Source organism: Burkholderia sp. MR1-5-21, from assembly GCF_053427715.1.
The window spans coordinates 1-115,343 of record NZ_JBSAXD010000026.1 but is presented as its reverse complement, the minus strand read 5'-3'; the positions used below and the strand labels follow the sequence as shown (position 1 = coordinate 115,343).

97 protein-coding genes and 3 pseudogenes are annotated in these 115,343 nt (G+C 63.5%); 57 read left to right on the top strand and 43 right to left on the bottom strand.

Going from position 1 to position 115,343, the window contains the following annotated elements; translation table 11 throughout:
- Positions 1 to 57: 57 nt before the first annotated feature.
- The 12 genes from ACV229_RS29650 to ACV229_RS29595 all read right to left on the bottom strand — a co-directional run bounded on the left by ACV229_RS29650 (position 58) and on the right by ACV229_RS29595 (position 16,003).
- Positions 58 to 1,050, bottom strand: coding sequence for a LysR substrate-binding domain-containing protein (locus ACV229_RS29650; RefSeq protein ID WP_448086634.1), 993 nt, complete (start codon positions 1,048 to 1,050; stop codon positions 58 to 60).
- A 389-nt stretch (positions 1,051 to 1,439) separates the two neighbouring features.
- Positions 1,440 to 4,955 carry an indolepyruvate ferredoxin oxidoreductase family protein gene (locus tag ACV229_RS29645; protein ID WP_448086633.1) on the bottom strand — a complete coding sequence of 1,172 codons (3,516 nt, stop codon included), beginning with the start codon at positions 4,953 to 4,955 and terminating at the stop codon, positions 1,440 to 1,442.
- Positions 4,956 to 5,363: 408 nt separating this feature from the next.
- The gene (locus tag ACV229_RS29640) at positions 5,364 to 6,899 is read right to left on the bottom strand and encodes a 3-hydroxyacyl-CoA dehydrogenase (protein ID WP_448086632.1); all 1,536 of its coding nucleotides are present in this window, start codon (positions 6,897 to 6,899) and stop codon (positions 5,364 to 5,366) included.
- A 30-nt stretch (positions 6,900 to 6,929) separates the two neighbouring features.
- A complete protein-coding gene (locus tag ACV229_RS29635) occupies positions 6,930 to 8,042 on the bottom strand; it encodes a CaiB/BaiF CoA transferase family protein (protein WP_448086631.1) in 1,113 nt (370 codons plus the stop codon).
- Positions 8,039 to 8,695 carry a 3-hydroxyacyl-CoA dehydrogenase family protein gene (locus tag ACV229_RS29630; protein WP_448086630.1) on the bottom strand — a complete coding sequence of 219 codons (657 nt, stop codon included), beginning with the start codon at positions 8,693 to 8,695 and terminating at the stop codon, positions 8,039 to 8,041. The genes ACV229_RS29635 and ACV229_RS29630 overlap by 4 nt, the downstream gene beginning before the upstream one ends.
- Before the next feature lies 1 nt (position 8,696).
- Positions 8,697 to 9,572: a 3-hydroxyacyl-CoA dehydrogenase family protein gene (locus ACV229_RS29625; protein ID WP_448086629.1), complete on the bottom strand. Its 876-nt coding sequence runs from the start codon at positions 9,570 to 9,572 to the stop codon at positions 8,697 to 8,699.
- A gap of 9 nt (positions 9,573 to 9,581) precedes the next feature.
- A complete protein-coding gene (locus tag ACV229_RS29620) occupies positions 9,582 to 10,748 on the bottom strand; it encodes an acyl-CoA dehydrogenase family protein (RefSeq protein ID WP_448086628.1) in 1,167 nt (388 codons plus the stop codon).
- 14 nt (positions 10,749 to 10,762) lie between these two features.
- On the bottom strand, positions 10,763 to 11,518 hold the full coding sequence (locus ACV229_RS29615; RefSeq protein WP_448086627.1) for an SDR family NAD(P)-dependent oxidoreductase: 756 nt from the start codon (positions 11,516 to 11,518) through the stop codon (positions 10,763 to 10,765).
- A complete protein-coding gene (locus ACV229_RS29610; protein WP_448086626.1) occupies positions 11,511 to 12,281 on the bottom strand; it encodes an enoyl-CoA hydratase/isomerase family protein in 771 nt (256 codons plus the stop codon). Before ACV229_RS29610 ends, ACV229_RS29615 begins: the two co-directional genes overlap by 8 nt.
- A gap of 2 nt (positions 12,282 to 12,283) precedes the next feature.
- Entirely contained in the window at positions 12,284 to 13,966 is a 1,683-nt protein-coding gene (locus ACV229_RS29605; RefSeq protein ID WP_448086625.1) for a class I adenylate-forming enzyme family protein, read from the bottom strand.
- Between the two features lie 15 nt (positions 13,967 to 13,981).
- Entirely contained in the window at positions 13,982 to 14,761 is a 780-nt protein-coding gene (locus tag ACV229_RS29600) for an enoyl-CoA hydratase-related protein (protein ID WP_448086624.1), read from the bottom strand.
- A 12-nt stretch (positions 14,762 to 14,773) separates the two neighbouring features.
- Positions 14,774 to 16,003 carry a CaiB/BaiF CoA transferase family protein gene (locus tag ACV229_RS29595; protein ID WP_448086623.1) on the bottom strand — a complete coding sequence of 410 codons (1,230 nt, stop codon included), beginning with the start codon at positions 16,001 to 16,003 and terminating at the stop codon, positions 14,774 to 14,776.
- Between the two features lie 269 nt (positions 16,004 to 16,272).
- On the opposite strand from ACV229_RS29595, the gene ACV229_RS29590 reads away from it, so the two are divergent.
- A complete protein-coding gene (locus ACV229_RS29590; protein WP_448086622.1) occupies positions 16,273 to 17,952 on the top strand; it encodes a sigma-54 interaction domain-containing protein in 1,680 nt (559 codons plus the stop codon).
- Positions 17,953 to 18,053: 101 nt separating this feature from the next.
- Here ACV229_RS29590 and ACV229_RS29585 read toward each other — a convergent pair whose 3' ends face one another.
- Positions 18,054 to 18,524: an Lrp/AsnC family transcriptional regulator gene (locus ACV229_RS29585; protein WP_448086621.1), complete on the bottom strand. Its 471-nt coding sequence runs from the start codon at positions 18,522 to 18,524 to the stop codon at positions 18,054 to 18,056.
- A 140-nt stretch (positions 18,525 to 18,664) separates the two neighbouring features.
- On the opposite strand from ACV229_RS29585, the gene panB reads away from it, so the two are divergent.
- Entirely contained in the window at positions 18,665 to 19,486 is an 822-nt protein-coding gene (panB, locus tag ACV229_RS29580) for a 3-methyl-2-oxobutanoate hydroxymethyltransferase (protein WP_448086620.1), read from the top strand.
- A 130-nt stretch (positions 19,487 to 19,616) separates the two neighbouring features.
- Complete coding sequence (gene nudC, locus ACV229_RS29575) at positions 19,617 to 20,561, top strand: NAD(+) diphosphatase (RefSeq protein WP_448086619.1); 945 nt, start codon at positions 19,617 to 19,619, stop codon at positions 20,559 to 20,561.
- A 145-nt stretch (positions 20,562 to 20,706) separates the two neighbouring features.
- On the opposite strand, the gene ACV229_RS29570 is transcribed toward nudC, so the two are convergent.
- Positions 20,707 to 21,498 (bottom strand): enoyl-CoA hydratase-related protein, encoded by a 792-nt coding sequence (locus ACV229_RS29570; protein ID WP_448086618.1) that lies wholly within the window; start codon positions 21,496 to 21,498, stop codon positions 20,707 to 20,709.
- 490 nt (positions 21,499 to 21,988) lie between these two features.
- On the opposite strand from ACV229_RS29570, the gene ACV229_RS29565 reads away from it, so the two are divergent.
- From ACV229_RS29565 to ACV229_RS29555, 3 genes are all read left to right on the top strand, one after another.
- Positions 21,989 to 22,945 carry a LysR family transcriptional regulator gene (locus ACV229_RS29565; protein ID WP_448086617.1) on the top strand — a complete coding sequence of 319 codons (957 nt, stop codon included), beginning with the start codon at positions 21,989 to 21,991 and terminating at the stop codon, positions 22,943 to 22,945.
- A gap of 212 nt (positions 22,946 to 23,157) precedes the next feature.
- On the top strand, positions 23,158 to 24,471 hold the full coding sequence (locus ACV229_RS29560) for an MFS transporter (protein WP_448086616.1): 1,314 nt from the start codon (positions 23,158 to 23,160) through the stop codon (positions 24,469 to 24,471).
- 23 nt (positions 24,472 to 24,494) lie between these two features.
- Complete coding sequence (locus ACV229_RS29555; protein WP_448086615.1) at positions 24,495 to 25,943, top strand: FAD-binding oxidoreductase; 1,449 nt, start codon at positions 24,495 to 24,497, stop codon at positions 25,941 to 25,943.
- Between the two features lie 108 nt (positions 25,944 to 26,051).
- Here ACV229_RS29555 and ACV229_RS29550 read toward each other — a convergent pair whose 3' ends face one another.
- Entirely contained in the window at positions 26,052 to 26,573 is a 522-nt protein-coding gene (locus ACV229_RS29550; RefSeq protein WP_448086614.1) for a MarR family winged helix-turn-helix transcriptional regulator, read from the bottom strand.
- Between the two features lie 382 nt (positions 26,574 to 26,955).
- Here ACV229_RS29550 and ACV229_RS29545 point away from each other — a divergent pair, with 382 nt between their 5' ends.
- From ACV229_RS29545 to ACV229_RS29520, 6 genes are all read left to right on the top strand, one after another.
- Positions 26,956 to 28,977 carry an oxidoreductase gene (locus tag ACV229_RS29545; protein ID WP_448086613.1) on the top strand — a complete coding sequence of 674 codons (2,022 nt, stop codon included), beginning with the start codon at positions 26,956 to 26,958 and terminating at the stop codon, positions 28,975 to 28,977.
- Between the two features lie 26 nt (positions 28,978 to 29,003).
- Positions 29,004 to 30,038 carry a zinc-binding dehydrogenase gene (locus ACV229_RS29540; protein ID WP_448086649.1) on the top strand — a complete coding sequence of 345 codons (1,035 nt, stop codon included), beginning with the start codon at positions 29,004 to 29,006 and terminating at the stop codon, positions 30,036 to 30,038.
- 244 nt (positions 30,039 to 30,282) lie between these two features.
- Positions 30,283 to 31,437, top strand: a complete 1,155-nt coding sequence (locus ACV229_RS29535) for an acyl-CoA dehydrogenase family protein (RefSeq protein WP_448086648.1) — start codon at positions 30,283 to 30,285, stop codon at positions 31,435 to 31,437.
- A 143-nt stretch (positions 31,438 to 31,580) separates the two neighbouring features.
- Complete coding sequence (locus ACV229_RS29530) at positions 31,581 to 32,330, top strand: electron transfer flavoprotein subunit beta/FixA family protein (RefSeq protein ID WP_448086612.1); 750 nt, start codon at positions 31,581 to 31,583, stop codon at positions 32,328 to 32,330.
- 16 nt (positions 32,331 to 32,346) lie between these two features.
- The gene (locus ACV229_RS29525) at positions 32,347 to 33,300 is read left to right on the top strand and encodes an electron transfer flavoprotein subunit alpha/FixB family protein (protein WP_448086611.1); all 954 of its coding nucleotides are present in this window, start codon (positions 32,347 to 32,349) and stop codon (positions 33,298 to 33,300) included.
- A 35-nt stretch (positions 33,301 to 33,335) separates the two neighbouring features.
- Complete coding sequence (locus ACV229_RS29520; protein WP_448086610.1) at positions 33,336 to 33,611, top strand: hypothetical protein; 276 nt, start codon at positions 33,336 to 33,338, stop codon at positions 33,609 to 33,611.
- A 462-nt stretch (positions 33,612 to 34,073) separates the two neighbouring features.
- On the opposite strand, the pseudogene ACV229_RS29515 reads toward ACV229_RS29520, so the two are convergent.
- Positions 34,074 to 35,651, bottom strand: a pseudogene (locus ACV229_RS29515) (phospholipase C); the annotation flags it as partial.
- Between the two features lie 764 nt (positions 35,652 to 36,415).
- Between ACV229_RS29515 and ACV229_RS29510 the strand changes: the two are divergent.
- From ACV229_RS29510 to ACV229_RS29490, 5 genes are all read left to right on the top strand, one after another.
- Positions 36,416 to 39,229 carry a TonB-dependent receptor gene (locus ACV229_RS29510; RefSeq protein WP_448086609.1) on the top strand — a complete coding sequence of 938 codons (2,814 nt, stop codon included), beginning with the start codon at positions 36,416 to 36,418 and terminating at the stop codon, positions 39,227 to 39,229.
- A 21-nt stretch (positions 39,230 to 39,250) separates the two neighbouring features.
- Positions 39,251 to 40,327, top strand: a complete 1,077-nt coding sequence (locus tag ACV229_RS29505; RefSeq protein WP_448086608.1) for a YncE family protein — start codon at positions 39,251 to 39,253, stop codon at positions 40,325 to 40,327.
- Positions 40,328 to 40,412: 85 nt separating this feature from the next.
- Entirely contained in the window at positions 40,413 to 41,024 is a 612-nt protein-coding gene (locus tag ACV229_RS29500; protein WP_448086607.1) for a MotA/TolQ/ExbB proton channel family protein, read from the top strand.
- Between the two features lie 31 nt (positions 41,025 to 41,055).
- A complete protein-coding gene (locus ACV229_RS29495; RefSeq protein ID WP_448086606.1) occupies positions 41,056 to 41,466 on the top strand; it encodes an ExbD/TolR family protein in 411 nt (136 codons plus the stop codon).
- 18 nt (positions 41,467 to 41,484) lie between these two features.
- Positions 41,485 to 42,201, top strand: a complete 717-nt coding sequence (locus tag ACV229_RS29490; RefSeq protein ID WP_448086605.1) for a hypothetical protein — start codon at positions 41,485 to 41,487, stop codon at positions 42,199 to 42,201.
- Between the two features lie 326 nt (positions 42,202 to 42,527).
- Here the strand turns inward: ACV229_RS29490 and ACV229_RS29485 are convergent, their stop codons facing one another.
- The 4 genes from ACV229_RS29485 to ACV229_RS29470 all read right to left on the bottom strand — a co-directional run bounded on the left by ACV229_RS29485 (position 42,528) and on the right by ACV229_RS29470 (position 46,837).
- Entirely contained in the window at positions 42,528 to 43,724 is a 1,197-nt protein-coding gene (locus ACV229_RS29485) for an MFS transporter (RefSeq protein ID WP_448086604.1), read from the bottom strand.
- Between the two features lie 136 nt (positions 43,725 to 43,860).
- Positions 43,861 to 44,748, bottom strand: a complete 888-nt coding sequence (locus tag ACV229_RS29480) for a LysR family transcriptional regulator (protein WP_448086603.1) — start codon at positions 44,746 to 44,748, stop codon at positions 43,861 to 43,863.
- A 107-nt stretch (positions 44,749 to 44,855) separates the two neighbouring features.
- The gene (locus tag ACV229_RS29475) at positions 44,856 to 45,428 is read right to left on the bottom strand and encodes a hypothetical protein (protein WP_448086602.1); all 573 of its coding nucleotides are present in this window, start codon (positions 45,426 to 45,428) and stop codon (positions 44,856 to 44,858) included.
- Positions 45,429 to 45,721: 293 nt separating this feature from the next.
- Entirely contained in the window at positions 45,722 to 46,837 is a 1,116-nt protein-coding gene (locus tag ACV229_RS29470; protein ID WP_448086601.1) for an alkene reductase, read from the bottom strand.
- Between the two features lie 1,010 nt (positions 46,838 to 47,847).
- Between ACV229_RS29470 and ACV229_RS29465 the strand changes: the two genes are divergently transcribed.
- The 11 genes and pseudogenes from ACV229_RS29465 to ACV229_RS29415 all read left to right on the top strand — a co-directional run bounded on the left by ACV229_RS29465 (position 47,848) and on the right by ACV229_RS29415 (position 59,800).
- Complete coding sequence (locus ACV229_RS29465; protein ID WP_448086600.1) at positions 47,848 to 49,188, top strand: MFS transporter; 1,341 nt, start codon at positions 47,848 to 47,850, stop codon at positions 49,186 to 49,188.
- The gene (locus ACV229_RS29460; RefSeq protein ID WP_448086599.1) at positions 49,175 to 49,324 is read left to right on the top strand and encodes a hypothetical protein; all 150 of its coding nucleotides are present in this window, start codon (positions 49,175 to 49,177) and stop codon (positions 49,322 to 49,324) included. The genes ACV229_RS29465 and ACV229_RS29460 overlap by 14 nt, the downstream gene beginning before the upstream one ends.
- A 353-nt stretch (positions 49,325 to 49,677) precedes the next feature.
- Positions 49,678 to 50,787 carry a branched-chain amino acid aminotransferase gene (locus ACV229_RS29455; protein ID WP_448086598.1) on the top strand — a complete coding sequence of 370 codons (1,110 nt, stop codon included), beginning with the start codon at positions 49,678 to 49,680 and terminating at the stop codon, positions 50,785 to 50,787.
- A gap of 637 nt (positions 50,788 to 51,424) precedes the next feature.
- Positions 51,425 to 52,573: a branched-chain amino acid ABC transporter substrate-binding protein gene (locus ACV229_RS29450; RefSeq protein ID WP_448086647.1), complete on the top strand. Its 1,149-nt coding sequence runs from the start codon at positions 51,425 to 51,427 to the stop codon at positions 52,571 to 52,573.
- A gap of 208 nt (positions 52,574 to 52,781) precedes the next feature.
- Positions 52,782 to 53,969: an aminotransferase-like domain-containing protein gene (locus tag ACV229_RS29445; protein ID WP_448086597.1), complete on the top strand. Its 1,188-nt coding sequence runs from the start codon at positions 52,782 to 52,784 to the stop codon at positions 53,967 to 53,969.
- Positions 53,970 to 54,302: 333 nt separating this feature from the next.
- On the top strand, positions 54,303 to 54,887 hold the full coding sequence (locus ACV229_RS29440; RefSeq protein WP_448086596.1) for an SRPBCC family protein: 585 nt from the start codon (positions 54,303 to 54,305) through the stop codon (positions 54,885 to 54,887).
- Positions 54,888 to 54,902: 15 nt separating this feature from the next.
- Positions 54,903 to 55,175, top strand: a pseudogene (locus ACV229_RS29435) (thiamine pyrophosphate-binding protein); the annotation flags it as partial.
- 15 nt (positions 55,176 to 55,190) lie between these two features.
- Positions 55,191 to 56,576, top strand: coding sequence for a thiamine pyrophosphate-binding protein (locus ACV229_RS29430; RefSeq protein ID WP_448086646.1), 1,386 nt, complete (start codon positions 55,191 to 55,193; stop codon positions 56,574 to 56,576).
- Positions 56,577 to 56,626: 50 nt separating this feature from the next.
- Positions 56,627 to 57,601, top strand: coding sequence for a quinone oxidoreductase family protein (locus ACV229_RS29425; protein ID WP_448086595.1), 975 nt, complete (start codon positions 56,627 to 56,629; stop codon positions 57,599 to 57,601).
- A gap of 448 nt (positions 57,602 to 58,049) precedes the next feature.
- Complete coding sequence (locus ACV229_RS29420; RefSeq protein ID WP_448086594.1) at positions 58,050 to 58,523, top strand: Lrp/AsnC family transcriptional regulator; 474 nt, start codon at positions 58,050 to 58,052, stop codon at positions 58,521 to 58,523.
- A gap of 134 nt (positions 58,524 to 58,657) precedes the next feature.
- Positions 58,658 to 59,800, top strand: a complete 1,143-nt coding sequence (locus tag ACV229_RS29415) for an NADH:flavin oxidoreductase/NADH oxidase (protein ID WP_448086593.1) — start codon at positions 58,658 to 58,660, stop codon at positions 59,798 to 59,800.
- 86 nt (positions 59,801 to 59,886) lie between these two features.
- Here ACV229_RS29415 and ACV229_RS29410 read toward each other — a convergent pair whose 3' ends face one another.
- From ACV229_RS29410 to yghU, 4 genes are all read right to left on the bottom strand, one after another.
- The gene (locus ACV229_RS29410; protein ID WP_448086592.1) at positions 59,887 to 60,750 is read right to left on the bottom strand and encodes a helix-turn-helix domain-containing protein; all 864 of its coding nucleotides are present in this window, start codon (positions 60,748 to 60,750) and stop codon (positions 59,887 to 59,889) included.
- 357 nt (positions 60,751 to 61,107) lie between these two features.
- Positions 61,108 to 61,758 carry a TetR/AcrR family transcriptional regulator gene (locus ACV229_RS29405; protein ID WP_448086591.1) on the bottom strand — a complete coding sequence of 217 codons (651 nt, stop codon included), beginning with the start codon at positions 61,756 to 61,758 and terminating at the stop codon, positions 61,108 to 61,110.
- A gap of 160 nt (positions 61,759 to 61,918) precedes the next feature.
- On the bottom strand, positions 61,919 to 62,248 hold the full coding sequence (locus tag ACV229_RS29400) for a DUF1330 domain-containing protein (protein ID WP_448086590.1): 330 nt from the start codon (positions 62,246 to 62,248) through the stop codon (positions 61,919 to 61,921).
- A 51-nt stretch (positions 62,249 to 62,299) separates the two neighbouring features.
- Positions 62,300 to 63,160 (bottom strand): glutathione-dependent disulfide-bond oxidoreductase, encoded by an 861-nt coding sequence (gene yghU, locus ACV229_RS29395; protein ID WP_448086645.1) that lies wholly within the window; start codon positions 63,158 to 63,160, stop codon positions 62,300 to 62,302.
- Between the two features lie 655 nt (positions 63,161 to 63,815).
- Between yghU and ACV229_RS29390 the strand changes: the two genes are divergently transcribed.
- The gene (locus tag ACV229_RS29390; RefSeq protein ID WP_448086589.1) at positions 63,816 to 64,757 is read left to right on the top strand and encodes a transcriptional regulator GcvA; all 942 of its coding nucleotides are present in this window, start codon (positions 63,816 to 63,818) and stop codon (positions 64,755 to 64,757) included.
- A gap of 107 nt (positions 64,758 to 64,864) precedes the next feature.
- Here the strand turns inward: ACV229_RS29390 and ACV229_RS29385 are convergent, their stop codons facing one another.
- On the bottom strand, positions 64,865 to 66,094 hold the full coding sequence (locus ACV229_RS29385) for an MFS transporter (RefSeq protein WP_448086588.1): 1,230 nt from the start codon (positions 66,092 to 66,094) through the stop codon (positions 64,865 to 64,867).
- A gap of 162 nt (positions 66,095 to 66,256) precedes the next feature.
- Positions 66,257 to 67,162, bottom strand: a complete 906-nt coding sequence (locus ACV229_RS29380; RefSeq protein WP_448086587.1) for a LysR family transcriptional regulator — start codon at positions 67,160 to 67,162, stop codon at positions 66,257 to 66,259.
- 32 nt (positions 67,163 to 67,194) lie between these two features.
- On the opposite strand from ACV229_RS29380, the gene ACV229_RS29375 reads away from it, so the two are divergent.
- The 3 genes from ACV229_RS29375 to ACV229_RS29365 are packed head-to-tail and all read left to right on the top strand — an operon-like array spanning position 67,195 to position 69,776.
- The gene (locus ACV229_RS29375; protein WP_448086586.1) at positions 67,195 to 67,917 is read left to right on the top strand and encodes a DsbA family oxidoreductase; all 723 of its coding nucleotides are present in this window, start codon (positions 67,195 to 67,197) and stop codon (positions 67,915 to 67,917) included.
- Between the two features lie 10 nt (positions 67,918 to 67,927).
- Positions 67,928 to 69,073, top strand: coding sequence for an FAD binding domain-containing protein (locus ACV229_RS29370; protein ID WP_448086585.1), 1,146 nt, complete (start codon positions 67,928 to 67,930; stop codon positions 69,071 to 69,073).
- Positions 69,074 to 69,113: 40 nt separating this feature from the next.
- Positions 69,114 to 69,776, top strand: a complete 663-nt coding sequence (locus tag ACV229_RS29365; RefSeq protein ID WP_448086584.1) for a DsbA family protein — start codon at positions 69,114 to 69,116, stop codon at positions 69,774 to 69,776.
- 65 nt (positions 69,777 to 69,841) lie between these two features.
- On the opposite strand, the gene ACV229_RS29360 is transcribed toward ACV229_RS29365, so the two are convergent.
- From ACV229_RS29360 to ACV229_RS29340, 5 genes are all read right to left on the bottom strand, one after another.
- Positions 69,842 to 70,942, bottom strand: coding sequence for a Gfo/Idh/MocA family protein (locus ACV229_RS29360; RefSeq protein ID WP_448086583.1), 1,101 nt, complete (start codon positions 70,940 to 70,942; stop codon positions 69,842 to 69,844).
- Between the two features lie 530 nt (positions 70,943 to 71,472).
- The gene (locus ACV229_RS29355; protein WP_448086582.1) at positions 71,473 to 72,345 is read right to left on the bottom strand and encodes an amidohydrolase family protein; all 873 of its coding nucleotides are present in this window, start codon (positions 72,343 to 72,345) and stop codon (positions 71,473 to 71,475) included.
- Positions 72,346 to 72,348: 3 nt separating this feature from the next.
- The gene (locus tag ACV229_RS29350) at positions 72,349 to 73,608 is read right to left on the bottom strand and encodes an MFS transporter (protein ID WP_448086581.1); all 1,260 of its coding nucleotides are present in this window, start codon (positions 73,606 to 73,608) and stop codon (positions 72,349 to 72,351) included.
- 142 nt (positions 73,609 to 73,750) lie between these two features.
- Positions 73,751 to 74,911, bottom strand: coding sequence for an L-talarate/galactarate dehydratase (locus tag ACV229_RS29345; RefSeq protein ID WP_448086580.1), 1,161 nt, complete (start codon positions 74,909 to 74,911; stop codon positions 73,751 to 73,753).
- 38 nt (positions 74,912 to 74,949) lie between these two features.
- Complete coding sequence (locus tag ACV229_RS29340; RefSeq protein WP_448086644.1) at positions 74,950 to 76,254, bottom strand: MFS transporter; 1,305 nt, start codon at positions 76,252 to 76,254, stop codon at positions 74,950 to 74,952.
- A 332-nt stretch (positions 76,255 to 76,586) separates the two neighbouring features.
- Here ACV229_RS29340 and ACV229_RS29335 point away from each other — a divergent pair, with 332 nt between their 5' ends.
- Positions 76,587 to 77,633 (top strand): LacI family DNA-binding transcriptional regulator, encoded by a 1,047-nt coding sequence (locus ACV229_RS29335; RefSeq protein ID WP_448086579.1) that lies wholly within the window; start codon positions 76,587 to 76,589, stop codon positions 77,631 to 77,633.
- A gap of 115 nt (positions 77,634 to 77,748) precedes the next feature.
- Here the strand turns inward: ACV229_RS29335 and ACV229_RS29330 are convergent, their stop codons facing one another.
- Positions 77,749 to 78,921 carry a porin gene (locus tag ACV229_RS29330; RefSeq protein WP_448086578.1) on the bottom strand — a complete coding sequence of 391 codons (1,173 nt, stop codon included), beginning with the start codon at positions 78,919 to 78,921 and terminating at the stop codon, positions 77,749 to 77,751.
- Positions 78,922 to 79,202: 281 nt separating this feature from the next.
- Between ACV229_RS29330 and ACV229_RS29325 the strand changes: the two genes are divergently transcribed.
- Both ACV229_RS29325 and ACV229_RS29320 read left to right on the top strand, forming a co-directional pair.
- The gene (locus tag ACV229_RS29325) at positions 79,203 to 79,850 is read left to right on the top strand and encodes a M14 family zinc carboxypeptidase (RefSeq protein WP_448086577.1); all 648 of its coding nucleotides are present in this window, start codon (positions 79,203 to 79,205) and stop codon (positions 79,848 to 79,850) included.
- Between the two features lie 65 nt (positions 79,851 to 79,915).
- Entirely contained in the window at positions 79,916 to 80,563 is a 648-nt protein-coding gene (locus ACV229_RS29320; RefSeq protein ID WP_448086576.1) for a hypothetical protein, read from the top strand.
- Positions 80,564 to 80,615: 52 nt separating this feature from the next.
- On the opposite strand, the gene ACV229_RS29315 is transcribed toward ACV229_RS29320, so the two are convergent.
- Positions 80,616 to 82,460: an ABC transporter ATP-binding protein gene (locus ACV229_RS29315; protein ID WP_448086575.1), complete on the bottom strand. Its 1,845-nt coding sequence runs from the start codon at positions 82,458 to 82,460 to the stop codon at positions 80,616 to 80,618.
- A 503-nt stretch (positions 82,461 to 82,963) separates the two neighbouring features.
- Between ACV229_RS29315 and ACV229_RS29310 the strand changes: the two genes are divergently transcribed.
- On the top strand, positions 82,964 to 83,623 hold the full coding sequence (locus ACV229_RS29310; protein WP_448086574.1) for an HAD family hydrolase: 660 nt from the start codon (positions 82,964 to 82,966) through the stop codon (positions 83,621 to 83,623).
- 121 nt (positions 83,624 to 83,744) lie between these two features.
- Here ACV229_RS29310 and ACV229_RS29305 read toward each other — a convergent pair whose 3' ends face one another.
- A complete protein-coding gene (locus tag ACV229_RS29305) occupies positions 83,745 to 84,299 on the bottom strand; it encodes a TetR/AcrR family transcriptional regulator (RefSeq protein WP_448086573.1) in 555 nt (184 codons plus the stop codon).
- Positions 84,300 to 84,415: 116 nt separating this feature from the next.
- Between ACV229_RS29305 and ACV229_RS29300 the strand changes: the two genes are divergently transcribed.
- From ACV229_RS29300 to ACV229_RS29235, 14 genes are all read left to right on the top strand, one after another.
- Positions 84,416 to 85,033, top strand: a complete 618-nt coding sequence (locus ACV229_RS29300) for a DJ-1/PfpI family protein (RefSeq protein ID WP_448086572.1) — start codon at positions 84,416 to 84,418, stop codon at positions 85,031 to 85,033.
- A 463-nt stretch (positions 85,034 to 85,496) separates the two neighbouring features.
- Positions 85,497 to 87,653, top strand: coding sequence for a hypothetical protein (locus tag ACV229_RS29295; protein WP_448086571.1), 2,157 nt, complete (start codon positions 85,497 to 85,499; stop codon positions 87,651 to 87,653).
- A gap of 400 nt (positions 87,654 to 88,053) precedes the next feature.
- Positions 88,054 to 89,013 (top strand): LysR family transcriptional regulator, encoded by a 960-nt coding sequence (locus ACV229_RS29290; RefSeq protein ID WP_448086570.1) that lies wholly within the window; start codon positions 88,054 to 88,056, stop codon positions 89,011 to 89,013.
- 266 nt (positions 89,014 to 89,279) lie between these two features.
- Positions 89,280 to 89,768, top strand: coding sequence for a hydroxyquinol 1,2-dioxygenase (locus ACV229_RS29285; RefSeq protein WP_448086569.1), 489 nt, complete (start codon positions 89,280 to 89,282; stop codon positions 89,766 to 89,768).
- Positions 89,769 to 89,825: 57 nt separating this feature from the next.
- Positions 89,826 to 90,821, top strand: a complete 996-nt coding sequence (locus tag ACV229_RS29280) for a hydroxyquinol 1,2-dioxygenase (RefSeq protein ID WP_448086568.1) — start codon at positions 89,826 to 89,828, stop codon at positions 90,819 to 90,821.
- A 138-nt stretch (positions 90,822 to 90,959) separates the two neighbouring features.
- A complete protein-coding gene (locus ACV229_RS29275; protein WP_448086567.1) occupies positions 90,960 to 92,423 on the top strand; it encodes an aldehyde dehydrogenase family protein in 1,464 nt (487 codons plus the stop codon).
- Between the two features lie 23 nt (positions 92,424 to 92,446).
- Positions 92,447 to 93,505, top strand: a complete 1,059-nt coding sequence (locus ACV229_RS29270) for a maleylacetate reductase (RefSeq protein ID WP_448086566.1) — start codon at positions 92,447 to 92,449, stop codon at positions 93,503 to 93,505.
- 258 nt (positions 93,506 to 93,763) lie between these two features.
- On the top strand, positions 93,764 to 95,053 hold the full coding sequence (locus tag ACV229_RS29265) for an ABC transporter substrate-binding protein (protein ID WP_448086565.1): 1,290 nt from the start codon (positions 93,764 to 93,766) through the stop codon (positions 95,051 to 95,053).
- Positions 95,054 to 95,066: 13 nt separating this feature from the next.
- Positions 95,067 to 95,789, top strand: coding sequence for an ABC transporter ATP-binding protein (locus tag ACV229_RS29260; protein WP_448086564.1), 723 nt, complete (start codon positions 95,067 to 95,069; stop codon positions 95,787 to 95,789).
- A 1-nt stretch (position 95,790) separates the two neighbouring features.
- Entirely contained in the window at positions 95,791 to 96,519 is a 729-nt protein-coding gene (locus ACV229_RS29255; RefSeq protein ID WP_448086563.1) for an ABC transporter ATP-binding protein, read from the top strand.
- Positions 96,516 to 97,388, top strand: a complete 873-nt coding sequence (locus tag ACV229_RS29250; protein WP_448086562.1) for a branched-chain amino acid ABC transporter permease — start codon at positions 96,516 to 96,518, stop codon at positions 97,386 to 97,388. Before ACV229_RS29255 ends, ACV229_RS29250 begins: the two co-directional genes overlap by 4 nt.
- Before the next feature lie 11 nt (positions 97,389 to 97,399).
- On the top strand, positions 97,400 to 98,548 hold the full coding sequence (locus ACV229_RS29245; protein WP_448086561.1) for a branched-chain amino acid ABC transporter permease: 1,149 nt from the start codon (positions 97,400 to 97,402) through the stop codon (positions 98,546 to 98,548).
- A gap of 53 nt (positions 98,549 to 98,601) precedes the next feature.
- On the top strand, positions 98,602 to 99,021 hold the full coding sequence (locus tag ACV229_RS29240; RefSeq protein WP_448086560.1) for a Rieske (2Fe-2S) protein: 420 nt from the start codon (positions 98,602 to 98,604) through the stop codon (positions 99,019 to 99,021).
- Positions 99,022 to 100,131, top strand: a complete 1,110-nt coding sequence (locus ACV229_RS29235; RefSeq protein ID WP_448086559.1) for a porin — start codon at positions 99,022 to 99,024, stop codon at positions 100,129 to 100,131.
- Positions 100,132 to 100,279: 148 nt separating this feature from the next.
- Here the strand turns inward: ACV229_RS29235 and ACV229_RS29230 are convergent, their stop codons facing one another.
- The 4 genes from ACV229_RS29230 to ACV229_RS29215 form a co-directional block, all read right to left on the bottom strand.
- Positions 100,280 to 100,630, bottom strand: a complete 351-nt coding sequence (locus ACV229_RS29230) for a cupin domain-containing protein (protein ID WP_448086558.1) — start codon at positions 100,628 to 100,630, stop codon at positions 100,280 to 100,282.
- 13 nt (positions 100,631 to 100,643) lie between these two features.
- A complete protein-coding gene (locus tag ACV229_RS29225) occupies positions 100,644 to 102,026 on the bottom strand; it encodes an NAD(P)/FAD-dependent oxidoreductase (RefSeq protein ID WP_448086557.1) in 1,383 nt (460 codons plus the stop codon).
- A 34-nt stretch (positions 102,027 to 102,060) separates the two neighbouring features.
- Positions 102,061 to 103,479, bottom strand: a complete 1,419-nt coding sequence (locus ACV229_RS29220) for an amino acid permease (protein ID WP_448086556.1) — start codon at positions 103,477 to 103,479, stop codon at positions 102,061 to 102,063.
- Between the two features lie 176 nt (positions 103,480 to 103,655).
- Positions 103,656 to 105,113 (bottom strand): PucR family transcriptional regulator, encoded by a 1,458-nt coding sequence (locus tag ACV229_RS29215; RefSeq protein WP_448086555.1) that lies wholly within the window; start codon positions 105,111 to 105,113, stop codon positions 103,656 to 103,658.
- A 377-nt stretch (positions 105,114 to 105,490) separates the two neighbouring features.
- Here ACV229_RS29215 and ACV229_RS29210 point away from each other — a divergent pair, with 377 nt between their 5' ends.
- The gene (locus ACV229_RS29210) at positions 105,491 to 105,913 is read left to right on the top strand and encodes an NUDIX hydrolase (RefSeq protein WP_448086643.1); all 423 of its coding nucleotides are present in this window, start codon (positions 105,491 to 105,493) and stop codon (positions 105,911 to 105,913) included.
- Positions 105,914 to 106,083: 170 nt separating this feature from the next.
- On the opposite strand, the gene ACV229_RS29205 is transcribed toward ACV229_RS29210, so the two are convergent.
- The 3 genes from ACV229_RS29205 to ACV229_RS29195 form a co-directional block, all read right to left on the bottom strand.
- Positions 106,084 to 106,281, bottom strand: a complete 198-nt coding sequence (locus ACV229_RS29205; protein ID WP_448086642.1) for a hypothetical protein — start codon at positions 106,279 to 106,281, stop codon at positions 106,084 to 106,086.
- A gap of 188 nt (positions 106,282 to 106,469) precedes the next feature.
- Positions 106,470 to 106,820, bottom strand: a complete 351-nt coding sequence (gene phaP / locus ACV229_RS29200; protein ID WP_448086554.1) for a TIGR01841 family phasin — start codon at positions 106,818 to 106,820, stop codon at positions 106,470 to 106,472.
- Positions 106,821 to 107,091: 271 nt separating this feature from the next.
- Positions 107,092 to 107,559, bottom strand: coding sequence for a MarR family winged helix-turn-helix transcriptional regulator (locus tag ACV229_RS29195; protein WP_448086553.1), 468 nt, complete (start codon positions 107,557 to 107,559; stop codon positions 107,092 to 107,094).
- A gap of 180 nt (positions 107,560 to 107,739) precedes the next feature.
- Between ACV229_RS29195 and ACV229_RS29190 the strand changes: the two genes are divergently transcribed.
- Entirely contained in the window at positions 107,740 to 108,927 is a 1,188-nt protein-coding gene (locus ACV229_RS29190; protein WP_448086552.1) for a porin, read from the top strand.
- Between the two features lie 55 nt (positions 108,928 to 108,982).
- On the opposite strand, the pseudogene ACV229_RS29185 reads toward ACV229_RS29190, so the two are convergent.
- Positions 108,983 to 109,102, bottom strand: a pseudogene (locus tag ACV229_RS29185) (ABC transporter substrate-binding protein); the annotation flags it as partial.
- Between the two features lie 299 nt (positions 109,103 to 109,401).
- Here ACV229_RS29185 and ACV229_RS29180 point away from each other — a divergent pair.
- On the top strand, positions 109,402 to 109,896 hold the full coding sequence (locus ACV229_RS29180) for a bacteriohemerythrin (RefSeq protein WP_448086551.1): 495 nt from the start codon (positions 109,402 to 109,404) through the stop codon (positions 109,894 to 109,896).
- Between the two features lie 78 nt (positions 109,897 to 109,974).
- Here the strand turns inward: ACV229_RS29180 and ACV229_RS29175 are convergent, their stop codons facing one another.
- Positions 109,975 to 110,940 carry a PDR/VanB family oxidoreductase gene (locus tag ACV229_RS29175; protein ID WP_448086550.1) on the bottom strand — a complete coding sequence of 322 codons (966 nt, stop codon included), beginning with the start codon at positions 110,938 to 110,940 and terminating at the stop codon, positions 109,975 to 109,977.
- Positions 110,941 to 111,178: 238 nt separating this feature from the next.
- On the opposite strand from ACV229_RS29175, the gene ACV229_RS29170 reads away from it, so the two are divergent.
- The 4 genes from ACV229_RS29170 to nadC all read left to right on the top strand — a co-directional run bounded on the left by ACV229_RS29170 (position 111,179) and on the right by nadC (position 115,326).
- A complete protein-coding gene (locus ACV229_RS29170; protein WP_448086549.1) occupies positions 111,179 to 112,513 on the top strand; it encodes an MFS transporter in 1,335 nt (444 codons plus the stop codon).
- Between the two features lie 53 nt (positions 112,514 to 112,566).
- Entirely contained in the window at positions 112,567 to 113,559 is a 993-nt protein-coding gene (locus tag ACV229_RS29165) for an ABC transporter substrate-binding protein (RefSeq protein WP_448086548.1), read from the top strand.
- Between the two features lie 167 nt (positions 113,560 to 113,726).
- Positions 113,727 to 114,317: a MarR family winged helix-turn-helix transcriptional regulator gene (locus ACV229_RS29160; protein ID WP_448086547.1), complete on the top strand. Its 591-nt coding sequence runs from the start codon at positions 113,727 to 113,729 to the stop codon at positions 114,315 to 114,317.
- Positions 114,318 to 114,450: 133 nt separating this feature from the next.
- Complete coding sequence (nadC, locus tag ACV229_RS29155; protein ID WP_448086546.1) at positions 114,451 to 115,326, top strand: carboxylating nicotinate-nucleotide diphosphorylase; 876 nt, start codon at positions 114,451 to 114,453, stop codon at positions 115,324 to 115,326.
- Positions 115,327 to 115,343: the final 17 nt, after the last annotated feature.

The following is a 115,343-nucleotide window of genomic DNA, read 5'->3' as shown; positions in this document are numbered from 1 at the left end:
AACGGCAATCCGGAGGCGCGCGAAGGCATCTCGACGCGTGCGTCCGCATGTCGCGAATCACGCTGCCTCGGCATCAGTGCCGGTACCGTAGGCCGGCGCATCGGCGGTTTGCTCGAGCGCGAGAGTCACGCCTTGCCAATGACCGTCGGTGACGAGCTTCCGTATCACCGTCTTGACCTCCTGCCTGACCAGTGCGGCGCAAGGTGAAAGCTTGTCCGGCGCAAGCGAATAGAGGAAGTTGCGGCGGGTCATGACGGCATCCGAGATCTTCAGCGCGCGCCAGTTCTCGCGATGGTCGTGCACAGAATACAGCGCGGACATCGGCTTGATCGTCACGCCGGTTCCTTCTTCCACGCAAGCCATGACGAGCGGGAGGGAATCGATTTCCGCGACGGGCTGCATCGAGAGCCCGCGCCGCTCGATTTCCTGAACGATGCGTCGCCTCAGGCTATGGTCTTCGGAGGGCAGTATCAGCGGCAGCCGCGCGACGTCTTCGAGGCGCAGGGACGTCGTATCCGCCGGGATCAGCGGACAATGCGCGATTGCGATGACGAAGAGTTCCTCGTCGAGCAACGGCTCGACGGCCAGTTCGGAAGCCGCGGTCTGGCTGAACAGCACGGCCATATCCAGTTGTCCCATGCGCGTCATGTGCTCGATATGACCGCTCAGGCCCTCGACCACGTTGAGCACGATGCCCGGATAGGTGTCGCGCAAGTGACGCAGGAGCGGCAACCCGAGAACTCGCACCGTCGTCGGTGCGAGGCCGATCGACACGCGCCCGCTGACCTGTGCAGCGTCCTGTCGGGCGATCGCGATGGTCTGGTCGAACTGGCGAAGCAGAAACTTCGCATGGTGATAGAGCGCGGACCCGTTTTCCGTCGGCTCGACGCCTCGGGCCGACCGTGTCAGGAGCGGCCTGCCGACGACTTCCTCGAGCTTGGCCACCTGCTGACTCAATGCCGGCTGCGCAATGAACAGCTGGCGCGAGGCCTTCGCGAGACTGCCGCTTTCCACGATCTGCACGAAGTAGCGCAATTGACGGACGTCCATCGTGACAGTCTCCCATGCCTCCAACTATAAGCAGCCAGTATAGCGGTTAGCGGAAAACAATAGTATTCCTTAGTGAGTGAGGTCTCTGGACTTTCCTCGCCATCGTGCGTCGGGATGCGGGGCAACGGCCGGTCGCCCGGACGACGGCCCGTACCGGAACGCGTCCTCGGGCGCTGTCGCGAGGTCCCGTTCGCAGGCGGATCGCATCGCCTGAACCGGAAAGGTGTTCGCGGACGGAAGCCCGCCCGCGAACGAAATGATCCCGGGCCGCTCCGTTGCCTTCAGGATTGTGCGAGTCACCGGGCCCGTCAGGGCCCGTGCTCTTCGCGAGAACGGGATATCGTCTCGCATCACGTCTCCATGTTGTCGTTTTTGTCCGGCTGCGTTTTTTATGCGGCCTTGATGGTGCTGCGCGAACGGGTGCCGGTGCCGCTTCCAGGCGGCGCGGAGAGTGCGGCCAGCGCGTCGGCGCGCCGGTCGACATGATCGCGCATGGCCTTTTCCTTGACGGGGCCGAAACCGCGGATCTCCAACGGGAGCGACGCGAACGTCACCGCCTGCTCGAGCTTGCGTTCGGTCAGCGACGCGCACACGCTGCGGATGTCGTCGAAGTATTCGGCAACGAGACGTCGCTCCGCACGCCGCTCGGCGGTGTAGCCGAAGACGTCGAGCGACGTGCCGCGCAGGCCACGCAAGCCGGCGACGGCTTTCAGGACCGGGAAGATCCACGGGCCGAATTTTCGCTTCTTCGGACGACCGGTGCGCGGGTCGACACTGGAGAAGAGCGGAGGGGCAAGCCAGAGCGATACCTTGTCGGCGTTCGAGAATTGCGCCGTCAACGATTCGCGGAATGCCGGCGCGGAGTACAAGCGCGCGACCTCATACTCGTCCTTGTACGCCATCAGTTTGTAGGCGCTTCGGGCAACAGCGGCCCCGAACACGTCACCCTTTCCGCCAGCCTTCGCTTCGGCATGGCATGCAAGCGCAACGAGATCGGCATACTTCCGTGCGTAAGCGTCCCCCTGGTACTCGACAAGCCGCTGCCGGTGGAGCGCCACGAGTTCGTCCAGCGTGGCGGCTTCCGCCTTCGACGACGCAGCCGGACCCTGGATCGTGCTCAACGCGTCCGGTCGGGCAGCGATGATGCGCCCCCAGTTGAACGCCGACTTGTTCATGTCGACTGCCGCACCGTTGCGCTCGATGATCTGGTCGATGGACTCGCGGCTCAGCGGCACCAGACCCTTCTGCCACGCATAGCCCAACATGAGCGTGTGCGTCGGCAGCGTGTCGCCGAAGATGCTCTGCGCGATCGCACCCGCATCGAACGCATGGAACGACTCGGCGTTGCATCGATTGCGAACCCGGTCGTGCATCAGCTTCGTCGGCAACGCGGCATCCCGGTTGCTGACGATGTCGGGCGTCGGCGTCGGCGCGAGATTGAGCACGGCCGAGGTTCGCTTCTGCGACAGCCGGAGCAGCGAATCGGGCGCGGCCGAAACGACGAGGTCCGCACCGAGCAGCAGATCTGCCTTGCCTTCGCCGATGCGCGACGCGGCGATCTGGTCATCCGTCGCGGCGATGCGCACCTGGCTCACCACGGCGCCGTTCTTTTGCGCCATGCCCGTGAAATCGAGCACCGTGGACGCGAGGCCGTCGACGCTGGCAGCGGCGCCGAGAATCGCGCCCATCGTCAGCACGCCGGAACCGCCGATGCCGGTGATGTAGACATTGAACGGCTCGTCGAGCGCCGGGAGCGCCGGAGCAGGGAGGCTCGCCAGCAAGTCGGCTTCCATTCCTGCGAGCCGCTTGCTGTCAGGCTTGCGGACCTTGACGCCTTCCACTTCGACGAAGCTCGGGCAGAACCCCTTCACGCACGAGAAATCCTTGTTGCAGGCACTCTGGTTGATCGCGCGCTTGCGGCCGAGCGGCGTATCGACAGGCTCGATGGAGATGCAGTTGGACTGGACGGAGCAATCGCCGCAGCCCTCGCAGACTTCCTGATTGATGAAGACCCGGCGATCCGGATCGGGCATTTCCTTGCGCTTGCGGCGACGCCGCTTCTCCGCGGCACAGGTCTGCTCGTAGACGATCGCCGTGACGCCCGGCACTTCGCGAAGCTGCCGTTGCACCGCATCGAGCTGGTCGCGATGGTACACGCCGACATCCGGCGCAAGTTCGCTATTGCCTTCCCAGCGTGCCGGGTTGTCGGTCACGAACGCGATCTTCTCGACGCCTTCCGCGTGCAGCTGGCGCGTGATGCGGGCAGGATCGTTCGTGCCTTCGGTCGGCTGGCCGCCCGTCATCGCGACCGCGTCGTTGTACAGGATCTTGTACGTGATGTTGGTTTTCGCCGCGACGGCTGCGCGAATCGCGAGCAGGCCGGAATGCTGGTAGGTGCCGTCGCCGAGGTTCTGGAACACGTGCGCCGTCTTCGAAAACGGCGCTGCGCCGATCCACTGGGCGCCTTCCCCGCCCATGTGGCTGGCCACCTTGGTCTTCAGTTCCGGCTGGGACAGCGCGATGACGTGACAGCCGATCCCGCCGCCGCTGATCGAGCCGTCCGGCGTGCGCGTCGACGTATTGTGCGGGCAGCCGGAACAGAAAAACGGCCGGCGCACCGGGATGACGGCGGTGGAGGGCTTTTTCGCGGCGGCGTCGAGCTCGGCCAGCCGCTCGCGCACCTCGGGCAAATCGATGCCGTTGGCCAGCATCCGGCGCACCAGCACGCCTGCAACGAGGTAGGCGCTGAATTCCCATACTTCCGGAAGGAGCGCATTGCCGGCCGGGTCGGCCTTCCCCGAGATGACGGGGCGTTGCGCGTCCGGCCGATGGAACAGCGCTTCCTTGAGCTGGGCTTCGACGTTCGCGCGCTTTTCCTCGATGACGAGCACTTCGCGATGTCCCGAGGCAAACTCGCATGCCCCATCGGTTTCGAGCGGCCAGCTCATCGCAACCTTGTACACCGATACGCCCATCGCACGCAGCGCAGCGTCGCTCAGGCCGAGATCGCGGCAGGCTTGCATGAAGTCCTGATGCGCCTTGCCGACCGTGATGATGCCCAGTCGCTTCGTCGGCGCATCGACTACGACGCGGTCGAGCCGATTCGCCCGTGCCCACGCGCGCGCGGCAGGGAGCCGTTCGTCGATCAACCGGCGTTCGTACTCGCCGCGCTGGGCCGGCCACGACAGCGTCGGGTCCCAGTTCAGGCCGTGCGCGGGCATCGGGAAATCGGTCGGCGCGTGGAATGCCGGCCAGGTTGCCATATCGATCGACGCCGCGGTTTCGACGACCTCCGCGATCGTCTTGAGCGACACCCACAGGCCGGTGTAACGGGACATCTCGATGCCGGCCAGGCCGAATTCGATCACTTCGCGGACATTGCTCGGCTGCAGCACCGGAATCGACGCGGAATGAAAAATGCCGTCGGTCTGGTGAGGCCACATGGACGACTGCGCAGCATGGTCGTCGCCGGAAATCGCAAGCACGCCGCCCAGCTTCGACGTGCCCATCATGTTGGCGTTGCGGAATACGTCGCCGGTCCGGTCGACGCCGGGGCCCTTGCCATACCAGATGCCGAAGACGCCGTCGACTTTCGTATCGCCGAAGACGGTATGCATCTGCGCGCCCCAAAGCGCGGTCGCAGCAAGGTCCTCGTTCAGTCCAGGCTGGAAGACGATGTCGTGCGCGGCAAGCTGTTTCGATGCCTTCCACAACTGCTGGTCGTATACGCCGAGCGGCGACCCGCGATACCCGGATATCAGGCCACCGGTGTTGAGGCCGAGCGCCCGGTCGCGCTCGCGTTGAATCATCGGCAGGCGAACCAGCGCCTGGATGCCGGTGATGAAGGTGCGTTGTCGGCTTTGGGCCGAGCCCGAGGCGCCATGCGACTTCAGCTCAGTACTCACGAATGTCTCCAGAATTCAACTTCTCGAACGATGAGTAAGTTTATGGCTTCGTGTCGAATGTTTTGCGCCAATATGAATTACCAATGTCGGTTTGGTTGGATGCTTTGAACTAGTTATGAAAACTGAATTAGTATCAATGAACCAATATTTTTGTCCGTGTGGGGCCGGTCGCGCTGGAGGGGGCTGAAAAGAAGGCCGAACAGGCGACGGAGGTCCCTGCCGCCTGGAAGCGATGCTGCGCTATCCGGCCGTTCGTCGCCGGCGCGCATATCGAGTCGGCGAGTACGAGGATGGTTTTGAGCCGGCGTGCTGCGCACGATCCGGCGTGAGCACGCCGATCTGCTCGCCCTCTGGACACGATTGTCCGCGGTGAGGACATGTCCTTGAAGACCGGCGATCGTCGACACATCATGCGTCATTCGTCAGCAGCGACAGCCCGAGTCCGGCACGGCGCCACAGCCACGGGCTCGGACGGTAGCGCATGTCGCCTGTCAGGCTCGCGAGGTTGCGCAATGTGTCGAGTACCAGCCGCGGACCGATGGCATCGCCGAGCGCCAACGGCCCCTTCGGGTAGCCGAGGCCGAGATGGACCGCGAGATCGATGTCCGAGGGCAACGCAATGCGCTGCTGTGCGATGTCGCTGGCGATGTTGATGATGGAGCAGACGATGCGCTGCGCCACGAACCCGGCCGAATCGCGGATCACCGTTACCGGTACGCCATCGCTTGCGAACAGCGCATGTGCCATGTCACGCATCGCGCGGGTGGTGGCGGGCGTCGTCATGACGGTCCGGCGGCGGGTTGCCTGGAGCGGCAGGAGCGTGTCGATTGCGACGACGCGGCTCGCGTCCAGGCCTTCGTCGAGCGCGCAGGTGGTGGCATCGCGACCCAGTGGCGTGACCACGATCAGGGCACCGGTCGATGGCGCGTCGCCCTCCTCGGTCGACACACCCAGCGTGTCCAGCAGCGCGACCACCCTCTCGTGACCGCGTCGGTCTGCACGACTGACCCAGATGCTGGCAGGCCGTTCGGACGGTGCGGTTGCGGGTGCTGCCCCCTGTTTCCGACCATCATCGTATCGATAGAATCCGGCACCGGCCTTGCGGCCGACCAGGCCGCCGACCGCGCGAATCGCCGTGATCGGGGACGGGCGGTAACGGGGCTCCTGATAGAACTGGTTGTAGATCGACTCCATCACCGGATGCGACACGTCGAGCCCGGTCAGATCCATCAGCTCGAACGGGCCCATTCGAAAGCCGGCCTGCTCGCGCATGATGTCGTCGATGTCAGAGAACGCCGCAACGCCTTCCTGCGCGACTTTGAGGCCTTCGATGTTCATGGCCCGGCCTGCGTGATTGACGATGAAGCCGGGCATGTCGTTGCAGCGCACGGGTGTATGACCGATGCGTCGAGCAAGCGCCATCAGCGCATCGCCTACGGCCGGGTCGCCGGAAATACCGTCGATGACTTCGACCACCTTCATCAACGGTACCGGATTGAAGAAGTGGTAGCCGGCGATGCGCGCCGGATATCTGGCGCCGGCGGCGATCGCCGTGATCGACAGCGACGACGTGTTGGACGCAATGATTGCGTCGCGACGCAGGATCGCTTCCAGTTCGGCGATCAACTGGCGCTTGATGTCGAGCTTCTCGACGATCGCTTCGATTACGAGATCGCAGCCGTCGAACTCTTGGAGTGCCGTACAGGGGCGTACGCGCGCGAGCGCGGCCGCGCCGTCTTCCACGCTCAGCTTCCCCTTGTCTGCCAGTCTGGCGAACGTGTCCTGCAAGTACGCGCGAGCGGCAGTCAGCGCTTGCGGACTGGTATCGAAGAGATTGACGGCGAGGCCGGCCAATGCAGCAATTTGCGCGATGCCACGGCCCATGGCGCCTGCGCCTACGATGCCGATGGTTTCGAGCGGGATGGGTGACGTAGAGGTATGCATGTGAGATTCCGGAGAGTGCGACATAAGTCCTCACGGTTTCAGGAGATGACTGTCGGCTCCCAGCGCGGGCGAGGGCTGCTCCAGGTCCGGCGCACGGAACGCGGTTGCGACGGGAACCGGAAGTGCCGGCAGCGCGGTGCCGGACGCTGTCCGTACCGTGCGGTCAAAAATGCCGCGTACGACGAAATGCGGATCGCGGCTCGCCTCCTCGAGGCTCACCACGCGGCTCGTACAGACATCGTGTCCGGAGAATCGGTCCAGCCAGTAGGCAACAGGGTGTATTGCGATCGCCTCGGCGACGGCGTCGATCGCATGAGCCGGCGACATCCGGGCCAGTGCTTCGACCTCGAGCCCGACGAGCGCGACGAAGTTGCTCCAGAACTTGTCTTCGATCGGGGCCGCCGCCAGAAAGGCGCCATCGGCGGTGCGGTAGATCTGGTAGCGAGGCGAGCCGCCCGTCACGAGATCGGCGGCGGGGCGCGGCCACTGCCCCTGTGCACCGCCGCCGAGCCCCCAGTACTGGAACGTGAAGAGATTCTCGGCCATCGAAACATCGAGATGCGCGCCCTGGCCGGTACGGTCCCGCTGCCGCAACGCAAGCAGGATATTGATCATGGCGGGATAGGCACCCGCTGCAATGTCCGCAATCAGCGCAGGCGGCAGACCGGGTCTGCCGTCCGTGCCGGCCGTCAACGACAGCATGCCAGCCGCAGCGACATAGTTGAGATCGTGGGCGGCTTCCAGCGCACGCGGCCCATCCTGACCGAAGCCGGTGATCGAGCAATACACGAGGCGCGGGTTGCGTTTCGCGACAGCCGCGTAGCCGAGCCCGAGCCGCTCCATCACGCCCGGCCGGAACTGCTCGACGAGCACATCGGCCTCTTCGATCATCGGTGCGAGCCGCTCGAGGGCGTCCGGTGACTTCAGGTCGATCGCGACGGACTTCTTGCCTCGATTCAGCAACACGAAATTGGTGCTGTCGTCGTCGACCTTAGGTTCGTACGAACGCATGTCGTCGCCACGGTCGGGCCGTTCGAACTTGATCACCTCGGCGCCGGCTTCCGCCAGCAGCAGTGAACACAGCGGCCCGGGAAGCAGCGTGCTGAAGTCGAGCACCTTGATGCCGGCAAGCGGTTGCGTCATCGCGCCCCTCCGTTCGCCCGCTCGGCCGCGACGCGCGCGCGGCGTGCCGGCGCGTAGGGCTCCTGGCCGAGCGCCTGGTGGAGCGCCTCGGTGACGGCATAGTGGTGCGCCAGGCCGGTCCGTTCGAGCAGCGAAATCGGCCCCTCCGGGTAGCCGAGCCCGAGGCAGAGCGTCTTGTCCAGATCGTCCGCGCTCGCCAGCTTCTCGTCGAGGCGCCGCAACGCCGCATTGAAGTACGGACGAATCAGCCGGTCGACGATGCGGCCCGGGAAATCGTTGCAGACCGCGACCACCAGGCCCGCGGCCTGAAACGCGGCCTTGGCGGCGTCGACGGCCGCGGGCAACGTGCCGGGCTGCTTGACCAGTTCGACGAGCGGGCTCGGGTCCGAATCGCCAAGGCGGAACCGCGCGAAGCCGACGACGTTGGAACCCTCGAGCCCGCGGCTCTCGCCCGTGTGAACACCCAGGCACTCGGTGCCCAGTTCGATGGCGACGAACGTCCGGGACTCGAGTCCCGTGGACGCCGCATAGGCGCTGCCCGCACCGGCGCCGACGAACACCAGCCCGTCGCCGCCGGTCGATGCCTGCTCCAGGAACGGATGCGGGGAAGGAAAGGAGCGGCTTTCGCCGGCCTTGACGATCTCATGGCGCATATCAGGCTCCGAACATCTTGTTGTCGCTGTAGACATGAAAGCCCCTGCCGGTTTTCTTGCCGAGGCGGTTTGCGGCGATCATCCGCCGAACGAGCGGCGGACATGCGGCGCGAGGCTCGTGAGTCAGCCCGTGCATGGCTTCGCACAGCAGCTTCTGCGTGTCCATGCCGACGAGATCGAGGAGTTCGAGCGGCCCCATCGGGTAACCGAGCGCGGTCTTGATCGCGGCGTCGATGTCGGCGGGTTCGGCGACGCCTTGCTCGACGAGCCGGATCGCATCGTTATTGAACGGAATCAGGAAGTAATTGAGGATGAAGCCGGGCGTGTCCTGCGTGGCGACCGGCTTCTGCCCCATCGCCTCGGCGAATGCCCACGCGCGCTGGAACGTTTCGTCGGACGTGGCGAGGCCGGGCGACATTTCGATCAGCTTCATCAGTTGCGCCGGCAGGCAGAAATGCATGCCGACGAAGCGGTCCGGCCTGCCCGAGCCGCCGGCGATCTCGGTGATCGAGATCGTCGACGTATTCGACGCGAACAGCGTGGTTGCCGGGCAAACCTTGTCGAGCGCCTGAAAGAGCTGGTGCTTGACGGCGAGATCCTCGAACACGGCCTCGATCACGATATCGCATTGGGCGAGCGTCGACAGATCGGTGCTGCCCTGCCAGCGCTCCAGGGTGGCGGCGGCGCCGCCTGGCGGGAGCTTGCCTTTGTCTTCCGATTTGCGGAGGAAGGCTTCGGTTTGCGTCCGGGCCTTGTCGAGCGCGTCCTGTCGCGCATCGAACACGATGGTGCGAAAACCGGCGCGCGCCGCGACGATCGCGATACCGGCGCCCATCGTTCCGGCGCCGGCCACGCCGACGGTCTGGATGGTTGTCATGCACGTCTCCTATTTTTTCAGAAAGCTGCGTCCGATCAGCTGGCGATGGACCTGGTTGGTGCCTTCCCAGATCTGGGTGATCTTCGCGTCGCGCATCAGCCGCTCGACGCGATAGTCGTTGCAGTACCCGTATCCGCCGAACAACTGCACGGCATCGGTCGCGATGCGCATCGCGGCGTCGGACGCGCGCTGCTTGAGCACCGAAGCCTCGACGCCGAAATCCTGCTCGCCTGCATCGACCATCCCGCCGAGCCGCCACAGCCACGACTCGCACAAGGCCAGCTCGGAGGCCATGTCGGCCAGCATGAACTGGATGCCCTGGAACTCCAGGATCCGCTTGCCGGACTGGCGGCGTTCGTTGATGTAGTCGACCGCATCCTCGAACGCGGCGCGCGCAATGCCGAGCGCATGTGCGGCGATACTGGGGCGAGAGCGGTTCAGCGACCCGAACAGGATGCGCAGGCCGTCGCCGGGGTTGCCGATGAGATTGGCGCGCGGCACCCGGCAGCCGTCGAACGACAGGCTCGCGGTGCTCGATGCGCGCGTGCCCATCTTGTGCTCGGTGCCGAGCACGCGAAGGCCGTCGGTTCCCTTCTCGAGGATGAGCACGGAGATCGCGGATTTCGGATCGTCGATTGCCGACCACTTGCCGAACAGCAGGTACAGGTCGGCAACGTCGCCGTTGGTGATGAAGATTTTTCCGCCGTTGATGACGATGTCGTCGCCGTCGGGTGTGAAGGTAGTGCGCATGCCGGTCGCATCCGAGCCTGCCGAGGCTTCCGTGATCGCGAGCGATGCGAGCCCCCCTTCGGCAATGCGCGGCAGCAGCCGGCTCTTCTGCTCGTCGTTGCCGTACTCGACGAGCGGCTTGATCGCGTGGAAATTGGTCGCCCAGATGATGCCGGTCGATGCACACGCCTTCGAGATCTCGCGAACGCATGCCAGGTAGCAGAGGTAGGAGAGCTGCGCACCGCCGTAGGCATCGGGAACGAACATCGCATTGAGCCCGAGCTCGTTGATCGCCCGCACGTTTTCCCACGGGAACGTGCCGTTGCGATCGTATTCGGCGGCGCGTGGCGCGATCTGCGATTCGCACAGATCCCTGACACTGTCGAGGATCATCCGTTCTTCGTCGGAGAGCGGCAGGCGTGCGTCCAGACGTTCGAGAATGTTCATGTGTGGTCCTCGCATCATAGGGCGATGCCCTGACCGCCATCGACATAGAATGTCTCGCCGGTCAGGAACCCCCCGGGAAGTTGAAACAGCGCCGCGACAAAGCGGCCGATGTCATCGGCCTTGCCGGGGGCGCCCAGCGGAATGCGTTTTTTCAGGAATGCCTGCAGCGCGCCTTCGTTCAACTCGTCGCGGTTCAGGTCGGTTTCGATGTAGCCCGGGGCGACATTGGCCACGCGGATTCCCTGGCGTGCCCATTCGACGGCGAGGCAGCGCGTCATGGCGCCCACCGCGGCCTTCGACGCGCAATAGGCGGCATTGCCTTTTACGCCGAGCTTGTCGTAGAACGATCCGATATTGACGATGAGCGACGAGCCCGCGTCGCACAGCAGCGGGTAGGCGGCCTGGCTCGCGAGCAGGATCGATGTTGCATTGGTGGACATCACACGCTCGAAGTCGGCGAGCGCAAACGTCGCGGACGGGCCTTGCAGGTGAATGCCCGCGTTGTTGACGAGGCCGACGACTGCAGACCCGAACGCATCGGGAATGGACGCAAAGGCCGCATGCGTGGCCGCCGCATCCGTAATGTCGCAGCGTATCGCGACCATTCTGCGTCGTGCTTCCCCATCGAGGTCCGCCACACTCGGCAACTCGCCGGATCGGGACAGGCACGCGACATTGAAGCCGGCGATGGCAAGTTCGGCCGAGATGGCGGCGCCGATCCCGCGGCTTGCCCCCGTCACGATGACAGTTCCATTGAGCCGATCACGCATCTTTGAACTCCGGAGCACGCTTTTCGATGAATGCGCGCATGCCTTCGGCCGCGTCAGCGGTCTGGTATGCGAGCGTTGAGAGGTCTGCTTCGATGTCGAGGCCTTCGCCGAGCGTTGTCGCCATGCCGCGCACGACTGCCTCGCGGGCGAATTGCGACGCACAACGGCTGTAGCCGACGAACTCGGACATGAATGCCTTGCCGAGTTCCACCGGCTCGCCGTCGGGGACGATCCGGTTGACGAGCCCCCATCGTTCGGCCTCGGTTGCGTCGACCGTCCTGCCCGACATCACCATTTCGGTGGCCCGCGCTTCGCCGACCAGGCGGGACAGGCGTTGCGTACCGCCGTATCCGGGAATCAGGCCGAGCTTGATCTCCGGGAGCCCCATGCGCGCCTGCGATGTGGCGATCCGGAACGTACAGGCCATGGCCAGTTCCAGGCCGCCGCCGAACGCGTATCCGTGCAGCACCGCCACGGACGGGATCGACAGCGCGGCGACTTTCGCGAAGGTGCGCTGGCCGAGTTGCGCGCCACGGCGCTGATCCATCAGACCGCGATCCAGCAGTTCCTTGATGTCGGCGCCCGCGCAGAACGCCTTGGGTCCCGCACCGGTCACGATCAATGCGCGGGCGCTGGAAGCAGCCACGTCGTCGAGTGCGCGCGACAACGCGTCGATCATCGCGAACTGCAGTGCGTTGCGGGCGTCCGGGCGGTTCAGCGTGAGTAGCGCGTAGGGGCCGGAAAATTCCAGTTCTATCGACATGTTCAAGCTCCTGCGGCAACGGGGGCCTTGTAGCGGACCGGGACGGGCTTCAACTGACCTCGCAGCGTCATGTCGACCAGATCGCGCTTGAGGATCTTCCCGCTCGCGGTGAGCGGAAACGCGTCGAGCGCGAGGTAGAACTCCGGCATGTCGTATTTCGACAGGCCGCAGCCAGCCAGATGCACGAGCATGTCGCCAGGCTCGAGGTGCTGCCCGGCTCGCAGGATCACGGACAGGCACACCTTCTCGCCGAGCCGCTCGTCCTGCACCGGATAGGCCGCAGCGCGCTCGACCAGCGGATGGCGCATCGCCAGTTCCTCGATGCGGGCGGGATGGATGTTGTGTCCGCCGCGAATGATCAGGTCCTTCTTGCGTCCGACGATCACGAGGCAGCCGTTCTCGTCGAACATGCCGAGGTCGCCGCTCATGAACCAGCCGTGAATGTTGAATGACGTTTCGGTGGCCACCTGGTTGCTGAAGTAACCCAGCATCAGCAGTCCGCCGCGGCCGCCGATTTCCCCGATTTCGCCCGGATCCGCTTCGACGTCGGCGTTGTCCTGCTTCCACAGACGGACTTCATAGCCTCGGCATGCGCGGCCGCATGTGGAGACGATGGTGTCCTGGGTATCGGTCGGGATCGTGTAGTTGTGCGACCCGTTTTCGGTCATGCCGTAGATGTTCTGCGGGGTCACGCCCAGGCTGAGGAACTTCTGGGCGACTTCCCTGGGAATCGTGGCCCCTGCCATGTAGAACGTCCGCACATCGCCCAGCGTCCTCATGTTGCGATCGCGCACGGCTTGCAGGATGTCCATCGCATGGGTTGGCACGCCCATCACGTACGTCGCGCCAGTCTCGAGAATCCAGTCCAGCGCGTGCTTGCTGCCTCGCAGGTTCGTCATGACCAGCTCGAGACCGGCGACGAGCATCTGCTCGATCGCGACGGTCGCGATATGGTGGCTCATCGGGCTGAGCGTGAGCAGTGTCGTATCCGACGTGTGCCCCCAATCCTCGACCAGTGCGCGGCCGTTTGCCAGCAGCGTGTTGTCGCTGTGCATGACGCCTTTGGGCTGGCCCGTGGTGCCGGACGTAAAGGCCAGATAGACGATCTTGTCCGGGTTCAGGTCGGGCGTCGCAAGCGCGGCCGGAGGCTGGCGGTCGGGAAACGGCAACGCGCCGGCGAAGTCGGCAGGATCGTCCTTTGCCGGATTGGGGAGCGCAAACACGGACGTGAGGGTCGGCATCTCGCCCGTGCGCGCAAAGATCGAGTAGCGATCGGCATCCGCACCGTATCCCGGCATCGCAAACAGCGCGCGGCACTGGATGCGGTTCAGCAGCGTGCAGATTTCCTCGACCGTGTAGTTCTGGTGAAGGGATGGACAGCACACGTAGCCGTTACGCGAACAGGCCAGAAAGATGATCGCCGTATGCACGACGTTGGGCAGCCAGATCCCGACGCGATCGCCGGGTTTGAGGCCTTGCCGGTGGAGGGCTTCCGCGACGCTGTCGACCCAGTCGACCACTTCTCGCCAGGTCAGGCGCACGTCGGCGTCGCGCAACGCGCACGACGTCGGGCGTTCCCGGGCATGCCGGCGCGCCAGCGTGTAGAGCGTCTCCTGCTGCCAGATGCCGGACAGGTAGTAGTCCCTTGCATTCTGAGGATTGTGGAGAGTCAGGATATTCTGCATGGCGTCACCCGTGCTTCAATGCCCGAACTTGCTCGGGTCCGGCTTGCGGCGCTCTGCGAATGCGGCCGCCAGTTCGTCGTGTTCGTCGGTATCGAGGTAGCCGCGCAGCAGCAGGTCGTGCGCCATGCGCGACAGGCCGCTCACGCCGCCGTGGCGGGCGTTGAACGCACCCTTCAACGACGCAAGCGCGAATGCGCCGCGCTCGGCGACTTCCAGCGCGTATTCGCGCGTTGCGGCCTTCAGTTGCTCGTCCGGCACCACGCGGTTGATCAGGCCGATTTCGAGCGCCTCGCGCGCACTCATCTTCGGATTGCGGAACCAGATGTCCTTCGCACGCTTCTTGCCGACCAGATCCTCGAGGTACCAGGTGCCGTAACCGCCATCGAAGCTGCCGACCATCGGGCCGACCTGACGGAACACGGCCGACTCCTTTGCAATGGTCAGGTCGCAGACCACCTGAAGCACATTGCCGCCGCCGACCGCGAAACCGTTGACCGACGCGATGACCGGCTTCTGCAGACGGTCGATGCTCTCGTACATTTCCAGCGTAGGAAGCACGCCGGCATAGAGCGTGGTGTCCGGCATGCCTTCCTTCCGTCCGCCGGTGCAGAAGAACTTGTCGCCGGCGCCCGTGATGACGATCACGCGCGTACGCGTCTCGCGCCGGATCGCGTTGATGCAATCCCGGATTTCGTGGCACATCGTTTCCGTGAACATGTTGCCGTCATCCGGACGATTCAGCGTGATCGTGCCGATCGGGCCATCTTCTTCGTAGAGGATTTCCGAGTAGCTCATTGTGTCTCCTGTTCAAACGATTTCCGAGTCGATAAGGCCCGCGATGCAAATCGCGGACATGGATAGGTGTTCCCTGAGAATGCGTTCCGTGTCCTGCCCGAGAGCAGGGGGCGCGGTACGATAGACGGCACTGTCGCCATCGAAGCGAATGCCGAGCCCCACCTGCGGAACCCGGCCCGCGGCGCCCTGAGCGGCAAAGAACATGCCGTCCTCGCGCAGCGGCGCGTCGTCGGCCAGTTGATCGATGCTGTTGATCGGTCCGGCGGGAATGCGATGCGTGGCAAACATCGGCAGCCAGTGCCCGCGCGACTGCGTGGCAAGGACGTCGGCAATCGTGGCGACGATCCGCTCGCGGGCATGACGCCGTTTCGCGTTCGTGTCGAAGCCGGGCTGCCGGCCATATTCAGGATGCCCGACTGCCGCCCAGAACCGATGCCAGATCGCATCGTTGCCGAGGCCGAGCGTGATCGGGTAGTCCGCGGTATCGAACACCTGGTAGATCGCGATCACCGAATCGGTGCCGCCCGAACGCATCGGCGACTGGCCGGAACCCAGATAAGGAACGATTCGGGGCGCCATGAAGCGTGCGGACGTGGCGACCATCGACACGTCGATCTGCTTGCCTGCGCCAGTACGCTGACGTTCGAGCAGCGCAGCGAGCGTGGCCATCGCGATGTCCTGGCCGGCAAGCAGGTCGGCGGCGGGCGTGCCCACTTTCTGGGGCGGCCGATCCGCCTGTCCGGTGAGATGCATGACACCCGAATAGCCTTCGGCGATCAGGTCGTAGCACGGCATGTCCGCCCGCTCTCCGTGCAGGCCGAATCCGGTGACGGAGACATGGATGAGCGCCGGGTTCAGCGCTTTCAGCGTTGCGTAGTCGAGCCCCAGCTTTTCCTGCACGCGTTGTGCCGTGTTCACGACGACGACGTCTGACTGGCGCACCAGATCGTGGGCAATCCGGCGGCCCTCTGCGCGCGTCAGGTCGATCGTCATGCTCAGCTTGTTCCGGTTCATGCTCAGGAACCACAGCGATTCGCCATCGAGAAACGGCGGCCCCCAGCTCCGGGTATCGTCGCCGCCGTGGCGCTTTTCGACCTTGATGACCTCGGCGCCGAGGTCAGCCAGCAGCAGCGTGCCGTACGGGCCCGCCACCGACGTCGTGAAATCGAGTACGCGTACGCCGTGCAGGCAACGCAGTCCGGAGCCGGAATCGACGAGCGGAAGTGTATTCAGTGCGTCCATTGCGATCGAATTTTGATGGGTACCGCTACTGATGCAAGCGCTGTGCCAGTTTTTCGGCACGTAATTTGCTTGATCTGTATGCGATCCGCTGCGAACTCAACGCGGACGGGACCTCCGGGCGCGGGGCGGCGTCGGCACAGCGCGATAGCGCGGCCGGCGGCTTGGAATCAGACTGTATTCATGCTGTACTTGGCGCACAGTTCGACAACAGGTGTGTCGTCGACAAATACACTTCAGGGTCCCGATGGGCCCTCGTCATGGTGGGAGACATGAAACGCGAATCTGAAGGCATTCTCGTCATGGACGACGAGGGAAACGTGACGTTTGCCAGCGGTCTCGGCCGCGACGCATTGGTCTCGGCCTCGCTTGGCCGGCTGTGGCGGAACCGCGACCGGGCACCGGTCAAGCGCCTGTCGGCAATGACGGAGTTCGAGCGCCCATTGACGGTGGCTGCGATTCCCACGCGCGACGCAGTGTGCTTCCTGATCTTTGCGCTCGAGGAAGCCGACGCGCTCAGCGAATTCCTTGCCGGCGTCGACCTGGCGGAAGACATTCTCCGGCACTTCATCACCGACCCGTACAAGGCGATGATCGTCGTCGATACGGCGGGCAAGATTGCCTACATGAGCCCGGTCCATGAAAAGTTCTTCGGGTTGAAGCATGGTGAAGCCATCGGCCGCCATGTCACTGCGGTGATCGAGAACACGAAGCTGCACGAGGTGGTGGCCACAGGAAAGGGGCAAGTCGCGCAATTGCAGGAAATGAACGGCATCACCCGTGTCGTTTCGCGTCTGCCGATCTTCGATCGCAACAAGCGCGTGGTGGCCGCGGTCGGGCAAGTCATGTTCAAGGGGCCCGAGGTGATGCGCGAGTTGACGGCGGAACTCGCGCGCGTCAAGCAGGAGCTTGATTTCTACAAGCGCGAATTGTCCGGCATCCGCAACCGGAGTTACGGACTGGATCAGATCGTCGGCAGCAGCGAGGCGGTTCGGCGGCTCAAGGAGGACATTCTGCGTGTCGCACCGCTCGATGTGCCGGTGCTGCTGGTGGGGGAGAGCGGTACGGGCAAGGAGATGGTCGCCCACGCGATTCACATGCTCAGTCCGCGCAGCGACAAACCGCTCGTGCTGGTCAATTCGGCGGCCATGCCCCCCAATCTGGTCGAAAGCGAGCTGTTCGGATACGAGCCCGGCGCGTTCACCGGTGCGGATCGCAAGGGGAGAAAAGGCAAGTTCGAAGCCGCCGACACGGGAACGTTGTTTCTCGACGAAATCGGCGACATGCCGGTCGACATGCAGGTCAAGCTGTTGCGAGTCCTCCAGGATGGGCAATTCGAGCGAATCGGCGGCGATCGGGCGCGCCATTCCGACTTCCGCCTGATTTCCGCCAGCAACCGGGATTTCAAGGCAATGATCGCCGGCTCGAGTTTCCGCCTGGATCTCTTCTACCGCATCAGCGCGGTGACGTTGCGCTTGCCTGCATTGCGCGAGCGGCTCGAAGACATCCCGGAACTCGCCGATACGTTTCTCGAAGCGTTCGCGCTGCGCCACGGCGCGCCAAAGAAGTCGATCTCCGAATCCGCGATTCACTTCCTGCAATCGCGTGAATGGCCAGGCAACATCCGGCAATTGCAGCATGCGATCGAGCGCGCCGCGATCTTCTGCGACGGGCCGACGTTGTCGATCGCCGATTTCGGCAGCCTGGAAGGCGCCGCGCAGCCGTGGCTCGCCGAGCAGCCCAAGGAGGTGCTGCATGCGGCGGCCAAGGGCGCTGTCGACATGCGGGAAGCCAAGGAGCGCGTGGAATCCGAACTCATCCGCGAGGCGATGCGGCGGACCGGCGGCAACAAGAAGCGCGTGGCCGAGGAGCTCGGCATTTCGCGTTCCTACCTCTACAAGCGCTTGAGCATGATGGAAGACGCCCAGACGGACGAGCCGCTCCCGCGCTAGGCCGGCGACGCCCGGCCCGACGGCGCGCCGCCGTTCCCTCTGCCGGGCTCCGGCGAACTCCGGCAGGCTGTCGCGGTTCGGCGGCCCGTGCCGGCCGGACGTTACAGCATGGGCGAAGTCCGGTTCAGCACGGTCTTCAACGCGAAGCTCGAGCGGATGTGCTCGACGCCCGGTATCCGGGTCAGCGTCTTGGTGAGGAAGTTCTGGTAAGAGTCGAGATCGTGCACGACCACGCGCAGGATGAAGTCGGCATCGCCAGTCATCGTGAAGCAGCTCATGACTTCCGGCGCCACCACGATCTCTTTTTCGAAACGCTTGATCACGGCCTCGGATTGATTTTCGAGCGTGACGGCGACGAATACGTTGAGCCCGCCGATCAGTTTGCGCTCGTCCAGTTGCGCGACGTAGCCGCGAATGAATCCCTGTTCCTCGAGCTTGTGAACGCGGCGCAGCGTCGGCGTCAGCGAAAGACCGATCCGTTCCGCCAGTTCGCGCCAGCTCAACCTGCCGTCAACCGCCAGTTCCCGGAGAATTTTGAGGTCCGTTTTATCGAGGTCGTGTTCGCGCATCATGACAACTACATGTTCCTGATTTGATAGAAAAATCGTACTACACGGCAGCGGAATTCAAGCGTGATTTGGTAAAAAATCCGACCGGGAAGCGCATAGACTGGGGCCTTTCGAAACAACCGCCGGTCGTCCGTCCAGCCATCATGAGCTACCTGCAAGAACCTGCCCGCAAGACCATCACGATTCCCAAGCTGCAAGACATGCGCGAAGCCGGCGAAAGAATCGCGATGCTCGCGTGCTACGACGCGAGCTTTGCCGCGTTGCTGGACCGGTGCGGCACCGATGTGCTGCTGATCGGCGATTCCCTCGGCAACGTGCTGCAAGGCCAGTCGACGACACTGCCGGTCACCCTCGATCACATGGTCTATCACACCGAATCGGTCGCACGCGGCAACCGGACTGCACTGATCGTATCGGACATGCCATTCGCGACGTATGCGACCCCCACCCAGGCATTCGATCATGCTGCGCGGCTGATGCGCGCCGGCGCGCAGATGGTCAAGCTCGAAGGGGGCGCATGGCTCGCGGAGACGATCCGATTCCTCGTGGAGCGCGGCATTCCCGTATGCGGGCACGTGGGCCTGACGCCGCAATCGGTGCACGCACTCGGCGGCTTTCGAGTGCAGGGCAAGACCGAATCGGCCGCCGCCCGCCTGATCGAGGACGCGATGGCGATGCAGGATGCAGGGGCCCAACTGATCGTCATGGAAGCCATCCCCGCCGCATTGGCGGCACAGGTCACGGCGCAGCTGACGATCCCCACCATCGGCATCGGCGCCGGCGTGCATTGCTCGGGACAGGTGCTCGTGCTGCATGACGTGCTCGGCGTGTACCTTGGACGGAAGGCGAAATTCGTCAAGAACTTCATGGACGGGCAAACGTCGATCGAGGCCGCCATTCGTGCGTATGTGTCGGAAGTGAAGGCCGGCGCCTTTCCCGCACCCGAGCATTCGTTCTTCGCTTGAGCGTGATAGGCCATGTGGCAGCTTCGCTGCGACGCGATGCGTTGCGTGGATTTGCGGCACGGCCCGAGACGGCGGACAGGACGTCGTGCCATACTCGACAATTGTCACCATCGGCATTTCCGTGTCAGCGATGCTCACCACTTCCGCACCCATCGGCTTTAACTGCAACCCGCTCGATCGTCGCTCCGAGATGAGGGATAACCTCGGTTTCATCGAGGGCCTGCACAACACTCCCGGCACGCGCTTCCTCGTTTTCGATGCAGACGTTCCGTTGCTCAAGCGGGGAAACGGGCAGGACCCATGGTTCCTGGCAAGCGAAGTGGCTGCGTTTGGGGAGCCTGTTCAATGTGTATTCCTCGGGCAGCACAGTGACGGCAGCGGACGATTTGCGCTCGGTTTCTCGCTCGGATCCGACCAGGAGGGGCAATCGAAAGGCCCGGCGCACGATCGCATCGACCTCCGCTCGATCGCGCTGCAAGGCCTCGTCTCGCCCGAACTCCTCGGGATGCTGGGCGAGGCGAAATCGATGCTCGACTGGCATCGGCGCCATGGCTTCTGCGCCAACTGCGGATCCGCAAGTCGCGCCACGATGGCTGGCTGGCACCGCGTCTGCGATGCCTGTGGTGCGCGCCATTTTCCACGGGTGGACCCTGTCGTGATCATGTTGGCGATCGATGGCGATCATTGCCTGCTCGGGCGCCAGCGCCATTTCTCTCCGGGAATGTATTCGGCACTCGCGGGTTTCGTCGAGCCGGGCGAAACCGTCGAAGATGCGGTGTGCCGAGAGGTGCTCGAGGAAGCGCGCGTGAAATGCGGGCAGGTGGTCTATTACGCATCGCAGCCGTGGCCATTTCCGTCGTCGTTGATGATCGGATGTTTTGCGCAGGCGCGTTCGACGGAGATCGTCGTCGATACAACGGAACTCGAGGACGCTCGCTGGTTCTCGCGATCGGAAGTATCGGCAATGCTGGCGGGAACGCACGCGAACGGACTGACGGCCCCCAAGCCGTTTGCGATAGCCCACCATCTGCTCCAGGCGTATGTGGCGCAAGGCGCTTCAGTCCTGCATTGTTGAACGCATCGGTACCAGCACGCATCAACGCTTGCCAGGTGCGCAAGCAGGAGAGAGCGGGGGGGGCGAGTCTACTTCCGACAGCGTCGCCGCGAAGTGCGGTCCGTTGGCCGCGAATCGCGTGGTCAACGGACCGTGACGCATCACGTCATTCGCCGGTGAAGCGGGGTTCCCGCTTTTCGCTGAATGCCAGCACGCCTTCCGCGTAGTCCTTGCTCCATCCCATTTCACGAATGGTGGTGGCTTCCATCGACAGTTGCTGCTCCAGCGAATGGCCATTTGCGGCCTGGACGAGCTGGCGCGTGCGGACGAGCGCCTTGGTGGGCATCGCCGCCAAGCGCTGTGCGAGCGATTCGACTCCCGATGCGAATTCCGCGTCTTCCAGGACCTCCCAGATGAGCCCCCATTCCGCGGCCTTGGCCGCCGGCAACTTGTCGGCAAGCATGGTCAGGCCCATTGCGCGCGCGGTGCCGACCCGTTGGGACAGAAACCACGTGCTGCCCGTGTCGGGCGTCAAGCCGATCTTCGAGAACGCCTGGAGAAAGTAGGCCGATCGCGCTGCCACGACCAGATCGCATGCCAGCGCCAATGCGGAGCCGCCACCAGCGGCGAGCCCATTGACAGCGGCGATGGTCGGCACGTGCAGGTTCTGCAGTTTCATGACAAGCGGCTTGACGAGACGCTCGACCAGATTGCCGATGTCAGGCTGCCTGCCGTCGACGGTCTGCATGGCTGGATCGGCGAGATCCTGCCCGGCGCAGAACGCGCGGCCGGCACCGGTGATGACGAGCACACGAGCCTCTCTGTCCGCTTCGATTTGATCGATCGCGCGATGGAGCTCGAGCACCATCGCCTCATCGAAGCTGTTGAGCTTGTCCGGGCGGTTGAGCACGATCCGGGCGATCGCTCCGGTGGTGACGCTGATCAGATTGAAAGTCATGGTGAAAATCCGATTGAGCAAATTGGTAAGAGGGCCGCAGGAGCCGAAACGAAACCCAGGACCGCGAGCGGTCAACGATCGCTTGCCTGTCGAGCGAGATCAGAAGCACGCATCTGACGGTTCGCGTCACAGGTGCGGGATTAGCCGCGCATCGGGCGATTGCCTGGATGACGAGCTACGACTCGCGAGCATTGCCGTTGCTGGTTGTTTGCGCGGCTGCGGGTCACCCGCGCATGCGCTTGTCTGCAATGCGTTGCGGCTGTCCTCCAGCCGATCGGCAATGCCGAAGACGACGCACATCACGGCGCCCTCCTGATCCGCATCCTGCTGACGATCTCACGATACGCCGCAGAGCGATATGCGTCAATATCTTGATATATATTTTTGTGGGTTTTGCGAAACTCTTGCTGAATGAAGGGAACACGTCCGCCCTTCGTTGCTTGCTATCGTCGCCGCGCACGCGTCGTGCCGCGCCCGTCCAGAGGCGAACATGGAACTCCGACAGCTCAAGTACTTCGTGGGAATTGTTGATGCCGGCAGCGTGTCGCGCGCCGCACAATGCCTGTTCATTGCCCAATCGGCGTTGAGCAAGCAGATCAGTGACCTGGAACAGGAACTCGGTGTGCAGTTGCTGGTTCGCGGGCGCGCCGGCGTGCAGGTGACGGAATCGGGCAAGGTCTTCTATGACTACGCGCAGGGTATCCTCAAGCAGCTCGACGACGCACGCATCGCGGTGCGTGCGCCTGAATCAATCGTTGGGTCGGTGATCATTGGGGTGCCGCAGAGCGCCTCCGCTGCGCTGGCATTACCCCTGCTGCAGGCCGCGCGCGAGCAGCTGCCGCAAGTCTCGTTGCATCTGAACGAGGAGCTGACCGGCAATCTGCTCGACCAGACCAGGCAGGGCCGCGTCGACCTGACCATCTTCACCTCCAATGTCCCGCTGGCCGATTTCGATTTCGAGCCCATCGTCGACGAAGACTTCTACTGGATCCGCGGCGCGCAGTACCCGGGCCCACCGCCGCAGGCCGGCGTGTCGCTGGATTCGATTGCCGCACAGCCGCTGATCCTGTCGGCGGCCCAGCACAACCACTGTGTCCGCGCGATCATCGAGCAGGTATTTGGCGAGCGAGGCTTGCCGCTACCGCAGCTCGCCGCCGAAATCAACTCAGTCCACATCCTCAAGCGCGCGGTGCAGGCGGGCATTGCCCCGACCATCCTGCCGCTGGCGCTGGTGTCGCAGGAACTGGATGCCGGCGAGCTGATCGCCCATCCAATCCGATGCGACGCCATGCGACGTACGCTGGGCACCTGCCTGTCCCGCGAGATGCCGCTGACTCATGCCAAGCGCGCGGTGCGCGCGCTGGTGGGCAATGTCGTGCGTCAGTTGTGCGAACTCGGCGGCTGGCCTGGCGCGCGCGCCACGCCGCCTGGCGACGCGCATCGCTGATCCGCGTGTCTCCTTCCTGAGTCCAGCGCCCGCCATGTCCTGGCGCTTGTCGCCTTCGCGGCGCAGCCATCTCGTTGACAGATGGCCGGTTCTCCAATCCGTATTTTTCTTTTGGCCGGTTTGGCGAGACGATGGTCTCGAGTCAGCAGTGGGGCAAGCCCGTGCGCACCCATCGCGACTTACCACAAGAAAGAACAGATACGGAGACAAGCATGACCATCCAAACCGCCGCGCCGGACCTGGCCGGCCAGTTCGAAGCAGAAAGTGACCAGGTCTATCGGAAAGTTGCCTGGCGGCTCCTGCCCCTGCTGTTCCTCTGCTACATCGTCGCCTACCTGGACCGCGTCAATGTCGGCTTCGCCAAGCTGCAGATGCAGTCCGGCCTGCACCTGAGCGAAACCGTGTACGGGCTTGGTGCCGGCATCTTCTTCGTCGGCTATTTCCTGTGCGAGGTGCCGAGCAATCTGATCCTGCATCGCTTCGGCGCACGCCGCTGGATCGCGCGCATCATGATCACCTGGGGCCTGCTGTCGGCGGCGATGATGCTGGTGAAGTCTCCTGCCTCCTTCTACCTACTGCGCTTCCTGCTGGGCGCCGCCGAAGCGGGCTTCTTTCCCGGCATCATCCTGTACCTGACCTACTGGTTCCCTGCGCAACGTCGCAGCCGCGTGACCTCGATGTTCATCGCGGCGATCCCGGTATCGGGCATCATCGGCGGCCCGCTGTCGGGCTGGATCCTGAAATACATGGGCGGCACCGGCGGCATGGCCGGGTGGCAGTGGATGTTCCTGCTGCAGGGGTTGCCCACCGTGCTGATGGGGCTGCTGGTTCTGAAGTACCTGGACGACCGACCCGCCACCGCAACTTGGCTGGCCTCTCGCGAGCGCGACCTGATCGCCCACAACATGTTCGCGGAGCAGGGGGACAAGGCCGAAACCGGCGTTGGCTCCGCGCTGGTCAACGGCCACGTCTGGGCGCTAGCGCTGGTTTACTTCGCGTTTGTTTCTGGCGTGTATGGCGTGAGCTTCTGGCTGCCCAGCATCATCCGCGGGATGGGTGTGGCAGACCCGCTGCAGATAGGCCTGCTCAGTGCAGTGCCGTGGGCGTTCGGCGTGCTGGCGATGTACCTGGTCGCGGCAAGCGCGGACCGCCATCTGGAGCAACGCTGGCACGCGGCGCTGGCCGCGCTGACCGGCGCTGCCGGACTCGTGTTCAGCGTAGCGATGCACGGCAATCCGTGGCTCGCGATGGCGGGCCTGACGCTGGCGACCATGGGCATCATGGCCACGCTGCCGGTCTTCTGGGCCCTGCCGACCATGCTGCTCGGGGGCACTGGCGCCGCAGCAGGCATCGCGTTGATCAATTCATTCGGCAACCTTTCCGGCTTCAGTGCCCCCTTCCTGGTTGGCCTGATCCACGATGCCACCCACAGTACCAATGCCGGCCTGTACATGCTGGCCACATGTCTGATGGCAGGTGCCGCGCTGGTGCTGCTGGTGCGCCCCGTGCGCGCACCGCTTCAATGAACTCCTTCCCCATACAAGACATCATGGCATCCACTCTCGAAGCTCCCCCGTCCGCCGCCGTCGCCGCTCCTGACGTAGCGCCGTGCCGCCGGCCACCATCGCCCGCGCTGCTTGCTACCCTGGAGCAGAAATTCGGCGATCGCTTTTCACGCAGCGCCGCAGTGCTGATACAGCATGGCAGCGATGAATCCGCCTACCCCCCGGCACCGCCCGACGCCGTGGTCTTCGTCACCAATACCGACGAGGTCGCGTTCGTTGTGCGGGCGTGTGCGTGCGAGCGGGTGCCGGTGATCGCGTTCGGCGCGGGCTCTTCCGTAGAAGGCCATCTGCTGGCGGTCCAGGGCGGCGTCTGCATCGACTTCACGCGAATGAATACGGTACTGGCGATCCGGCCCGAAGACATGACCGCGACCGTGCATGCCGGCGTTACCCGCAGCCAGCTCAATGCCGCACTGGCCGACAGCGGCTTCTTCTTCTCCGTTGATCCGGGCGCGGATGCCACCATCGGCGGCATGGCAGCGACTGCCGCCTCCGGCACCAACACTGTACGCTACGGCACCATGCGGGATAACGTGCGCCGTCTGACTGTCGTCACGGCGGGGGGCGAAATCATTCGCACGGCGTCTGAGGCACGCAAGTCATCGGCCGGCTACAACCTGACCCAGCTCTACTGCGGCTCGGAGGGCACACTGGGGCTGATTACTGAGGTCACGGTCCGCCTGCATCCGCGCCCGGAAGTTACCGCCGCGGCCGTGGTCAATTTCCCGACGGTGCGCGCTGCCGTCGACTGCGTGATCCAGGCAGTGCAGGCTGGCGTTGCGCTGGCGCGCGCGGAACTGCTCGATGTCCAGACTATCCGCGCCATCAATGCACACAGCCGATTGTCGATGGCCGAACAGCCGACGCTGTGCCTGGAGTTCGGCGGTAGCCCGATGCACGTCGACGAGCAGGCGGAGTGGGTTCGGCAGATCGCGGCAGAATGCGGCGGCGGCGAGTTCCAGTGGGCCACGCGCCAGGAGGACCGTTCGCGCCTGTGGACACCTCGTCACCACGCGTATTTCGCCGTGCTGCAGCTACGGCCGGGCGCCCGCTGCCTGTCTACCGATGCCTGCGTGCCGATCTCTGAACTGGCCGACTGTATCGAAGAGACTGTGGCCGACATCGCTGAGCACTGCCTGCTGGCGCCGGTGTTTGGTCATGTGGGCGATGGCAATTTCCATTGTCTCGTGTTGTTCGATCCGAACGATCGTGGCGAGGTGGAAGCCGCAGAGGCATTCAGTCAACGGATGGTTCGGCGCTCGTTGCGCCGTGGCGGCACCTCCACCGGCGAGCACGGCGTGGGCCTGCACAAGATCGGTTACCTTGTCGAGGAGCACGGCGAGGCTGCCGTGGCTGTGATGCGGTCCGTCAAGCGCGCGCTTGATCCGCTCGACATCCTCAATCCCGGCAAGGTGGTTGCGGCCCGCGACTGATCGGCCGGCGTGCCCCAGCCCGTGCAACCGGCGCAGCATCGGGCAAATGGCGCGGCTGACGCGCCGCCAGGCGTGGGCGGATCCGGTGCCCGGCCCGCAACGCTTGGCTCATTCGTGTGCCGGCACTGCGGAATCGCTTGCTTCGCCGATCGGCTCGGATTCGCCCAGGTTCACGTCATCCATTCCCTTGTTCAGTTGATTCAGGAAGTGAACCAGCGACACCTTGTCATCGAAGCGAAAACTCGCCAGCGCCTGTCGATAGAACTCGTAAATCTTCGGCTGCAGGCTGTCCCAGAACGCTCGCCCGTTGGTCGTCAGCACCACTTTCTTCGCGCGCCTGTCGATGGTGTCGGCAACGCGGATGACATGCTCCTCGCGCTCCAGCCGCTTCAAGACCCCGTCGAGACTCTGGCGGCTGACCACGAGATAGTCGGCGAGCTCGGAGAACGACATTCCCTCGGCCACGTGGGGGCGCGACAGTGCGCCCAGAACCGACCATTGCACGGTCGTGATGCCGAGCGCCTTGATCGTCTGCCTGTCCAGCGTATTGCCCGCCTGGAACAGCCGGAAGAACAGGCGGTTGTGGATGGACGAGACGGATTGATCGTACGACGGGTCGATATTTGTCATGGGCTGATCTGAAATTCGCGCTGATGCGGCGCAACGCGTTGATGCCGCCATTCTAAGGCGTCGGCTGCCTGTCAGGCATGTCCAGCCGCTGGCGCCCCTGCCGAACGATGCCGCCGAAGGCGGCGCGATACGGGGCACGCGTCGACAGCAAAGGCAGGAACGCCATGCTGGCCGCCCGCGTCGTGCACACTTGCACACTTCCTCGCCCGAACGGCGCACATATGACAGCTTCGTGATGCGATCTCGCTGCATATGAATGAAAAGTGTACTAGATGAAAACACTTCCATCACTACGCGCCAAAATATATATCATGATATTGACGTAATTTGAAACCTGTCCTAGAGTGTGCATCAACCGCACTACAACATGACGAGACACTCCATGGCGACCTTCGACAAGCTTCTGACCCCGCTTACAGTCGGATCGGTTGTGCTGCCCAACCGGATGGTGATGGGCGCGATGCACACTCGGCTGGAAACGCTGGATCGGCCTCATGAGCGGCTTGCCGCGTTCTACGGCGCACGCGCGGCCGGCGAGATCGGGCTGATACTGAGCGGAGGCTTTTCGCCGAACCCCGAGGGTGTCATGGAGGAGGGCGGGCCGTTGTTCGATCGCCCCGAACAGATCGACGAGCATCGCGTGGTGACGCGCGCCGTTCACGCGGCCGGCGGAAAAATCGTTCTGCAGATCCTCCATGCCGGCCGGTATGCGAAGGTGCTGAACTGCGTCGCGCCATCGCCGGGCAAGGCAAGGATCAACGCGTTTCCCCCGCATGCGTTGAGCACCGAAGAGGTCTGGAAGACGATCTCGGATTTCGTCCGTACTGCGGAATTGGCGGTCGAAGCCGGCTACGACGGTGTCGAGATCATGGGTTCGGAAGGCTATCTGATTAACGAGTTCACGGCTGCCGTGACGAATCAGCGTAGCGACGAATTCGGCGGCGATTTCGACGGCCGAATCCGCTTCCCGCTCGAAGTGGTGCGTGCGGTTCGCCAGCGGCTCGGCAATGCGCCGATGCTGATCTATCGGATTTCCGCGATCGATCTGGTCGACGGCGGGATGACGGGTTCCGAAATCGCGGCATTCGCGACGCAAATCGAAGCGGCCGGCGCCGACCTGATCAATACGGGCGTGGGCTGGCATGAGTCCTCGGTGCCGACGATCGCGGCCTCGGTGCCGCGTGCGGCGTGGCGCGACGCAATTCGGAACGTCAAACAGGCGATTTCGATTCCGGTGATGGCATCCAACCGGATCAACATGCCGGAAGTTGCCGAGGAACTAATCGCGACGGGCGTGGCGGACCTGGTGTCGATGGCGCGCCCGCTGCTGGCCGATCCCGACTTTGCGAAGAAAACGCGTGTCGGCATCGTCGACGAGATCAATACCTGCATCGGCTGCAACCAGGCTTGCCTGGATCGCATCTTTACGGAGCGCACGGCAACCTGTCTGGTCAACCCACGTGCCGGGCGTGAAGTGGAATTCCCTGCAGGACCGGCGCAGACGTCCAGGCGGATTGCCGTCGTTGGCGGCGGCCCGGCCGGCATGGCCTTTTCCATCAACGCAGCCGAACGCGGGCATCGCGTCACGTTGTTCGAGGCCGAGTCGCGGCTGGGCGGCCAGCTCAATATGGCCAAGGTCGTCCCCGGCAAGGCGGAGTTTCACGAGATGTTGCGCTATTTTCGCGTCCGCCTCGACCGACTCGGCGTGACGCTGCGGCTGGGCGAGGCGGCAACGGCGGACGAACTCGCCAACGGCGAATTTGACGAGATCGTCCTGGCGACGGGCGTGACGCCACGCGTACCGGACATTGCCGGCGTCGATCATCCGAAGGCAGTGTCGTACTTCGACGTGCTCACCGGGGCGGTCCGGGTTGGCCAGCGCGTCGCCATCATCGGTGCGGGCGGTATCGGGTTCGACGTCGCGGAATTCCTGCTCGGCGATCCGGAGGAATCGCTCGACAGGGCGGCATTCTTCCGTGCGTGGGGCGTCGATCCCGCCAACGCCGCCGCTGGGGGGCTCGTTCCGGCTGCCGCCCATGCCCCGGCCCACCGCAGCATCCACATGTTCCAGCGCAAGGCCGAGCCACTCGGCAAGCGGCTGGGGAAATCGACGGGGTGGATATTGAAGGCCAGGCTGCGCAAGGCCAATGTCGCGATGATCTCGGGCGCCACGTACGACGCGATCGACGACGAGGGACTGCACTATACCGTTGATGGCAAGCCGCACGTGCTTCCCGTGGATCACGTGGTCTTGTGTGCAGGCCAGAATTCCAATCGCAGCCTCTACGACGAACTCCGGGCTCGAGGGTTGTCGCCGAAGCTGATCGGCGGCGCGGATGTCGCAAGCGAACTCGACGCATTGCGCGCGATCGACCAGGCAACCCGGCTCGCCGTGGCCCTTTGATTCAACGGACTGGACGAGGGGACATCGTGAAGGCTGCATTCATAACGGGACATGGCGGCAACGAAGTGGTCGAGGTCGGCGACCGGCCGATGCCGGTTCGCGCGCCGGGCGAGGTGCTCGTGCGCCTTCGGGCCGCGACGCTCAATCGCGTCGATCTCTACATGCGCGACAGCGGCGCCGGCATCACGCATCAATTGCCGCAGATCCTGGGGCTGGACGGCGCTGGCACCGTCGAGGAAACGGACAGCTCGGATCCGGTGTTGTCGCGCGGGCAACGCGTCGTCGTGCATCCCGGTATCGCGTGCGGGCGCTGCGAGTTCTGCCGGCGCGGCGACTCGGCGCTGTGCACGTCGATCCGGTACGTCGGCGAGCATCGGGACGGGACCTTGGCCGAATACATTTCCCTGCCGTCGGCCAACGTATTTCCGATGCCCGAGTCACTCGATTTCGCGGAAGCGGCAGCGCTCGGCGTCAATCATTTGACAGCGTGGCGCATGCTCTTCACAAAGGCACGGATCGAGCCTTGGGAAACGGTCTTGATCTTCGGCATCGGCGGCGGCGTATCCCTTGCTGCATTGCAGTGGGTCAAGCTGGCGGGCGGGCGCGCCGTCGTCGCATCCCGCGACGACGGCAAACTCGAGCGGGCAGTCGAGCTGGGGGCGGATCATGCGATCAACATCGGTACCCAGGATGTCGTCAAGGAAGTGATGGCGATCACCGGCGGTCGCGGTGTCGATGTCGTGATCGAGAATGTCGGGCAGGCAGTCTGGTCAAGTGCGCTGAAGTCGCTGACGCGCGGCGGGCGCATCGTGACGTGCGGCGCAACGTCCGGCGATCAGCCGCCTGCCGATTTGCGCCGCATCTTCGCGAAGCAATTGCAGATATTCGGTTCGTCGCTCGGAAGTTTCGACGAGTACCGGATCCTGCTGGAATGGGCGGCGCGCAAGGCACTGCGCCCGGTCATCGACTCGCGGTATGCGCTGGACGACGTTCATGCAGCGCTCGATCGATTGGCTTCGGGCGAGCAGTTCGGCAAGATCGCCATCACGATCGCCGAGTAACGCATCCGCGGAAGGTCGACGCCGGGCGCTGAACCCGGACGACGCCTTCCCGTTCGCCTCACGCAGGGGCTGCGATTGCGTGCGGCGCATCGAAATGCGCGACGCGTCGCATCGCACGGGGATACGACACGGGCCTTCGATTCGAAGCGCGTGTCGGAAAGGTATGCGTCGCTACCGGGCGACGATGACGAACCGGTGCAGTGAGCGGGGAAAGCTCGCCGCACCATGGCTGAGCAGGTATACGATGATTCGCGACCAGGAAACACTCTCCCTTCTTCTCGATTCGATTTCGCGCTTTGTGCGCGAGCGACTGGTGCCGGCCGAAGACGAAGTTGCCGAAACCGACGAGATTCCCGCCGAGATCGTCGGCGAAATGCGCGAGCTCGGATTGTTCGGCCTGACGATCCCGGAAGAATACGGCGGACTCGGTCTGACGATGGAAGAAGAGGTGCTCGTCGCATTCGAAATTGCGCGAACCTCGCCCGCGTTCCGGTCGATCATCGGAACCAACAACGGCATCGGTTCGCAAGGCCTGATCGTCGACGGCACCGACGAGCAGAAGCGATTCTATTTGCCCAGACTGGCATCGGGTGAACTGATTGCGTCATTCGCTCTCACCGAGCCCGAAGCGGGCTCGGACGCGGGCTCGTTGCGGACGACGGCGGTCCGTGATGGTGACGACTACGTCATCAACGGCACCAAGCGCTTCATTACGAACGCGCCCGAGGCCGGCATCTATACGGTGATGGCCCGCACAAATCCGAAGGTCACGGGCACGGGCGGAATTTCCGCGTTCATCGTCGAAAAAAACACGCCCGGATTGTCGCTGGGAAAGATCGACAAGAAGATGGGGCAGCGAGGCGCACACACCTGCGACGTGATATTCGAAAACTGCCGGGTACCTGCAGCCAACCTGATCGGTGGCAAGGAGGGCGAAGGATTCAAGACGGCGATGAAGGTGCTCGACAAGGGGCGTCTGCATATTGCCGCGATCTGCGTCGGCGCAGCCGAGCGGATGTTGAGCGATGCGCTGCGCTATGCGATGGAGCGCCGGCAGTTCGGCAAGCCCATTGCCGAATTCCAGTTGATCCAGGCAATGCTCGCCGACAGTCGCGCGGAAATCTATGCGGCACGCTCGATGGTGCTCGACGCGGCCCGCCGCCGCGACAACAAGGAAGACGTATCGACGGAGGCGTCCTGCTGCAAGATGTTTGCGTCGGAAATGTGCGGACGTGTCGCGGATCGTGCCGTTCAGATCCATGGCGGCGCGGGCTATGTGTCCGAATACGCGGTCGAGCGATTCTATCGTGACGTTCGACTGTTCCGGATATACGAAGGCACCACGCAGATTCAGCAGATCGTCATTGCGCGCAACATGATGCGCGATGCCATGCGATAGGGCATGGCGGTCGGCGTTGCAAATGCCAAATACATCGCGTGCCGCCGGTTGCCGGGGGATGAAGGGCTGGTTCGTCGAAGGCAGGTCTGACGATCGCCGGGCGATACGCGTGCAGTGGGATATTCATACGATTGGGGAGTTTCATGAAGATATTGGTACCGGTAAAGCGTGTGGTCGATTACAACGTGAAGGTCCGCGTGAAGTCGGACAACACGGGCGTCGACATTGCGAACGTGAAGATGTCGATGAACCCGTTCGATGAAATCGCCGTTGAAGAAGCGGTGCGCCTGAAGGAAGCGGGCGTGGCGACCGAAGTGGTCGCAGTGTCGGTCGGTGTTGCGCAGGCGCAGGAAACGCTGCGTACGGCGCTGGCGATCGGTGCGGACCGCGCGATCCTCGTCGAGTCGAACGACAGTGTCGAGCCGCTGGCCGTCGCGAAGGTGCTGAAGGCGCTGGTCGACAAGGAGCAACCGCAACTGGTGATCCTCGGCAAGCAGGCGATCGACGACGATTCGAACCAGACCGGCCAGATGCTGGCTGCGCTGGCTAATCTGCCGCAGGCGACGTTCGCGTCGAAGGTCGTTGTAGCCGACGGCAAGGCGACGGTCGCGCGTGAAGTCGACGGCGGTGCGGAAACGCTGTCGCTGACGCTGCCGGCAGTCGTGACGACCGACCTGCGCCTGAACGAGCCGCGCTACGTGACGCTGCCGAACATCATGAAGGCGAAGAAGAAGCCGCTCGAGAGCGTGAAGCCGGAAGAGCTTGGCGTGGACGTGACGCCGCGTCTGAAGACGCTGAAGGTGGCGGAGCCGCCGAAGCGCGCAGCCGGCGTGAAGGTGCCGGACGTGAAGACGCTGGTCGAGAAGCTGAAGACCGAAGCCAAGGTGCTGTAAGAGGGAGCGGAAAGAAATGACGATTCTGGTTATTGCCGAACACGACAACGCGTCGATCAAGGCAGCGACGTTGAACACGGTGGGTGCTGCGCACGAGGTTGCCCAATCCGTTGGCGGCGACATTCACGTGCTGGTCGCGGGTCACAATGCGCAGGCGGCTGCGGATGCGGCGGCGAAGATTGCAGGCGTCAGCAAGGTCCTGCTGGCCGACGCACCGCAACTGGCCGCAGGCCTCGCGGAAAACGTCGAGGCAACCACGCTGAACATCGCGAAGGACTATTCGCACATCCTGGCGCCGGCAACTGCCTATGGCAAGAACATCGCGCCGCGTATCGCCGCGAAGCTGGACGTTGCGCAGATCTCCGACATCACGGCGGTCGATTCGGCCGACACGTTCGAGCGCCCGATCTATGCGGGCAACGCAATCGCGACGGTGCAATCTTCAGATCCGATCAAGGTGATCACGGTGCGTTCGACGGGCTTTGACCCGGTTGCAGCGGAAGGCGGCAGCGCAGCGGTCGAGAAGATCGAAGCGGCAGCCGACGCCGGAGTCTCGCAATTCGTGAGCCGTGAAGTGACGAAGCTGGACCGTCCGGAACTGACGTCGGCGAGCATCATCGTGTCGGGCGGCCGTGGCCTCGGCAGCGGCGAGAACTACACGAAGGTGCTGGAGCCGCTGGCAGACAAGCTTCAGGCTGCACTCGGCGCATCGCGCGCGGCAGTCGACGCGGGCTACGTGCCGAACGACTATCAAGTGGGCCAGACCGGCAAGATCGTCGCGCCGCAGCTGTACATCGCGGTCGGCATCTCGGGCGCGATCCAGCATCTGGCCGGCATGAAGGATTCGAAGGTGATCGTCGCGATCAACAAGGACGAAGAGGCCCCGATCTTCAGCGTGGCCGATTACGGTCTCGTCGGCGATCTGTTCACGCTCGTGCCGGAACTGGATGCAGCCTTGCCACGTGGCTGAGTTCCTCGCCACGATGTCGACTGCGGGGGAGAACCATGAATCTTCTCGATGACTTGCAGAAAGCAAGGGTGGAGGCGGCACATGCCGCCAACGTCGAAGATGCAGCCATCTGGAGATGGTTTTCGCCGCTGCTCGAGGAGCATCGCATTCGCTGGTGTCTTGCCGGACAGAATTGGCTCGTCAGCGTCGACAACCGGCACGTCGCGACCCATCGAAGCTTCGACTGCGCCATTCGCATGGCGAAGGAGAACGTAGAGCGACGCGTGACGTGCCAGGGAAAGCAGGCATCGGAAAAGAGGCGAGCCGCTTGACGGTCATGGTGCAAGCCAGGCCATGACGAGGCAACATCACAATCCGCTCGAAGCCCGCCGCAGGAAGACGATCAATGCCCGGCGCCTGCCGATAGTTTGTTCACGTGCAACGGAGCCGAAGGCGTCGATTGCCGCGAGTACGGGCGCCATGACATCGCCGCGCCCAGATAGGTGCTGACCGGAACACCGATCGCGATGGCGAGACGTCGGACGACGTGAACTCGGCTGCGCGGCGGGGGGCATGTTACGTGAGGACGGGAAGGAAAACGACGCGTGCCCTGTCATCGTGCAGGGACCACGAAATCGTGTACAGCGACGCACGATGCATGAAAGCGGGAAAGCATGAAAGCGGGAAAGCATGAAAGCGGGAAAGCGGGAAAGCGGGAAAGCGGGAAAGCGGGAAAGCGGGAAAGCGGGAAAGCCGGCGCATCGTGCGCCGGCCGGCCAGCAGATTGCCGGCGATCAGTTCGCCGGCGCCGAGCTGAGCGCGGTGCCGAGCGTCGGGTCGAGGTACAGCGGTGTCGTGTTCGGCTTCGACGCGAAGTCGAACAGCCCGCTCAGGTCGCCGGCCGTTGCATCGAACGAGCCGCCGCCGATGCGCTGGCCGCCGAGCCAGTTGTCCTCGATAAAGCGGACCACCGAGGCCTGGTCGACCAGCGTGTGGTCGACGTAGTTCTGCTTCGCGTACGGCGAGATCACGACAAGCGGAATGCGCACACCGGGGCCGCAGCGGCCGTTGACAGGCTGGCCTTTCATGCCTGCGGCGGCCTTGCCGGTGCCGCACTTGCCGTTGCCGTTCAACTGGTCGGCGGCGTCGAACGACGCGTGCGTCGGTTTCGCATAGACGTGATCGTACCAACCGTCCGAGTCGTCATAGGTGACGATCACGGCGGTGTTCTGCCAATCGGGCTGCTGCTGCAGGAAGTTGACGACCTTCGTCACGAACGCCTGCTCGTCGAGCGGATCGGAGTAGCCTGCGTGCCCATCCTGCGCCGCTGGTGCCTTCAGGAAGCTGACCGCCGGGAAGTTGCCGGCCCTCACGGCAGTGAAGAAATCGTCGGAGTCGTACTGGTGGTTCGCCGGTTCGGCCGTCTTGCCGTCGGTTTCGAGGCTCGAGCCGATCGCGGCGACCGAGCTCGGCCGCGTGTGCTGCGGGTTCGCGGTCGATGCGTAGTACTGGAACCAGTTGTGGTGCGGCTTGTAGTCTTTGGTCGCTTCGCTTACGGCGCTCGCGACCGTGCTTCGGCGGCAGCCCGTCGTGCCGTTGCCGTTCACGGTCGACAGGTTGAAGCCGCCCATGAACCCGCCCCACGTGATGTTCGCGCCATTCAGCAGGTCGCCGATGTTCTTGCCGGCCATCATCGCCTGGTCGGTCGTGCTCGAGCACACGTCATAGCCCGGGTCGACGTCGTTGATCATCGTGAAGCCGCCCTGGCCGTCATTGATGTAGTACGACGACGCGGCGAGCGTCGACGGCTGCTTCGACGTCTTGACGATCTGCATCCCGTTGGTCTGACCGGAGATCACGTTCAGCGCGCCCGGCGTCGACGGACCGTACGACGTCGTGTACATGTTGTCGCTCATCGCGAAGCGCTGCGCGTAGTTCCACAACGCGGTCACGGTGTTGCCGTCGAAGTAGCCCATCACCTGGCCCTTCGTGCCGAATGCGCCGGCGCCGCCGGACGAGCCCTTGCCCGTGTATTTCGGGAACAGGTCGGCGAGACCGTTGTCCTCGGCCTGCTGCTCGGCCGTGTACGCGTGGTTCTGGTCGGCGGTCGCGGCCTGCGTGCGGTCGAGGCGGAACGGGCTCGCGGCGTCGGTGCCGTTCGCGGTGTTCGTGGCGTTCGGGTTCGCGGTCAACAGCGTGCCGGTCAGGCCGTTGACGCTCGGCGTGCCGACCGCCGCGGTGAACGCAGGTTCGCCCGACGGATTGGTCGCGTTCGGATAGGTGCCGAAGTAGTGGTCGAACGACACGTTCTCGCCGTAGATGACGACGAGGTGCTTGATCGGCGTCGCCGTCCGGATGGCATCGGTCGATGTCCGGGCGAAAGCACGATTGGTTGATATCGGCATAGTCGCTGCAATTGCGAGTGCAGCTACAGAGAGCGTTATCAGTGTTTTCTGATGCATATGGATAAATTTCATTTCTTTTACGTTTCTAATTGCAATATCGAAAATCTTTCTTGCATTGAATTACGTGGGAATAATTAACGCATTATTCGGCGGGCGAATTGCAACACTCAAATGTGACAGGGCCGGGACTTCACGCCTTCATTTTGCCTGCGCACACCTGACTCAATCACTGCATGCGCTCTGACATCACCGGGATACGTACGTCATGCAGTTTTTGCAATCGTGCTTGCAAAAATTGCATTGGACATTCTTCCGCCATTCGCCCCGTAAATTCAAAAGCGCTGGAAAACATTCGCCAGATCTGCATAAATATTCAATAGAAAAACAGATGATTAAGGGAAGCTTAAGGGATATCGGCGTGTTGTCGGCTTGCAACATTCTCGGGCACTGATAAAAAGCATTGAGACGGAAAATGAAACGACACAGAGATGTCATTTCAGGTTCGTAAAGTCTGCGCTTCTTCGAATACGCATAAATGGCGCGGACGAAGGCTACGTCGATTCCACCAGCCTCGATTCGCGTTCAGTCCTCGAAGGAGTCCAAAGGAGACAAATAGCATTCCTGACCATAAGGGTATGGGCAGCGCTCGCGATCGCCTGTCCTGAACGCTTGCTCGTTCGCGGGCGCCCTGTTTCGGTCGGGAAATGTGCAACGACTATTGGAGAATCAACATGCCGCGCAGGCATATGTCAGGGGTGTTGCTGGGGGTAGCAAGCAGTGCGGTCATCACGATTGCGCATGCGGCCGATACCGGGGCGGTGCAAGGTCATGTGCTGTCGGGTGCGAACAAACAGCCGGTCGCCGGCGCTCGCGTACAGATCCGCGAGACCGGGTCGGTCGTCACGACCACGGCCGACGGGGAATTCCATTTCCCGAAGCTGGTTGCCGGACGCTATACGCTGGTCATCACAGCCGGGCATGCGAAGACCGTCGAACGGACTGTCGTGGTTCGAGCGGATGACACCACGCGAGACGATATCAGCGTCGGTCCGGCGGTTGCCTCGCTCGACCACGTCACCGTCACCGCGCAGCGCAGCGCGAATGTCGTCGCGCGCGCGACCCAGCAGAACGCAGCCAACATGATCACCGTGTTGACGGCCGACGATATCCGCAAGATGCCCGACGTCAATGCGGCCGAGGCCGTCGCACGCGCACCTGGCGTCTCGCTGGAATCCGATACCGGCGAGGGCCGCTATGTGAACATTCGCGGTCTCGACACGAATTTGAACAGCACGACGTTCGACGGCGTCCATTTGCCGCCGACCAACCCCGCATCGGCACAGGGCGGCGGTCGCGCCGTGGCGCTCGACACGATTCCATCCGGCATGATCGGCCAGATCGTCGTGACCGATACGAACAAGCCCGAGCAGGATGCGGATGCGCTCGGCGGCACGATCGACATCTTGCCGCGCACGCTCCCGCCCTCCGGCAAACCGTTCCTGAACGCAAAAATCGGCTCCGGCGTCGAGACGCTGCGCGGCACGTCGATCGAGAATGCCGAGCTGTCCGCCGGCGCGCGCTTCGGTGCTGCGGGCATCGTGGGCCTCGGGTCCGGCATCACGTCGTACTCGGATGCACCGTTCACGTTCATCGGCACCTTCGCGTACAACCAGGACCACCGCGGCATCGACGACGTCGAACCGAGCTACGCCGAACTGCCCGGCGCGCTGCACAACGCGTATGCGAACGTCGACGAGCGCTATTACAACTATCACCGCAAACGGATCGGGTTTGGCGGAGAGCTCGGCTTCCAGCCGAATGCCGACAACCGGTGGTACTTCCGGTACTACAACTTCGGCTATACCGAAACCGTGAACCGTCAGGATCTCGCGACCAACTACGCCGCGACCAATCCTGTGCTGAATCCCGACGGCACGATCACCGACAGCCTTGCCAACCCGGGCTACACGCGGGGGCTGCGCGACGAGAAGGAGACGCTGCGTACTCAGCTCTTCATGCTGGGCGGCGTCAACAAGCTGGGCGCCAACACGCTCGACTATCACGCTGCCTTCACCCGCGGTACCTACGACAAGCCGTACGACTATCAGTCGACGTTTGCGAACGGCAGTCCCGGCACCGTGAGGTACTTTCCCGGCAACGACTTCCCGACGCAGACAATACTGTCCGGCCCGAATCCGGCGGACCCGTCGGGCTACACGCTGAGCAGCATCAACAACCAGACGCAGTACGTGAAGACCGACGAATGGTCGGGTAACGTCAACTTCACGATGCCGACCCACTTCACGAACATCGACGACGAGCAGATCAAGGTCGGGGCGGGGTTGCGCCGCATGGCGTTCTCGAGCGAAACGCACAGTTATTCGTATGCGCCGGCAACGGGCATACCGCTGTCGCAGGCGGTGTTCGGCGACCCGATCGTGTTCTACAACGGCCAATACAACATCGGCCCGGCGATCAGCGATGGCACGATGCGCAACGTGTTCAACTCGGCGTCGGCCGCGGGTCTCGTGTCGTCCAATCCGCTTGGTGACGCTGCCGCGGCGTCGTCGATCAACGAAAACATCTACAGCCTGTACGGCCAGTATCAGTTCGGCTGGGGACGTTTCAGTGTGCTCGCGGGCCTGCGCGGTGAGTTCACGCAGGATACCTTCCGCGGCAACGTCGTCAACGGTAGCGATGTCACGCCCAACGAGACATCGCACAACTACTTCAACCTGTTCCCGTCGGTGCAGCTGCGTTACGACTTCACGCCGTCGCTGGTGGGCCGTGCGATCTATTCGAGCACGCTGGCGCGGCCGGGGTTCACGCAAACCAGCGCGTCTGTTACGGCCGATCCTGGAACGGGCACTGTAACGACCGGCAACCCGAACCTGAAGCCGACCAAGTCGCAAAACTTCGACCTCCAACTCGAGCAATATCTGCCGCACGGCGGGATCTTCTCGATCGGTGCATTCGACAAGTCGATGCGTGACTACGTCGTGAGCCGGACGCAGTTCGTCGACAGTTCGCCATACCTGACCTACCCGGGCCAGATCACGCTGCAGACCTTCGACAACGTGTCCTCGGCGCGCGCGCGTGGGGTCACGGTCAACTATGAACAGCATTTCAGCCAGCTGCCCGGCGTGTTCGGCGGTCTCGGCGCCGGCCTGAACTGGACCTGGGTCAACTCTCATCTCGACATCCGGCCCGGCGAGGACCACATGCTGCCATCGGCGCCGCGTAACACGTTCAACGCAAGCGTGTTCTACGAACGCGGTCCGCTGAACATGCGCCTCGCGGCATCGTATGTGGGCGCGAGCCTCTGGTCCGTCGGCGGCTCCGCCGCGACCGACGTCTATACCGACGCGCGTTTCTCGCTCGATTTCGGTGGCAGCTACCAGATCGCGAAGAACGTCGGCCTGTACGTCAACGTGAAGAACATCCTGAACACGCCGCTGAAGTTCTACGAAGGCTCGCCGAACCGGCCGATCCAGCGCGAATTCTACGGCCCGACCGTCATGGTCGGCCTCACCATCAACGAATGACCCGCACGGAGTGCGATCCCCATGAAACACAAAACCCTTGCATCTTTCCTGCTCGCCATGGGCACCGTGGCGTGTGCCGCGTCGCTGTCGGTTGCGGGCACCGCCGACGCAGCGCCGGCTCCGGACGACGCGCACTTTGCGATCGCGAAGCGCTTTCCGCTCGCTGGCGCCGAGCGGTGGGACTACGTCGGCTACGACGCCGCTCGCCATCACCTGTTCGTCAGCCGCGATACGCATGTTCAGGTACTCGATACCGAATCGGGCAAGCAGGTCGGTGATATCGCGAACACGCCTGGTGTCCACGGTTTCGCGTTCGTCGAGTCGAGCAAGCTCGGCTTCATCACGAACGGCCGGGCCGACACCATCACCGTGGTCGATCTCGACTCGCTGCAGACCGTCGATACGATCAAGGCCGGCGGTCCGGACCCGGACGGCATTCTGTATGTGCGCGATCTCGGCCGTCTCTTCGTCAGCAACGGTCATGACAAGAGTGTCAGCGCGATCGATGTGGGTACGCGCAAGGTCATCGCAACGATGTCGGTGGGCGGCAAGCCGGAGTCGCTGGCGGCCGACCGCTCCGGGCACGTGTTTGTCGCGGCTGAAGACACGAACGAGATCGTCGAGATGGACGGCAGGGCGAACAAGGTACTCAACCATTGGGCGCTCGCCGATTGCGACGGCCCGTCGGGTCTGGCGATCGACGCCGACACGGACCGGCTGTTCACGACGTGCGCGAACGGGAAGATGGCCGTCGTCGACGCAAGCACCGGCCGCAAGGTCGCCGCGTTGCCGATCGGCGGTCATCCGGATTTTGCCGCGTTCGATCCCGAGCTGAAGACGGCTTTCAGCTCGAACGGTGGCGACGGCACGCTGACGGTCGTGCACGAGCGTGATCGCGACCACTTCGAAGTGGTACAGAACGTCCGGACCCAGACCGGCGCGAAGACGATGGCGCTCGACGATCGCACCCATCGCGTCTACCTCGTGTCGGCGCAGTTTTCGGCGCCCGCCACTTCGGCCAACCCGCATCCGGACATCGTGCCGGATACCTTCAACGTGCTGGTCGCGGAACGCGGCGCAGCAAAAGCCGGCCACTGACGGACCGGAACATCCCGGCCGCCGGGCGGTGTTCGTGCCGGCCGGCGGCATCCCGGTAGCATTCGCAACGAACCAAGGTAATCACATGTTTCGCAATCTCGTCGATCTTTCCGTCCAGTCGTGTGGCCTGCTGCCGCTGATGGCGCTGATTTTCCTGGCGTCGCTGACCATCATCATCGAACGCCTGATGTTCTTTTCCACGTCGGTACGCAATGGCCGCCACCTCGAGTATGACCTCAAGCGCGTCGATCGCGCGAAGCCCGACGAAGTGAAGAAACTGATCGTGCAGTACGACGGGGCCGTGCAGAGCGAGCTGATGAAATCGGCGCTTGCGCTGCAGGGTCAGCCGATCGAGCACTTCGAGCGCGAGGTCGAGGAAAGCATCATGTTCCAGATGCGCAAGCTCGACCGCAACCTGTGGGTGCTCGATACCGCGGTAACGCTCGGACCGCTGCTCGGCCTGCTCGGCACGATTGTCGGGATGATCGGCGCATTCGACATCCTGGGCTCGTCCGGAACCAGCGATCCGATGGCCGTGTCGGGCGGGATCGCACACGCACTGATTGCGACCGCATGCGGGTTGGCTATTGCGCTGGTGGGCGTTGTCGCGCTGAACTACCTGAACAAGCGGGTGCGCATGGTGATCCTCCAGATGGACCTGATCAAGTCGATGCTGGTGTCGCGGCTCGCGGCATGAACGGACACCAACCGAACGACAGGAGAACGCCGTGAGAAACCATCGCTCGCACTACTTCGGGTCAGAAGAAAAGCCGCGCATCGAGATCATCCCGATGATCGACATCATGATGTTCCTGCTGGTCTTCTTCATGCTCGTCATGCTCAAGATGATCCAGGGCACCGGTCTCAAGCTCGAGCTGCCGCATTCGTCGACGGCGGCACGCATCGAGACGGTCAGCGTGACAGTCGGCGTCGAGAAGGATGGCGAACTTCATCTCGACCGCGACGGCGTTTCCGCCGACCAATTGGTGGCGCGCCTCAAGGGGATGCAGGCCGCCAAGCAGGTCGACGTGACCATTGAGGGTGACAAGGGCGTCGATTACGAAAGAATCGTCAAGACGATGGACCTGGTTCGCACCGCGGGAATCAGTTCGGTCGCACTGGCGACCGATACGAACTAGCCAAGCGAGTTGACTGTCATGAACATGAGCATTCCCGACAAGCTGCGGGGCGCTGAGTGGCCGCGCGTAGCAGAAGGGTCGGGCAGACGCAGCGCGATGCTCGTCGCACTGTGTGCCGCGGCGCTGATTGAGGCCGCGCTGATCGCCGCTGCGCTCTCGTCGCATGCACCAGCGCCTGTCACCACGCATGCAAAGCGTGTGATGCAGATGCGGTTCGTGGAGGTCGTGCCGCCATCGCCGCCACCTCCGCCGCCTGTCGTCAGGAAGATCGTGAAGCGGGAGTCGGAGGTGCCGGTGCGCAAGCCGGTGCCGCGGCCGGCTGCCCCGGCCGTACCCGTTCAGCCGCTGCCGTCACCCGCGCCGCAGGCGCCTGCCGTTCCATTGGCCACCCAGGCTGCGCCTTCGCATACCCAGGCGCCTTCAGCCCCGGCCGCAGGCGCGACTTCGGCAAAGGCCGCGGCCACGGCGCCAGCGCAGTCGACCGACATAGCGATCGTCTGCCCGGTCCAGGTCAAGCCCGACATGCCGGCCCGCGCATTGGCCGAGGGCATCAGCGGCTCGGTGACGGCTCGCGCGACGATCGCGGGGGGCAAGGTCATTCACGTCGACATCGTCGATTCGACGCCGCCGGGCGTTTTCGACGGATCTGTCCGCCGGGCGATGGCGCGCTACCAGTGCACGGCCAACGGTACCGTCGTCGTCGAACAATCGTTTGATTTTGCCGAAGCCGACTGACGACCTGGGTGCGGCAACCCCGCGACGCCGCGCACGTGAACACGCTAACGCGCCGAACGTGTGCGGCATCGGTCGCGCGGCTGACAACCCTGCCGGGAGCCGAGGTATTCGGCGACATGTTGTCAGCGGTGATCGACCGCGTTCTGCGGTGGTACTGCAAGCGTCGACTCCGCCGTTCGCATGGCGAAGGAAAGCGTGGAGCGAAGCGCGACGGCCCGGGGAAAGCAGGCTTCGGAAAAGAGACGAGCCGCTTGACGGTCATGGTGCAGGCCAGGCCATGACTCGACAACACGACAATTCGCGCGAAGCCCGCCACAGGATGGCGATCAATGCCCGGCGCCCGGTGCCTGCCGATAGTTTGCTCCGGTTCCCTGAGCAATTTGCATGAGCAACAGCGCGAGGCCGATGACTGATACGACTGCGCCGGTCGCGCCGGTCGATGCGATGCCGACATGATCGATCGTCAGGCCGCCGAGCAACGAGCCGAGCGCGATGCCCGAATTGAACCCCGCGATGTTCAGGCCAGCCGCGACGCCATGGGCATTCGGGGCATGCGTTTCGGCAACGCCGATCAGGCGGGCTTGCAACGCCGGCACCGACGCGAACGTGAACAGACCGAGCAATGCGACGAGGACAGCCATGCTGACCGGCGACGACGCCAGCGCCCACATGCCGAGCGCGGCGATGGCGATGCCGGCGATCAGCAGCGTGCTGGCGCGATTCGCGCCGAGACGATCGGTCATCTTGCCGCCCATGATGTTGCCGACTGCAGCGAGCACGCCGTAAATCATCATGAAGATGCTGACGGTATGCGTGCTGAGCCCGGTGACCTGAGTCAGCATCGGTGCAATGTACGTGTAGGCGGTGAACGATCCCGCATAGCCGAACACGGTGACGAGCGCACCCATCAGGAGCTTGCCGTGGAACAGCGTCTTCAGCGCCGTCAGCGCCGACGGTCCCGTGTCCTGTTCACTGCGCATGGGATCGCGCATGCCGAGCAGCAGGCCAACGAAGCCGATTGCGCCGAACGCGCCGATTGCCGCGAGTACGGGGCGCCACGACATCGCCGCGCCCAGATAGGTGCTGACCGGAACGCCGATCGCCATGGCGAGCGTAAAGCCGCCGAAAACGACGGCAACGGCGCTGCCCGCTTTCTTCGAACCGGCAAGTCGCGCAGCCGTGCTCGACGCGACGGCAAGGAAGAGCCCATGTCCGATGCCGGCGACGAAGCGGGCGGCGAGCAGCATGGACAGGTTCGTTGCGGCGGCAGCGAGGAAGCTTCCCGCGGCAAAGACGAGGGTCGTCGCGAGCATCGTGCGCTTGCGGGACCATGTCGCGGTCAGCGCGCTGAGAATGGGCGCCGAGAAAGTGGCGCCAAGCGCGTATGCCGTGATGGCCGTACCGGTTTGCGCGATATCGACGCCGAGCGTTCTGGCCATCACGTCCGTCAGCCCGATCGGGACGAATTCGGCCAGTCCGAGCGCAAACGCGCTCAGTGCAAAGATGTAAATGACGAATGGCATGGCTGGATCTGCGAATAGGGTAAATGGGAAGCCGACTGATACTCGGGATTACCCTAGTGTAGAGATGCGCCAGCCATCAATGAAATCACGCTTTTTGGTCTCTGGGATAACGTGATTTATGGCTCGATAGCGGTCGTCACTGCGGTGCGTTGAACGCGTTCAGCAAGTAGTCCCGCGCATGGACGATACGGGGCGTCCGCATGGCCCTCTTGTTCCAGACAAGATAGAGATTGTTGGTGGGGGCGTTCTCGGGCGCGGTCAGCGAAACCAGCCGCCCCGACTCCAGTGACCCGGCGCACAGATAGTCCGGCAGTGCTGTCCAGCCGTATCCGCCGGCCACGAGGCGTTCGATGATCCGCAAGTCGGGAATCGTCAACGATGCCTGTATCGTCGGCGCCATCTGGAACATCGAGGTCCAGACGAGGCGTATCAGCGCCAGATCCTCATCGTAGGCAATGATTGGCAGCGTGGAGAGCGTGGCGGCGGTCGGATTTCGTCCGACCTGTCTTGCGAGCTCGGGCGCAAGGACGAGCAGAAAGCGTTCGGTCAGAAGCCGCGCAAAACCGTGCGAGGTGGAATCCGGCATCGACGCGGTAATCGCGAGATCCGCCGTGCCATCGTTGAGCAACTGGTAGATGCGGTCGCGGTTGCCGATATGAAACCGGATCAGAAACCCTTGTTCCATGAGCGGAGCAAGCGCGGCGGCCACATGCGAGCAGATGAAATCGGACGGACCGACGACATGGATCGTCCCGCCAGGCATCGCGCCGGATCGATACGACGCAAGCTTCATTTCGAGTCCGTCGAGATACGGTGCGACGGATCTCGCAAGCTCGTCGGCGGCTTCTGTCGGGAGTACGCCGCGGGCACGCCGGATGAAGAGCGGCTTTCCAACGAGTGCCTCGAGCGCCTGAATATGCATCGAAGCCGCCGGCTGGGTAATGCCCAGCTGCTCCGCGGCCTTGGAGAAGGATTTCAGGCGATAGGCGTCGAGAAACGTCCGCAGATGTGTAAGGTGACTCATGTGCGTTTCGGATGATGTGCAACGAAATTGCGCAGCGCATGCGGCGACGGATCACCCGGCCGGCCGAGCCCATGTTCGGCGGATCCATGCGTCACGCCGGTGTCGATTCAGTGCCCTTTGATCCCGAGTGTCACGAGTACCTGCGAGAAGCTGGCCGCCGATGGTTCGTCGGCACTCAGCGCACATTCGATTACCGCATCGCCTTCGAGCGTGCTCAAGAGCAGACGCGCTGCGTGCTCGGGGGGAAGGGGCGTCGTTTGTCCGCGCGACTCGCCGTGCTCCCGGATGACTTCCTGAATCCAGTTCAGCTGCATGCGGAACAATTTTACGATCTCTTTGCGCAACGCATTGGGCACCGAAGAGCGAGCCGCAGCCAACACGCTCGACAGCGGCGCGAGCCCTTTCTCGAATCCTTCCGAAAACAGACACGCGTACGCGATCAGTCGGCTCTCCGCATCGCGATACTCGAGCTTGATGTCATATAACTCGGTCTTGATGTGCGCGATGTGCTGCCTGATCAGCGTGGTGCAAAGCGCCTCCTTGGTCCGGAATTCCGCAAGCGATGCGCTCGACCCGAGATCGGACAGATGAAACGCCTGGTATCCACGTGTGCGAATCAGCCGCTCCGCGTCGGCGAGTAGGGATTGCATTGGGACGGAACGCATCGGATTGGAGGGCATGCAACGATTGAAATGTCGGAAGTGAGCAGTTGGCAGCGACCGACTGCTCCAGATCGATTGCGCAGTATAGGGGGGCAGTAATAAGCATTTGCGCCAAAATCGCTTACTGCTTTGGGCCACAGTGGTATGTTCAAACCATCATCTCGAGATCAACCAGTCGGAACAGACTGCAATCGATCCGCCTGACCCGGGATTCGACTGCAGCATCAGGCGTGGGCGGCATCGGCAGCGTCGAAACATCCTGTACACATGGCGCGAACGCCACGCGTACAGGACCGTCCGGATATCACTGGTTAGTCCGCTGGGTGAGCAGGGTAGTCGGTATAACCTTCTGCACCACCGCCGAAGTAACTGGCGGGGACGCCGTCGCTCAGAGCATGCCCATGCTTCAGGCGAGCAGGCAGGTCAGGATTCGAGATGAACGGCCGGCCGAACGCGATGATGTCTGCGCGGCCGCTGGACAGTGCCCGTTCCGCGGTCTCGCGATCGTAACCACCGGCGAGCATCAGTACCCCGTCGAATTCACCGCGCAGTTGCTTGATGATTGCGTCCCACCGTGGGTCATGCTGTTCATCCTTGACCGTACCGACCATGGCGGGCTCCACGAGGTGCAGGTACGCAAGGCCGAAGCGGTTCAGATTGCGCACGATGTAGCCGAACGTTGCCTCGGGCGTTTCGTCGTTCATGCCCATGAAGCGCCCCATCGGCGTCAGTCGCACAGCCACGTTTTCTGCGCCGACTTCGTCGGCGATCGCCGCGACAACCTCGAGAAGCAGCCGCGCGCGATTCTCGATGCTGCCGCCATACGCATCCGTGCGCTGGTTGCTGCTGCTGTTGATGAACTGATCGAGCAGGTATCCATTGCCCGCATGGATCTCCACGCCGTCCATGCCCGCCGCCATCGCATTTTTTGCGGCCTGCCGGTAGTCGGCGACGATCTCGCGAATGCCGTCGATGCTGAGTGCCTGCGGCACGGGGATTTCGCCCCAAACACCGTTGCCGGCATCGTCGACGATAAATGTCTTGCCCGGGACGGGAAGCGCACTGGGCGCCACGGGCAGGGCGCCGCCCGGCTGAAACACCGGGTGCGAAACGCGGCCCACGTGCCAGAGCTGAAGGAAGATGTGACCGCCTTCCTTGTGCACGGCTTCGCTCACGGCGCGCCAGCCTTGAATCTGCTCTTCGCTGTGAATTCCCGGCGTCCATGCATAGCCTTGACCCTGCTGGGAAATCTGCGTCGCCTCCGTGACGATGAGGGCGGCGCTTGCGCGCTGGCGATAGTATTCGACGTTCATCGCCGACGGGACGTTGCCCGGCTGTGCGGCGCGCGAGCGCGTCAGCGGCGCCATGGCGACGCGGTGTTCGAGATCAAGGTGACCAATTTTGATGGGCTGAAAAAGGCTTGTCATTTCCGTGCTCCTGGGGCGAATCGTATGGGATCGATCGACTGCACGCGGTGGCTCTGTTCTCCAAACGCCACGCATGTGCGACAGGAGTGACAGTAGCCGACGCGGCGGCGCGGCAGAATACGAACCCTGTGCCATCCTCCTTTGCAGTTTGTGCAATGCCAGTCCTGCCACTCGGCCCACGCGTGTTGCCAACGGACGACGCGCAAAACGTAGCGATGCGGCACCTTTAATTTATCCATTGATAATCACAATGGCGCCGCCGGTCGCGGTGGTGCGTACGTTCGCAAGCAGACGAGCCCGCAATCTCGTCATGCGTAACACGCTGCCTCCTATTCGGGGACATTCGATCGCCGGAGCTCGACGGTATGGAGGAAACCATGGGTCGACTTGTCCGTCGGCACGAGTGTTCCGTGTTCGCGCCGACGACACTGTGTCTCCGGCCCGGGCAATTCGTCGCGGCAAGTCATCCGAATGCGCGGATTGTCCAGTCGATTGCCGCAAGATCGATCTGCCGCCTCATCAGTGAAATCACAGCCTTCATCGGCTGCGCCCCATGCGCCAGATGGACGTGTCGCCCCGAAAAACAGGTGATTCGCCGCCTGTCCTCGTTACGGTCATGACAGCGTGCTTCCGATGCTGGAGGCTGCTGCGGCCATTCCCTATCGAACCGGCCAAACCGGTTTTCGACGGACGCTGCAAGCCGATCGGCGACTTTGGCACGGATATCGCTTTATTGCTTGCTGATGGCGCGCGAGGTGCCCGTGACTCACATGCACGACGCCGTCTGTCAAAAACCATCGAACCTCGTCGATACACGTCGCGGATTGCGTGGCGCTCGCCACGGCTTGGCATGCGCTGATCAAGGGTGTTGACCATCGAGCATCGTGGATTCGATTGAGCCACTGCCTGACGAATCGACGCGCGGACCCTCGGCGTATCGATGTGTCGTGCAGGAATCCGGTGGTTTGGAACTGCGAAGGAGTTCGAGACAAGTGAAATTGGAGACGAGAATGGAAACTGTGCGCGCAAGCCGCTTCGGACAAGTGGCAACGGATGAGTCGATTGACGAGAAGAGAAAGCGTGCGATCAAGGGCGCGGTCTTTTCCGAATTCATCGACATGTTCGACATCTATCTGCCGGTGATCATCCTCGCGCCGATACAGTCGTATTTCCTGCCGAAGAATGTGTCTGGCGGCCATCAGGCAGTACTGGAATCGCTGGTCTTCATTACGACGCTGCTCGGCCGTCCGCTCGGCGCATTGCTGTTCGGCCGAATAGCGGATCGCGTCGGTCGCCGCACGGCGTCGATCTTGTCAGTGACGGGATTCGGCGTGGCCACCTTGCTGATCGCGCTGATTCCCGGCTACGCATCGATCGGAATCGCGTCGTACTGGCTTCTGGTCCTGTTGCGATTTGTCGACGGGATATTTCTCGGCGGCGGGTATACCGGTGCGTTGCCACTTGCCATCGAGTACTCCAGGAAGGCGCAACGCGGCCTCGTCGGGGGCCTGATTCTCGCCGGCTTCCCGGCCGCATACGTCGCGATCAACGTCATGGCCATGGTCATGTTCGCGCTGTTCCCGCTGGGCGGGCCCGACTCGCCGTACGCGATGTGGGGTTGGCGTATTCCCTTCATCGTCGGCGCGGCAATGGCTGCGTTGCTGGCCGTGTATTACGTCCGCAAGGTTGCCGAATCCGAGGTATGGGCCGGGAAGTCCGCGCGAAAGCCGCAGGCAACCTCCGCCACCCGACTGGTCAGCGGTCAGCAGTTTCGCAATCTCCTTCAGGTGCTCCTGATGATGACCGGATTCTGGCTGACGCAAAACGTGGTCGGGCTGTTTCTTCCCACCGGGATCTTGCTGAAGACGCTGCACCTCACGGCGTTCGAGATGACGACCACACTGATGATCTCGTATTCCGTGCTCTGTTTCGGCTATGTCGGTGCCGGCATTTTGGGGCAATGGATCGGCCGACGGACGATGCTGTCCATGATCGGTGCGCTTTCGGCTAGCGTCGGTGCCGTTCTGCTCTATGCGCTGATCGAGTCGAAGGGAGCCAGTCTGATCCACATCGCGTTGCTCGTATGCGGCCTCGCGATCGTCGTGAGTTCTGCGTGGGCGGTCATCGTCACCTATATCAATGAACGCTTTGCAACGGGTGTCCGCGCAACGGGTTTCGGCGTCGGCTATAGCCTGTCGGTCATTGTTCCGTCCTTCTATGCGTTCTACATGAACTGGCTCGGATCCGTGATGCCGTTGCGATATGCGCCGGTCGCGCTGCTGGTGATAGGCGGAATTGTCGCGTGTCTCGGTGCGCTCATGGGCCCGGAGACCAGGAATGCCGAGCTTTGAATATCCGGCCGTTGATCGACATCCGGATAACCGTATCGGCGATATCGATGAGGTGGGCATAAATCTTCACAACGACATCGCGCAGATGAGGGCCGTCGCCGGAGTCGCAGTCGCGAGCCGATCGATTCTGGCGTGAGCTCGACGTCGCAGAACGAATCGTTTCGTCATTTTCCGGAAATCGACGGATTCGATGCGCTACCGATGCGATCGCGGGTCTACTTCGGCAAATCATACCGAAGCCATTCGCCTATCCTAGCAACGAGCACTACTCCCAGCACCCGCTCGAAAAAAGACTCATCGACTACGGGGTGGCTGACACAAGGAGTCGGTGTCGCAGTGAAACGCGAGCATCGGGACTCGGCCGTTCGTTCGACCAGCATCTTCCGATCGCAATGACGCTGCCGATCAATGCGATGCAGACATGCGGAGACGGGGCAAGCGAAACGAACCGATGTTCGGCACGGTAGAGACTTTTGACGAGGAAGACAAATGGAACGATTCGAAGTGGAAATCCGCAAATCGGAGAAATGCTTGTCGCCTGAAGATCGCACGCGACTGCTCGAGTCTCGGCCGAAGTTCGGCGAGGCATTCACTGACCACATGCTGATCGCCGAGTATGACAGGTCGAACGGCTGGCATGACTTTGCCGTCACCGGATTCGACGACATCAGCATGCATCCCGCAAGCCATGTGATCCACTATGGTCAGTCGATCTTCGAAGGCATGAAGGCATATCGGCAACCCGACGGTTCGATCGCAACGTTTCGCCCACGCGTCAACGCGGAGCGCTTTGCCGCGAGCGCACGGCGACTGGCAATGCCGCCGATCTCCGAAGCGATGTTCCTGAAGTCGCTCCAGGCGCTGGTCGAAACCGAGCAGGACTGGGTGCCGAACGACCTCGGCGAGAGTCTGTACTTGCGCCCGGTCATGTTTTCTCGCGATCCCGTTCTGTTGACGAAGCCGTCGGCAACCTACACGTTTGCGGTCCTCGCGTCGCCGTCCGGCGCGTACTTCAAAAACGGCGTACAGCCGGTCGATGTCTGGGTGTCGCGCGAATATATCCGTGCGGCGCCGGGCGGAACAGGCGAAGCGAAATGCGCGGGCAATTACGCTGCCGCACTGGCCGCGCAACAGCAGGCAATCGAGAATGGGTGCGAACAGGTGATCTGGCTCGATGCCCACGGCCGAACCGCGATCGAGGAAATGGGCGGCATGAACGTGTTTTTCGTATTCCGCGAAGGCGGCAAGGTCAAACTGGTGACACCGCAGGCGTCTGGCACGATCCTGAAGGGCGTGACACGGGATTCGATCTTGACCTTGGCGAAGGACAGCGGGTACGAAGTGGAAGAGCGGCGAATCGAAATCGGCGAGTGGGAGGCCGCTTCCAGGTCCGGCGCGATGACGGAGGCATTCGCATGTGGAACAGCCGCCATCGTCGTTCCGATCGGCCGCGTGAAATCCGTCGACGGCGAGTTTGTCATCGGTGACGGGCAAGCCGGCCCGGTGGCGATGTCGCTTCGGAGCAAGCTGCTGTCGATTCAGCACGGATTGCAACCTGACACGCATGGATGGCTCTATCCGTTGGTGAAGGCAAGCTGACCTGCAGCAATCTGTCCGCCGAAAATACTCAGCACTGCAAGGATTATCGGTCTCGTCGATGACCGGCGGTGGTGTCGAACGGGGTAACGACCCCGTCCGGCACGCAAGCGCGCCGTCGGGTCATTGCTCCCGTTCCGCTGCCGCTTCCTGCTTCTCGCTGTACCTCCCGCATTCTCTCACCACACGCGTCGTCTTTTGCGTGAATGCGCATTCACACATCGCGCGACGCACGCCGACTGACAATCCAGCCACATCGATCCCGCGACACGTGTCGTTCACTTCCACGGAGGATGGTGTCTGACACCTGATTGAAAAACGCCGTGTTCGCCGACGTTCCGGAACATCGCCGACTCTCGCACGACACACGCATGGACGTAGCTCGACCTCGGGTGAACACGAGTATGCAACCTGCGACGAAACGATCATTTCGCGTTTCCTGAATAGCGGAAATGGACGTTTGGATTGCGTTGCCCGGAGCCCGTCAAGTCGACAGCAAATGCCCTAATTGGCTGGCTATATTGCTTCACCATCCTGAGTAACTCAATCGGACGGACCACGACAACGTCGCGGATGCGACGGCGATTCCGGAGACCTGGGCGTGGGCAGGGATGGTCAACTCAACATCTGGGATGTCGATATGAAGAGCTCCGCAACACGCAACACGGCGTTGGTACTGTCGGTCATTGCCTTGAATGTCTCGTCGCTGGCCACAGCGGCAACAACACAGGTAGTCAAGCTGGGACTTGCCGGCCCTCTGACGGGTGTCGTCGCTCACATCGGCAGGGACGTCAGGAATGGCGCGAAACTCGCCGTGGATGAAGCGAACGCCAAGGGCTTGACCATCGACGGCAAGAAGATCGACCTGCAACTGGAGGTCGAGGACGATGCCGGCGATCCGCGCATCGCGACCGAGGTTGCGCAGAAGCTTGTCGACGACAAAGTCGTCGCCGTGATCGGACACGTGCAGTCCGGTGCGACGATTCCCGCATCCCGTATCTACCGGGATGCCGGCATCCCGCAAGTCTCTCCGTCCTCGACGAATCCCCTCTACACGCAGCAGGGCTTCAGGACGGCGTTTCGGGTGATGGCGACCGACGCGGAGCAAGGGCCTGCACTGGCCACCTACGCGTCGAAGCAGATGAATGCGAAGACGGTCGCGATTGTCGACGACGCGACGGCCTACGGCCAAGGGTTGGCTGACGAATTCGCCAAGAGCGCGAAAGCCCTCGGGATCAAGGTGGTGTCGCGCGATGCCAGCACCGACAAGACCGTCGACTTCAAGGGGATTCTGACCAAGATCAAGAACGAGAATCCGGATCTGATCATGTACGGCGGGGCCGATGGTGCAGGACCGCAACTCGTGAAGCAGGCCGCTCAGCTCGGCTTGCGGGCCAGGATCCTTTCCGGCGACGGAATGTGCACCGAGCGATTCGCCGCGTTGGCCGGCGACGCCGCTTCGCGGCTGACCTGCTCCGAAGCCGGGCTCCCGCTCGAGAAAATGCCGGGCGGCGACGAATTCAAGAAAAAGTACATGACCGCGTTCAACCAGAAGATCGAAGGGTATGCGCCTTTCGCGTATGACGCGGTCAACGTGGTGATCGACGCAATGAAACGGGCAAATTCGACGGATCCGGCGAAGATCCTCGATGCGATGTCATCGACGAAATACAACGGTGTCATCGGGCCGATCTCGTTCGACGAAAAAGGTGACCTGAAGGAGAAGGGCATTTCGATCTACGAGTACCGGGGCGGCCAGAAGACGCTTCTGGACGTGATGAAGCTGTAGAAGTCAGCCGGCCGGGCCGCACCGGAATTGCGGCCCGTGTGCATCCGTGCGGGATCGCCGGACGCCACGCGGACGCGCTACTGCAGCGTCGCTCCGGGATCCTTCACTACGCCATTCGTACAGCTGCGTCGAATGGCGCGGAAACGGGGTCGCGATCCGGGTTGCCCGAAGTCACTTTGGCTCGAACATCAACATGACGGAGTTTGTAGTGAGCTATTCGAAAAGAATGCGCTTGGTCAAGCCATCCGCAATACGTGAATTGCATCTGCTCGAACACGATCCCGAGGTCATCTCGTTCTGCGGCGGATACCCGGACGCCTCGTTGTTTCCGGTCGCCAATCTGCGCGACGCATACAGTGCAGTCATCGAGCGTGACGACCTGGCTTTTCAATATACGCATTCACAGGGCGACTTGTCGCTTCGGCAGAAGGTTGTCGCCAAGATGCGTCGAGACGGCGTGCCCTGCGACGAGGATGACGTGCTGATTCTCCACGGCGCTCAGCAGGCGCTTGATCTCATCGGCAAGTTGTTCATCGACGAAGGCGACACCATCCTCGTCGAGGCGCCAACCTTCCTTGGCGCGCTGATCGCGTTCAATGCGTATGCGCCGAGCTACGTCGGGATTCCGATGGACGACGACGGAATCGATACGGATGCGCTGGAAGAGATTCTGCGAAGCACCGCCGGCGTGAAGTTCATGTATGTGATACCGGACTTCCAGAACCCGGCCGGGGTCACGCTTGGTCTGGAACGTCGCAAGCGGCTGGCCGAACTCGCGGAGAAGCACGATTTCTACATTATCGAAGATTCGCCTTATCGGGACATCCGCTTCTCCGGACAACCCGTGCCCCCGATCAAGCATTTCGACACGAACGGACGTGTGATCTTCGTCGGCAGCTTCTCGAAAAGCCTCGTGCCCGGAATGAGACTTGGATGGGCGGTCGGCAACCAGGACCTCATCCGCAATCTCGCGCAACTGAAGCAAGCCGCCGATACCCAATGCAGCACCGTCAACATGAAAGTGGCGAACGCCTATCTCGAGTCGTTCGATCACGACAGGCACGTGGCCCGGCTGGTCGACAGCTACCGAAAGAAGAAGCAGTTGATGCTCGACGTGATCAACGCATCGTTTCCGGATTGCGTGACCCACACGAATCCGGAAGGGGGCATGTTTACCTGGCTGACCTTCCCGAAGGGATTCGATGCGGATGCGTTCCTGAAGAACGTCCTGTTGCCGACATCGAAAGTGGCATACGTTCCGGGCATGCATTTCTTCGCGGGCGGGAGCAGCGTGCCGGTTCACCACGCAAGGCTGAGCTACTCGGCATCCGCCGAGTCCGCCATCATCGACGGGATCGCAAGAATGGGCAAGCAACTCCATTTGCATCTGCGCTGAGGCTGGCCGACGCAACACCCGCTCGCGAGCGGCATCGCATAGGCAAACTTTTTCCCAAGAATGTGCAATCCGCCAGCAAGCACAAGCAAGACGGCCATCGCAGCGTAACGATACAGTGGTTCACACCGTCGCCCCGGTCGACGCCGGACTTTCGCAACGACAGCGCCTGTTCGCGCAATCGAATCGGCTTGTCCGGGAAAGGTCCGGTCGGAACGGGCAACCCTGCGTCGCGGGCGCAGGCACACGCACCGGCCGGGGCGACGGCATTCGATTCCGGCCGGACAGCGTTGACCGTCGATTCGACAGACACGCTTTTGAAGGGTTGAACACGCGATGATCAAACTATCCGAATCCATCGAGATTGCCGCGCCGGTTGCCGATGTCTGGCCCATTCTTGCCGACCCGGCGCAGGTCGTCGGCTGCGTTCCGGGCATGACGCTGACTTCCGATAAAGGCAACGGCGTCTACGACGGAACGATTTCGGTCAAGTTCGGACCGACGATCGCGAATTTCCGCGGGCAGTCCCGATTGACGTATGACCATGCTGCCAGGTCCTGCGATATCGAAGCGGGAGGCGTCGATCAGAAAGGATCGACGCGTGCGATGGCTTCCGCGCATATCGTCGCGTCCGGAGCGGACGTGACCACCGTGGTCATCGATGGCGGATTCAACGTGACAGGACCTCTGGCGCAGTTCGCACGCACGGGTGGCGTGTTTGTCGCAAGAGCGCTGCTCGAGGAATTCGTCGCCAATCTGACCCGGCGCCTGGAACGCGAGCGCGTGCCGGCAGGCAGCCCGATCCCCGACGCTCCTGTAACGCCGCAAGGAACTGCACCGGTAACCGCACAGATCAGTGCTTTTCGCCTGCTGCGCGCAGCGTTGCGTGGCTGGTTGAAGAATCTTTTCCGTCGAACGTAGAGCAAGGACAACGTCATGCTTTCACAATCCGAAGAACTCAACTACACGCTGCTCGCCAAGGCCTTCGCCGCTGAGGGCGTCGACACCGCCTTCCATTTGATGGGCGACGGCAACATGTACTGGGCGACGTCGCTGACGCGCGATTGCGGGGTGCGGGCAATCCACGCGCGCCACGAGAATTGCGCCGTCGCGATGGCGGACGCGTACAGCCGCGCAACGGGGAAAGTCGGCGTCGCGTCGGTGACATGCGGACCCGGCTTCACGCCGACCGTCACGTCGCTGACGGTCGCGGCGCGCGGCAACGTGCCGCTGATCCTTTTCGCGGGCGATACGCCGATCACCGACCTGTTCCACAACCAAGCCTTCGATCTCGGACCCGTCGTCGAAAAAACGGGTGCGCGCTATATCCCGTTGCGTCATCCCGACCGCATGCTGAACGACGTGCGAGAAGCGTTTTACATCGCGCGTTATGAGCGCACGCCGGTTGTGCTGGGTGTCCCGCTGGACCTGCAGATGTTGCCGGCCGCATGGGGCGTCGAATATGTCCCGTCGGCGGATCTGATGCCGCGGTTGCAACGCATCCAGCCCGATCCGGAACTGGTCGGCGAGGCCGCAGGAATCCTGGCGCAAGCCGAACGCCCGATCGTGGTCGCAGGCTATGGGGCGCTGCGTTCGGGGGCGATCCCGGAACTGTCGGCGCTGGCGCAACATGCGGGTGCGCTCGTCGCGACCTCGCTGCGTGCGAAAGGCGCGTTCCATGACAACCCGTTCAATCTCGATGTGTCGGGGTCCTTCGCAAGTCCGTACGCACATGAACTCTTCGCGGAAGCGGACGTGATTCTGTCGGCCGGCGCGGGTCTCGGCAGCTATACGACCGAGGCAGGCTATCTCTTTCCGAATGCAAAGGTCGTGCAGATCGATACGCGTCCGCGCGGTCTTTGGCAAGGCAGCCGGACTGCGGATCTGCATATCGCCGCGGACGCGAAAGCGGGCGCCCAGGCGATCACGAACGAGCTTCGCCAGCTGACTCCGGCGCGAACCGGCTATCGGCGTCCCGAAATCGCCGAGCGCCTCGCGCGGGATGTGCAGGACGACAAGCCGTTCGACCTGGAGCCGAATACGCTCGATCCGCGCGAGGCGGTCAACGAGCTCGATCGGGTCATTCCGAAGGACTGGGATATCGTGATGGGGTGTGCGCACTTCTTCACCATCGCAGGCCCGATGCTCAAGGGCCGTCCTGCGGACCGCTACCACTTCCTCACCGAGTTCGGCGCGATCGGACAGGCGCTTCCTTCGGCCGTCGCCGTGGCCGCCGCCCGTGGTAACGGCAAAGTTTGCCTGATCGAAGGCGAGGGCAGTCTGCTGATGCAGATCCAGGAGCTCGAAACCATCGCGCGGCACGGGATCAAACTCCTGATCCTGACCTTCAACGACGGCGCCTACGGCGCAGAGATCCACAAGCTCGTACCGAAGGGCATCACGCCGGAGGAAGCAACATTTGGCCGGCCGAACCTCGCCGCGGTTTCCCAGGCGTTCGGTCTGCGCGGCGCGATCATCGACCAACCCGGCAAGCTGTCGCAATGCTTTGCCGAGCATGAGCGCGGCAGCACCGCAAGCCTGCTCGACCTCCACATTTCAAGGACGGTCCCGTCGATCTCTTATCGGCGCGTCTATTTCGGCGAGGTCTGACATCGGTGACGGACCGACGTCCGAGCCCATATCCAATCGGAGGAAGTTGCATGGCCCAAGTTGTCCGCTTTCATGCCCATGGCGGTCCCGAAGTCCTTTCATACGAGCAGAGCGAGGTCGGTGCGCCGGCTCCCGATGAATTGCGGGTGCGCCAGACCCGCTGCGGGGTGAATTTCATCGACACCTACGTTCGCTCCGGGCTCTATCCGGTCGACCTTCCGTACATCCCGGGTCAGGAGGGCGTTGGGGAAGTCGCGGCGATCGGTTCGGATGTCACCGGTTTCCAGGTGGGCGACCGGGTCACCTATTCGACGATGGGGGGCGGCGGATACGCGTCCGAACGGCTCATCGAAGCGGATCTCGCATTCAAGGTGCCGGCGTGGATCAGCGATGAAGTCGCGGCGGCGTTCACGATGAAGGGACTCACGGTGCAGATGCTCATCCGGCAAACCTATCGGGTGGGACCGGGCACCGTGATGCTGGTCCACGCGGCAGCCGGGGGCGTCGGCACATTGCTTTGCCAATGGGCCGCCAGCCTGGGGGCAACCGTGATCGGCACCGTCGGATCCGACGAGAAGGCAAGGATCGCCCGCGAAAGCGGATGCCGCGAAGTCATCGTCTACTCGCGCGAGAACTTCGCCGAACGCGTCAAGGCCATCACGAAGGGTGAATTGTGCGATGTGGTGTACGACGGTGTGGGCAAGACGACCGCGATGGGCTCGCTTGATTGCCTGAAGCCGCTGGGCATGTTCGTCAGCTATGGGAACGCGTCGGGGCCCGTCGACAACTTCAGCTTGCTGGAACTGGCGAAACGCGGTTCGCTGTTCGTCACGCGTCCGATGTTGCCGCATTACGCGTCGACGCGGGAAAAGCGCGTGGCGATGGCCGACGAGTTCTTCGCGACGTTGAAGGACGGCAGCGTGACGGGGCCGTCGATCAAGCAATTCGCGTTGCGCGAAGCCGCCGATGCACACCGCGAGCTGGAGAGCCGACGTACGGCAGGCAGTCTCGTTCTCATACCGTAGGCTCGGGTCGCCCGGTGTCCGTCCGGCACCGGGCAGTTACAAAGGACCTCAACCCGAGTAGGGCGAAAGATCGCGCGTCGATACGGCTTTCCGAGCTGTGCGGACGAGCCTCGCTGGTTCGTGGCGTCGCCGGTGCTCGCCTGTACCAGCATTCTGGATGCCTGAAGCGGATTCGACCGTGTTGTAAAGCGGCGCTTGCTGTCATGCTTTCTGGGGCAATCGTGTTGCATGACCGGGCGCGCCTGGCCGGCCGAAGTGGGTTCCACATCCAGGCTTTTTCAGGCGTGAGCATGCATTCGCTCCTCCGATCTGAGCACATCCGGAGGCGGTTCCGCACCAGAGGCTGTCACCGTTAGCTTATCCGAGTCGCAATGGTATGGTTTCCTAAATTGCACGTCGAAACAGCCCTGTTTCGAAAAAGTTCAGTTGATAGTGGTGGAGTGGCGAAATGGATCGTTCAAACCCTGTTCTTGACCGGCTGGATCATCAAATTCTTGCCGCCTTGCAACGCGATGCCCGGCTCTCGAGTGCGGAGCTGTCCGAGAAGGTCAATCTCAGTACGTCTCCATGCTGGCGTCGCGTCAAGCGACTCGAGTCGGCAGGCGTGATCACCGGCTATCACGCGCGTGTCGATTTCATCAGGCTCGGCTTCGAGGTGACAGCCCTTGTCCAGGTCGCGCTTGCGCCGAAGTCGGCCGAACATATGAGAGCGTTCGAGGCCGCTATCCGGCCGTTACCGGAGGTTCTGAGCTGCCACAACATCTCGGGACAATTCGACTATCACCTCGTCGTCATGGCCAAGACACCGTCGCGCTTCGGCGATTTCGTTCGCGAACACATCAATGGCTGTCCGAGCATCAAGGAAGTATGTACGTCGTTCGTGATCAGCGAGGTGAAGGCGCCGGTCTCGCCGCCGCTTTGACTGCACGTGACGACTTGCATGCCCGGACTGCGGCGAAACGGCCTTGCCCGGACAACACTCTTCAAACTCCCACCCACGGGCGAATGATTCCGGTGTCCCCGGATGTCTTCCGGTGTGGGCATTCCATTGCTTGAATGGAGGACTTTCCCTTGTCTCAACCCGCTCTCTTCACGCCGTTGCGAGTGCGCAATCTCGATCTCGCCAATCGCATCGTCATTGCTCCGATGTGCCAATACTCTGCCGTCAATGGATGCATGAGCGACTGGCATCTCATCCATCTCGGGCAACTCGCGCTGTCAGGCGCTGCGCTGCTGACAATCGAAGCGACTGCCGTGGTGCCGGAAGGACGGATCAGCTACGCCGACGTCGGCCTCTATGACGACGCGACTGAAGCGTCCATCGCCACGGTCCTCGACAGCGTGCGTCGCTGGTCGGATATCCCGATCGCCATCCAGCTTGCGCACGCGGGCCGCAAGGCATCGACAGACATTCCATGGCTGGGACGCAGTCAGCTGTCGCCGGATCATGAAAACGGCTGGCAAACCGAAGGGCCCTCGGCCATTCCGTCCGATTCGGCCTCTCTGCCGCCAACCGAGCTGGACAAGGAAGGACTCAAGCGGATACGCGACGCATTCGCCGCTGCTGCCAGGCGCGCGGCCCGGCTCGGCATCGATGCCATCCAGATCCACGCCGCACACGGCTATCTTCTGCACACGTTTCTGTCACCGCTTTCAAACCGGCGCATCGACGAATATGGCGGCTCACTGGAAAACCGCGCGCGCTTTCCGCTGGAAGTCCTCGATGCGGTACGCGATGCATTTCCTTCCGATCGTGCCGTCACGGTCCGGATCTCGGCAACCGACTGGATCGAAGGCGGTTTCACGCTCGACGAGGCAGTTGCGTTCTCGCAGATGCTCGAAGCCCGCGGAGCAGATGCCATCGATGTGTCGACCGGCGGCCTGCATTCGGCTCAGGACATACCGGTCGCACCCGGCTATCAGGTGCCTCACGCGCGCGCCGTCAAAGCCGCGGTGAGCGTTCCCGTCGCCGCAGTCGGCCTCATCACGGAACCGACCCACGCGGATGCGATCGTTGCGACTGGCGACGCTGACCTGATCGGCCTCGCCCGCACCGTGATCTATGATCCGCGCTGGCCGTGGCATGCGGCAGCGGCGCTGGGTGGCCAGACGACCGCCGTCCCCCAGTATTTGCGATGCGTCCCGCGCCTGCATCGTGATGCCTTCCGGGCGCCGCACCATCATGCTTTCCTGAACTGAGGACGCGCGCGGCAACGTCGCAGCAGGGTGGACTGGCCGGATCCACATGGTGGTCCGCCCTGCACATCGTCAACGGGATCTCGAACCTAAACGCGCCGCCATGCGCCAGGTGTCATCCCGGTCTCGGCCTTGAAGGCCTTCGTAAAGTGACTTTGCGACGCATACCCGCAGGCGAGCGCAATTTCCACCAGCGCCATCGCGGTTTCCCGCAGAAGGTGCTTGGCGCGCTCGACACGCCGCTTCGCGACATAGCGGTGGGGCGGCAGACCGACACCAATTCGAAACATCTTGGCAAAATGAAACGTACTCAGGCCGGCCTGGCGTGCCAGATCATCCAGGTTCAGCGTCCCGCCCAGGTTCGTCTCGATAAACTCGGTGAGTTTTCTCTGGACGGACGGCGCAAGACCACCCTTGACCGAGGTATTGGCCGCACGGGCATTGTGGCGCCGGAGCAAGTGATGAATCAGCAAATGACAGGCGGAATCGAGCGCCATGCGATCGTATCCGTCCGTCCAATCGAGCGGGAGTACGCCGCCGCGCACGATCATCGCAATCGCCGGATCATCGACAAAAGTGAGATCCATCAGGTCGATCTGGCATTGACCGAAATTGAATGCCGTCTGCGCCTGGTATGCAAGCGCATCCGGATCGATATAGAGGTGGAACATCCGGATCGCACCGCCTATCTGCCATTCGCTCACATGGCCGGCGGGCAGCACGCATAGCTTGTCCGGGGCACCGCCCGTGAGCCGCCTGTCTGCGCGAACGACATCATTGCCGCCTTCCAGATAGACGCTGAGTGTATGATGCGCCGGATGGTCATAGCGGGTCCAGCTGTCGCGGTTGTGCCACTCCGCGAGTGCGACACCGCAGCCGACCGTAGCTTCACGCAAGAGGTGCGCGCCGTTTCCCGAGAGAACCTCGCTTACGCGAGAAATAGACGGTTTCATTGTCAGCCTGCCCTCAAGTCCAACTCGCAATTCATAAAAGCGCCACGACAGGCAATTTGCGCGATCACGCACACAAGGTGTGCATGTCGTGGACAATTTTCGCGGCTCGAATGGTCACGGTGTCTTTCGCGAAGACAGTCGGCGTTCGCGCACTCAACGTCGGCGAATTGCGTCGTCGTCGGCTACTGACACCGGATAGTCGTTCGATGTTCGCAAATTTCAGGCATCTGCCACGCGAATGACCCGACCATGTTCGGGAACCGTCGCTCCCAATCAAGCAACTTGAATGCCAGACTTGGACGGTGCTGAAAAAGTGACGCTGACCGACAGGGAGCTTGAGCCCGCGATTTCCGGATCCTATCTCCGGCTGATGCCGAGCAACGTGAGCACCTGCAGGAAGCTGGTGGCTGACGGTTCGCATGCATTCAGTGCACATTCGATGACTGCATCTCCCTCCAGTGCACTGAAAAGCAGATAGGCGGCATGGTCCGTTGAAATGAGCGCCGCGCTCTCGTGAGCCGCATGATGCGCTTGCAGGGTCTGCCGGATCCAGTTCAGCTTAAGGCGAAACAGCTTCTCGATCTCGCTGCCAATCCTGTGCGAAACATGCGATCGAACTGCAGCCAACACGCTCGAAAGCGAGGGCAGGCCTTGCTCGAATCCTTCGGAACCCAGGCACGCATAGGCGATCAGGCAACTTTCGGCGTCGCGATACTCGAAGGATATTTCGCGAAGTTCCCTATCGACATACTCGGCATGCGTTCTGATCAGCTCGACGCAGAGTGCCTCTTCCGTTCCGAAGCACTCGGTCACTGCCGCTTCCGTGGACGACGCGAACGTGGCGAGACCCGCCAACGTAAAGGATGAGAATCCGCGCGCGCGAATCAGTCTGCCGGCCTCGGCAAGAAGGACATGCCGCGTGCTGCGGGAGCATGCCGTCGCCCCTCCCTTCACGAACCGCGCTTTCGGATAGGCCGATCTCGAGGAAGGAGGGTGACGGTAGATCATTGATGTTGCCGGGTCCGTTTAGGGCTGTGGTGTACGAGAAGCGACACAAGACGCGGATTGTTCCGTGGCAGCCATTTATGGCTTGTTGGTCATCCGACTGCCGGTGACTTATTGTGAGACCAGGCGCGGCCCTGTTGCAGGCACGCGCCCGAATCGGCCTCTAGCGGCTTTCGGCGCTGACCGCCTCCTCGGGCTGGAGGCCGATGTAACCTTCGACCACCACGACGTCCGCAAGCGCGGCCGCTTTGCGAAATTCCGCCGCACGTGTGTATTCCGGGGATCGGTAGCACGCCAGCGCTGTTTCGTAATCCTTGAACTCGATCACGACCAGGCGGGACCGGTACTTGCCTTCCACCACGTCCGCCTGGCCACCTCTGATCAGGTACCGGCCACCGTACTTCCGATACGCGATCTGGTTCAGCTTCGAGTACTCGGCGAACGTGTCCGGATCGGTGATGTCGGTTTGCCCGATCCAATAGCCTTTTGCCATCTCCATCTCTCCAAAGGTACAAGGTGTTTCAAATTGAGCAGGACTGCGAAATCAGCTCACGGCGGGCAGCTTGTCGCGAGTCCTCGTTTCGAAATCGCTGGCGTCATGACGCTCGTGCAACTGCATGGCCGGATCGCCGCTCAACCGGTTGACCATCCGGCCGCGCTTCACGGCCGGGCGCTCGAGAATGACGTCTGCCCAACGCTGCACGTGCGTGTACTCGCGAACGCCCAGGAATTCCGCACTGTCATAGAGCCAGCCCTTCGCGAGCCCTCCAAACCAGGGGAACGCGGCAATATCGGCGATCGTGTACGTGTCGCCGGACAAGTATTCGTGATCCGCGAGTCGACGATCGATCACGTCCAGCAGGCGCTTCGTCTCCATCGCGAATCGATCGATCGCATATTCGATCGCCGTCGGCGCATAGGCATAGAAGTGACCGAAGCCACCGCCGATGTAAGGCGCGCTTCCCATCTGCCAGAAAAGCCAGGACAGGCATTCGGTGCGGCGCGCGGCTTCGCGTGGCAGGAAATCATCGAATTTTTCGGCCAGGTAAAACAGAATGGCGCCCGATTCGAAGATGCGAATCGGCTCCGGTCCGGATCGATCGACAAGCGCAGGTATCTTGGCGTTCGGGTTGATATCCACGAAGCCGCTGCCGAACTGCTCGCCCGCGCCGATCCTGATCGGCCACGCGTCGTATTCGGCGCCGGAATGCCCACGCGCAAGCAGTTCCTCCAGCAGGATTGCGACCTTCTGTCCGTTCGGCGTCGCGAGCGAATAGAGCTGGAGCGGATGTCGACCGACCGGCAACGCCTGTTCGTGCGTTGACCCCGCAGTCGGCCGGTTGGTGCCGCTCGTCTTGCGCCAGGTCCAGACTTCAGGGGGCCTGTATTCGGACGAAACAGTCATTTCAAGATCTCCCCGCTCGCTCGATGAATGCAATTGCAATGGCCATTGCGCTGAATCCCGTGAATGGTGACGTACCGGTTCGACGAGACCCTCGAGGTTCAACGCTCCACCCACGTATCGCATGGAGGGTCGTTGCCTCGGCTGCCGTGCAAGCGCTCGCTTTTCACGGCCCCGGACCGTTGCTCATCGTCTTCCGCGCGCAGATGGCGCATGCGAACGACGATGTTAGTCGAAGCGGCATGTCGATTCATGTCGATTGCAGGGATTCAAACGCTGCTAACGAAATGAAAATGCAGCGTATTGAGAAATGGCGAAACGAACATTCCAATTTGTGCAGGACGGGCCATCGCATGCCTCCCGTCGCCACACACATTCCGGTTGCCAAGCGGCGCTCTGCTCAGCATGATGTCGCCCAGAGTCGCAGCGCCTTCATCGTCAACGATTCATACCGGCAACCATCGGCCGGCGATGCGATTGCTCTGCTGTGCCGAACCCGGAACGACCATCGAAATTCCTCCGTACAACGCTCCGTACACCTGAAGCGTAGCGGCGGCCGCTGGTTGCACAAAGCGATGATTATTTGCCGTCTTGTGAATAGAATTTGTTCATCGGTGCTACCGCACGGCGACAGGTAGCGCGAATCAGGACCCCAACGATGGATCTGCGAAAACTGCCCAATCTGGGCGCGCTGAAAGCATTCGAAGCTGCTGCCCGGCTGGAGAGCTTTTCCCGGGCAGCGGACGAGCTGTACGTCACCCATAGCGCAGTCAGCCATCAGATTCGTGCGCTCGAGTCCGATCTGGGCATCGCGCTGTTCCGGCGCGACGGCAAGCGCATCACGCTGACCGATAACGGGCGACGTTATGCAGGACAGATCCGCGCTGCGCTGTTCGACATCGCCGCTGCGACCGAGTCGATGCGCGCCGGCGACCGCGAGCGACGGCTGGTGATCAGCCTGCTGCCGTCGTTCGCTTCGCGATGGATGACGCCGCGCATTGGTCGCTTCATCGAGCGGCACCCCGAAATCGACATCGAATTGCTTTCGACCAACACGATCACGAACTTCAACCGTGACGACGTCGATGTCGTGTTGCGGTTCGGTGACGGCGACTACCCCGGCCTGTTCGTCGAGCTTCTCCTCGATGAGGTGTTCTTCCCGGCGTGTTCGCCGACCTTCAACGGCGGAAATCTGCCCCGGACGCCGGCCGATCTGGCCAATGTGACGCTGTTGCGCAACGATTACGAAATGTGGACGTCGTGGTTTAGGGCCGCTGGCCTGAAAGGCTGGGCCGAGCCGCGGCGCGGCGTGCTGTTCCAGGATTCGTCGATGCTGATGCAGTCCGTGATGGACGGGCAGGGCGTCGGACTCGTCAGGCGATCGCTCGCGATGCAGGAGGTGGTCGACGGGCGGCTCGTCCGCTTGTTCGACATCGACGGGCCGAGCCCTTGGGCGTACTGGTTCGTGTGTCCGCCGCCGATGCTGGATCTGCCGAGAGTGCAGGCGCTACGCGAGTGGCTGCGCGAAGAGACGGCGCAATTCCGGGCACTGTACGAGAAAAGCCCGTGCGCTGTCACGACGGCGCGCATCGACAGATGACGTTCACACGCCGCAGAAGCGGCCGGCGCGACGAGGATCCACTCGCGTGATCTTCTCGCGGCGCCCAGCGGGCACGATCGCGATGATCGCAGCGTGCAACATGCTGTTCATTTCGTCGGTGCGTGATGACGGAGACCGGTGACGACGCGCTGGGCGGCCAACGCAAGCCCGCCGGCAAGGACCGCCATCGCGACCGACAGGCCGATGAGCGAACCCTCGAGACCAAGCCGCTCCGCGGCCAGGCCCAGTCCCAGGACAGGCACGATGCCACCGAGGTAAGCGACCGTGAAGAACGACGAGATCATCCCCGCCCGGTACTCCGGAGTCGCGATCGCATTGACGACGAAGAGTGCGGACATGAACGCGAGCCCCTGACCGAATCCGCCAAGCAGGTCGCTTGCCACGAACAGCCAACCGGATGACAACGCGACTGATGCTGCCAGCATGGCCAACGCGGCGGTGACGATCAGCGATCCCAGCACGAGCCCGAGTCTCGGATTCATTCCGCGGAACGTCGTCTGCGCCGCGGCAGAACCCGCGAACAGCATCGCAACCCCGATTCCGCCGATGGCGGGCCCGCGCCACGGCAGGAATGCGTTGAAGAAAGAAGGGGCCAGCGACGCGAAGAGGCTGAACAGGGTGTAGCCAATGAACGTGATGACCGCAACCGTGATGAACTGCTTGACCTGATGTGCCCCCGGCAGGTGAAAGCGCAAGCGGGGAACAAACCGCGCCGCTGCAGCCGGTCGCACTTGCGACCCGTTGCGCATCAAGGCCAGCAGGGCAAGCAAGAGCGCGCCAGCCAATACCCCGTAAGGGAGCTGCAGCGGGAACGGCAGGATCTGGGCGATGAAGCCGCCCGCAAGCGGGCCGAGCCCGAGACCGGCGATCGTCATCAGCGATCCGATCGATGACGCGTGGGTCATCCTGTCCGGCGGGGACACGGCGACGAGACCGGACGTCGCCGACGTCGCAGCAATGCCGGCTGCAAGACCGATCGTGAAACGCCCGATGGAAAGAACCAGGAGGTTCGGCGCGAAGCCGGAAACGACAAGCCCTGCAAGCGCCAGCATCGTCGCTGCGCGCAGCGTGCGGATGTGGCCGATATGGTCGCTGAGATGCCCCAGGAACAGCAATGCCAGCAGTGTGCCTGCCATGTATGTCGTATAGGCGATCGTGATCCCGCTTGGCCCGATATGAAACGTCTTCTCATACAGCGGATACAGCGGACTGGCGAGCGTTGCGCCAGCCATGATCATGGCAAGCGTGTAGGCCATCGTGTTGAACTGCGCATTCGCAGCCCGGGCCCGGGACATTGAACTGTCTTGAATCTCCATTGCGCTTCACCTCGGTATCCAGTCGATAGCCAAGGATAGAGCGGCGGTAGCGTCGAGAGAACGCCATCGGCAGGCAACGCTACATTGCATATAGGACAAAGCGGGACAAAGCGCGACGGCCTGCGGCGCCGCACGCGATGCGCAGCGCCCTGAATGGATCCGCTAGGTCGGGTTGCCGACGAGCGACGCAACGAGATCGATGAACGCGTTGACGCGCTTCGAACCACGCTGGTTCGGCAGGTAAAGCGCACTGACGACCGACCGGGCGTCATTCGGCGTCACGTCGTACCGTTCAAACAGCTTCAGCAGTTTTCCCGACTGGATATCGGACTCGATCAACCAGTCGGGCAGCAGCGCAATGCCCGCCCCATCCAGTACGGCCTGGCGCAACACCTCCGAGTTGTTGGATTTCATGCTTCCTGTCACGACAACCTTGGTCGTGGTGTCGGCACCGGCGAATGTCCAGAACTGCTGGTCGCCACGATAGGAAAAGCGCAGGCAGGGGTGATTCGCCAGATCGGCCGGCTCCACGGGGGTTCCGTGCGCCGCCAGATAGTCGTGGCTGGCCACGACATAACGGCGGAAAGCGCCGAGTCGCCGGGCCACGACATCCGCCGTGGGTGCCGCCTCGCCCAGTCGGATCGCAACGTCGATCCGCTCGGCAACGAGATCGACCATATCGTCACTCAATCGCATGTCGAGATCCAGCTTCGGGTACCGGGCAAGAAAACCCCCGATGTGCGGCCCGATGCAGCGCGATCCATAGACCACTGGCACGGACACCCGCAGCGGTCCTGACGGTTCGTCACCCCGGTCGGCGACAAGGGCATCTGCGTCGGCCAGATCCTCGAGCAACTTCTTCGCGCGCACGTAATAGACGGCGCCGGCATCCGACAGCGTCACTTGCCGGGTTGTCCGGTTCAGCAACACAGTGCCGAGCGATTCCTCAAGGCCATCGACCGACCGGACGACCGACGATGTCGCCAGATCGAGGCGGCGGCCCGCGCTGGAGAAGCCACCCGCTTCAGCGACTTCCACGAATGCCCGCAGTGCAGAGAATTTGTCCATGCCTTTGCCTTTGCCTTTGTCGCAATGATCCGTTGCGTTCCGCCTGCATTCTACAGAGGCCCGTCAGCCCCTATCTTCTCACCATGAATTCACCGGAGGTTGCAATGAACAAGCTGAACATCACGCTGACGAGCGATTTCATCTGCCCGTGGTGCTGGATTGCCGAACGCCGGCTCGGGCGCGTCATCGATGAATTGGGGCTTGCCGACGCCGTCGAAATGAAGTTCGTTCCGTACGAACTGAACCCGACAATGCCCGCCGACGGCATGAATCGCAAGGCCTACCGGACCGCCAAGTTCGGTAGCTGGGCACGATCGCAGGCAATGGACGCGCACGTCGCGGAAGCCGGGCGTGCCGAAGGTCTGGCGTTCCATTACGCGATCGTCGATCGCACCCCCAACACGCTGCTGGCTCATCGTCTCGTGTTGTTTGCACAACGCAGCGGGAATGCAACCCGCGTCGTCGATGCACTGTTCGCCGCGTATTTTCGCGATGGCCGGGATATCGGTGACGCCGGCGTTCTGACCGACATTGCTACCGAATCCGGCCTGGATGCCGGCGCGGTGCGAGCATTCCTCGCGTCCGACGATGGCGTGTCCGAGGTCCGTTCGCTCGCGGCGGCGGCGAACCACCAGGGTGTTGCGTCAGTGCCGTCGATCCGGATCGGCGCGACCGTGATCACCGGCGCTCAACCTGCTGCGGTTTTCAGGGACGCGCTTGCCGAAGCGGTCGGCGCGCACACCACCGGCGAATAAGGAGGCCATCATGTCGGTCAATACAAGGAAACCTCGGGCTCTGGTTATCGGCGGTTCGTTGGGCGGCCTCTTTGCCGCAAACAGCCTGCTGAAGTCCGGGTGGGAAGTGGACGTATTCGAGCGGTCACCCAGCGCACTCGACAGCCGCGGCGGGGGCATCGTTCTGCAGCCGCAAGTTGTCGAGGCGATCAACAGCGCCGGACTCGGCTCGGCTTCGCCGCTTGGCGTACTGTCGCGTGATCGCGTCTATCTCGACCGGGACGGCAGGGTGCTGCACAGCGCCTTCATGCCGCAAACGCAGACGTCGTGGAACACGCTTTATCGCAATCTGATCAAGGGTATCCCGGCCGAGCACTACCACCGCGGGCATCGCCTCGTGTCGTTCAGCCAGGACGGCGAGCAGGTAACCGCGCGCTTTCAGGACGGCCGGGTCGAGGAGGGCGATCTCCTGATTGGTGCCGATGGCGCGGACTCCACGGTGCGCTCGATCCTTCTGCCGGAGGTTGGCCTTGCTTACTCGGGCTACGTGGTATGGCGAGGCCTCGTTCCGGAACAGGCCGTGTCCCCGGAAACGGCCGCGGCTTTGACCGGGAAGTTCGTGTTCCAGCAAGATCCGGCGTCGCTGATGCTCCAGTACCTGGTGCCCGGAGAGGACGGTTCGGCAAAGCCTGGGGAGCGGCGGTTCAACTGGCTCTGGTATCTGAAGGCGGAGCAAGGCGCAGGCCTCGACGAGGTCCTGACGGATCGCCAAGGCAAGCGTCGTCAGCACTCCGTCCCGCCGGGCATGCTTGCGCCGGCACAAGAGCGCTACATCCGCGACTATGCCGAGGCGAATGCGAATCCTGCGTTCAGGGACCTGGTGCGGAAAACCGACGAGCTCTTCGTGCAGGCGATCGTCGACCTCGCCGTGCCTCGCATGGTGTTCGGCAGAGTGATTCTCCTCGGCGATGCCGCATTCGTGCCGAGGCCGCACACGGCGGGGAGCACGGCGAAAGCGGCGGAGAACTCGCTCACGCTGGAAGCTGCACTGCGCGCCTTCCCGGGAGATATCGATGCCGCCCTGAGGGTCTGGGAGGAGGACCAGTTGAATTCGGGCCACCGGATGATCGAGTGGGGCGTGCACATGGGCAACCGCCTGATGAACGTGAATGCCTGACGGCGATGTGTCAGTGGGTTTCGGATAACCGGAGGAAGAAATGTCTGAGGCAACGTTGCACTATCTGTACGATCCGTATTGCGGCTGGTGTTTCGGCGCGTCGCCGCTGCTCACTGCGGCGCAGGAAATCGACGGGCTGCATGTCGAGCCGCATAGCGTCGGGATGCTGGCCGGTCCGCGCCGGCAGATGATGTCGCCGGAATGGCGCGACTTCGTGCGGCCGCACGAAAAGCGGATTACCGCACTCAGTCACGTCGAGTTTGGCGCACCGTACGTCGAACGCGTACAGGAAGATCCGTCGATCGTGCTCGATTCGGGGATGCCGACGGCGGCCATGCTGGCAGCCGAGCAGTTGTCCGGACGCGGTCTCGAGATGGTCAAGCGCCTGCAACGAGCGTATTACGTCGAGGGCATGCCGATCGCCGAGCGTGACGTCATCCTGAACCTGGCCGTGGAACTCGGATTCGACAGGGATGTTTTCGCGAAGTCATTCGACGACGCGATCGATCGCACACTGGAATCGCATATCGACGCGAGCAACCGTTTGCTCGCGTCGCTCGGGGCACGCGGTTTTCCGGCATTCGCGCTCCAGATCGGAGGCAAGCGGGAAACACTGCCGATCGGCCGTTACCTTGGAAGACCGGAGAGATTTGTCGAGGAAATTCGGACGAAGATCGCCGACGCCCGGAATGGCGAAGCGTAAGGCAAGACGCCCCGGACAACTTCGAATCGGCGCCGATCGTGTCGCCCGTGGACTCATGTCCGCCTTCAGGACAATGCGATCGGCACGCTCCCGGCGTTCGCCGATTCGATCAAGGCGTCCAGGATCCGCTGCGTCTTCAGCGCGACGTCGGGCCAGAACGGATCGCGCTTGCCGGACAAGACGAGGTCGGCGAAAGTACGGTACAGGTTCGACTCCTGGGCGGTGGGGTGATTGTTGCTGTACTCGGCGAGCGAGATCGTCCGCTCGTGTCTCTCCAGGTTGAAGAAGCAGCCGTTCCCGCCAAAACTGTCATTGCCTACGGTGAACGACACCTCATTCCCGAAGTGCGGCAGTACGAAGTCCTTCAGGTGCAGATAACCCTTCGCTCCGCTGATGCAGGCCCATTGCTGACGGCTGGTGTTGAAGGCGTTGTACAGGGTTGCCGAGACGCCATTGTCGAAAAGCAACTCGCCTTCGAATTCAATGGGCGTCACCCCGGATCCGTCGGGCCTTGGCATCCCCTTCAGGGTACGGCCGCGCACTTCCACCGGCAGCGTGTAGTTCATCGCGAACAGAATCAGCCGGATGTTGTACCAACCGACATCGCCAAGGCAGCCAGCGGGCTCCACGACGTTATTGCGCTGGATCCACTCATCGTCGCCGACGAAACTGAAATGGCTCGTGATGCGGCGGATGTCGCCAACGCTCGCACCGTCGTCCAGTATCGAGCGCATGGCCTGCAGACGCGACGAATGCTGGAACATGACGCCGTCCATGACCTGCACGCCGGCCGCATCGGCTGCATCGATGATGCGCTGCAGATCGGCCGCGTTGATCCCGCAGGGTTTTTCGATGACGATATGCTTGCCCGCCTGTACCGCCTTGACCGCCCAGTTGGTGCGAACCGCGGTCGGCAACGGAATGTAGAGTGCGTCGATGTCTTCGCGCATGATCAACGTGTCATACCCGGAGACCGCGTCGACAGCGTAAGACGTCGGCACGGAGGCCTGGCATTCGTCGATGAACCGTTGTGCGTTCTCGACCGAGCGGCTGCCGACCGCGACGATGCGACTGTTACCGGCGTTGATGATCGAATGCCAGTTCTTCTTCGCGATGCTTGCAGCGCCCAGAATGCCCCAGCGGCATATCCTTTGAGCAGTCGTCATCGTCCCCGTTCTCCCGTTGACATGGTTCGTTCGATGCCGACCGGGATTGCAAGGCTCCGGCTGACGCACACCGGTGGCATTGCTTCAGGTTGAACTTCGAACGTAATGGTTGAATGAACCTTTCTCGCGCCGGCGGTACCGATATAGGTCATGCACCGCTCGACTCTCTATGCATGGAAATATCGTAGCCATATCCTCGTCGATTGCAAAACGAGGCTTTTTTGTCGTCTTGTGAGAAAAATTTGACGACTGGCGTTGTCGCGCACAGGCACCGTGAGCGCCTTTCGCCGCTCGTCGAGTACGCCGCCTGCCTCACGGTCCGACCGGATACGCTCGCAATGAAGCAGCTGTTCGAATTGGCCCAGGTTGCAGAACCTCGGCGCAGCGAATGGCTGCTGTAGCGCTCGGGCACGGGCATGCCGGTCGCCCCAACAATGGTGCGCAGGAGCGGTATGAAACTGCCGGCATGCAAGCCTCCGTCGGTGAAGCCAGTCCGCCGTCGGCGCGGCCAGAATGCCGTTACGTGACTGTCAGAGATTGAACGGCCAGACTCGCTGCACGGTGCCGTGCCAGATCTCGCGACGGTCTGCCAATGGCATAAAGTCCAGATGGTCCCGATACAAGGCGACCGTTTGCGAGTACGACGTGTACGGAAGGCAAACCGGATGGTCAGTACCCCACATGAGTCGCGTCGGGCCAAATGCGTCGTACACTTGTTTCAGCAAGACAAACGAGTCGGCATACGGATAGGGTTGCTTCGACAGAGACCAGAGATGGGAAATTTTGACGTAGACGTTCGGATAACGTGCCATCGCAAGAAGACTGCGTATCTGGTGCGGCTCGTCAAGCGGTGCGTCTGCCATATGGTCGATGACCACCGTCAGGTCAGGGTGCCGCTCGATGAGCGCTGCGATCTGTTGAAGGCGGGTGGCGGGCGTGAGCAAAGTCATCGGAACCTTGAGTTGCTCGCATCGGGACCACAGGGGTAGCATCAGCGGCCCGTCGATCCAGTCCCCTTGTGAGGTCGCTGACGGGCTGAGCCGCACCCCCCTGAATCCTTGCGCTGTCAGTTCACACAAGTGATCCGGCGCTGCGGGATCGGTCGGATTCACGCGCGCAACCGCATGAAATTTTCCGGGATACCGTCTCAGGACATCCGCAACGTAACTGTTGTCCCACTTGTAGTGAATCACCTGGATGAGAACCGTGTGCGATACACCATTCTCCGTCATCAACCGAAGGAGACGTTCAGCGCTGGCGTCGGTGCCGGTCGGGACTTTCGCGTCTACGGAAAACGGATATTTCGGGTCCGTTTTCCAGACGTGCACGTGTGAATCGATCAGCAACGGTGTCGCCTTCGCCGCAGCCGCTTGATCGGGGACGCAACCAATCCGTGTGGTCATGGTTCAGCTCGTGCGTGCCAGGGTCGCGTGGGCGTTGGCCGCGTTGAGCGCTCTGTTGTTTGCAACGACGCGCCCGTAAAGCAGAAGCGATCCGCCGCCGAGGAGTGCCAGCACGCCAAGGATTTCGAAGCCGGCCATATACGAGCCCGTCACGGCGTTGACCAATCCGACCAGGAAGCCCGCCAGTGTGCCGCCGCCACCCGCACCGATCCCGTTCATGATGCCGGCGGCGGAGCCCACCGCTTGGGGCTCGACCGTCGCTTGCAGTATCGACCAGATATTCGGCGTATAGCTGCTCGCGAAATAGCCGAGGGCCAGCGTAATCAGCGCGAGCTTCGCATAACCGCTCGAGACGGCGGGCAACAACATCAGCAGCAGACCGGGGAGAAACAGGCCCATGGCGGCGATCGTCACCCGTCGTCCGGTGCGATCGCTGATCCACGCCATGAACGGTGCCAGCAGGACAGCAGCAGCGAACGGGAGCGCGCTTGCGATGCCTTGAGACGACCCGGTAAAGCCAACGGACTTGACGGCGAGAGAGATCCACAGCGTGACGCCCCAGAAGAGCATGCCCTGCATCACGTAACTGAAGAGAAGCAGGAAGAAGACCGGACCGCCGAGCGAAGCGAGCGTAAGGCGCGTGTCGGCCATGGCGCCGGATGAAGGAGGATACGGCGCCTCCGACTCCGGTTTGAGCTTTGCGATATAAAGCGGGACGATGAGGATCAACCCCATCCCGCCGGTCAGGAAGAACAAGACCCGCCAGCCGAAAGCATGATAGATCGGCGTCAGGAGCGCAAAGCCGAGCGCGAGCGAAAGGAACTGGCCGTAGTACTGAATCATCGCATTCGCTTTGGTGCGCTCCTCGGGCGCGAACCATGCCTTCGCGAATCGCGACTGTTGCGGCCAGTAGACGCCTTCGCCAACACCCAGCACGATGCGGCACGCAAGCATCACGGCCACTGAATTCGTGAAGCCCACGAACACGGTCGCGACGGACCAGAGGGTGAATGTCCAGATGGCAACGCGCTTGGGATCCCACTTCCGCGTGAGAATGCCGCCGAGCACATTGGCCGCGGCATAGCCGATCAGGAACGCCGTGAGCGCCCAACTGGACGTGATCGCCATGCGCGGGCCCGCAAAGCCCAGGTCCCGGGCAACGGACGGCAGTGCCACGGACAGGACCGTGCGATCGAGATATGCGACAAAGAGACCCAGCAGCAGGCTGCCGCCGATTCCCCACCATCTCTGACGTGCATTCATGTTCGTCTCCTCGACACATATACGGCGGCGCGCCCGGCAGCGGCGAAGCCATGGATGCCGTTTCACCGCTTCCGCGGCGATAGGGATGTCCTGCAAGGATCGGAAGTCCCCGTCATCGCACGGGGACATCGACGGGGCTACTTCAAGCGCGGGTTCCGACGACCGCTTCGTCAGCCGTCCAGCCGGCCACGCGGTCGCTGAGCGTCAGGCCCAGTCCCGGGCGCGTGGGCACGAGCATCCTGCCGTCGCGGGTCTCGAGCCTTTCGTTGAACAGCGGTTCGAGCCATTCGAAATGCTCGACCCAAGGCTCGCGCGCATAGCACGCTGCAAGATGCACATGCAGTTCCATTGCAAAGTGCGGTGCGAGCATCAGCCCGGCGTGATCGGCCAGCGCCGCGACTTTCAGGAACGGCGTGATGCCGCCGACGCGGGGCGCGTCCGGCATCAGGTAATCGGCAGCACGCAGCCGGATGAATTCCCAATGCTCGGACACGCTCGTCAACATCTCGCCGGTCGCGATCGGCGTGTCGAATTGCGCGGCCAGCGCCGCATGACCTTCGGCGTCGTAGCAGTCGAGCGGCTCCTCGATCCAGATCAGGTTGAACTGCTCGAACGTGCGGCACATGCGCTGCGCTGTGGGGCGATCCCACTGCTGATTGGCATCGACCATCAATGGAAATGCGTCGCCCAGATGCTTGCGCACGGTCTGCACCCGATGAATATCCAGTGCGCAATCGGGCTGGCCGACCTTGAGCTTGATGCCACCGATGCCTTTCTCGCGCGACGCGTCCGTATTGGTCAACAGCTGATCGAGCGGCGTATGCAGGAAGCCGCCCGACGTGTTGTAGCAACGCACTGAATCGCGGTGCGCGCCGAGCAATTTCGCCAGCGACAGGTTGGCACGCTTTGCCTTCAGGTCCCACAGCGCAACGTCGAATGCGCCGATGGCCTGTGCGGCCATGCCGCTGCGGCCAACCGACGCGCCGGCCCACGCAAGCTTGTCCCACAGTCGTGCGATGTCGCTCGGATCTTCGCCAAGCAGCGTCGGCGCAATCTCTTTCGCATGGGCAAACTGGCCCGGCCCGCCGGCCCGCTTCGAGTAGCTGAAGCCGAGGCCGCGGTGGCCGTCGGCCGTTTCGATCTCGACGAACAGGATCGCGATCTCCGTCATCGGCTTTTGCCGCCCGGTCAGCACCTTCGCATCGCTGATGGGATTGGCCAACGGGAGAAACGTCGACGCGACGCGAATCCACTTGATCCGGTCGTTCGAAGCGCCGGAGACGAGAGAGTTGGGTGTATTCATGAACGTTGCCTTTTGCGAGAGAGATTCGGTACGCAGGCTCAGCTGCCGTGCGTCGGTTTCAGCGACGCGGCAGCGGCGCTGCCTTCGGCGACATCGGACACATGTCCTTCGATACGCTCGAGCTTGCCGACGATGAAGAGATACGAGAACGCGCCGAGAAGAGAGAGCGCCGCGACATACGTAAGCGCCACTTCGAACGTTCCGGTGCGCTTGATCATCCAGCCGATCGCGAGCGGCGTGACGATGCTCGCGAGATTGCCGCAGAAATTGAAGATGCCGCCGCTGATGCCCATCGCATGCTTCGGCGACACGTCGCCGACGATGCACCATCCCAGGTTGCCGACGCCTTTCGCGAAGAATGCGATCGACATCACCAGAATGACGATCGCAGTCGACTGAACGTAGTTCGCCGCGACGATCGTGCTCGACAACACGAGGCCGCAGATGATCGGCGTCTTGCGCGCGACCGTGAGGCTGAAGCCACGCTTGAGCATCCCGTCGGACCAGAGCCCGCCGATCAGGCCGCCGACGCACCCCGCGATGGCGGGCAGTGCGGCGGCGAGTCCGACCTTGAGGATCGACATGCCTTTCGCTTCGATCAGGTACGTGGGAAACCAGGTCAGGAAGAACCACGTGATCGACGTGAGGCAGAACTGACCGATATAGATGCCGACCATCATGCGGTTCGCCGCAATCGAACCGGCCTCGCGCCATTTGAATGGCCGCGGGCTGTCGCCCATCGTCGGAAGCCCGCCTCCGGACGCGATGTAATCCAGTTCCGCTGCGTTCACGCGATGGTCGCGCTGCGGCTCGCGAACCGATTTCAGCCACCAGAGCCCGATCAGCACGCCGACCGCGCCCGTCGTGAAGAAGACGTAGTGCCAGCCCCACCGGCTGACCGTGTAGGTCATCACCGGCGTGAACACGGCAAGCGCGAAGTATTGCGCCAGCTGGAAGATCGACGTGGCGAGACCCCGTTCCGCGTTTGGAAACCACATCACCGTGAGCCGGCTGTTGCACGGGAATGCCGGCGACTCGGCGACACCCATCAGGAAGCGCAGCGCGAACAGCGCGGCGAATGCGGATGCGAACAGATGAACATAGCCCTGCAGGAACGTGAGCGCCGACCAGACGATCAGGCTCACGCCGAGCACGAGCCGTGCACCGAGCCGGTCGAGGAGGAGCCCGCCCGGGATCTGCAGGGCGGTGTAGGCCCACCCGAACGCCGAAAAGGCGATCCCCATCGTGAGCGCGTCGAAACCCAGCTCGTGGCGCATGCTGGGCGCTGCGATCGATAGCGTCGCCCGGTCGACGTAGTTGAACACGGTGACGATGAAAATCATCGCGAGGATGAACCATCGGACGTTCGTTCGCGGTGCGGCGCTCGGTTCGGTTGTCACCGGTGTCTCCTTGATCTTCGTTGCGGTCCAGGCTGATGGGCTCGATCATACAATGATTGCGCAATCATTTGACGCCGGAATGATTGCGCAATCATCATCGTTTACACTGACTTTCGAAGCGCGTGAAGTTCCGGCCCGTCGCTCGTCGACAACCGGGTTCGTGCTCTAATGCCGGTCTGGCGACAGGCATTCCGGCCCCGCTGGTCGTTGACGGAGGGCGGCGCGGCGCATGGCGCCAGACGACATGAAACGGATCAAACGCAGGACATGTGGAGATGGCAAAGAAGAACGAACGCGGGTCGGCAGCGGCAGCAGGCACGGGTGAAAGCGTGACGCTGATCGACGTGGCGCGGGTGGCGGGCGTCGCGCCGATGACCGTGTCGCGTGTGCTCAATCGCCCGGAACTTGTCCGTAGCGACACTCAGAAAAAGGTGCTCGATGCCGTTCGGGCGACCGGCTATGTCCCGAACATGCTGGCCGGCGGTCTCGCGAGCAATCGGAGCCGGCTTGTCGCCATCCTGCTGCCGACGATCGCCAACTCGATCTTCGCTGACACGGTCCAGGCGATCATGGACGGGCTGGCATCCTCGGGTTATCAGACGTTGCTGGGTCTGACAGCCTATTCGACGGCGCGTGAGGAGGCGCTTGTCGAAGCCATTCTCGGCCGTCGGCCGGACGGCATCGTGCTCGCGGGCACGAGCCACTCGAAGGCCACGGTCGAGCGACTATCGAAGGCAAAGATCCCTGTCGTCGAAATCTGGGATCTGACTGACAAGCCGATCGACATGATGATCGGGTTCTCGCACGAACAGGTCGGCCGCGACGTGGCGCGCCACCTGATTGCCAACGGATACAAGCGATTCGGTATCGTCTCCGTCGACGATCCGCGTGGCTTGCGCCGATGCGAAAGCCTGAAGCGCGAGCTGGTCCGGCACGGCATCGCCGCGCCTGCTTTCGAGGTGCTGCCTGCGCCGGCGACGTTGCAGGCCGGCCGCGAAGGTTTCGGCCGAATGCTGGCCTCGTCGTCGCCCGAGATCGTCGTCTGCAGTTCGGATACGCTCGCGCAGGGCGTGCTCGCGGAGGCGGCCAGCCGGAAGCTGGACGTGCCGCGCGATATTGCAGTGATGGGTTTCGGCGACCTCTCGACAGCGGCACATGTCTACCCGTCGTTATCGACGGTTCGCATCGATGGCACGACCATCGGCATGAAAACGGCCGAGGCGTTGCTCGCGCGCTTTGCTGCCGATTCGCAATCGGAAGCAACGAGAACCACGGTGAGGATCGACACGGGCTTCACGATTATCGATCGGCAAAGCACCTGAGCGCTGCACATTGCCGGCGCGTCGTCCACCCGTCGGTTATTTCCATACGATCGAGCCGCTTCGGCATAGGCGAGGCGCAGGCTGCGACGCCTGCGCCTCCGATAGTGCGAAGCCGTCAGAACTTGTGCCGGATCCCGACGATCGCGAGTTCCTGCGTGTCCGTGCCCGAGTTCACGCCATACGAGCCGACCGACGCCGCGGCCTTGACGATCGCGCCGCTCGCGTTGAGCGTCCGGCCGCTCGCCTTCTGGTAGCCGAACAGCGCATACAGGTCCGTACGCTTGGACAGCGCGTAGTCGCCGCCGAGGTTGACCTGGTTGTAATGCGCGGAAGTCGGCCCCGTCAGCGACGTGTAGTTGTAGCCGACGCCCGCGCGCAGCGCCGGCGAGAACTGCCAGTTGAAGAACGCGGAGCCGTTGTTGAACTTCGCGGTCTGGTTGAACGCCGACAGCGTATCCGCACCGTACTGCGTATTCGAATACGCGAGGCCGAAGGTCGCCGGGCCGAGCACGTACTGGCCGGCGACGCGCACGATCTGAATCGACTTCGCGCTCGAGAAGCCCTGGTTGATGACGGTGTTGAACAGCGTGTCCGAGCTGCTCGACCACGTGCGCACGCCGTTCGCCGTGCTCGTGCCGCCGTTCGCGAAGAAGTAGCCGGCGCCGAGCGACAGCGGACCGTTCGCGTAGCTCAAGCCGAAGCTGTACGTGCGGCCGCTGCCCGTTGCGCCCGCGACGCCGCCGAGGCCGTACAGCGCTTCGAGCTGGAAGCCGGAAATCAGCGGGCTCGTATACTTCACCGAGTTCGACACGCGCAGGCTGTTGTCGTAGTTGTCGAGGTCGCCCGGTGTCGCGAACACGCCACCGTAGTAGTTGTCCGCGGTGAGGCCCTGCACGACGTCGACGACCGGATCGTACTGGCGGCCGAGCGTCACGGTGCCCCACGTGTTGTTGGTCAGGCCGACCACCGACTTGCGGCCGAATTCGCGTCCGCCCTGGCCGAGCGCGCCCGTGCCGACGTTGAAGCCGTTCTCGATCTGGAACAGCGCGGCGAGGCCGCCGCCGAGATCCTCGGTGCCTTTCAGGCCCCAGCGGCTGCCCGACAGGTTGCCGCTGCTGAACTTCACGAGATTCGACGCGTTGCCGCCGCTCGCGTTCTGCGCGTTGTGCACGTAGGCAATGCCGGCGTCGACGATGCCGTACAGCGTGACGCTGCTCTGCGCGTGCGCGCCGCCGGCGGCGAGCGCGGCCGGCAGTGCGAGAAGGGTGAGTCGCTTGAACGATGTCATGTTTTGGTTACCCCCGTGGTCGATTGGTCGAACGAATCGCTGAACGATACGGACCACGCACCTTCGAGGAAACCAACAAATTGTCGAATCGTTATCAGGGGCGGATGGACTTGTGTCGGGGTGGGGGATGTGGCGGCGCGGTGAACTTGCACGTTCGGTGATCGTCTTCGAGCACTGAGCGTGGCGCGCCCAGCGGAGGTGTCAAGCAATCTGATTGATCGGGTCGGGGTCGATGTCCCCTCCGACATGCTACCTTTTGCCTTTAGCCACGCCTTCAAACCATGATGATTCCCGCGTTGCTCGACGTCATCGGAGCCGTACCGGATTTGCCGGCGATTCCCACTTTCCAGCAGATGGTGCGCAATACCCAGGCTACATGGCTGCGCTATCCCGACCTTGTAACCGTGACCAGGGTTGGCGTATCGGGCCAGGGCGAACCGATCGACATGATATCGATCGGCAATGGCCCGATGTCGGCACTGTTCGTCGGGGCGCCGCACCCCAACGAACCCGTCGGATGTCTGGTCATCGAGCATCTGATTGATCGCTTGTGCTCCGATCATGCGCTGCGCCGGGCATTACCCTACCGTTGGCATTTCATCAAAGCGATCGAACCGGATGCACTCCGGCTCAACGAGGGGTGGTTCTCCGCACCGGGAGATCTCTTGCGCTATTACGAGAACTACTACCGGCCGCCGATCGAAGAGCAGGCGGAATATGCATTCCCGTTCGACGAGGATGATCGGCTGGCGCGACATCCGATGCCGGAGAACGAAGCCTGGCGCAAAGCGATTGAGCTGGCGAAGCCGGATTTTCTCTATTCGCTGCATAACTCGGAATTTGGCGGTGCTTATTATCTGCTATCCGACATGCCGATTGGTCTGTCGGACGAGTTGAGGGCGCTCTGCGACACCTATGCTTGCCGCTGAATACCGTGGGTGACACGGCACTCAACGAGTTTCGATGGGAGGCCGGAATCTATCGATTCCCCAATATGAAGAACCTTCTGGGCGCCACCCAAGCCGTGTACCAGGAACCCGGTGTGCGTCCAACAGGAAATTCAAGCGCGGGCTACGCGTCGGCCATGGGCACGCTCTCCTTGTTTGCGGAAGTTCCTTACTGGGACTGCGAGCGGTTGAGAGATAACACGCTTTCACCTCACGGCATAGCCGATGTCGAGGCGGAACTCGAACCATGGAACGTTGCGGCGGTCGCGCTGGCGAGGCGTGCGTTGGCGCTGGACTGCGCGAGATCCAATAGGGCAGCATTGAACATGTGGCGCGTGGTGAAAACGCATTGCGATGATTTTTCGAATCGGGGTGAGGCGATGGCCGCTGATCCCGCGCGAAACCGGAAGCTGACATGGGCCGAGTACACGATTCGACGCATCGGTGGACGACTGGAGCGGCTCAGTACAGTGGGGCTCGCCAGCAGGCTTGCCCTCATGTCGCTGGATCGGAGCGACGGCTTCCGTTTGGCGGCTGATTGCCGTGACGCGCTGTTACAGCAGATCGAAACGTTGACCCAAACGGAAGGCTTACGGCCGGTTCCGCTCAAGCAACTGGTCCAATTTCAGTTGCACGCAGGACTTGCGACCATGGCCGCGTTGGGGCGCCGCCAGCTACGTGCAGACCAATCATGAGTGTCTGGAGATCCCGGCATTTCACTTGAGTTCGCTCCGGGCCACCGCGCGCCTACTGCACCGCCTCCGCTGCTTCCCCCAAAAACCCGCCGCTCTGATGCGCCCACAGCGCCGCGTAGATGCCGCCCGCCTGAAGCAGCTGCTGGTGCGTGCCTTCCTCGACGATCCGGCCTTCGTCGAGCACGATCAGCCGGTCCATCGCGGCGATCGTCGACAGCCGGTGCGCGATCGCGATCACCGTCTTGCCGCCCATCAGCGTGCCGAGGCTGTGCTGGATCGCGGCTTCCACCTCCGAGTCGAGCGCGCTCGTCGCTTCGTCGAGCACGAGGATCGGCGCGTCCTTCAGCATCACGCGCGCGATCGCCACGCGCTGGCGCTGGCCGCCCGACAGCTTCACGCCGCGCTCGCCGACCTCGACGTCATACCCCTTGCGTCCGTGACGGTCGCTCAGGCGTTCGATGAAATCCGCGGCCTCGGCGCGCACCGCCGCGTCGCGCAGCTCGGCTTCGCTCGCGTCGGGACGCCCGTACAGGATGTTCTCCCGCATCGTGCGATGCAGCAGCGACGTGTCCTGCGTGACCATGCCGATCGCGCCGCGCAGGCTGTCCTGCGTGACGTGCGCGATGTCCTGTCCGTCGATGCGTATGTGTCCGCCGCCGACGTCGTAGAAGCGCAGCAGCAGGTTGACGAGCGTCGACTTGCCCGCGCCGGAGCGGCCGATCAGGCCGATGCGCTCGCCGGGCCGGATGACGAGATTCAGGCCGTCGAACACGGGCTTCGCGTTCTCCTCGTGCGAGAAGCGCACGTTGTCGAACACGATTTCGCCACGTCGCACCGCGAGCGGCCGCGCGTCGGGTGCATCGACGACACTGCGCATCTTCGTCAGCGTGCGAATGCCGTCCTGGATCGTGCCGACGTTCTCGAACAGCCCGGTGATCTCCCACATCACCCATTGCGAATAGCTGGCGAGCCGCAGCGCCATCGCGGTCACGGCCGCGACCACACCGGCGCTCGCTTCGCCATGCATCCACAGATACAGCGCGAGCCCGGTCGCGCCGATCAGCAGCGCGGTAGTCATCAGGTGGTTGACGATCTCGAACGCGCTGACGAGCCGCATCTGCGCATAGCCGGTCGCCTTGAACGCCTCCATCGCGCGCCGCGCGTGGTCGGCCTCGCGCCGCGTGTGCGCGAACAGCTTCACGGTCGCGATGTTGGAATACGCGTCGGTGATCCGGCCGGTCATCAGCGCGCGCGCATCGGCCTGTTCGCTGCCGACCTGTCCGAGGCGCGGCACGAAATACCAGCAGGCGACGCCGTAGCCGATCGCCCACACAGCGAACGGGATCATCAGCCGCCATTCGAAGCTGGCCGCGAGCAGCAGGATGCCGAGCAGGTAGGCGACGACGCCGACGAGCACGTCCACCGTCATGAACAGCGCGTCGCGGACCGCCAGCGCGGTCTGCATGATCTTGGTCGTCACGCGGCCGGCGAATTCGTTCGCATAGAACGACATGCTCTGGTCGAGCATCAGCCGGTGGAACAGCCAGCGCAGCCGCATCGGGAAATTGATCGCGAGCGCCTGGTGCTTCATCATCGTGTGCACGCTGATCAGCAGCCCGCTGCCGGCGAGGATGGCCGCGTACGCGAGCAGCGTGCCGAGGTGGCGCGCGCCGAAATCGGCGGGCTTCCCCGCCTGCAGCCAATCGACGACGTGCCCCATCATCGCGAACAGCGCGGCCTCGTACGCAGCGAGCGCGGCCGACGTCAGCGCGATCAGCAGCACCCAGCGGCGCGCGCCTTGCGTGCACGCCCAGATGAACGAGAAGAACCCCTTCGGCGGCGTGACGGGATCCTCGAGCGGAAAGGTCGGCACGTGCCGTTCGAACCACGAGAACATCGATGCGTCTCCTTGACGCGGCCCGGGCATATGTATCGGGCCGTGAATGAGAAAGCCGGCGGCGCGTTGCATCGCGCAACGCGCCGCCGGACGCAAGAAGGGTACCGCAGACGGCTGTTTGTTTCAGCGAGGTTGGCCGTGCCGTGCCAGCACGCGGCTGCATGGCTGCTGCGACTTGATCCGGCAGGCGATCAGGTCGAGCGTGCCTGGTTCATGCGCGCCTCGCCCAAGACAGATGAACAAGATCTTCTTGCATGCCGGCCACTCGGACGTTCGTACGCGTGCCGTCCAGGACCGATGAACAGGATCTTCTTCCATCTCAGCCATGCGGACTGGAGCTGATAGTCGGATCAGGGTGCGCGCAGCAGCGCGTGGGGCGCACCGGGCAGGTCGACGACGTGCCGCAGGATCATCCGGGATATGCTGCAGCCACAACGAAGCGCAGGCGGTTCGACGGCGAAAGCGCTGCGAACGATCCGACAACCTTATCCGAGGGACTTTGAATGGACATCCGGGCAGTCATTTTCGATTTCGACCTGACGTTGGCCGACTCGTCGGCAGGCATCGTCGATTGCACGCAGCATGCGCTGCGCGATCTCGGCCATGAAGCCGCGGCGAGCGAGCGGATTCATTCGGTGATCGGCTTGCCGCTGCAGTCGATGTTCCATACGTTGACCGGCGACGACAGCGGCGAGCGCGCGGACGAATTCGCGCGCCGCTTCGTGGCGCGCGCGGACGTCGTGATGGTCGCGTCGACGAAGATCTATCCGGAAGTCCCGCGACTGCTCGCGCGGCTGCATGAGCTGGAGATGGCCGTCGCGATCGTGTCGAGCAAGTTTCGATACAGGATCGAGGCGATCCTCGATGTGGCCGGGTTGCGGGAACGGATCGACGTAATCGTCGGCGGCGAGGACGTGCAACGCCACAAGCCGGATCCGGAAGGGCTTGCGCTTGCGCTGGCACGGCTCGATGTGCCGGCGTCCGCGGCGCTCTACGTCGGCGATCACGCGGTCGATGCGCAAGCCGCCGAGCGCGCCGGCACTCACTTTGTCGGTGCGGTCAGCGGCACGACGTCGTTCGACGCGTGGTCGCGCGTCGGCAAGGCGGCGGTCAGGCGCGATATCGGCGAGCTTGCGGAACTCGTGCGGCAACCGCTGCGCTGATGATCGCCGGGCGTCGCCGGCTTGCTTGCCGGCATGGCCACGCGCGGTGCATCACATCCCGGGCGGCGCGAACGTCAGCGTGTACTGGCTATATCGGTGCTTGTTGTTCGAATCGTGCCGATCATCGCACGGAAGTCGAATCCGCGGTGCTCGCGTGCAACAGCGTCAGTGCGTCGCGAACGAGATGCGCAAAACCGTCCGGCCGATGCCGGTCGCCGGATTGCTGGCCGCCGATCAGGCACAGGTGCGCGAGCCGGCCGACGAGCATGGCCTTGACGGGGTCGTCGATTCGCGCGCGGCAAACGGACATCGCAAACGACAGCCGCGTGTCGTCGACGCGGCGCTGGAATTCGGCCACCAGCGGATCGCGACGTGCCCACGCGCGGATCGCGATTTCCCGTTCAGGCCGCTTTTCCGCGGCGATCGTCATGTAGCGCGCGAGCACATCTTCCAGCCCGGCGCCTTGCGCGGCATAGGCGAGCATCCGCTCCACATAGTCGGATTCCCATTGCGCGAGCAGCGCGCGGACGTAGTCGGCGCGGCTGAGGAAGTGATGGTAGAACGACCCGCGCGTCACGTTCAGGCGTCGCGCCAGCTTCTCGGCGGACACCGCGGCATATCCGTCGCGATCCAGCGCGTCGAATCCGGCGGCAATCCAGTCGTCACGCGTCAACATGGGTTGGGTCCCGATAACGTACAGGCTGTGTATGTTATCGCCTGCGTCGATAGACTGCGGCTTCCTTTGCATTTCCCTCGTCCACCGGCCATCGGCCATGACGAATGGAGCCGCCAATGAAGACCATCGCGCTTGTCGCCTTCGACCGATTCACCGACATCGACCTGTTCCTGATGTGGGACATCCTCGGGCGCAATCGCCACGACTGGAACGTCCGGATTCTCGGCAAGGAGCGGGAACTCGTATCGGCGCACGGCTTGCGCATCGACACGCACGGACCGCTTGCCGAAGCCAATTGCGCGGACGTCGTGCTGTTTTCGAGCGGGAAGGAGGGCGTGCCGGCCGCGATCGCGGACGACGCGTTCATCGGCGCATTCCGTCTGGACCGGAGCCGTCAGCTGATCGGCTCGATTTGCGGCGGCGCGTTCATTCTCGACGCGCTCGGCTTGCTGCCCGAGCGTCGGGCCGCCACGCATCCTGAAGCACGCACCGCGTTGCACGCCGCCGGTGTCGAGCCGGACGACGGGCCGTTCGTCAGCCACGGAAACATCGCCACGGCCGGGGGCTGTCTTGCGTCGATGTATCTGGTGGGCTGGTGCGTGGAGCGGCTGTTCGGCGCGGAGAAACGTCAACAGACATTGAGACCGGTTCTTCCCGCCGGGCAATTCGACATCTACGAGCCATTGATCGCGGCGAGCCTTGCGCAAGGCGTCGGCAGCGCGCTGCCGATTTGACGACGGAGACACCAGCAACGCTTCCTGGTGGCGCGGTCTCGAAACCGCGCCATGTCAGGATAACGTTTTCGTTACGAATGACTGCCGAGTCGATCGAATCTGGCGCACACGCATTTCCTATCCCGCGGACCGAGTACCGAATCACACCGCCGAATTTCCCCAGGAATTCCGGAGATTCCTGACCAATCGGCAACTGCGTCGGCTTCCCCTCATTACGCTCCCCACCCGGCATCCGGGTTTTCACCGGCATGAAAGCGCATTGACATCATCGGCGTGCGCACCTAAATTTGGAAAACGTTTTCCAGTTCCGCCGGTGCATGCGTGGCATGCCAATCCGCGAGCGCCGGACCGGGAATCTGCCGCCAGGGATCAGGGTTGCGAGGCAGACATCAGGGGCGGGCATCGAGCCGCGCGACAGCGGCCGTCGCCCGTCACCCATCACTATTCAAAGAATGGAGACACCATGCATTCGCGGAGAAAATTCGCGCTCGGAACGGCGCTCGGTGCACTTTCCGTCGTATTCGTCAGTGCGTGCGGCGGCAGCGACGTGACCGACACGCCGGCTTCGCCGCCGGCTTCGGCGATGGCGGCGAACTCGCTTCAGGCGATCGTCTATGGCGCGAACGACACGAGCGTGCCCGCCGGCGCGGGCGTGCCGATCACGATGATGGGGCAGATGCGGGCGCTCTTCGACCTGATCAGGAAATCGTCCGACTTCACGCAGGTCGTGATGGATCTCGGCGACGGCACGCCCGTGCACGTGCTCGACACGAACACCGGCGACAAATTCCTGCCCGGCAAGCTCGCGCTCGGCCTGTCGTACATCCTGATCGACATGAAGGCGAAGGACGATCCGCACTACGCGGACTACCTCGCGACATACCAGAAGATCACGACCGCGATGATGGCCCAGTCGAGCAGCGGCGACTACACGTATGCGAACACGTCGTGGGGCGAGTACTACTACCTCGTCGCGCTGAACAACCTGAAGGCGCACGGGATGCTCAACGAGGCGTTCAGCGACGCGATGCTCGCGACGCTGCAGACACGCCTGAGGTTCTGCGACATGTTCGGCCCCGACGCAAGCGGCAAGACCGATACCTGCCCGGCCGCGGGCACGCCGATCGACGTCGCGTCGCTGAACACCGCGCAGAACTACTACGCGGTCTCGTACGGGATTGCCGGGCTGCGGCAGAAGCTCGGTTGGAGCAGCCCGACGTTCTCGTCGGCGACCGACCCGGCCGTCGCGACGATGGGCGCACGCGATGCGCTGCTGTACACGCTCACGAACCACATCAGGAAAGACGCGTCGGGCGGCTTCTCCGACGAAGCGTCGAACACGCACGCGACCTACTACGACCAGGCGCGCTTCGACCGCTACAGCACGCTGCTGATCGGCGAAGTGGTCGAGCGCACGTTCGAGATGGGCAACGAGGCGAACCTGACGCCGGAGCTGAAGGGCTATCTGCGCAAGTCCGTCGACCTGATCCTGCCGCAGCTGAACGCCAACGGCCAGGGCTTCAACTATGGCCGGTCGATCGGCCCATACGGCGATACGGCGTTCATGGAGATCCTGACCGCGGCGGCGAATGCCGGCGTGCTGTCGCAGAAGGAGATGCAGATCGCGTACGCGTTCATCTACAAGGCCGCGCAGCGCTTCGACACGTTCTGGTACGACCCGTCGCTGCCGACGCCGTCGGTGAACATGTGGGTCAAGGGGCGCGGCACGGACGCGTATCGCGGCAAGCCGCGCGTGATGGGCGAGAACTTCAGCCTGCTGCATCAGTACCTGTACGTGAACGCGTGGTGGAACAAGCTCGGGTTCGGCGGCAACGCGCCGATGGCGGACGCCGATTACGGCGCGTGGCTCGATGCGCTGCCGCGCTACACGCTCACGTGGTACAACCTGCCCGGCGACACCGCGCATCCGTATAGCGCGGCGTTGCTGACGGTGCGCGACGGCAGGCGCGTGATCAACCTGAACCTCAGCCAGGCGCCGGACTACAACTCGTTCACGCCGTACTATCCGGTGCCGTTCTCCGACAAGCTGATCTACGGCACCACCGATCTCGGCTACGCGCTGCTGATTCCGCAGGTGTCGTACAACGGCAAGACCTACATTCCCGTCACGTACTACAAGAACCTGAACGTGCAGCAGAGCAACGGCCAGGTCATCGTGTCGTTCGATACGGCGAAGTTCCGGCTGGCCGCGAAGAATGCGACCTATGCGACCGATCTCGACCTGCAGGCGCATACGGTGCTGACGTTCGGTCACGGCACGATCACGCGGACCGACACGCTGAGCTCGGGCACGCTCACCGGGAATCTCGCGGTCGAGACGGATTTCACGTCATTCGCCGATTTCGCGAGCACGCAGGCGAACGGCGACGGGTTCTCGGTCACGTATGCGAACAGTCCCGCCACCCGTTACGCCGCGTCGGGATTCGATGGATGCGTGCTGTCGAACTTCGATATGGCGGGCGGCACGACCAATCCGCTGTCGACGACGCCGATCGGTCAGCTGCATTCGAACTTCGCGTGCACGACGCGGCCGTTCGCGCTCGGCGCTGCCGCGAGCAGGACGTTCGGCTGGACGCTGAATTATGCGGATGCCGGTTGATCGGGGTAACGGGCGAGTCTGTCGCTAGCGCTTCGAAGCCCGGATCTCGTCCGGGTTTCGAGGCGCTCGTTCGACTTCGTCGACTATTGGACCGACTGCCTGTTTGATCTCGTCCCGCGCGGCGCGCAGTCGACCGCGCCCGCGAGGGCGCTCGTCGTGCAGTTGATCGATGAGCGCGGCGTACGCGTATCGCCGTCGAAGCGCACGCACATAGCGCGGTGCACGCACCATTCGTGCCGTTCACCGGCAACCCAAGCATGATCCATGCCTTCGGCGGCTCGCGTCCGCCGGTTGTCACGGGCGCCTGGCGTCCCGCCGCCCCACGCGTCCACCGAACTCCACTACACTCGCGCTTATAAGAGGTCCGCCCCCGCGCGGCCCCGTTCGATCAGGAGATGTTGTGGATCTGTTCCAGTCGATGGAAGCCTTCGTTCGCGCAGCCGAAGCGCAAAGCTTCGCCAATGCCGCGCGCCAGCTCGGTGTCGCGAAATCGGTCGTCACCGCGCGGGTCAAGCAGCTCGAGGAGCATTTCGGGGTCCCGCTGTTCCATCGATCGACGCGCGCCGTGCGGCTGTCGGAGCTCGGCGAATCGTATTACCGCGAGTGCAGCGCGCTCGTGAACAAGGTGCACGAACTGTCGGCACGTTCGTCGAACGATCCGCAGGCGCTGGCGGGCACGCTGCATGTGCACGTGCTGCCGGGTTTCGCGCTCGGCCACTTCTCGCGCGTGCTGACCGACTTCCGCGAAGCGTATCCGCGCATCGAGTTCGTCGTGACCGTCAACGACCGCGTGATCGATCCGGTGCAGGAGGGCTTCGATCTCGCGCTGCAGATCTATCCGGCGGCGTCCAACCTGCTGATCGAGCGGCGGCTGTTTCCGGTGCGCGGCACGCTGTGCGCGGCGCCGGACTACCTGAAGGAGGAGCCGCCCGTCGAAACGCCGCTCGACCTGCTGCGCCACGATTTCGCATGCTATTCGTATTACCCGTGGGGCGACCGCTGGCCGCTGATGCGCGGCAGCGAACGCTTCGAGATCGCGCTGTCGCCGGTGCTGAAGACCAACAGCGTGCATCTGCTGCTCGAGTTCGCGCGCGCGGGCGCCGGCATCGCGTACCTGCCGACGATGGTTGCCGCGCCCGATCTGCTCGAACAGCGGCTCACGCGCGTGCTGCCAGACTATGCGGCGCCGCCGCTGTGGCTGTCGGCGGTGTACCCGGCGTCGCACCGGGCGACGACGAAGGTCAAGGTGTTCGTCGATTTCCTGCGCACGCGCTATGCGCGCGAACCGCAGTGGGACAAGGCGCTCGGCATCGCGACGGGCGAGGACGAGGCGGGCAGCGTCGACGACGAACTCGCTTAGCGCGGGACCGGCACTCGCGTCCGCGGCTCGCACCCGTGCCAGAGCCAGCGCCAGCGCCAGCGCCAGCGCCAGCGCGCAGCCGGGCCGACGCTCGCCGCGCCCCCCGCAAACCCCCGATCCGGCCCGGATTTAGGTAGTTTCCCTAGCCGCCGATCGGCGCACGCATGGTTCGCGAAACCCGAACCTCGAACCATTGCCGGGCCCCGGCCGCTGCGCCTAATCTTCATGCCAACGGACACCAACGTTCAACGGACATGGAGACAGACATGCAACGCACCCGACTCGGCAGCCTCGACGACTTCCAGAAAGGCTCCATCGAAATCATCACCGGCCGCCCCGAACACTACGTGATGTCGAACGTGTTCGAGGTCGCGAGCCGCTCGGCGCCTTACGAGAAGGTCGTCGTCGGCAAGAACCTCAAGTACGTGATCGAGACGCTGCGCGCGGAGGGCGAATCGCCGTGGTTCGCCGCGTCGCACGACGAGTTCGCGATTGCGCTCGACGGCGAGATCACCGTGCATTTCGTCAAGCCCGCCACCGCGCCCGTGTCGCCGGACGTCGAGGGCACCGTGCGGCTCGACGCGCCGCCGCAGGGCGTCAGCATGGGCTACGTGCGGGTGCGCCGCGGCCACCAGGTGCTGCTGCCGGCGGGCGCCGCGTACCGCTTCGAGGCCACGAAGCCCGGCGTGCTGCTTCAGCAGACCATCCTCGGCGCGTGCTCGGTCGAGAAGTGGGCCGACATCTGCATCCATTGACCTGCGGCACGCCGCCGCCGCCAGAAGATTCCGACAGGATTTAGACAGGAGCCCGAAATGCAATCCGCACCGCACCAGCAACACGTCACCGCGACCGACCCGGATTCGGTCACCGGCTATCGCACGTTCCGTCTCGGCGAATTCGAGTTCAGCCGTGACGCCTACTTCGTCACCGTCAAGTGGCCGTCGAAAGACCAGCACCTTACGCACCAGATGCACGCGGACGACTTCCTGCGCGCGATGATGCGCGACGTCGCGTGGGGCTTCTTCTACGGCTGGGTGAACTTCGACGAAGTGATCGGCACGCGCAACCACTACGGCCGCGTCGACATGTACGCCGGCGCGTACAACGCGAGCTTCCGCGAAGCCGGCGCCGACTACAGCGAGCAGTTCGACACGCCGCTGATCATGGCGACGTTCAAGGCGATCCTGAAGGACTGGGTGAACGAAGGCTTCGATCCGTTCGCCGCGCCCGAGGAAACCGGCTCCGCGTTCGGCCCGAAGCACGGCGACAACGTCGGCGCGATCGAGCGCACGCGCGTCGCGACGAAGCGCATGCCAGGGCTCGAAGGCGATTCGCCGCTGCGCGACGACCTGCCGATCAACCGCCAGTTTGCCGACATCGAGCAGGACGAGCCGGAGATTCACGCGGCGCCCGGCTTCGAGCAGGAACTGCACGCGTTCAACCTGTTCAAGTACCTGTCGCGCTCGGACGTCACGTGGAACCCGTCGGTGACGTCGGTGTGCAAGCAGAGCCTGTTCTGCCCGACCACCGAGGAGTTCGTGCTGCCGGTGTTCCATGGCAACGACCGCGTCGAGTGGTTCCTGCAACTGTCCGACCAGATCATCTGGGACGTCGCGGACAAGGACACCGGCGAGCCGCGCGCGCGGATCACGATGAACGCGGGCGACATCGCCGCGATGCCGGCCGATATCCGCCACAAGGGCTACTCGCAGAAGCGCTCGATGCTGCTCGTGTGGGAGAACGCGACGCCCGATCTGCCGAAACGCTACGAGAGCGGCGAGCTGCCGCCTTACCCCGTCCAGATGTGAGCCATGCGGCGCGCCGCGCCGCTTTTTCACCGGACGACTGATCCACTGGTGTTGCAGCGCACGGTGCCGGACCGCCGGCACCGCAGGCGACGTGTCGCCTGCGAATCCGCGCCGGCACCGCACGAATGCAGGACTGACATGCAAACCGAACTCTTCATCAACGGCCGTTTCGTGCCCGCCGCAAGCGGCGAGACGCTCGCCACGCTGAACCCGCACGACAACTCGGTGATCGCCGATGTCGCGATGGCCGGCCACGCCGACATCGATCGCGCGGTCGACGCCGCGCAGGCCGCGTTCCCCGCGTGGAGCCGGCTCGCCGCGATGGAGCGCGGCCGGCTGCTGCTGAAGCTCGCCGACGCGATCGAGGCGAACGCCGACCGCCTCGCGCGGCTCGAATCGCTCGACACCGGCCACCCGATCCGCGATACGCGCAACCTCGACGTGCCGCGCACCGCCGCGACGTTCCGCTATTTCGGCGGAATGGCCGACAAGTTCGAGGGCTCGGTGATCCCGGTCGAGCAGGGCTTCCTGAACTACCTGCTGCGCGAGCCGGTCGGCGTCGTCGGCCAGGTCGTGCCGTGGAATTTCCCGCTGATGTTCACGAGCTGGAAGATGGCGCCCGCGCTCGCGGCCGGCAACTGCGTCGTGATGAAGCCGGCCGAGTTGACGCCGCTGTCGAGCCTCGCGATCGCGGAGCTGATGGCCGAAGTCGGTTTTCCGGACGGCACCGTCAACGTGCTGCCGGGGCTCGGGCAGGTCGCGGGGCAATACATCGCCGAGCACCCGGGCATCGGCAAGGTGGCGTTCACGGGGTCGACGGCCGTGGGCCGCAAGATCGTGCAGGCGTCGAGCGGCAACTTGAAGAAGGTGCAGCTCGAGCTCGGCGGCAAGGGCGCGAACGTCGTGTTCGGCGACGCGAACATCGACGCAGTCGTGCAGGGCTCCGCGTTCGGCATCTTCCACAACCAGGGGCAGGCATGCATCGCCGCGTCGCGACTGATCGTGCATGAATCCGTCGCCGACGAACTGCTGGAGAAATTCACCGCGCTCGCGCGTTCGATCAAGCTCGGCGATCCGCTCGATCCGTCCACCGAAATGGGGCCGCTCACGTCGCGCCAGCATCGCGACCGCGTGCTGTCGTTCGTCGACGTCGCGCGCGGCGAAGGCGGCCGTGTGCTGTCCGGCGGCAAGGCGCCCGATGCGGCCGCGCTCGCGAACGGCTGCTATGTCGAGCCGACGATCGTCGCCGCGAAGCCGACCGACCGCGTCGCACAGGAGGAAGTGTTCGGCCCGTTCGTGACCGTCACGACGTTCCGGTCCGACGAAGAAGCGCTCGCGATCGCGAATGGCACCGAGTATGGCCTCGGCGCCGGCCTCTGGACCCGCGACCTGCAGCGCGCGCACCTGTTCGCACGCAACCTGAAGAGCGGGATGGTGTGGATCAACTGCTACAAGCGCGTGAGCCCGGCCTCGCCGTTCGGCGGCGTCGGCGCGAGCGGCTACGGCCGCGAGATGGGCTTCGACGTGATGCGCGAGTACACGCAGGCGAAATCGGTGTGGGTCAACGTCGACGCGCAGATCCCGCCGTACTACCCGCGTTGAAACCGCACACGGAGCACACGGCGATGCAATCGTTCATCTACAACGGCCTGCCGTCGCGGGTCATCTTCGGCGCGGGCAGCCTCGCGCAGCTGCCGCAGGAAATCGAGCGGCTCGGCGCGACGCGCGCGATCGTGCTTTCCACGCCGCCGCAGCGCGCCGATGCCGAGGCGCTCGCGCGGCGGCTCGGCGAGCGCGCGGCCGGCGTGTTCGCGGAAGCGGTGATGCACGTGCCGATCGAGACGGCGCGCGCGGCGCGCGAATACGCGGCGCAGGTCGGCGCGGATTGCGCGATCGCGATCGGCGGCGGCTCGACGACGGGGCTCGGCAAGGCGATCGCGCTCGATTCGGGGCTGCCGATCGTCGCGGTGCCGACCACGTATGCGGGCTCGGAGATGACGCCGATCTACGGGCTGACCGAAGCAGGCGTGAAGAAGACCGGCCGCGACCTGCGCGTGCTGCCGAAGACGGTGATCTACGACCCGGACCTGACGCTGTCGCTGCCGGTGCCGATGTCGGTGACGAGCGGGATCAACGCGATCGCGCACGCGGCCGAAGGGCTGTATGCGCAGGACGCGAACCCGATCGTGAGCCTGATGGCGCAGGACGGCATTCGCGCGCTGGCCGCCGGGCTGCCGCGCATCGCCGCCGATGCGCGCGACGCCGGCGCGCGCGCGGATGCGCTGTATGGCGCGTGGCTGTGCGGGGCGGTGCTCGGCAGCGTCGGGATGTCGCTGCACCACAAGCTGTGCCACACGCTCGGCGGCACGCTGAACCTGCCGCATGCGGAGACGCACACGATCGTGCTGCCGCACGCACTCGCGTACAACCGCGGCGCGGCGCCCGACGCGATGCGGCGCATCGCGGCCGCGCTCGGCGCCGACGATGCCGCGCATGGCGTGTTCGATCTCGCGAAGTCGAACGGCGCGCCGCTCGCGCTGAAGGACATCGGGATGCGCGAAACGGACATCGACACGGTGCTCGATCTCGCGTTGCAGAACCCGTACTGGAATCCGCGCCCGCTCGAACGCGCGCCGCTGCGCGCGCTGCTCGAAGCGGCATTCGAAGGCCGCCGGCCCGCGTAAGCGCACGGGCGCGCACCTTGCCTTAACGCAACTAACGGTCAGCCGTACACGCGACCGCCGACCGCGCACCAGATTCCCGGCGCGCGGGGACGATGCGCGGCCAGCCGTCACAGACGATCGGCGTCAGACCGGTCGGGACACACCGCTTTGCATGGGACCGAAGCAGGCGCCGACAGCCTTGCGCGGGACCGGCCCCGGCGATGGAGCGCGAAGTGCGGCCGGCACCGATCGACCGCTTCGCATGGATTGGAGACAACGATGAAACGCTTACCCCACGACGGCGGCCGCCGCCACTTCATGACGCTCGCCGGCAGCGGCCTGCTGCTCGCCGCGGCGCCTTCCCTCGCACCGGTCGCACGCGCGGCCGGCACGCGCACGCTGAAGATCGGCTACGTGTCGCCGCAGACGGGCCCGCTCGCGCCGTTCGGCGAAGCCGACCGCTTCACGATCCAGCAGATGCAGACCGCGCTGAAGAACGGCATCGCGATCGGTGGCAAGACCTATCCCGTGTCGATCGTCGTGAAGGACAGCCAGTCGAACCCGAACCGCGCGGGCGAGGTCGCGAGCGACCTGATCCTGAAGGACAAGGTCGACATCATGCTGGTGTCCGGCACGCCGGAAACCGCGAACCCCGTCTGCGACGCATGCGAGCTGAACGAAACGCCGTGCGTGTCGACCGTCGTGCCGTGGCAGCCGTGGTTCTTCGGGCGCAAGGGCGATCCGAAGAAGGGCTTCCGCTTCACGTACCACTTCTTCTGGGGCCTCGAGGACGTGATCGCCGTCTACACCGGCATGTGGCAAGGAGTGCAGACCAACAAGGCGGTAGGCGGCCTGTTCCCGAACGACGGCGACGGCAACGCGTGGGGCGACCCGAAGCTCGGCTTTCCGCCGGTGCTCGCGCAGAAGGGCTTCACGCTGAAGGACCCGGGCCGCTTCCAGAGCATGACGCAGGATTTCTCCGCGCAGATTGCCGCGTTCAAGCAGTCGAACACGCAGATCGTGACCGGCGTCGTGATTCCGCCCGACGCGAAGAACTTCCTCGTGCAGGCGCGCCAGCAGGGGTTCCGGCCGAAGGTGATCTCGATCGGCAAGGCGCTGTTGTTCCCGACGTCGATCGAGGCGCTCGGCGATCTCGGCAACGGCCTGTCGACCGAGGTGTGGTGGTCGCCGGTGCATCCGTTCAAGTCGTCGCTGACCGGGCAATCGGCGCACGCGCTCGCCGACGCGTACGAGCAGTCGACCGGCAAGCAGTGGACGCAGCCGATCGGCTTCGCGCACGCGCTGTTCGAGATTGCCGTCGATGCGCTGAAGCGCGCGAAGGACCTCGATTCGAACGAGTCGGTGCGCGATGCGGTCGCGGCGACGAAGCTCGACACGGTCGTCGGCCGCGTCGCATGGGGCAGCGGCCCCGTGAAGAACGTCGCGAAGACGCCGCTCGTCGGCGGCCAGTGGGTGAAGGGCACGAAGCACCGCTTCGACCTCGCGATCGTCAACAACCAGCTCGCGCCGGCCGTGCCGCTGACCGGGCCGCTGAAGCTGATCGGCTGACGGGGGGACGGCGATGGACACGCTGCTCAGGCTGACCGGCGTCTCGAAGCGCTACGGCGCGTTGACGGTCACCGACGACATCAGCTTCGCGGTCGCGCGGGGCGAAACCTACGGGATTCTCGGCCCGAACGGCGCGGGCAAGACCACGCTGTTCAACCTCGTCAGCGGCGACGCGAAGCCCGACGCGGGACAGGTCGAGTTCGACGGCGCGGACATCGGCGCGCTGCCCGCGCACCGGCGCTGCGAGGCGGGGATCGGCCGCTCGTACCAGGTGCCGCGACCGTTCGGCGCGATGACGGTGTTCGAGAACCTGCTTGTCGGCGCGACGTTCGGCGGCACGCTCGCGGGCGACGCGGCCGATGCGCTGTGCATCGACGTGCTCGAACGCACGGGGCTCAAGCGCCGCGCGAACCAGCTCGCCGGCTCGCTGACGCTGCTCGACCGCAAGCGCCTCGAACTGGCGCGCGCGCTCGCGACGCAGCCGCAGTTGCTGCTGCTCGACGAGATCGCGGGCGGGCTCACCGAAGCGGAGACGCACGCGCTGATCGACGAGATCCGCGAGATCAAGGCGCGCGGCGTGACGATCGTGTGGATCGAGCACGTCACGCACGCGCTGCTCGCGGTCGCGGACCGGCTGCTCGTCATCAACTTCGGCAAGAAGATCGCCGAAGGCCTGCCGCGCGACGTGATGGCCGACCCGGAAGTCAGGCGGGTCTATCTCGGACTGGAGGCGTGACATGACACATGACGCAAGCGCCGGCGGCGCACTGCTGCGCACGGCCGGACTGACCGCGTTCTACGGCGATTTCCAGGCGCTTTACGGCGTCGACGTGACGATCGCGTCCGGCGAGATCGTCGCGCTGATCGGCGCGAATGGCGCGGGCAAATCGACGTTCCTGAAGTCGGTGGCGGGGCTGCTGCGTTCGCGGCCTGAGCAGATCGTCTATCGCGGCGAGCCGATCGGCGCCGCGCCCGCATCGCGCATCGTCGGCAAGGGCATCGCGCTCGTCCCCGAAGGGCGGCGGCTGTTCGCGAGCCTGTCGGTCGAGGAAAACCTGCTGCTCGGCGCGTATTCGGGCCGGCCCGGACGCTGGAACCTCGCGGCCGTGTATGCGCTGTTCCCGGTGCTGAAGGAGCGCCGCGACCACCCCGCGACCGCGCTGTCGGGCGGCCAGCAGCAGATGGTCGCGATCGGCCGCGCGCTGATGAGCAACCCCGACCTGCTGATGTGCGACGAGCTGTCGCTCGGCCTCGCGCCGGTGATCGTGCGCGAGATCTATGCGGCGTTGCCGTCGATCGTCGGCGACGGGATGAGCGCGCTGATCGTCGAGCAGGACGTCGCGCTCGCGCGCAGCGTGTCGTCGCGGTTCTACTGCTTCCAGGAAGGACGCGTGTCGCTGTCCGGCGTCTCCGCCGACGTTTCCGACGACGCGATCACGCAAGCGTATTTCGGAGTTGAAGCATGAACGCGTTCGTCAATCTCGTGATCCAGGGCGTGCTGCTCGGCGCGCTCTACGGCCTCTTCGCGCTCGGGCAGTCGCTCGTGTTCGGTGTGATGCGGCTCACCAACACCGCGCACGGCGATTTCATCGTGCTGCTGGCGTTCGTGCTGTTCGCGCTCACGGACGTCGCGCACGTGCCGCTCGCGATCGCGATTCCGGTCGCGCTGGCGGTGGCGTTCGCGGCCGGCTACCTGCTGCAGTTCGGCCTGCTCAATCGCGTGAGCGGCCGCGATCCGCTGCCGTCGCTGATCGTCACGTTCGGGCTGTCGATCGTGATCCAGAACGTGCTGCAGCAGCTGTTCTCGGCCGACCCGCGCTCGCTGCCGGTCGGCGGCTTCGAGACGCGCAGCCTGACGCTGCCGGGCGGCATCGCGGTCGGCTACCTGCCGCTCGTCACGCTCGCCGTCGCGGTGCTGCTGACGTTTGCGCTGCAGTGGCTGTTCGGCAAGACGCCGCTCGGCCGCGCGCTGCGCGCGACGTCGGACGACCGCGAGATCGTGCAGCTGATGGGCGTGTCGCATCGGCGCATGTACGCGCTTGCGATGGGCATCGCGTTCGTGCTGATCGCGGCGGCGGCCGCGCTCTACGCGATGCGCACCGCCGTGTCGCCGTCGGACGGCCCCGCGCTGCTGCTGTACGCATTCGAGGCCGTGATCATCGGCGGGATGGGCTCGTTCTGGGGCACGCTCGCGGGCGGCATCGCGCTCGGCGTCGCGCAGCAGGCCGGTTTCGCGTTCGATCCGGGCTGGGGCATCTGGCTCGGCCACGTGCTGTTCCTCGCCGTGCTGGTCGCGCGACCGCAAGGCCTGTTTCCGAAGACGAAGACCGCGTAAGGAGTGACGTCATGTTGATGCAATGGAAGCGCACGCCGTCACCGGCCTGCGCAGGCGCGCAGTGCGGGCAGCCGGCGGCCGCCGCGCGCGGATACGACGTGCGCCGCACGACCCGCGCAAGCCGCGTCGCGCTCGTCGCGGGGCTCGCGGTGGCGGTGGCGTTCGCGTTCGCGCCGATGTGGGCCGGCCGCGACACGATGCACGACCTCACGCAGTTCGTCGCGTACCTCGTGTTCGCGCTGATGTGGAACCTGCTCGCCGGCTACGGCGGGATGGTGTCGATCGGCCAGCAGGCGTTCTTCGGGATCGGCGGCTACGCGATGCTGATCCTCGCGAACGTGTGCGGCGTGTCGCCGTTCGTCGCGGTGCCGATCGCCGCGCTGATCGCGGCGGCGATCGCGGTGCCCGTGTCGCTCGTCGCGTTCCGGCTCGAAGGCGGGTACTTCGCGATCGGCACCTGGGTGATCGCCGAAGTGTGCCGGCTGACGTTCGCGAACGTGTCCGCGCTCGGCGGCGGGTCGGGCACGAGCCTCACCGCACTCGCGGACGTGCCGCGTTCGCTGCGCGACGCGCTGACGGTCTGGCTCGCGCTCACGATCGCCGTCGCGACGATCGGCCTGCTGTACGGGTTCCTGCGCTCGCGCGCCGGGCTTGCGCTCACCGCGATGCGCGACAACGCGGTGGCGGCGGGCAGCCAGGGCATCGACGTGCGCCGCGTGCGGCTCGGGGTGTACGTGGTGGCCGCGGCCGGCGCGGCGCTTGCCGGTGGCCTGTATTTCGTCGGCAACCTGCGGATCTCGCCCGATGCCGCGTTCTCGGTGAACTGGACCGCGTTCGGGATCTTCATGGTGCTGATCGGCGGGCTCGGCACGCTCGAAGGGCCGATCGTCGGCGCGTTGATCTTCTATCTGCTGAACAAGTTCCTGTCCGACTACGGGACGCTGTACCTGATCGGGCTCGGCGTGCTCGCGATCGCCGTGACGACGTTCTTTCCGCGCGGCATCTGGGGCTTCGTGTCGGAGCGCTACGGACTGCAGCTGTTCCCGCTCGGCCGGCGTGTGGTGTTTGCGGACACGCCGGCGTCGCAGGCCGGGACGCCCGGGACGCCGGAGGGCAACGCGCGTCGCGGTGCCGACAGGCAGGCTGAACGTCGTGCATGAGGAGGAGGCGGCATGGACACGCGATCCACTAGCGCTTTGGCGGAGCGTCACATATGAGCGCCGCTCCTGCGCGCGGCCGGCTGTGTGCGCTCGACGACGTGCCGGACGGCGGGGCGTTATGCGTCGCCCGCGGCGCGCACCGGGCGGAGGGGGGCGGCACGCATTCCGACGCAGCGGACGCCGCCGGTGATGCGGGCGGCATGGGCGACGCGGGCGTCGTCGTGCTGCGCCGGGGCGACGAAGCGTGGGCGTATCGCAATGTCTGCCCGCATTTCTCGATCCCGCTGAACTACGAGCCGGGCACGTTCTGGACCTACGACGCGCAGTGGCTGATGTGCGCGCATCACAGCGCGATGTTCCGTTTCGAAGACGGGATGTGCGTCGACGGTCCGTGCGAAGGCGCGGCATTGACCGCGGTGCCGGTGCGCATCGTCGACAGACAGATATTCCAACGAGAGACGGAGGAGACGTAGATGAGGAGCAATACGATCAAATGGACGTGCGCATGCGCACTGTCCGTGCCGGCGCTCGCGTCGGCGCAGAGCAGCGTCACGTTGTCGGGCCTGATCGACGCGGGCGTGACCTATGTGAACAACCAGCACGGCGGCGCGGCGACGCTGTTCGACAGCGGCGTGTTCGCGCCGAACCTGCTGACCTTCAAGGGCACCGAGGATCTCGGCGGCGGCAACAAGGCGCTGTTCGAGCTGACGTCGCAGTTCGACCTCGGCAACGGCTCGACGATTCCGGGCGCCGGCCAGCTCTTCAATCGCACCTCGCTCGTCGGGCTGTCGAACGACCGCTACGGCACGCTGACGTTCGGCAACCAGTACGACTTCATGTTCGAGACGCTGACGCTCGGCCTGTTCGACGGCGCGTTCCTGTTCGGCGGCATCTACGACTTCCGGCAAGGACCGTTTTCCGCGCTCGGCGTGCCGAACAACCCGACCGGATCGTTCGACTTCGACCGCATGGCGGGTGCGACGCGCGTGTCGAACTCGGTCAAGTACCGCAGCCCCGCGATCGCGGGCTTCACGTTCGGCGCGCTGTACGGATTCGGCGGCGTGCCGGGCGCGTTCTCGGCGGATGCGACGACGAGCTTCGGGCTGAATTACGCGAACGGTCCGCTCGGCCTCGGCGCGGCGTATGTCGATGTCAAGTATCCGCAGCTCGGCAATGGTCACGAAGGCATCCGCAACTACGGGTTCGGCGCGCATTACCAGTTCCCGAGCGTGCTCGCGATGCTGCTGTACACGAACACGAAGAACACCGCGACCGGCGCGAAGATCGACGTGTACAAGGCGAGTGCGCTGTGGACCATCTCCGGGCCGTGGTCGGCCGGTCTCGACTATGCATACATGCACGGCAACGCGGCGCTCGACGGCAATCGCGCGCATCAGGCGACCGCCGCGGTCCAGTATCACTTCTCGAAGCGCACGTTCGTGTACGTCGAGGCGATCTACCAGCGCGCGAGCGGCGACAACGCGGTGACGCAGGCGTGGATCAACGGGCTGCTGCAGCCGGGCGCCGCGGCGAGCAACCGCTCGCAGACGCTTGCGCGGATCGGCCTGTCGACGCGGTTCTAGCGGCAAGACTGTCCGGGGGGCGGCGTCGTGGCGGCGCCGGCCCACCCAACGCGTCGCGGCCGCGTCCGTGGTCGCATTCGAGGCGACATTCGACGCCGATGTGGTTCCTCTCCGAAAACGCCGAGGTTCAACGCGCTAGCGGATCAAATCAGTAAATCGCATAGACCTTGCGCACCGGCTCGATGACGTCCCATCGCCCCGTCCATTCCGGCGGCAGGATGACCAGGTCGCCGGCGCCGATTTCGATGACTTCGCCGCTCGCGTCGTCAGTCAGATTGGCGCGACCCGAGATGATGTAGGTGAACTCGGTGTCGGGGCGATTGGTCACCGGCCAGCCACCCGGCTGACATTCCCAAATCCCCAGATTCCCGACCGCGTCGGGCGCGAGGGGCTGAGTGGCGATTTGCGGATCCCCGCGATCGGCACCCGTTCGCTGGCCGCGAGGCGTCAGCTCGGCGGCGGCAATCCGGTTTGCTTTGACGACGGTAAATTTCTTCATCTGACACTCCTGCTCAGTGTGCGCCGGTCAGCTTCTCCAGAAGCATCGCCGCGCGCGATGGTTGATGGGTCAGCTTCTCCTCGAAGTCGCTGAACCCTGCCGCAAAAAGACCGCTGTTGATGCCCAGCCAGCGCAACGGCTCAGGCTCCCAGGCCGGGGATTGGTGATTCACGAGCGGCAATCGATTGATCTGCTCGTCCACATCGAGAATCAGGTTGCGCAGAATCCGGCCGGCCAGGTTGCTTGTCGCGACCCCGTCGCCCACGTAGTTGCCGGCCCAGGCGATGCGAGAGCGCTTGTCCATGCTGACGGTGGGGCACCAGTCACGCGACACGCCAAGCGCACCACCCCAACGGTGCGTGACGGTCACATCGGCCAGGTCCGGGAAGAACTCGATCATCGATGCATGAATCCTGGCGTGCGCATTGCCGATCTGGTCAGCGCCGTCCGACATCCTCGACCCCCATTGGTAAGGCGCGCCCCGCCCGCCGAACACCAGCCTTCCTTCCGCCGTGACCTGTCCATACACGCGCAGGTGCCGCATGTCGTTGAACGCGAGCCGATGGTCGAGCCGCAATTGCTGGCGCAGCGACAGTGGCAGCGGCTCGGTGGCCAGGACCAGCGAGTAGAGCGGAATGACCGACCGATGATGTCCGGATTGCTGGCATGAGAATGCCTCCGTGGCGCGCACCACGGTTTCGGCGTTCACTTTCCCCGCAGCCGTACTGACGACGCCAGGTCCGATGCCTGTCACCTCCGAGTTTTCGTAGATGCGTGCCCCCATGCGTTCCACCAGCTCCGCCAGCGCATGCACGAGCTTGCCGGGATGAACGAGCGCGCAATGCTCGGTATACAGCGCGCCGACCACGCCGCTTGCGCCGACCCTTGCTTGCGCCTGTCCCGCGTCGAGGGCCCGCCATTGATCCGGCAGGCCGAAGCGCGTCGCCGCATCCACCGCTGCTTTCACCCTCGTGAGCTGTGCATCGCTACGTGCCAGCGACACGAATCCTTCTTTCTTGTAATTCGCGTCGATGCCTTCGCGTTCGAGGACTCGACCGACTTCGTCGACCGTTTCGTTCATCGCCGCCTGCAAATGCATCGCGTCTGCGTGCGAATACATCTGCGCGACACGGGAAAGCGAGATCGGGAAGATTGCCGAAGCCCATCCGCCATTGCGTCCCGAAGCACCAAACCCGACGACCTCGCGCTCCACCAGCACGACACGCAGCGAGGGTTGCGCCTTGAGGAGATAGTAGGCCGTCCACAGCCCCGTATAGCCGGCTCCGACGATCGCCACATCCGCTTCGACCTGGCCGGTCAGGGCGTCCCGCTTGCGCCCGGCCTGGTGCCACAATGGCTTCATTGGCAACTTCATCAGTTCTGCTTCAGAATGCATGTCCGATTCCCGATTTCAATTGAGCCGACGCTTGTTATTTCCCGACGGTGCCGGTGGGCTGATGAACGGGCTCCCCATCATTTGCCGATTGCGGCTGCCCGGAGCGCACGAGCTTCAGAACACCGTATGCGGCCAGAATGACGGCGATGGCAATCAAGCACTGCGCCAGACTGATCCGGGTAACGGGGTCCATCGCCATGCTGACGAGAACGGCGACGATGGAGCACGTCACCAGCAGCGGAAGCCACGGATGCAGCCACATCCTGAATTTCAGGGTTCCTTCGCGCTCCCATTGTTTTCTGAGCTTGAGTTGCGACAGGCAAATCATCAGATAGACAAAGAGGAAGACGGCGCCGGAGGAGTTGAGCAGGAACTGGAAGACCGTGTCGGGCCAGCATGCAGCAATCACGACACAAGCATAGCCAACCAGCGTCGATGCCACGACACCCGCGCGAGGCACACCGCGGTCGCTTGTTTTGGCGAGCCACTTGGGCGCCTCGTGATTCGAGCTCAGCACGAACAGCAACCGCGACGACGTGTAGAGACCAGCGTTCAGCACCGACAGCACGGCAACCAGGATGACGGCTGTCAGCAGTGTCGCCGCGCCCGGGATGCCGATTCTTTCCAGTGTCGCGACGAACGGGGATTTGCCCGGAATGATCTCCGTCCAGGGCTGCGCCACGACAATGAAGAACGTGGAGAGGACGAAGAAGACGAGGATGCGTGCCATCACTGTGTTGACGGCTCGGCGGATGTTGCGCCCCGGATGGTCGGATTCGGCTGCCGCAATCGTCGCCACCTCGACCCCGGTCATCGAGAAAATCACCGACACGACACCCGAGAACAAGGTCAACGGGCCATGCGGGAGGAAGCCGCCGTGTCGGGTGAGATTCGAGAAGCTTGCGGTCGAGCCTGGCCAAATCCTGAAGACATAAGCGCCCGCCACCACGAGGAAAACGATGATTGCCGCAATCTTGATGCCGGCGAACCAGTATTCGGCCTCGCCAAACGAATTGACGGACAACTGGTTGAGCGACGTCATGACCATCATCAGCCCGAGGGAGATTGCCCAGACGGGGATCTGCGGGAACCAGCCATTGATGATCTGTCCGCCGACCACTGCTTCAAAGCCGACCACGATCACCCAGAAGTACCAGTACAGCCAGCCCGTCGAGAAGCCGGCGATATCGCCGTAGGCCATGCGCGCATAGTCCACGAACGAGCCCTTCATCGGGCGCGCAGCCGCCATTTCGCCCAGCATGCGCATGATGAGCCCGACCATCACGCCGGTAATGCCGTAGGTGATGAATGCGGCAGGTCCGGTCGACGCAATCACTGCGCTCGATCCGACAAAAAGCCCTGCGCCGATCACACCGCCCAGTGCCAGCATGCTGATGTGGCGAGTCTTGAGTACGCGTTTCAGGCGCGGGTCATGTTCCGTCTGAATAGGCATCGCTTGTCTCCGTCGTTTGTCGGTCCTGCTGTTGGTCGAACGGATACTAAGCAAGCTGCTGGCGGCTGCCTATGCAAAAAATCCCAGTGCGGCGAGGTTGAACTAGACAAATGTATGAAGCGCGACAGCATTGGCGGCTGGCGCGCGCTGCGCCCATGGCGTCGGGAGAGCGCCCGTCAATCGCTCAATGTCTGAACGGGAAACAGCTTGGCGTTATTCCCGGCGAGCAAGGCAATCCAGAACCGCGCGATTCCGTTTGTACTCGTCGGCTTGAGGCCCGTGAGCTGCTCGACCAGCTTGAGGCGGTACACGAGGGTCTGGCGGTGGATGCCGAGGTCGAATGCGGTGGCCTTCCAGTTGCCGTCGTTCTCGAGAAACTTCGTCAGCGTCGCCAGCAGCGAAGCGTCATGCAGACGGTCGTGCTCGATCAGTGGCCCGAGATAGCGTCCTACCAGGGCCCGGGCTTCCGCCAGCGATTTGGGCGCCATGATCAGCCCGGTCTCGGCGTCGCCGTAGCGGAGAACGCGGGCGTCCATTTCGATCGCCTGGGTCATTGCGAGGCGTGCCTGTCGCACGCTTTCACGAAACCCGGTCGCAACCGCGATCGGACCGCTGATCCCGATGACCGTTCCGTCTCCGAGGTTCTGCAGAAGGGCGTCGATCGTCTGCTGGCCAGCGGGAGCGAGCGCAAGAAGGACATCGTCTTCAAGCAGGAGCGGGGTTTTCTCTTGAAGCCCGGGAGCATGATGAATTTCACCAGGTGCCCAGTGGCCTTTACCGCCGGGCCTGATCGACAGGCAAACCAAGGTGCCGGTCAGTCCGCGCCGCTCCAGCATCGGCCGCACAAACGCGAAGTCGGTTTCGTTCTCCAACAGGCTGCGCAGCAACGCAGCGCCTTCGTCGCGCTGAACGTCTCGAGCAATCATCAATCGCTCGAGTTCGACGCCAAGCAACCCGACAAGTGAACGCACGAACAACGGGTCTTCCGGTGCGCTTCGTCCCTCGCGACGAATGACCAGGTTGGCGCGTGCCCGTCCGGCAATGGCAACACGCTCGGCGTGGGGCGCGCCTTCCACTGCCTGTGTCTCGTCGGTAGCGACGAGGGTTGTGCCGCTGGCGGCATCTTCAATACTCAGCGCCAGCCCGAGGCTGTCGGCGAGAATGGAAAGACGGCCTGCAAAATCGGCCGCCTTCCGCATCGCCTCGGCATAGGTTTGAAATAGCCGTTCGCTGGCCTTGAAGCTGTCTCGCTGCGCACGCAGGACACTTTCGATCACGTGATGGGAGAGCTTCACGAATTCCAGCTCGAAACTCGCCCTGAGCACCGGAAACATCAGGTGGTCTGCCGCATCCAGCATCTTTCTCGACAGCTTTGGCGCGTCAGCCTGCGGAGCGACGACCAGCGCGCTGGCATTCGTTTGTGCCAGGCGCTCGAGCCACGTTACCTGGTCTCGCGGCGCACGAGGCACGCCAACGCCGGTCGTCATGACCAGGTTCCCTGCCGTCACCCAGCGCCATGGGTCGGGGAGGTCGACGGCATGGGCCCAGGTGATGAGCCGATGCGTACCGGTCAGGCCGGCCATGCCTTTCAGACCCAGCGACTGCGTGTCCAGCAATTCCTGCACGGTAATCATCGACAAACTCCTTGGTCTGCAAGCCGGCTCCCTGTTCGCTGCCCGGATCGAACAACCGTTCATGCACGCGCTTGCGGCTGAGCGATATTCCGCGACCAGCTCGATGAGGCTGAATCGCCGACGCTCGAAAGTGCACGATGATAGATGCTGTGAAAGAGCGGTGGAAGTGAGCCCGACAGGGGGAGGGCGGGATGCGCGGACTCGCTTTCTCCACGGGAGCACGCAAAACGAATGCGCGTGAAACGGGCCTCGGAGGGCACGCATGATCCGCAGAATCAATTAGGGCCGCTTTGATTGCCTCACAACTGACTCATGAATCGGGTAACATCTGCGCCGCTTCCGTGAAGCGCTATTACTCGAACAACGCAACAACAGACATGAGCCCGAGACAGAGCACGCCCGATCAAAAAGAGCGAGCAACCATCGTTTGCCGCCAGGGGCGTCACGTCTTGCTCGTGGCGCGTACTGCGTCGCGCTGGGCGTTGCCGGGAGGCACCATCAAGTCTGAAGAATCTTCGCTCGACGCAGCGTGTCGCGAGCTCAGTGAGGAAACGGGCCTGGTGGGTCTGGAATTGACCTATGCCTTCCAGTTCGAGGGATTGACGAAGCTTCATCACGTATTCGTCACCGATGTCCCGGTGCACGCAAAGCCGCGACCTGGCAGGGAGATCACGCGGTGCCGCTGGTTCGGAGGTTTCGAGGTGCACTCGCTTCCGACCAGCGTGCCTACGCTGAAGATCGTAGAGCGTCTGTATCACCGTTCACTTGCGACTGCAGAAGATGTGTCTCCGGGCCGATAGCGTCGTGATCGAATACGCGAATTCGCGACACGTCCTCTCTCTGCTTTTCACCCCTGTGCGGCTGGCCGACGATCACGGTATGCCGTTCGCGGAAGGTCTGGATTTCACTGTCCGCAAACTGGCCCGATGAGCGTGTGACCATCGCCGACCTGCCGCACTGCCAACGCCGCCTAGCGAATCCGCGAGACAGCTTTCAGCACGGCACGTCCCTCGTCCGTTACCCGGATCGATCGATCGTCCGACACCGATGGATCGAAGGCGACCAACTGGCGCTCCAACAGCGCGACAAGCTCCTCGCGGTCGGAACCAACCTGGTCCGGGGCATTCCACACCATCATCAGCGTGGTGAGTTCGTGCGGACTCAACATAGTGGGCATGGGGTCCTCGTATCGAAACAGTCGGATTACGGGTACATGCGCCGACGCATGGCGCATCCACATCTCTGTGTCGGCAGCAATGGCTCGACACGATCACATGGTGGCAGCCCAAATCGACGCGTTCGGCGTGCGCGTCGCAGTTTTCGTGTGGACTGCGTGGTGCGTGCGGTGCGAAAGGTCTAGACGCGCGGGACGCTTCGTGCGTGGAATTCGTATTGCGAGCCGACGACCTTCAACCATTCCGCGTGGGTGTGCGACGCAATGGTGGCAAGCTGACCACCATACGACAATGCCTGCCCGGCACGCGACTGGAAGAGTTTCGTTTGCTGCGCGATAGCCTGTTCGGGTGCCTTGCACGACAGCGCTTCGGCCCAGTACCACCTGATTTCGGCAAGCGCCTGTCGGGCCACCTCGAGGTTGAGGTGAATCATTCGCTCGCACCCTTCGAATGCCTGGTTCGACAGCGCAAACATGGCGGCTGCATTGGCTTTGCTCGACGCTGCAAGTTGCTCCGGCACGTACCCCGTCATTCGTACTCTCCCAAGTATGGTTCGTCGCGAATCTTGCATGTACCTGCCAAGAGACTAGCCGGGCAGACCCCAACTATTTCGTGCGTGAACTTAATGTCGATTTGGAGTCGGCATTCTAGCTTGGTCGTATCGAATTCTGCGTGCCAGTTTCGTAGGTAGATGCCCGCAGAAAACGTTACCAGCCGCGTCGATCGGGCAGACGGGAAAAATGACGTGCAGCCGAGCAGGCGAGTCCGGCATCGACAAGAGGTCAGCTCGAAACGGCTGTTTGTTATGCCTGAAGAGGTTCCAGAAGAAACCTCACCGCCCAATCACGCGAGACAGGCTGAATGCCGCCGCACCGGCGGCGAAGCCGGTGCCGGCGAACAATGCCACCGAGCCGGCGAGACGCGGAACGGCCATCAGGATAAGCGCGGTCAGGACTGCGCCGAGGGTTTGCCCGAGCAGGCGCGCCGTGCCCTTCGACGTGAGGAACACGCGGGTTGCCCGGCATTTTCCGACGTGACACGTAGCCGAGCTTTTCCATCGATTGCAACGCCGAGAAGGTAGCGGGCTCCATGACGCCGGCTTGCTCGCTCAACTGCCGCTGCGTAATGCCGTCGGTTTTCCAGAGGATACGCAGGAAAGTCCAGTGACCGTACATCACGTCGCGAAATTTCAGCCGCGTCTGCAATGCCTTCGACAGGCCCCGGTACGCGTCCTTGACCCAGATGCGCAATGCGATGACCTCGACGTCCATTCGCGAACCTGCGCAGGTTCCCCTGAAAAATTTCCGTTGACTTCAACTTTTGCCGCGTCTAGATTCGAACTTAGATATCTAATTATATCGGCGCGGGTCGGCATCTTCAATGCATCGGCTGGCTCACCGCCTTTCGAACGTACTACCCATTTGAAGCGCATTTTTGACAGAGGAGACACGATGAAGGCAGGGAAATGGATCGTCTTGAGCGCGGGGCTGGGCATGGCCGGCTCGGCTTTTGCGCAAAGCAGCGTGACGCTGTACGGGTTGCTCGATGTCGGCGTGAACTATCAAAGCAACGCGGGCGGCAAGCAACTTGTCAACATGACGTCGGGCATGCTGAACGGCAGCCGCTGGGGGTTGCAGGGCAAGGAGGATCTGGGCGGCGGCCTGTCGGCGATATTCCGGCTGGAAAATGGCTTCGACGTCACGAACGGCAAACTCGGGCAGGGCGGACTGATGTTCGGACGCCAGGCGTATGTCGGACTCTCAAGTCACGCGTACGGCACGGTGACGCTCGGTCGCCAGTACGATGCGATCGTCGAGTTCGTCAATCCGTTCGCCGTCGCGAATACGTGGGGCGGTCCGCCACTCGCCCACCCGGGCGATGTCGATCAGATGGCGCATACCAATCGCGTGAACAACGCGATCAAGTACATGAGCCCGGACTTCTACGGCTTCCGCGTAGGCGGCGTGTACGGAATGGGCGGCGTGGCCGGCGACTTCACGCGCAATCAGGTGTATTCGCTCGGCGCGGATTACAAGCGCGGCGCGTTTTCCGCGGGCGTCGGCTACCTGAACGTGCGTCAGCCGAACGTGTCGTTCTGGGGCGATACGGGTTCGCCGGCTGCCACGTCGAACGGCGTGCCGGGCGCGAACTTCGCGGGTTCGCCGGTGACGACCGGCTTCGCGTCCGCCCATTCGCTGCAGGCGATCGCCGTGGGTGCCCAATACCAGATGGGACCCGCGACGATTGGCGCGAACTACTCGAACACCCGGTTCCGCGGCCTCGGCGATCGCTCGGCCGGACCGGTTCCCGCGGACGGCATCGGTGGAACGGCTGTCTTCAATACGGGCGAAATCAACTTCTCGTGGCAGCTCACGCCGGCGGTGCTGCTCGGTGCGGTGTATCAGTACACGAAAACGTCCGGCGTAAGCGGCCATACGGGCGCGACGTATGACCAGGGCGGCCTCGGCGCGTCCTATGCGCTGTCGAAGACCACGTTGCTCTATCTGCTCGGCGTGTATCAAAAGGCCAGCGGGACCGACTCGACCGGGCAGGCGGCGGTGGCGTCGATCTACAACATCACGCCGTCGTCGACGAACCATCAGGCGTATGTCCGCGTCGGGCTTCAAAAGCGTTTCTGACCGGCCGTCATCGCGGCGTCCATCAACGAAAGCGCCGGGACTTCCCGGTGTTTTTGCCGGGCAGCCGCGGATGCCGCTCGACGAGTGCGCGCCGAATGCCGATCGTATGCATGATCGGGAACAGCGACGTGCGGCGGTACCACAGGGCGGATGCCGCATGCGGGTCGTCGGACAGGTTCAACGGTCGGGTCATCGCATCTTTGCGATCACCTGTTCGCCGTCGCTGCCCGGCAACCTGATGCCGTCGTTGCGCGCGGCGACAGGCGGGGTGCTCCGATGCGATCGCGGCGCCGGTCGTTTTGTTGCGGTGCCTCGACCGGAAGATGTTCTCCTTGATATCCTTTCCTGGTTGCGTCGTTCGCGACACCGCGGTGATCGAACGGTGCAGCCATAAGACGCGGCCCCGGCACAATGCGGGGGCTTCGTGCGTTGGGCCCGACAGCGCAGCGCACCGATACAGCAGGAGCAATTGACATGACGGATCAAACTTCCCCGCGAACGCCACCGACGCGAGACGCCGATGCTCCAGCACTGGCCAGCGACAGCAGCCTTGCGTGGTCCGACGCGCGGCTGCTGGGCTTCACGCCGATGGACGACGTCCACAAGGAGTTCTACGCGGTTGCGCTGCGGCTCGTGACCTGCAACGACGCGACGGCGGCGGCCGCGCTGCACCTGTTCGAAAAGCATGCGATCAGCCATTTCGAACAGGAAGACGAGTGGATGCGCACGACGAACTTTCCGCCGCGCGACTGTCACATCGACGAGCATGCGGCCGTGTTGCAATCGGTCGCCGAAGTCAAGGCCGCGATCGACGCAGGGCGGGCGGGGGCAGCGCTGGCCCGGGATCTCGGCCTGCACCTGTTCGAGTGGTTTCCCGGGCACGCGGACTACCTGGACTCGGCGCTCGCCGCATGGATGACGAAACAGACGATGGGTGGGAAGCCCGTCGTGTTCAGACGGACGATCTGATTTCGATTGCACGCCGGCGTGCGTACACGCCGGTGCGCGTCGAGTGATGCCCGACGCGCTCTGGCTATTTCCCGATACTCAAAGATCGAGTACCAGTTCCGCCGATTTCGCGCGCGACACGCAGACCATGATCTGCGATTCCTTCTCGTCGTCGCGCAGCACGAGGTCCCGATGATCCGCGTCGCCCGAGCACAGCCCGGTTCTGCACGAACCGCAGGTGCCGCTTTCGCACGAACTCGGAACGCGTACGTTCGCGTCGCGCAGCACGTCGAGGATCGATCGGTTCGCGGGCACGCCGAACGATGTCCCGCTGCGCGCAAGCCGCACGGTAAACGGCGCATTCTGGTGCACGTTCGCATTGCTCGCGCCGAAGCTCTCGAAGTGAACCGTGCCCGACGGCCAGTGGCCGGTCATGTCGCGCACCGTGTCCATCAGCGCCTGCGGGCCGCAGCAGTACACGTGCGCGGCCGACTTCGGCCGCTCGAAGACCGGCCAGAAATCGAAGGCCTTCGACGGGTCGCCGTGATCGTGGTGAATCTTCACATCAGAACGCCAGTCGTCGCTGCCGAGTTCGTCGAGGAACGCCGTGCCTTCCGGATCGCGGGCGAGGTAATACAGCTTGAACGAGCGCAGGCCTTCGGCTCGCAGTTGCCGCGCCATCGACAGCATCGGCGTGATGCCGATCCCGCCCGCGACGAGAATGAATGACTTTGCCCGGTCGTCGAGCTGAAACTCGTTGCGGGGCAGCGACACATCCATGACGTCGCCCCCGGCCGTGTCGTCGACGAAGCTGATCGAGCCGCCGCGTCCATGGCTGTCGCGCTTCACCGCGATGACGTAACGATCGCGCTCCCGCGAGTCGTTGCACAGCGAATAACTGCGGCGCGCGCCGTTGGGCACCACGACGGTCAGGTTCGCGCCCGCGTCGAACGATGGCAACGGCGCGCGTTGCGGGTCGGTCAGTTCAAAGCGCCAGATGTCGCGCGCGATCTTCTCCTTGCTTGCAATCTTCAGACGAAGAAAACCGTCTTCCTGGGGTGTCATGTCTGCCTCCTTCCGGCCGATCCAGTTTCGTTTTGCGTGAACGTTGACTGCATATTATTACTAGAGATCTAGTAATGCAAGATGCCGAAACGAGTTCTTCGTGCCCGGCCTCTCGGTATAAACCCCCGCTTGCCAGGGGTCGCGAGCCACCTTAATCTGAATATTAGACATCTAATTAATCGGTAAGGGGACGCCTGGTCCAGCCGATATCAAGAGTGAAATTCGGAGAGAGTCAGACATGGCACATTCAACGTTGCATCCCGGGGACGCATCCCTGACCGCCGTCGCCGATTCGGCGGCCGAGGAGGCGACTTACCGGAAGATCACGCTGAGGTTGATGAGCTTCCTGTTCTTTTGCTGGGTCCTCAACTATCTCGACCGCGTCAACGTCAGCTTCGCGCAGCTTCAGTTGAAGCACGATCTCGGTTTGAGCGACGCGGCGTACGGACTCGGCGTGAGCCTGTTCTTCATCGGCTATATCCTGCTCGAAGTGCCGAGCACGCTGTTGCTTCGACGCATCGGCGCCCGCAAGACCGTCACGCGGATCATGCTGTTGTGGGGCGGCATCTCGACCGCTATGGCATTCATGACCGCCCCGTGGCAGTTCTACCTCGCCCGGACGCTGCTCGGCGCGGCGGAAGCGGGCTTCTGGCCCGGCATCATTCTCTATTTGTCGTACTGGTATCCGGCGAAACGCCGTGCCCGTATCACGTCGCGGTTCCTGCTCGCGATTGCGGCCGCGGGGATCATCGGCGGCCCGCTGTCCGGCCTGATCCTGCAGAACTTCATGGGCGTCTGGGGCTTTCGCAACTGGCAGTGGCTGTTCTTCCTCGAAGGGCTGCCCGCCGTGATTGCCGGTATCGTCGCGTACTTCTATCTGACCGACCGGCCGCAGGATGCCGGGTGGCTGACCGACGAGCAAAAGCGCCTCGTCATCGGCGCGCTGGACGAGGACAACCGCAACAAGCCGCACGGCGCACCGGGCAGTCTGCTCGCCGCGCTGCGCGACCCGCGCGTGTACGTGATCGCGGCAGGCTGGGCCACGGTGCCGATTTGCGGAACCATCCTGAACTACTGGACGCCGGTGCTCATCAAGCAGGCCGGTGTTTCCAACGTGTTGCAGATCGGTTTGATGTCGGCGCTGCCCTATATCGTCGGCGCGATTGCGATGCTCTTCATCGCGCGCAGTTCCGACCTGCATCTCGAGCGTCGCTGGCACTTCGTCGCCGTAACGACAGCGGGCGCGACAGGCGCCGTGCTCCTCACGCTGGTCGCGCGGAACTGGCCGGCCGCGATCGGCTGCCTGAGCCTCGTGTCGATCAGCTATTTCGCGGCGGCCGCGATCATCTGGACCATCCCGCCGACCTACCTCAAAGGCGCGGCTGCTGCCGGTGGCATCGGCGTGATCAGCAGCCTCGGCCAGGTGGGCGCTTTCTTCGCGCCTATCGTCCTCGGCTGGGTAAAGACCGTGAGCGGCAGCTTCTCGGCGGGCATCCTGCTGGTCGCGTTGTTTACGTTCGCCGGCGGCATCGCGGTGTTTGCCGGAGTGCCGCGCGAGCGGCAGCAACGGTAACTGCCGACGCTGCCAGCGACATCAAGCATTTTCATTGTGAAAAGGGAACAGGAATGAGCAAGCTTCAACTCTCCATCGCCGTCGGCAACTATGACCGGATGCGCCCGTTGATCGACGGGGATGTCCAGATCGACGGCGTGGATCCCGTGTTCATGCTGCAGGATCCGGAGGAGATCTTCTTTCGTGCATTCCGCCACGCCGACTACGACATTTGCGAGCTTTCGCTCAGCAGTTATTCGGTGAAGACGGCGGCCGGCACGTCGCCGTATATCGCCGTGCCCGTCTTCCCGTCGCGCGCGTTCCGCCACAGCTCGATTTACGTGCGCGCCGATCGCGGCATCGACCGGCCCGAGGATCTGAAGGGCAAGCGCATCGGCGTGCCCGAGTATCAGCTCACGGCGAACGTGTGGGTCCGGATGTTCCTCGAGGAAGAGTATGGCGTGAAGGCGTCGGACATCCGCTGGATCCGCGGTGGCTATGAAGATCCGACGCGCGTGGAAAAAATCGCGCTCAAACTGCCCGAAGGCGTCGTGCTGGAAAACGCGCCGGAAGGCCGGACGATTTCGAGCCTGCTGGCCGACGGCGAGATCGACGGCGTGATCGGACCGCGTGCCCCTTCGTGTTTCGACCGCGGGCATCCGCAGGTGAAGTACCTGTTCGACGATCCGCAAAAGGCCGCGGCGGAATGGTACGCGCGCCGCAAGCTGTTCCCGATCATGCATACGCTCGGTATCCGCAAGACGCTCGCGGAACAGCATCCGTGGCTCCCCGGCGCGATCGTCAAAGCCTTCGAGAAGTCGAAGGAGATCGCACTCGCACGCCTGAGCGACACGTCGGCGACCAAGGTGACGCTGCCGTTCATCGAGGACCAGTTGCGCACCGCACGGCGCCTGATGGGCGACGATTTCTGGTCGTACGGCTTCGCAGAGAACGAGACGGTGATCGATCGATTCCTCGCGCAGCACCACGCGGAAGGGTTGTCGAGCCGCCGCGTTCAGCCCGCCGAACTGTTTCACCCGGCCAGTCTGGAGTGTTTCAAGATCTGACGGGTGCCGCGCCTGTCCGGGTCCCGCCGCGTGTTCGGCCGGCCGCCAGGCGCGCCGGCGGACACCCGAGGTGCGCGAATTCCGGCGGCGGCCCCGGGCTGTGGCTCACGCGCCGCGTTAGGCGATATGATGGTCGCCTGTTCGATCACTATGGCGGTGAGGAAGGTATGGCAACATCACGCTCCCCTGGCAAATCCGGGGCCCCAAGCACGGATCCCATTCTGCGACACTGGCGGGAAGCCGTGCCGGACGATCGTCTTGCCCACCTGGTGAAAGACGCGGCCCGCGCGATGGTGCGCGGGCTGCAAATGCGTCTCGCGCAGCACGAGGTGTCGTTCGGCCACTGGGCGTATCTGCGCGTGCTGTGGGTGAGCGACGGACTGACGCAAAAGGAGCTCAGCGACGAAACCGGAACCACGACGCCCACCACGTTCAGCGCGGTGCAGGCGATGGAAAAGCTCGGCTATGTCGAGCGCCGTTATGCGCCCGACAACCGCAAGAACACACATGTCTATCTCACGCCGCGAGGCCGGAGCCTGAAAAAGAAGCTCGTTCCGCTTGCGGAAGAGGTCAACGAGGTCAGCGTGGGCGGATTGAAGGCTTCGGATATCAACATCGCGCGAAAGGTCCTGCTGACGATCATCGAGAACATGGCGCGCGACGAAGCCGAGTCGAACGACCCGGCGCGCCGCATTCCTTCGACGCGGGAAGTCGGCAGCCTGATCGCGGCACGCGGCGAAGAAGCCGAACGAGAGTGACGCGCGGCGCGGCGTTCCGGATCGTTCCGCGTTAGCGTTTTAGTTATAGATCTAATAATATTGGCGGCTGTGCGACCGCACGGCAGCACGCATGTCGCCTGCTGCTTTCCCGCTCAAGATTACGGATCCTGGAATGGACGAAATGACTCGCGCGGCGATGACGCGCAACGTCCGCGATGCGCTCGCGGAGGATGTCGGCGACGCCGACTGGACGTCGCGACTGATCGGCCCCGACGACCCGGCCGAAGCCGTGCTGACCGTGCGGGAACGCGCACTGTTGTGTGGCAGGCCGTGGTTCGACGAAACGCTTCGGCAGGTCGACCCGCGCATCGCGGTTGAGTGGATGGTCGGCGAGGGCGAACGGATGCACGCAGGACAGACCGTTTGCCGGATCGCCGGCCCGGCGTGCGGCATGCTCACTGCCGAACGCACGGCGCTCAACTTCATTCAACTGCTGTCCGGCGTGGCAACCGAGACCCGCTCGATGACGCGCATCGTCGAGGGCACGGCGGCGCGCATTCTCGACACGAGAAAGACGCTTCCCGGCTTGCGCCTCGCACAGAAATATGCGGTGCGTATCGGCGGCGGCGAAAATCATCGTCGCGGGCTGTATGACGGAATCCTGATCAAGGAAAACCATATCGCGGCGGGCGGCGGCATTGCGCCGACGATGCGAGCCACGCAGGCGTTGCGCGCGGGCGTGCCGGTGCAGGTCGAAGTGGAGACGCTCGACGAGTTGAACGAAGCATTGGCCGCAGGCGCCACGGCGATACTGCTGGACAATTTCTCGCCGGACGCGATGCGCGACGCCGTGCGCATCAGCTCAGGACGTGCGGAACTGGAAGTTTCGGGCGGCGTGACGGAGGAAACCCTGCGCGCCATTGCCGAAACCGGCGTGGATCGCATTTCATTGGGCAAGCTGACGAAGCATGTCAGGGCGGTCGCGCGCTTCAGCTTCATGTGCGTCAGGCGGCGGGGCATTGCCCGCGTGCCGGATGCGCAAATATAAAGAAGCCCTCGAACGAG

Excerpts from the sequence above, each read along its gene's own strand:
- ACV229_RS29295 (WP_448086571.1), top strand. The coding sequence starts at position 85,497 with ATGCATTCGCGGAGAAAATTCGCGCTCGGAACGGCGCTCGGTGCACTT.
- ACV229_RS29510 (WP_448086609.1), top strand. The coding sequence starts at position 36,416 with ATGCCGCGCAGGCATATGTCAGGGGTGTTGCTGGGGGTAGCAAGCAGT.
- ACV229_RS29475 (WP_448086602.1), bottom strand. The coding sequence starts at position 45,428 with ATGCCCTCCAATCCGATGCGTTCCGTCCCAATGCAATCCCTACTCGCC.
- ACV229_RS29330 (WP_448086578.1), bottom strand. The coding sequence starts at position 78,921 with ATGACATCGTTCAAGCGACTCACCCTTCTCGCACTGCCGGCCGCGCTC.
- ACV229_RS29285 (WP_448086569.1), top strand. The coding sequence starts at position 89,280 with ATGCAACGCACCCGACTCGGCAGCCTCGACGACTTCCAGAAAGGCTCC.
- ACV229_RS29465 (WP_448086600.1), top strand. The coding sequence starts at position 47,848 with ATGGAAACTGTGCGCGCAAGCCGCTTCGGACAAGTGGCAACGGATGAG.
- ACV229_RS29535 (WP_448086648.1), top strand. The coding sequence starts at position 30,283 with ATGATTCGCGACCAGGAAACACTCTCCCTTCTTCTCGATTCGATTTCG.
- ACV229_RS29365 (WP_448086584.1), top strand. The coding sequence starts at position 69,114 with ATGTCTGAGGCAACGTTGCACTATCTGTACGATCCGTATTGCGGCTGG.
- ACV229_RS29425 (WP_448086595.1), top strand. The coding sequence starts at position 56,627 with ATGGCCCAAGTTGTCCGCTTTCATGCCCATGGCGGTCCCGAAGTCCTT.
- ACV229_RS29345 (WP_448086580.1), bottom strand. The coding sequence starts at position 74,911 with ATGAATACACCCAACTCTCTCGTCTCCGGCGCTTCGAACGACCGGATC.
- ACV229_RS29485 (WP_448086604.1), bottom strand. The coding sequence starts at position 43,724 with ATGCCATTCGTCATTTACATCTTTGCACTGAGCGCGTTTGCGCTCGGA.
- ACV229_RS29250 (WP_448086562.1), top strand. The coding sequence starts at position 96,516 with ATGAACGCGTTCGTCAATCTCGTGATCCAGGGCGTGCTGCTCGGCGCG.
- ACV229_RS29550 (WP_448086614.1), bottom strand. The coding sequence starts at position 26,573 with ATGACAAATATCGACCCGTCGTACGATCAATCCGTCTCGTCCATCCAC.
- ACV229_RS29230 (WP_448086558.1), bottom strand. The coding sequence starts at position 100,630 with ATGAAGAAATTTACCGTCGTCAAAGCAAACCGGATTGCCGCCGCCGAG.
- ACV229_RS29165 (WP_448086548.1), top strand. The coding sequence starts at position 112,567 with ATGAGCAAGCTTCAACTCTCCATCGCCGTCGGCAACTATGACCGGATG.
- ACV229_RS29220 (WP_448086556.1), bottom strand. The coding sequence starts at position 103,479 with ATGCCTATTCAGACGGAACATGACCCGCGCCTGAAACGCGTACTCAAG.
- ACV229_RS29525 (WP_448086611.1), top strand. The coding sequence starts at position 32,347 with ATGACGATTCTGGTTATTGCCGAACACGACAACGCGTCGATCAAGGCA.
- ACV229_RS29545 (WP_448086613.1), top strand. The coding sequence starts at position 26,956 with ATGGCGACCTTCGACAAGCTTCTGACCCCGCTTACAGTCGGATCGGTT.
- ACV229_RS29605 (WP_448086625.1), bottom strand. The coding sequence starts at position 13,966 with ATGCAGAATATCCTGACTCTCCACAATCCTCAGAATGCAAGGGACTAC.
- ACV229_RS29275 (WP_448086567.1), top strand. The coding sequence starts at position 90,960 with ATGCAAACCGAACTCTTCATCAACGGCCGTTTCGTGCCCGCCGCAAGC.
- ACV229_RS29565 (WP_448086617.1), top strand. The coding sequence starts at position 21,989 with ATGGAACTCCGACAGCTCAAGTACTTCGTGGGAATTGTTGATGCCGGC.
- ACV229_RS29560 (WP_448086616.1), top strand. The coding sequence starts at position 23,158 with ATGACCATCCAAACCGCCGCGCCGGACCTGGCCGGCCAGTTCGAAGCA.
- ACV229_RS29470 (WP_448086601.1), bottom strand. The coding sequence starts at position 46,837 with ATGACAAGCCTTTTTCAGCCCATCAAAATTGGTCACCTTGATCTCGAA.
- ACV229_RS29520 (WP_448086610.1), top strand. The coding sequence starts at position 33,336 with ATGAATCTTCTCGATGACTTGCAGAAAGCAAGGGTGGAGGCGGCACAT.
- ACV229_RS29175 (WP_448086550.1), bottom strand. The coding sequence starts at position 110,940 with ATGACACCCCAGGAAGACGGTTTTCTTCGTCTGAAGATTGCAAGCAAG.
- ACV229_RS29615 (WP_448086627.1), bottom strand. The coding sequence starts at position 11,518 with ATGCGTGATCGGCTCAATGGAACTGTCATCGTGACGGGGGCAAGCCGC.
- ACV229_RS29555 (WP_448086615.1), top strand. The coding sequence starts at position 24,495 with ATGGCATCCACTCTCGAAGCTCCCCCGTCCGCCGCCGTCGCCGCTCCT.
- ACV229_RS29640 (WP_448086632.1), bottom strand. The coding sequence starts at position 6,899 with ATGCATACCTCTACGTCACCCATCCCGCTCGAAACCATCGGCATCGTA.
- ACV229_RS29305 (WP_448086573.1), bottom strand. The coding sequence starts at position 84,299 with ATGTTGACGCGTGACGACTGGATTGCCGCCGGATTCGACGCGCTGGAT.
- ACV229_RS29385 (WP_448086588.1), bottom strand. The coding sequence starts at position 66,094 with ATGGAGATTCAAGACAGTTCAATGTCCCGGGCCCGGGCTGCGAATGCG.
- nudC (WP_448086619.1), top strand. The coding sequence starts at position 19,617 with ATGCTCACCACTTCCGCACCCATCGGCTTTAACTGCAACCCGCTCGAT.
- ACV229_RS29160 (WP_448086547.1), top strand. The coding sequence starts at position 113,727 with ATGGCAACATCACGCTCCCCTGGCAAATCCGGGGCCCCAAGCACGGAT.
- ACV229_RS29460 (WP_448086599.1), top strand. The coding sequence starts at position 49,175 with ATGCCGAGCTTTGAATATCCGGCCGTTGATCGACATCCGGATAACCGT.
- ACV229_RS29270 (WP_448086566.1), top strand. The coding sequence starts at position 92,447 with ATGCAATCGTTCATCTACAACGGCCTGCCGTCGCGGGTCATCTTCGGC.
- ACV229_RS29380 (WP_448086587.1), bottom strand. The coding sequence starts at position 67,162 with ATGGACAAATTCTCTGCACTGCGGGCATTCGTGGAAGTCGCTGAAGCG.
- ACV229_RS29180 (WP_448086551.1), top strand. The coding sequence starts at position 109,402 with ATGACGGATCAAACTTCCCCGCGAACGCCACCGACGCGAGACGCCGAT.
- ACV229_RS29490 (WP_448086605.1), top strand. The coding sequence starts at position 41,485 with ATGAACATGAGCATTCCCGACAAGCTGCGGGGCGCTGAGTGGCCGCGC.
- ACV229_RS29585 (WP_448086621.1), bottom strand. The coding sequence starts at position 18,524 with ATGATGCGCGAACACGACCTCGATAAAACGGACCTCAAAATTCTCCGG.
- ACV229_RS29205 (WP_448086642.1), bottom strand. The coding sequence starts at position 106,281 with ATGTTGAGTCCGCACGAACTCACCACGCTGATGATGGTGTGGAATGCC.
- ACV229_RS29335 (WP_448086579.1), top strand. The coding sequence starts at position 76,587 with ATGGCAAAGAAGAACGAACGCGGGTCGGCAGCGGCAGCAGGCACGGGT.
- ACV229_RS29280 (WP_448086568.1), top strand. The coding sequence starts at position 89,826 with ATGCAATCCGCACCGCACCAGCAACACGTCACCGCGACCGACCCGGAT.
- ACV229_RS29245 (WP_448086561.1), top strand. The coding sequence starts at position 97,400 with ATGTTGATGCAATGGAAGCGCACGCCGTCACCGGCCTGCGCAGGCGCG.
- yghU (WP_448086645.1), bottom strand. The coding sequence starts at position 63,160 with ATGACTGTTTCGTCCGAATACAGGCCCCCTGAAGTCTGGACCTGGCGC.
- ACV229_RS29210 (WP_448086643.1), top strand. The coding sequence starts at position 105,491 with ATGAGCCCGAGACAGAGCACGCCCGATCAAAAAGAGCGAGCAACCATC.
- ACV229_RS29325 (WP_448086577.1), top strand. The coding sequence starts at position 79,203 with ATGATGATTCCCGCGTTGCTCGACGTCATCGGAGCCGTACCGGATTTG.
- ACV229_RS29630 (WP_448086630.1), bottom strand. The coding sequence starts at position 8,695 with ATGCGCCATGAGATCGTCAAGGCCGGCGAAAGCCGCTCCTTTCCTTCC.
- ACV229_RS29355 (WP_448086582.1), bottom strand. The coding sequence starts at position 72,345 with ATGACCACACGGATTGGTTGCGTCCCCGATCAAGCGGCTGCGGCGAAG.
- ACV229_RS29340 (WP_448086644.1), bottom strand. The coding sequence starts at position 76,254 with ATGATTTTCATCGTCACCGTGTTCAACTACGTCGACCGGGCGACGCTA.
- ACV229_RS29400 (WP_448086590.1), bottom strand. The coding sequence starts at position 62,248 with ATGGCAAAAGGCTATTGGATCGGGCAAACCGACATCACCGATCCGGAC.
- ACV229_RS29420 (WP_448086594.1), top strand. The coding sequence starts at position 58,050 with ATGGATCGTTCAAACCCTGTTCTTGACCGGCTGGATCATCAAATTCTT.
- ACV229_RS29300 (WP_448086572.1), top strand. The coding sequence starts at position 84,416 with ATGAAGACCATCGCGCTTGTCGCCTTCGACCGATTCACCGACATCGAC.
- ACV229_RS29480 (WP_448086603.1), bottom strand. The coding sequence starts at position 44,748 with ATGAGTCACCTTACACATCTGCGGACGTTTCTCGACGCCTATCGCCTG.
- ACV229_RS29350 (WP_448086581.1), bottom strand. The coding sequence starts at position 73,608 with ATGAATGCACGTCAGAGATGGTGGGGAATCGGCGGCAGCCTGCTGCTG.
- ACV229_RS29320 (WP_448086576.1), top strand. The coding sequence starts at position 79,916 with ATGAAGAACCTTCTGGGCGCCACCCAAGCCGTGTACCAGGAACCCGGT.
- ACV229_RS29530 (WP_448086612.1), top strand. The coding sequence starts at position 31,581 with ATGAAGATATTGGTACCGGTAAAGCGTGTGGTCGATTACAACGTGAAG.
- nadC (WP_448086546.1), top strand. The coding sequence starts at position 114,451 with ATGGACGAAATGACTCGCGCGGCGATGACGCGCAACGTCCGCGATGCG.
- ACV229_RS29265 (WP_448086565.1), top strand. The coding sequence starts at position 93,764 with ATGAAACGCTTACCCCACGACGGCGGCCGCCGCCACTTCATGACGCTC.
- ACV229_RS29590 (WP_448086622.1), top strand. The coding sequence starts at position 16,273 with ATGAAACGCGAATCTGAAGGCATTCTCGTCATGGACGACGAGGGAAAC.
- ACV229_RS29410 (WP_448086592.1), bottom strand. The coding sequence starts at position 60,750 with ATGAAACCGTCTATTTCTCGCGTAAGCGAGGTTCTCTCGGGAAACGGC.
- ACV229_RS29310 (WP_448086574.1), top strand. The coding sequence starts at position 82,964 with ATGGACATCCGGGCAGTCATTTTCGATTTCGACCTGACGTTGGCCGAC.
- ACV229_RS29650 (WP_448086634.1), bottom strand. The coding sequence starts at position 1,050 with ATGGACGTCCGTCAATTGCGCTACTTCGTGCAGATCGTGGAAAGCGGC.
- ACV229_RS29225 (WP_448086557.1), bottom strand. The coding sequence starts at position 102,026 with ATGCATTCTGAAGCAGAACTGATGAAGTTGCCAATGAAGCCATTGTGG.
- ACV229_RS29450 (WP_448086647.1), top strand. The coding sequence starts at position 51,425 with ATGAAGAGCTCCGCAACACGCAACACGGCGTTGGTACTGTCGGTCATT.
- ACV229_RS29360 (WP_448086583.1), bottom strand. The coding sequence starts at position 70,942 with ATGACGACTGCTCAAAGGATATGCCGCTGGGGCATTCTGGGCGCTGCA.
- ACV229_RS29215 (WP_448086555.1), bottom strand. The coding sequence starts at position 105,113 with ATGATTACCGTGCAGGAATTGCTGGACACGCAGTCGCTGGGTCTGAAA.
- ACV229_RS29195 (WP_448086553.1), bottom strand. The coding sequence starts at position 107,559 with ATGGACGTCGAGGTCATCGCATTGCGCATCTGGGTCAAGGACGCGTAC.
- ACV229_RS29595 (WP_448086623.1), bottom strand. The coding sequence starts at position 16,003 with ATGGACGCACTGAATACACTTCCGCTCGTCGATTCCGGCTCCGGACTG.
- ACV229_RS29370 (WP_448086585.1), top strand. The coding sequence starts at position 67,928 with ATGTCGGTCAATACAAGGAAACCTCGGGCTCTGGTTATCGGCGGTTCG.
- ACV229_RS29570 (WP_448086618.1), bottom strand. The coding sequence starts at position 21,498 with ATGACTTTCAATCTGATCAGCGTCACCACCGGAGCGATCGCCCGGATC.
- ACV229_RS29235 (WP_448086559.1), top strand. The coding sequence starts at position 99,022 with ATGAGGAGCAATACGATCAAATGGACGTGCGCATGCGCACTGTCCGTG.
- ACV229_RS29240 (WP_448086560.1), top strand. The coding sequence starts at position 98,602 with ATGAGCGCCGCTCCTGCGCGCGGCCGGCTGTGTGCGCTCGACGACGTG.
- ACV229_RS29620 (WP_448086628.1), bottom strand. The coding sequence starts at position 10,748 with ATGAACATTCTCGAACGTCTGGACGCACGCCTGCCGCTCTCCGACGAA.
- ACV229_RS29500 (WP_448086607.1), top strand. The coding sequence starts at position 40,413 with ATGTTTCGCAATCTCGTCGATCTTTCCGTCCAGTCGTGTGGCCTGCTG.
- ACV229_RS29505 (WP_448086608.1), top strand. The coding sequence starts at position 39,251 with ATGAAACACAAAACCCTTGCATCTTTCCTGCTCGCCATGGGCACCGTG.
- ACV229_RS29255 (WP_448086563.1), top strand. The coding sequence starts at position 95,791 with ATGACACATGACGCAAGCGCCGGCGGCGCACTGCTGCGCACGGCCGGA.
- phaP (WP_448086554.1), bottom strand. The coding sequence starts at position 106,820 with ATGACGGGGTACGTGCCGGAGCAACTTGCAGCGTCGAGCAAAGCCAAT.
- ACV229_RS29170 (WP_448086549.1), top strand. The coding sequence starts at position 111,179 with ATGGCACATTCAACGTTGCATCCCGGGGACGCATCCCTGACCGCCGTC.
- ACV229_RS29390 (WP_448086589.1), top strand. The coding sequence starts at position 63,816 with ATGGATCTGCGAAAACTGCCCAATCTGGGCGCGCTGAAAGCATTCGAA.
- ACV229_RS29455 (WP_448086598.1), top strand. The coding sequence starts at position 49,678 with ATGGAACGATTCGAAGTGGAAATCCGCAAATCGGAGAAATGCTTGTCG.
- ACV229_RS29415 (WP_448086593.1), top strand. The coding sequence starts at position 58,658 with ATGGAGGACTTTCCCTTGTCTCAACCCGCTCTCTTCACGCCGTTGCGA.
- ACV229_RS29440 (WP_448086596.1), top strand. The coding sequence starts at position 54,303 with ATGATCAAACTATCCGAATCCATCGAGATTGCCGCGCCGGTTGCCGAT.
- ACV229_RS29405 (WP_448086591.1), bottom strand. The coding sequence starts at position 61,758 with ATGATCTACCGTCACCCTCCTTCCTCGAGATCGGCCTATCCGAAAGCG.
- ACV229_RS29610 (WP_448086626.1), bottom strand. The coding sequence starts at position 12,281 with ATGTCGATAGAACTGGAATTTTCCGGCCCCTACGCGCTACTCACGCTG.
- ACV229_RS29625 (WP_448086629.1), bottom strand. The coding sequence starts at position 9,572 with ATGACAACCATCCAGACCGTCGGCGTGGCCGGCGCCGGAACGATGGGC.
- ACV229_RS29600 (WP_448086624.1), bottom strand. The coding sequence starts at position 14,761 with ATGAGCTACTCGGAAATCCTCTACGAAGAAGATGGCCCGATCGGCACG.
- ACV229_RS29260 (WP_448086564.1), top strand. The coding sequence starts at position 95,067 with ATGGACACGCTGCTCAGGCTGACCGGCGTCTCGAAGCGCTACGGCGCG.
- ACV229_RS29635 (WP_448086631.1), bottom strand. The coding sequence starts at position 8,042 with ATGACGCAACCGCTTGCCGGCATCAAGGTGCTCGACTTCAGCACGCTG.
- ACV229_RS29190 (WP_448086552.1), top strand. The coding sequence starts at position 107,740 with ATGAAGGCAGGGAAATGGATCGTCTTGAGCGCGGGGCTGGGCATGGCC.
- ACV229_RS29315 (WP_448086575.1), bottom strand. The coding sequence starts at position 82,460 with ATGTTCTCGTGGTTCGAACGGCACGTGCCGACCTTTCCGCTCGAGGAT.
- panB (WP_448086620.1), top strand. The coding sequence starts at position 18,665 with ATGAGCTACCTGCAAGAACCTGCCCGCAAGACCATCACGATTCCCAAG.